Annotated in this window: 67 protein-coding genes, 1 tRNA gene and 3 pseudogenes; 25 read left to right on the top strand and 46 right to left on the bottom strand. The window is 63.0% G+C overall.

Translation table 11 applies throughout. The annotated features are described in order from the left end of the window. Nucleotides 1–97 precede the first annotated feature (97 nt). The 5 genes from WF331_RS23665 to WF331_RS23645 all read right to left on the bottom strand — a co-directional run bounded on the left by WF331_RS23665 (nt 98) and on the right by WF331_RS23645 (nt 8767). Complete coding sequence (locus WF331_RS23665) at nt 98–1357, bottom strand: response regulator (protein WP_016497526.1); 1260 nt, start codon at nt 1355–1357, stop codon at nt 98–100. Nucleotides 1358–1495: 138 nt separating this feature from the next. Then, nucleotides 1496–2773, bottom strand: a complete 1278-nt coding sequence (gene gabT, locus WF331_RS23660) for a 4-aminobutyrate--2-oxoglutarate transaminase (RefSeq protein WP_016497525.1) — start codon at nt 2771–2773, stop codon at nt 1496–1498. 182 nt (nt 2774–2955) lie between these two features. Beyond that, the gene (gene gabD / locus WF331_RS23655; protein WP_016484375.1) at nt 2956–4398 is read right to left on the bottom strand and encodes an NADP-dependent succinate-semialdehyde dehydrogenase; all 1443 of its coding nucleotides are present in this window, start codon (nt 4396–4398) and stop codon (nt 2956–2958) included. A 338-nt stretch (nt 4399–4736) separates the two neighbouring features. Then, on the bottom strand, nt 4737–6413 hold the full coding sequence (locus tag WF331_RS23650) for an aryl-sulfate sulfotransferase (protein WP_340623351.1): 1677 nt from the start codon (nt 6411–6413) through the stop codon (nt 4737–4739). A gap of 17 nt (nt 6414–6430) precedes the next feature. Then, the gene (locus WF331_RS23645) at nt 6431–8767 is read right to left on the bottom strand and encodes a TonB-dependent receptor (protein WP_340623350.1); all 2337 of its coding nucleotides are present in this window, start codon (nt 8765–8767) and stop codon (nt 6431–6433) included. Nucleotides 8768–8959: 192 nt separating this feature from the next. On the opposite strand from WF331_RS23645, the gene WF331_RS23640 reads away from it, so the two are divergent. Next, entirely contained in the window at nt 8960–9874 is a 915-nt protein-coding gene (locus tag WF331_RS23640) for a LysR family transcriptional regulator (protein ID WP_016497522.1), read from the top strand. 140 nt (nt 9875–10014) lie between these two features. Here the strand turns inward: WF331_RS23640 and WF331_RS23635 are convergent, their stop codons facing one another. Together WF331_RS23635 and WF331_RS23630 are read right to left on the bottom strand one after the other, a co-directional pair. After that, nucleotides 10015–10920: a TauD/TfdA dioxygenase family protein gene (locus WF331_RS23635; RefSeq protein ID WP_016497521.1), complete on the bottom strand. Its 906-nt coding sequence runs from the start codon at nt 10918–10920 to the stop codon at nt 10015–10017. Nucleotides 10921–10959: 39 nt separating this feature from the next. After that, nucleotides 10960–11997 carry an ABC transporter substrate-binding protein gene (locus WF331_RS23630; RefSeq protein WP_340623349.1) on the bottom strand — a complete coding sequence of 346 codons (1038 nt, stop codon included), beginning with the start codon at nt 11995–11997 and terminating at the stop codon, nt 10960–10962. A gap of 297 nt (nt 11998–12294) precedes the next feature. Here WF331_RS23630 and WF331_RS23625 point away from each other — a divergent pair, with 297 nt between their 5' ends. After that, nucleotides 12295–13899, top strand: coding sequence for an ABC transporter permease (locus tag WF331_RS23625; RefSeq protein WP_340623348.1), 1605 nt, complete (start codon nt 12295–12297; stop codon nt 13897–13899). Next, complete coding sequence (locus WF331_RS23620; protein ID WP_132842747.1) at nt 13896–14759, top strand: ABC transporter ATP-binding protein; 864 nt, start codon at nt 13896–13898, stop codon at nt 14757–14759. Before WF331_RS23625 ends, WF331_RS23620 begins: the two co-directional genes overlap by 4 nt. Here the strand turns inward: WF331_RS23620 and WF331_RS23615 are convergent. The 8 genes and pseudogenes from WF331_RS23615 to WF331_RS23580 form a co-directional block, all read right to left on the bottom strand. Beyond that, nucleotides 14733–15056, bottom strand: a complete 324-nt coding sequence (locus WF331_RS23615) for a DUF971 domain-containing protein (RefSeq protein ID WP_016497517.1) — start codon at nt 15054–15056, stop codon at nt 14733–14735. The genes WF331_RS23620 and WF331_RS23615 overlap by 27 nt on opposite strands. After that, nucleotides 15053–16021 (bottom strand): annotated as a pseudogene (locus WF331_RS23610) (HEAT repeat domain-containing protein). The gene WF331_RS23615 and the pseudogene WF331_RS23610 overlap by 4 nt, the downstream one beginning before the upstream one ends. Continuing rightward, complete coding sequence (locus WF331_RS23605) at nt 16018–16869, bottom strand: ABC transporter ATP-binding protein (protein WP_084966500.1); 852 nt, start codon at nt 16867–16869, stop codon at nt 16018–16020. The pseudogene WF331_RS23610 and the gene WF331_RS23605 overlap by 4 nt, the downstream one beginning before the upstream one ends. Next, nucleotides 16869–17651 carry an ABC transporter permease gene (locus WF331_RS23600; RefSeq protein ID WP_016497514.1) on the bottom strand — a complete coding sequence of 261 codons (783 nt, stop codon included), beginning with the start codon at nt 17649–17651 and terminating at the stop codon, nt 16869–16871. The genes WF331_RS23605 and WF331_RS23600 overlap by 1 nt, the downstream gene beginning before the upstream one ends. Before the next feature lie 15 nt (nt 17652–17666). After that, nucleotides 17667–19073 carry an ABC transporter substrate-binding protein gene (locus tag WF331_RS23595; RefSeq protein WP_340623347.1) on the bottom strand — a complete coding sequence of 469 codons (1407 nt, stop codon included), beginning with the start codon at nt 19071–19073 and terminating at the stop codon, nt 17667–17669. Between the two features lie 119 nt (nt 19074–19192). Beyond that, a complete protein-coding gene (locus WF331_RS23590; protein ID WP_008096634.1) occupies nt 19193–19438 on the bottom strand; it encodes a 4Fe-4S dicluster domain-containing protein in 246 nt (81 codons plus the stop codon). A 162-nt stretch (nt 19439–19600) separates the two neighbouring features. Next, nucleotides 19601–21325, bottom strand: a complete 1725-nt coding sequence (locus WF331_RS23585) for a fumarate reductase/succinate dehydrogenase flavoprotein subunit (RefSeq protein ID WP_340623346.1) — start codon at nt 21323–21325, stop codon at nt 19601–19603. Continuing rightward, entirely contained in the window at nt 21322–22071 is a 750-nt protein-coding gene (locus tag WF331_RS23580) for a GntR family transcriptional regulator (protein WP_016497511.1), read from the bottom strand. The genes WF331_RS23585 and WF331_RS23580 overlap by 4 nt, the downstream gene beginning before the upstream one ends. Nucleotides 22072–22285: 214 nt before the next feature. On the opposite strand from WF331_RS23580, the gene WF331_RS23575 reads away from it, so the two are divergent. After that, a tRNA-Arg gene (locus WF331_RS23575) sits at nt 22286–22362 on the top strand. 42 nt (nt 22363–22404) lie between these two features. On the opposite strand, the gene WF331_RS23570 is transcribed toward WF331_RS23575, so the two are convergent. Next, entirely contained in the window at nt 22405–23310 is a 906-nt protein-coding gene (locus WF331_RS23570) for a hypothetical protein (RefSeq protein ID WP_229610021.1), read from the bottom strand. A gap of 210 nt (nt 23311–23520) precedes the next feature. Between WF331_RS23570 and WF331_RS23565 the strand changes: the two genes are divergently transcribed. The 13 genes from WF331_RS23565 (at nt 23521) to WF331_RS23505 (ending at nt 41715) form a co-directional block, all read left to right on the top strand. Continuing rightward, nucleotides 23521–25041: an SrfA family protein gene (locus WF331_RS23565; RefSeq protein ID WP_340623345.1), complete on the top strand. Its 1521-nt coding sequence runs from the start codon at nt 23521–23523 to the stop codon at nt 25039–25041. 20 nt (nt 25042–25061) lie between these two features. Continuing rightward, nucleotides 25062–28139, top strand: coding sequence for a virulence factor SrfB (locus WF331_RS23560; protein ID WP_016497508.1), 3078 nt, complete (start codon nt 25062–25064; stop codon nt 28137–28139). Beyond that, nucleotides 28136–30847, top strand: coding sequence for a virulence factor SrfC family protein (locus tag WF331_RS23555; protein ID WP_016497507.1), 2712 nt, complete (start codon nt 28136–28138; stop codon nt 30845–30847). The genes WF331_RS23560 and WF331_RS23555 overlap by 4 nt, the downstream gene beginning before the upstream one ends. 5 nt (nt 30848–30852) lie before the next feature. Next, the gene (locus WF331_RS23550; RefSeq protein ID WP_340623344.1) at nt 30853–31893 is read left to right on the top strand and encodes a hypothetical protein; all 1041 of its coding nucleotides are present in this window, start codon (nt 30853–30855) and stop codon (nt 31891–31893) included. Further along, complete coding sequence (locus WF331_RS23545; RefSeq protein WP_016497505.1) at nt 31890–33842, top strand: vWA domain-containing protein; 1953 nt, start codon at nt 31890–31892, stop codon at nt 33840–33842. The genes WF331_RS23550 and WF331_RS23545 overlap by 4 nt, the downstream gene beginning before the upstream one ends. Nucleotides 33843–33848: 6 nt before the next feature. Further along, nucleotides 33849–34547, top strand: a complete 699-nt coding sequence (locus tag WF331_RS23540; RefSeq protein WP_174371014.1) for an ABC transporter ATP-binding protein — start codon at nt 33849–33851, stop codon at nt 34545–34547. Next, complete coding sequence (locus WF331_RS23535) at nt 34531–35754, top strand: ABC transporter permease (RefSeq protein WP_016497503.1); 1224 nt, start codon at nt 34531–34533, stop codon at nt 35752–35754. Before WF331_RS23540 ends, WF331_RS23535 begins: the two co-directional genes overlap by 17 nt. Beyond that, on the top strand, nt 35744–37294 hold the full coding sequence (locus WF331_RS23530) for a formylglycine-generating enzyme family protein (protein WP_059395019.1): 1551 nt from the start codon (nt 35744–35746) through the stop codon (nt 37292–37294). The genes WF331_RS23535 and WF331_RS23530 overlap by 11 nt, the downstream gene beginning before the upstream one ends. A gap of 23 nt (nt 37295–37317) precedes the next feature. Then, complete coding sequence (locus WF331_RS23525) at nt 37318–38052, top strand: hypothetical protein (RefSeq protein ID WP_049274575.1); 735 nt, start codon at nt 37318–37320, stop codon at nt 38050–38052. 13 nt (nt 38053–38065) lie between these two features. Continuing rightward, entirely contained in the window at nt 38066–38569 is a 504-nt protein-coding gene (locus WF331_RS23520) for a hypothetical protein (RefSeq protein ID WP_016497500.1), read from the top strand. Between the two features lie 46 nt (nt 38570–38615). Then, complete coding sequence (locus tag WF331_RS23515; protein WP_340623343.1) at nt 38616–39851, top strand: hypothetical protein; 1236 nt, start codon at nt 38616–38618, stop codon at nt 39849–39851. 8 nt (nt 39852–39859) lie between these two features. After that, nucleotides 39860–41152: a hypothetical protein gene (locus tag WF331_RS23510; RefSeq protein ID WP_340623342.1), complete on the top strand. Its 1293-nt coding sequence runs from the start codon at nt 39860–39862 to the stop codon at nt 41150–41152. 125 nt (nt 41153–41277) lie between these two features. Beyond that, nucleotides 41278–41715, top strand: coding sequence for a CBS domain-containing protein (locus WF331_RS23505; RefSeq protein ID WP_016497497.1), 438 nt, complete (start codon nt 41278–41280; stop codon nt 41713–41715). A gap of 6 nt (nt 41716–41721) precedes the next feature. On the opposite strand, the gene WF331_RS23500 is transcribed toward WF331_RS23505, so the two are convergent. The 3 genes from WF331_RS23500 to WF331_RS23490 all read right to left on the bottom strand — a co-directional run bounded on the left by WF331_RS23500 (nt 41722) and on the right by WF331_RS23490 (nt 43191). Then, complete coding sequence (locus tag WF331_RS23500) at nt 41722–42360, bottom strand: hypothetical protein (RefSeq protein ID WP_016497496.1); 639 nt, start codon at nt 42358–42360, stop codon at nt 41722–41724. Between the two features lie 69 nt (nt 42361–42429). Then, the gene (locus tag WF331_RS23495; RefSeq protein WP_016484357.1) at nt 42430–42672 is read right to left on the bottom strand and encodes a DUF2789 domain-containing protein; all 243 of its coding nucleotides are present in this window, start codon (nt 42670–42672) and stop codon (nt 42430–42432) included. Nucleotides 42673–42732: 60 nt separating this feature from the next. After that, nucleotides 42733–43191: an aminoacyl-tRNA deacylase gene (locus tag WF331_RS23490; RefSeq protein ID WP_016484356.1), complete on the bottom strand. Its 459-nt coding sequence runs from the start codon at nt 43189–43191 to the stop codon at nt 42733–42735. Between the two features lie 98 nt (nt 43192–43289). Here WF331_RS23490 and WF331_RS23485 point away from each other — a divergent pair, with 98 nt between their 5' ends. Then, a complete protein-coding gene (locus WF331_RS23485) occupies nt 43290–44636 on the top strand; it encodes an NfeD family protein (protein WP_340623341.1) in 1347 nt (448 codons plus the stop codon). Nucleotides 44637–44638: 2 nt separating this feature from the next. Next, the gene (locus WF331_RS23480; RefSeq protein WP_016497493.1) at nt 44639–45391 is read left to right on the top strand and encodes a slipin family protein; all 753 of its coding nucleotides are present in this window, start codon (nt 44639–44641) and stop codon (nt 45389–45391) included. A gap of 31 nt (nt 45392–45422) precedes the next feature. Here the strand turns inward: WF331_RS23480 and WF331_RS23475 are convergent, their stop codons facing one another. The 3 genes from WF331_RS23475 to WF331_RS23465 form a co-directional block, all read right to left on the bottom strand. Then, complete coding sequence (locus WF331_RS23475; RefSeq protein ID WP_016497492.1) at nt 45423–46055, bottom strand: LysE family transporter; 633 nt, start codon at nt 46053–46055, stop codon at nt 45423–45425. Between the two features lie 200 nt (nt 46056–46255). Beyond that, a complete protein-coding gene (locus WF331_RS23470; protein ID WP_016497491.1) occupies nt 46256–46843 on the bottom strand; it encodes a mechanosensitive ion channel family protein in 588 nt (195 codons plus the stop codon). Further along, nucleotides 46843–48753 (bottom strand): ATP-binding cassette domain-containing protein, encoded by a 1911-nt coding sequence (locus tag WF331_RS23465; protein WP_197898287.1) that lies wholly within the window; start codon nt 48751–48753, stop codon nt 46843–46845. The genes WF331_RS23470 and WF331_RS23465 overlap by 1 nt, the downstream gene beginning before the upstream one ends. 50 nt (nt 48754–48803) lie before the next feature. Here WF331_RS23465 and WF331_RS23460 point away from each other — a divergent pair, with 50 nt between their 5' ends. Further along, nucleotides 48804–49286 (top strand): TIGR02444 family protein, encoded by a 483-nt coding sequence (locus WF331_RS23460; RefSeq protein ID WP_016497489.1) that lies wholly within the window; start codon nt 48804–48806, stop codon nt 49284–49286. On the opposite strand, the gene WF331_RS23455 is transcribed toward WF331_RS23460, so the two are convergent. Continuing rightward, on the bottom strand, nt 49262–50398 hold the full coding sequence (locus WF331_RS23455) for an AlgP family protein (RefSeq protein WP_340623340.1): 1137 nt from the start codon (nt 50396–50398) through the stop codon (nt 49262–49264). The two genes, WF331_RS23460 and WF331_RS23455, sit on opposite strands and share 25 nt — an antisense overlap. Before the next feature lie 179 nt (nt 50399–50577). Here WF331_RS23455 and WF331_RS23450 point away from each other — a divergent pair, with 179 nt between their 5' ends. Continuing rightward, a complete protein-coding gene (locus tag WF331_RS23450) occupies nt 50578–51216 on the top strand; it encodes an FKBP-type peptidyl-prolyl cis-trans isomerase (RefSeq protein ID WP_041167480.1) in 639 nt (212 codons plus the stop codon). A 9-nt stretch (nt 51217–51225) separates the two neighbouring features. Here WF331_RS23450 and WF331_RS23445 read toward each other — a convergent pair whose 3' ends face one another. The 7 genes from WF331_RS23445 to WF331_RS23415 form a co-directional block, all read right to left on the bottom strand. After that, on the bottom strand, nt 51226–51696 hold the full coding sequence (locus tag WF331_RS23445) for an Rsd/AlgQ family anti-sigma factor (RefSeq protein WP_016497486.1): 471 nt from the start codon (nt 51694–51696) through the stop codon (nt 51226–51228). 231 nt (nt 51697–51927) lie between these two features. Further along, nucleotides 51928–52434, bottom strand: coding sequence for a disulfide bond formation protein B (locus WF331_RS23440; RefSeq protein ID WP_197898285.1), 507 nt, complete (start codon nt 52432–52434; stop codon nt 51928–51930). Nucleotides 52435–52656: 222 nt separating this feature from the next. Beyond that, nucleotides 52657–53895: a heme biosynthesis HemY N-terminal domain-containing protein gene (locus WF331_RS23435; RefSeq protein WP_016497483.1), complete on the bottom strand. Its 1239-nt coding sequence runs from the start codon at nt 53893–53895 to the stop codon at nt 52657–52659. Then, nucleotides 53892–54992: a uroporphyrinogen-III C-methyltransferase gene (locus WF331_RS23430; RefSeq protein ID WP_340623339.1), complete on the bottom strand. Its 1101-nt coding sequence runs from the start codon at nt 54990–54992 to the stop codon at nt 53892–53894. The genes WF331_RS23435 and WF331_RS23430 overlap by 4 nt, the downstream gene beginning before the upstream one ends. Nucleotides 54993–55037: 45 nt before the next feature. Beyond that, nucleotides 55038–55805, bottom strand: a complete 768-nt coding sequence (locus WF331_RS23425; RefSeq protein WP_016497481.1) for a uroporphyrinogen-III synthase — start codon at nt 55803–55805, stop codon at nt 55038–55040. Then, nucleotides 55802–56743 (bottom strand): hydroxymethylbilane synthase, encoded by a 942-nt coding sequence (gene hemC, locus WF331_RS23420; protein ID WP_340623338.1) that lies wholly within the window; start codon nt 56741–56743, stop codon nt 55802–55804. The genes WF331_RS23425 and hemC overlap by 4 nt, the downstream gene beginning before the upstream one ends. 199 nt (nt 56744–56942) lie before the next feature. Then, nucleotides 56943–57686 carry a LytR/AlgR family response regulator transcription factor gene (locus WF331_RS23415; protein ID WP_015268539.1) on the bottom strand — a complete coding sequence of 248 codons (744 nt, stop codon included), beginning with the start codon at nt 57684–57686 and terminating at the stop codon, nt 56943–56945. Nucleotides 57687–57982: 296 nt separating this feature from the next. Between WF331_RS23415 and argH the strand changes: the two genes are divergently transcribed. Beyond that, on the top strand, nt 57983–59377 hold the full coding sequence (argH, locus tag WF331_RS23410) for an argininosuccinate lyase (RefSeq protein ID WP_014861057.1): 1395 nt from the start codon (nt 57983–57985) through the stop codon (nt 59375–59377). Nucleotides 59378–59501: 124 nt separating this feature from the next. Here argH and WF331_RS23405 read toward each other — a convergent pair whose 3' ends face one another. Then, nucleotides 59502–60164: a glutathione S-transferase gene (locus tag WF331_RS23405; protein WP_016484339.1), complete on the bottom strand. Its 663-nt coding sequence runs from the start codon at nt 60162–60164 to the stop codon at nt 59502–59504. Nucleotides 60165–60311: 147 nt separating this feature from the next. On the opposite strand from WF331_RS23405, the gene WF331_RS23400 reads away from it, so the two are divergent. Together WF331_RS23400 and WF331_RS23395 are read left to right on the top strand one after the other, a co-directional pair. Next, nucleotides 60312–60611 (top strand): hypothetical protein, encoded by a 300-nt coding sequence (locus WF331_RS23400; RefSeq protein ID WP_016497478.1) that lies wholly within the window; start codon nt 60312–60314, stop codon nt 60609–60611. Between the two features lie 69 nt (nt 60612–60680). After that, a complete protein-coding gene (locus WF331_RS23395) occupies nt 60681–60926 on the top strand; it encodes a TIGR02647 family protein (RefSeq protein WP_016484337.1) in 246 nt (81 codons plus the stop codon). A gap of 35 nt (nt 60927–60961) precedes the next feature. Here WF331_RS23395 and WF331_RS23390 read toward each other — a convergent pair whose 3' ends face one another. The 9 genes and pseudogenes from WF331_RS23390 to WF331_RS23355 all read right to left on the bottom strand — a co-directional run bounded on the left by WF331_RS23390 (nt 60962) and on the right by WF331_RS23355 (nt 70246). Beyond that, a complete protein-coding gene (locus tag WF331_RS23390; protein WP_340623337.1) occupies nt 60962–62905 on the bottom strand; it encodes an FTR1 family protein in 1944 nt (647 codons plus the stop codon). Between the two features lie 427 nt (nt 62906–63332). Then, nucleotides 63333–63452: pseudogene (locus WF331_RS29395) on the bottom strand (DUF3077 domain-containing protein); the annotation flags it as partial. Nucleotides 63453–63815: 363 nt separating this feature from the next. After that, nucleotides 63816–64106: pseudogene (locus WF331_RS23385) on the bottom strand (RHS repeat-associated core domain-containing protein); the annotation flags it as partial. 88 nt (nt 64107–64194) lie between these two features. Next, nucleotides 64195–65625, bottom strand: coding sequence for an efflux transporter outer membrane subunit (locus WF331_RS23380; protein WP_016497475.1), 1431 nt, complete (start codon nt 65623–65625; stop codon nt 64195–64197). Beyond that, a complete protein-coding gene (locus tag WF331_RS23375) occupies nt 65622–66497 on the bottom strand; it encodes an efflux RND transporter periplasmic adaptor subunit (protein WP_016497474.1) in 876 nt (291 codons plus the stop codon). The genes WF331_RS23380 and WF331_RS23375 overlap by 4 nt, the downstream gene beginning before the upstream one ends. Beyond that, nucleotides 66494–66706, bottom strand: coding sequence for a DUF1656 domain-containing protein (locus tag WF331_RS23370; RefSeq protein WP_016497473.1), 213 nt, complete (start codon nt 66704–66706; stop codon nt 66494–66496). Before WF331_RS23370 ends, WF331_RS23375 begins: the two co-directional genes overlap by 4 nt. Next, nucleotides 66703–68790 carry an FUSC family protein gene (locus WF331_RS23365; protein WP_174371001.1) on the bottom strand — a complete coding sequence of 696 codons (2088 nt, stop codon included), beginning with the start codon at nt 68788–68790 and terminating at the stop codon, nt 66703–66705. Before WF331_RS23365 ends, WF331_RS23370 begins: the two co-directional genes overlap by 4 nt. Continuing rightward, nucleotides 68787–69239 carry a MarR family winged helix-turn-helix transcriptional regulator gene (locus WF331_RS23360; RefSeq protein WP_174371000.1) on the bottom strand — a complete coding sequence of 151 codons (453 nt, stop codon included), beginning with the start codon at nt 69237–69239 and terminating at the stop codon, nt 68787–68789. The genes WF331_RS23365 and WF331_RS23360 overlap by 4 nt, the downstream gene beginning before the upstream one ends. Before the next feature lie 212 nt (nt 69240–69451). Further along, on the bottom strand, nt 69452–70246 hold the full coding sequence (locus WF331_RS23355) for a tetratricopeptide repeat protein (RefSeq protein WP_016497470.1): 795 nt from the start codon (nt 70244–70246) through the stop codon (nt 69452–69454). Between the two features lie 207 nt (nt 70247–70453). Between WF331_RS23355 and WF331_RS23350 the strand changes: the two genes are divergently transcribed. Then, nucleotides 70454–71014, top strand: a complete 561-nt coding sequence (locus WF331_RS23350) for a WYL domain-containing protein (protein WP_016497469.1) — start codon at nt 70454–70456, stop codon at nt 71012–71014. A 115-nt stretch (nt 71015–71129) separates the two neighbouring features. On the opposite strand, the gene WF331_RS23345 is transcribed toward WF331_RS23350, so the two are convergent. From WF331_RS23345 to WF331_RS23320, 6 genes are all read right to left on the bottom strand, one after another. After that, nucleotides 71130–71993, bottom strand: a complete 864-nt coding sequence (locus tag WF331_RS23345) for an ABC transporter permease (RefSeq protein ID WP_016497468.1) — start codon at nt 71991–71993, stop codon at nt 71130–71132. Nucleotides 71994–72007: 14 nt separating this feature from the next. Next, nucleotides 72008–72871 carry an ABC transporter ATP-binding protein gene (locus WF331_RS23340; RefSeq protein ID WP_016497467.1) on the bottom strand — a complete coding sequence of 288 codons (864 nt, stop codon included), beginning with the start codon at nt 72869–72871 and terminating at the stop codon, nt 72008–72010. Between the two features lie 6 nt (nt 72872–72877). After that, nucleotides 72878–73897: an ABC transporter substrate-binding protein gene (locus tag WF331_RS23335; RefSeq protein WP_340623336.1), complete on the bottom strand. Its 1020-nt coding sequence runs from the start codon at nt 73895–73897 to the stop codon at nt 72878–72880. A 17-nt stretch (nt 73898–73914) separates the two neighbouring features. Next, nucleotides 73915–74814: a TauD/TfdA dioxygenase family protein gene (locus WF331_RS23330; RefSeq protein ID WP_016497465.1), complete on the bottom strand. Its 900-nt coding sequence runs from the start codon at nt 74812–74814 to the stop codon at nt 73915–73917. Between the two features lie 199 nt (nt 74815–75013). Next, a complete protein-coding gene (locus WF331_RS23325; RefSeq protein WP_016484321.1) occupies nt 75014–75355 on the bottom strand; it encodes a hypothetical protein in 342 nt (113 codons plus the stop codon). A 285-nt stretch (nt 75356–75640) separates the two neighbouring features. Beyond that, a partial coding sequence (locus WF331_RS23320; RefSeq protein ID WP_340623335.1) for an immunoglobulin-like domain-containing protein occupies nt 75641–82531 on the bottom strand: 6891 nt, incomplete at its 5' end.

Here is an 82531-nt window from a genome sequence, read left to right as displayed (position 1 = left end):
TGAACAGTCAGAATCGGGCATTTAGTCCCACCACCCCTTCAAGTCTAACCATACAAGCGGGCAAGCCCGCGAAGGGCCGCAGAGCGGCCCCAACATCTCAGCTGGGCACTTCAGCCTCCGCCGCAGGCGGCTCTTCCCGGGGCTTCACCTCAGGGTTATCCACCTTGCGCAGCCGTTTCAGCTCCGGCAGGCCCAGCTTCAGCAAGCGCGCGGTCTTGCCACTGGCCACTTTCTCCAGCCCCTGCTCGGCCGGAAGCCGCGATAGCTGCCCGGCCAGGTTCATCGCCAGGATCTCCCGCGAATACACGCCACCGCCAAGCTGGTAGATCGCCGCGATCAACTCGCGCAATGCCAGCGGCAAGCGCCAGCGCGTGCGTAGCGCCGAACCGAACGCCGCACCAAACTCATCCAGCGATTGCTGCACGTTGCGTTCGTCCAGCTCGCCCCCGGCCAACCGCCACTCTTGCAGGCAGCGCAACACCGCCAGGTCGCCCAGGCAATGCAGCAACCCCGCGCAATAGCAGCGCCCTTCGTCCAGCTCGAGCATGCGCGCCAAGGTACGGCCATATTCGGCCGTATGCAGGGAAAGGTCCCAGTAGCCGGCTGCGTGCTGCGCCAGCAACGGGTCGCTGAGCCGTGCACTGCGCTTGAGGGTCATGCCCAGAATCAGGTTCATGCTCTGGGTACTGCCAAGCTTGTTCAGGGCCTGCAGCAACGTTTGCACCGGTGCTTCACGGTGCAGCGCGGCGCTGTTGGCAGCCGCGATCAACACGGCGGTAACCTGAGGGTCGCTACGCACTTCCTCTTCGAGCACCTTCAGGTTCAGGCCCTGAGGGTTGAGCGCCCGCTTTATCGCCACCTGCACATCGGCCAACAGCGGCCCGCCATCGGCGGTAGCACGGCGCTGCTCCAGGTATGCGGGTAGGCTGGCACCTGCCTGCAAGGCCGGCACCGGGCAGGCGATTTCTTCGCCAACGGCCACCAACAACTCTTCCAGGCGCTTGCGCAGGTTGTCCAGGTTCAGTGGTTTGCTCAGGTAGGCGGTGGGGTGCAGGGGCAACACCTCGTGCACACTGGCGCTGTCGCTGCGGTTGCTCATGAGGATGAACGGCAACCCCGGCCCTTTGGCGCGCACCTTGCGCAACAGGTCCAGGCCATCGACACCGGCCAGCTCGCGGGCGGCGATAATCAGGTCTGGCTTGCTGGACAGTGCGCTGAGTGCCTGCGCACCATCGGCGCATACCTGCAGGCGGGCATCGCAGCGCACGCTGAGCAGCATCTCGCTGAGCATGTCACGCACCCAAGGGTCGCCTTCGACAATCAGTACGCTGGGTGGGGTGGGGTCTACAGCGCTCATCGCCAACTACTCCTGAATAGCCTGACACACATTCCGTCGCAGCTTCCAAAGCAAATCCTCCGCTAACCATAGCGCCCCATGGCTTTTCTGGGCACAAAAAAAACCCGCCGAAGCGGGTTTTTTCAGAAGCACATCACATCAAGCGAGTTCAGCGAAGCACTCTTCGATGATGGCCAGGCCTTTGTCCAGCAGTGCGTCTTCGGCAGTCAGCGGTACCAGGATACGCAGAACGTTGCCGTAGGTGCCGCAGGACAGCAGGATCAGACCCTTGTCGCGTGCCTTGGCAACAACCTGGCCAACAGCAGCAGCGTTCGGGGTGTGAGTGCCTTTCTCGAAGACTTCAACAGCAATCATCGAGCCCAGACCACGGACGTCGCCGATGATCGGGTACTTCTTCTGGATTTCGCGCAGGCCAGTGGTCAGGCGCTCACCTACAGCCTTGCTGCGGTCCAGCAGTTTTTCTTCTTCGAACACTTCGATCACAGCCAGGGCCGCAGCGCACGCGATCGGCGAACCGGCGTAGGTGCCGCCCAGGCCGCCCGGCGCGATGGCGTCCATGTACTCGGCCTTGCCGCACACACCGGCCAGCGGGAAGCCGCCAGCGATGGATTTGGCGAAGGTGGTCAGGTCAGGCGCAACGCCCATCTGTTCCATGGCGAAGAAGGTACCGGTACGGCCAGCGCCAGTCTGTACTTCGTCGGCGATCAGCAGGATGCCGTGCTGGTCGCACAGGGCGCGCAGGCGCTTCATCAGCTCTTTCGGCGCTGGCAGGAAGCCGCCTTCGCCTTGTACTGGCTCGAGGATGATCGCAGCGATGTCTTTAGGCTCGGCGTCGTTCTTGAAGATACGCTCGACCGAAGCGATTGCTTCGTCAACGCTCACACCGTGCAGCTCGTTCGGGAACAGCGCACGGAACACGCCGCCTGGCATCAGGCCCATGCCAGCGGAGTACGGAACGACCTTGCCGGTCAGGCCCAGGGTCATCATGGTACGGCCGTGGTAAGCGCCGGTGAAGGCGATGACGCCAGCACGGCCAGTGGCGGCACGGGCGATCTTGACGGCGTTTTCAACGGCTTCGGAGCCGGTGGTGACCAGCAGGGTCTTCTTGTCGAAGTCACCTGGTACCAGCTTGTTGATCTTTTCGCACAGCTCTACGTAGGGTTCGTAGGCCAGCACCTGGAAGCAGGTGTGGCTGACTTTGGTCAGCTGCTCTTGCACGGCTGCAACCACTTTCGGGTGCAGGTGGCCGGTGTTCAGTACTGCGATGCCGCCGGCGAAGTCGATCAGTTCGCGGCCTTCAACGTCGATCACGGTCGAGTTCTTCGCGGTGTCGACGAAGATCGGGTGGATCTGGCCAACGCCACGTGGGACGGCAGCTACACGACGTTGCATCAAGGATTCGTTGGTCTTGCTCATAATGCCCTCATTGCGCCGACAGGAATGGCGCTTTTATTCGGGGGTGGCTGGGAGTGCTCGCGCACAGTATTCGTTGATCGACTGCCGTAAACGCCCTGGCCACCAGGTACTGCGATGTAAAAAAGGCCAGCGAGACGTCGCTCTCGCGCCCCGCTGGCAGAGGTAAAGCCTTTACCGTGCTATCAGACGCTGATGCACAGGTATTTGATTTCGAGGTAGTCCTCGATACCGTATTTGGAACCTTCGCGGCCTAGGCCCGAAGCCTTGATGCCACCGAACGGTGCCACTTCGTTGGAAATCAGGCCGGTGTTGATACCCACCATGCCGTATTCCAGGGCTTCGGCAACACGGAACACACGGCTCATGTCGCGGGCGTAGAAGTACGAAGCCAGGCCGAACTCGGTGTCGTTGGACATGGCGATGACTTCGGCTTCGTCTTTGAAGCGGAACAGCGGCGCCAGTGGGCCGAAGGTTTCTTCCTTGGCGACAGCAGCAGTCTTCGGTACGTCAACCAGGATGGTCGGCTCGAAGAAGTTGCCTTCGATCAGCTTGCCACCGGACAGCACCTTGGCGCCTTTGGAGACGGCGTCTTCGATGTGTTCCTGAACCTTGGCGACAGCTTTACCGTCGATCAGCGGGCCAGTGGTGGTGCCGTCTTCCAGGCCGTTACCGATCTTCAGCTTGGCAACTGCAGCGGCCAGCTTCTGGGCGAACGCGTCGTAGACACCGTCCTGCACGTAGATACGGTTGGCACAGACGCAGGTCTGGCCATTGTTACGGTACTTGGAGATGATCGCGCCCTCGACCGCCTTGTCCAGGTCGGCGTCGTCGAACACGATGAACGGGGCGTTGCCACCCAGCTCCAGGGAAACCTTCTTGATGTCCTTGGCGCATTCCTGCATCAGCTGGCGACCGATTTCAGTCGAACCGGTGAAGGACAGCTTGCGTACCAGGGAGTTGCCGGTCAGTTCGCCGCCAACTTCGCCAGCGCTGCCGGTAACGACGCTCAGCACGCCAGCCGGGATACCGGCACGGTGTGCCAGCTCGACCAGGGCCAGGGCGGAGTAAGGGGTTTGCGATGCAGGCTTGAGCACCATGGTGCAGCCAGCGGCCAGGGCCGGGCCGGCTTTACGGGTGATCATGGCAGCCGGGAAGTTCCACGGGGTAATGGCCGCGGTAACGCCGATTGGCTGCTTGATGACGATCAGGCGCTTGTCTGGCTGGTGGCCCGGGATGGTGTCACCGTAGACACGCTTGGCTTCTTCGGCGAACCACTCGATGAACGAGGCGGCGTAGGCGATTTCGCCCTTGGCTTCGGCCAGTGGCTTGCCTTGTTCGGTGGTCATCAGGCGAGCCAGGTCGTCCTGGTTCTCGATCATCAGTTCGAACCAGCGACGCAGCTTGGCCGAACGCTCTTTGGCGGTCAGTGCACGCCAGGCCGGCAGGGCCTTGTCGGCGGCTTCGATGGCGCGGCGAGTTTCCGCGGTGCCCATCTTCGGCACGGTACCGATGACTTCACCGGTGGCCGGGTTGGTCACCTTGATGGTCTGGCCGTTGTCCGCATCCAGCCACTCACCATTGATATAGGCTTGCTGGCGGAACAACTGAGCGTCTTTGAGCTGCATGTCGGCTTCCCGAATTGTTGATTGTTGAAAAGCGCCCAAGGCAGGGCATCGAGCGTTTGAAATCTCAAACGAATGCTAAGCGGCTGCTGGGGTGTTGGACAATAGGCTGTTCGAAAAAAAGAACGAATGGTTGAACAGCCGGGCGGAAATTTCATCTTTTGGGTAGTGGCAACCGTCCTCTTCGCGGGCACGCCCGCTCCCACAGGTACTGCACCGAATTCGAGACCGATGGGGTACCTGTGGGAGCGGGCGCGCCCGCGAAAGGGCCAGTACAGGTTAGACGAATGAACTGAAAGAAATGTGAAGGGAGGACCGACGGCCCTCCCAAAGGGGATGGATCAGAATGCCTTGGCCAGGTCGATCACCAGTGCCCGGTAGCCGACACTGCCCGGCTGCCGGCTGTGCACCTTCAGCTCCACCAGCACCTCCTGGGTCCCGCGGCGCACCTCGTTGAGCACGGTGGTGGTCAGTTTCTCGGGGGTGAGGAAGTTCACCGAAGCCGAGTAAATGAACTGGGTGTCGGTCTCTGGCCGGTAGGCCACCACCGAGGTCACCGGGCTGTACCACTCGTCGCCGCGCTCCTTGCCATACTCCCATACCTGCTCGACCGTGCCCTTGGCTTCGTCGATGCGGTACTCCACCGCCCGGCTGTAGTTGCCGGCAAGCTTGGTCGGCGCAAAGTCGCGCCCCCAGCCGTTGTCGAACACGGTCAGCGTGCCTTTGCCAGTCAGCCAGGCGGTGTGCTGGGTCCACGACCAGTCGAAGTTTTCGCTCGCAACCGGCGTCAGCACTTTGTCGCGCAGGCGCTCTGGCCAGCCTTGGGGCGAGGCAAGAATCCACTTCACCTGCTTGTCACGACCAATCTTCACCACGCCCTGATGTCGTGCTGAAACGATGATGCTGTCGCCATCTGCGTCGTAATCGATGGCATTGACGTTTGCCCAGTTGCGCCCGGTACCCACCCCGGGGGTGTCACCAAACGGCAGGTTACCCTCGGCCAGCTCGTTGGCCAGGCGGTCGTCCTGCTTCTGCACCCCTTCGGGCAACTGGATCGCCGCCTTGCCGAGGGTTTCCAGCAAATCGCCGCGGTACGGGTCGAGGATCTGGTTGAGGTCCCAGAAGTCCAGAACATCCCCAGCTTCGCTGACCTCGATGATGTGGTCGCGAATCGAACGCACACGCTTGCCGTCGGGGCGGCGGTAGTCGCTGGTGCCCACCCGCAGCAGGTAGGTGCCGTTCGCGGTTTCGCGGATTTCGTGGGAAAAGTCGGCGAATTTGTCGGGCAGGCTGCGCTGCCAGATGCGCCGGCCCAACAGGTCGTACTTGGAGTAGGTCTGGCCCTGGCCCCAGATCAGCTTGCCGTCGCGGGTCTGCTGGAAGCCCATGGTGCCGCCCAGGCCGTCGCGGCGGTTGGAGTCGTGGATCTGCTCAATGTCCAGGTACCAGCGCACATCGCCATTGCTGTCGGCAATCCAGTTGTTGCCCACCTGGTCCCATTCCGCTGCGCCACCCAGGGCATTCCACTTGAAGGCGCGCCCCCCCGGGATGTCACCTTGCAGGTGGTTGAACAGGTACAGGCGCTTTTCAAAGCCTGGCGCCACCTTGACCGGCTGCACTTCCGGCAACGCGGCGGTCTGCCTGGCCACCACCGGCAGGCGCACGGCCGGGGCGTAGATCTGGTACTGCTCGCGAATGCGCTCGCCGTCGAGCTTGTAGGTCACCTCGACCTGGTTGACGTAGTCCGGGTACAGCCCGAATACCGGGATGCCGCCGTAGGTCCACAACGAACGGTCAGACACGTCATAGACAATGTCCACACCGCGCTCGCCACGCCCCTGCACACGCACATGCGCATCACTCAGGCTGCGCCCACCGTCGCGGATGATCGCGGTCAGCGGCGCAAGGCGGTACGGGTTGACCACTACGTCCCCGAGCAGCGCTTGGTCGCGCTCCGGGACTTTCGCAGTAAGGCAGGCGCCTTCAGGCAGTGCAGGGGTTTCGGTCTTGGCATTCATGGCAAAGCTCCTTGTGCTCAGAAGTCGTAACGGGCGGTGGCGCCGAAGGTGCGCGGGGTGCCGAGCACGCCGGCATAGCCACCGTTGGCGGAGTTCCACAGGCTGGTGAAGTAGGTTTTGTCGCCGGCGTTTTTCACCCACAGCGACAGGTCGACCACGCCATCGCCCTGGTCCAGGCGCACACCGGCGGAAAGGTTGACCAGCGCATAGCTGGGGATCTGGCCGAAATCGGAATCGTCGATGGTGCCCACGGCCTTCGAGCGGAAGGCGTAGCTGGCAGTGACGTAGGGCTCGACGTGCTGGATGGCCTGCCACTTGTACTGGGTGTTGAGGTTGGCAATGTACTTGGAGGCGCCGACCACCTGGTGGCCGGACAGGTCGCAGGTGGCGGTGGCATTGGCCAGGCTCACCTCAGGCGGGCATGGGGCATCCTTGTACTCGGTGTAACGCACGTCGTTCCAAGAGCCGTTGAAGTTGACCGTGAGGCCACGGATCGGCAGCGCCGTGGCTTCAAACTCCAGGCCACGCGAGCGCACGCTGCCGGCGTTGGCCAGGTACTGCACGCGGTTGATCTGGTCGTAGACGTTGGCCTGGTAGCCGTGTACTTCGGCCCAGAACAGGTTGCTGTTGAGTTGCAGGCGGCCGTCGAACAGGGTGCTTTTCAGGCCCAGTTCGGCGTTGTTGACCCGCTCGGTTCCCACCAGCAGCGAATCGGTGCCCAGCCGTGGTGCAGCGCCGACGGTAAGGTTGACGCCACCCGACTTCTCGCCGTGGGTCAGGGTGGCGTAGCCCAGCAGTTGTTCGTTGAAGCGGTAGCTCAGCCCCAACAGGCCGGAAGGGCTGAAGCTGTACTGGTTGAGGTCGCCCGAATCGTAGGCACCTATCCGGGCCTGGCGCGCAGTGGCAGCGGCCCCGGTTACTGCAGCACCACCTTCAGGCGCATCGCGGGTCACCCACGCGCTCTTCTCTTCATAGGTACCGCGGATGCCAGCGGTGAAGTCCAGGCGGTCGGTGACATGCCAGGTGCCCTGGGCGAACAGCGCATAGCTGTCGGTATCGATGTGCCCGTCGCCGATGGTGTTGACGTTGTTCAGCGCACCGGCCGGGGTGAGGTTCCAGACATCCGCCTGCGGCCCGTAGTAAGTGAAGGATTTGTTGTCCAGGTCCTGCTTGAAGTAATAGGCACCCAGCACGTAGTCGAAGGCGCCACCGGTAGGCGAAGCCAGGCGGATTTCCTGCGAGTACTGCTTGTCGCGTACCGATACCCCGGCGCTGTAGAACACCGGCACGTCCAGGCCATCGTCGTTGCGCGGGGTAAAGTCCCACCAGCGGTAGGCGGTGATCGAGGTCAGGGTGAAGTCGTTGGGCAAGGTCCAGTTGGCTTCCACCGAGGAGCCGCCCTGGAACACCGTCACCTGCTGGTCGGCGTCGAAATTGACCTTGCGGTCCTTGCCCGACACCAACGTCGCGCCCGCCTGGGCGGCCAGGCTTTCGTAGCGGTTGACGCCATTGATGGTGGGGCCGGTGCTGTAGAGGCTGAGGATGCCGTTATTGGAGTCTTCTTCGTTGTATTCGCCAATCCAGCGCAGGTTGAAGGTGTCGCTGGGCTTGAACAGCAGCTGGGTGCGAAAGCCCTGGCGCTTGCCGCCGTTGAGGTCGTCACCGTTGTGGATGTTCTTCACATAGCCGTCGTCTTCGGTGCGGTAAGCACTAATGCGTCCGGCCAAGGTCTCGCTGATCGGCCCCGAAAAGCTGCCCTGGGTTTGCAGATAACCGTCTTCGCCAATCGACTGCTGGATGCTGCCTTCGCGGTGGAAGGTGGGCTTGCGCGTGTTGATGTTGAGCACGCCGGCCGTGGTGTTCTTGCCGAACAGCGTGCCCTGCGGGCCGCGCAACACTTCCAGCTGCTCCACATCCAGCAGGTCGAAAACCGCCATGCCCGGGCGGCCGAGGTAGACGTTGTCCAGGTAGATGCCGACGCTGCCTTCCAGGCCATCGCTGGCCGGGTTGTTGCCCAGGCCACGGATCGAGATGCTCGACTGGCGTGCATGCACGTAGGCGACGTTGGTGCTGGGCACCAGCTGTTGCAAATCCTGCACGCGGTAGATGCGCTGGGTTTCCAGGGTTTCGCTGTCGAGCACGCTGATGGGCGTGGGCACGCTTTGCGCGGTTTCTTCGCGGCGGCGGGCATTGACGGTGACGGTGCCGAGCTTGGCTTCCTGCTCTACCGCCGGGGTGGCGCTGACCGGCTCTTCGGCGAAGCTGCCAGATGACACCGCCAGCAACACGCCGGCGGCCAAGGGTTGCAAGGTGAAACGCGACGCGCGCGCAGGCCAACTGGAAAGTCCGGACATGCAAATGCTCCTTGAGGCGTGGGCCCTGGCGAGCATTTCCGTTGGCGGAACCGAATCGCGATCAGTCGGGCTTATATTCTTTTAAGTAATATAAATATTTGCAATTCATATTTAGTGGAATAAGTGACAACCTTTATAAGGGGACTCACCCTTGTCAGCAATTGCATTTGACCGAAGGTTTTAATGTAAAAAATGCATATCGATCTGCGTCAGTTGCGTCACTACATCGCCCTTGTCGAGCACCGCAGTTTCGTGGCCGCTGCGGCGGCCGTGAACCTGTCGCAATCGGCCTTCAGCCGCAGCATCCAGACCCTGGAGCACAACATCGGCTGCCGGCTGGTGGACCGCGCGAGCAAAGAGCTGGCGCCGACTCGCCAGGGCTTGCTGGTGCTGGAGCATTCGCGGCGGCTGGTGCACGGGGCGCACAATCTGGTCAACGAAATCCACCAGTTCAATGGCGCCACCACCGGGGTGGTACGCTTCGGCTCCGGCCCTGCGCCAGCCGGCGGCCTTGTGCCGCGCGCGGTGGCCCGCTTCGTGGCCGAGTACCCGGCGGCGCGCACCTGCTTTCAGGTGGACAACTGGCAGGCGCTGAACCGCAAGCTGGTGGCCGAGGAGATCGAGTTCTTTGTTGCCGACACCCGCCAGTTCGAGTCCGACCCGGACTACCAGGTGCACAAGCTGACGCCACAGCGCTGGCACTTCTGCTGCCGCGCCGGGCACCCGCTGACCGAGCAGGAGGCCGTGCAGGCGCGCGACCTGTTCGACTACCCGATGGCCACCACCTTCCGCCCGCCGAACATCCGCAAGATCCTCAGCGACCTCAGCGGGCGGCAAGACTTCCTGCCGGCGGTAGAGTGCGAGCACGGGTATGCGCTACTGAATGTGGTGATGCACTCGGACACCATCGGCATTGCCTGCAATGCCAACTTGCGGCCGTATCAACGCGAGGGCGGGTTGGTGCAGTTGAAGCTGGCAGACCTGACGCCCGAGCAGGAAGAGGCGTGCCATACCCGCTATGGAGTGGTGAGCCGGGTGGGGTATGGTTTGTCGCCGTTGGCGCAGGGGCTGGTCAGGCAGTTGATTGCCTGTGATACCGGGTTGTGACGGGCGGGGGCTTCGCCCCCGAATCGCCGGCAAGCCAGCTCCCACAAGATCACCGCTGCCTTCTGCCCTGTGAGTTACCTGTGAGGTACCTGTGGGAGCTGGCTTGCCGGCGAAAGGGCCGCAAAGCGGCCCCGGCAATATCAGCCTTTACGCGTAGTCCGGCTCAGTTGCCCATTCACACCCACCGGCACCTCCCCCGCCAATGTCACACGCCGCACCACACGCGGCTGGGTGCCGTAATCATCCACCGCATAATGCTGCGTCGCGCGGTTATCCCAGATCGCCACGTCTCCCGCCTGCCAGCGCCAGCGCACGGTGTTTTCCAGGCGCGTCACATGCCCTTGCAGCACAGCGAACAGGTGCTGCGAATCCGCCAGCGAATACCCCTTGATGCGCTTCACGAAATGCCCCAGTTGCAGCGCCCGCTCACCACTGATCGGGTGCACACGCACTACCGGGTGCTCGGTCTCGTAAACGGTCGATGTGAACACCTTGCGATAACGCTCCAGCTTGGCCGGGTCGACATCCGGCTTGATGCTGGCGTAGTCGTATTCGTTGCTGTGCACCGCCCACAGCTTGTCGGCCAGCTCGCGCAGCGGCTCGGGCAGTTCCTGATAAGCCGCGGCGGTGTTGGCCCAGACGGTGTCGCCACCCGAAGCCGGCGCTACCACGCTGCGCAGTATCGAAGCCTTGGGGTAGGCGTCGACGAAGGTCACGTCGGTGTGCCAGGAGTTGGCCCGCTGGCCTTCGGCGCCATCAAGTTGCAGCAGGTAGCTGGTGCCATCCACCACCGGTACGGTGGGGTGGGCGACCGGCTCGCCGAGCAGTTTGGCAAAGCCTTCCTGGCTCTGGTCATCCAGGTGGGTCTGGTCGCGGAAGAAGATCACCTTGTGCTGTACCAGTGCAGCCTGGATAGCCTCGATGGTGGCTGCATCGAGGTCGGCGGACAGTTGCACACCGCGGATTTCGGCGCCGATACGGCCGGCAACCGGGTGAATGTCGAGTTCGAGAGGCTGTGGCGCGGTGGCCAGGGCGGCATTGCTCATGGTCGTGGTCCTTGCGGTCATTGTCGGGTTTTTGAAGGTTTATCGGGCGGCCTGCACGGCCTGTTCCTGTTTCAGCGCAGCATCGAGGAAGCGCGGTTCGATCCAGTCGGCTACCTGGAAGCCGCGGCGGATCAGGCGTTCCTTGGCCGCCAGGTCTACGCCCTGCTGCAGCTGGCCGACGAAGCCAGCGTCCAGGCGTGGGTCGAAGTAGTGGGCGAGGTCTTCCTTGGCCAGGTCATCGCTGAGGATGCTGCGCGGCCAGTTGGCGTTGCTGGCCACCAGGTCGATGTAGGCCGCGCGGTTGTGTTCATCCCGCACCCAGGTACTGGCCTGCTCCTGGGCATTGACCAGGCGCTGGACCAGCTCGGGGTACTTGCGAATGAAATCGCCGGTGCCCAGTAGCACCGCCTGGGTGCTGCCGGCGCCTTCGAGATCCCGCGAGTTGACCGGCAGTTCGACCAGCCCGCGCTCACGTAGCGACAGCAGGTTGGACAGCCCCCAGGTGGCGTCAATCTGCTTGGCGGCCAGTGCGGCATTGGCGGCGTTGAAGTCCAGGTTGATGACTTTCAGCTCGCGCTCGGTCAGCCCTTGGCTTGCCAGAGCGCTGGCGAACGACATCTGGTTGGCCGTGCCGCGGAACACCGCCACGCGCTTGCCCTTGAGGTCATGCAGGGTCTTGATGCCAGAGCCGGGCACCACGCCCAGGTAGCTTTTGACCCCACGCACGCCTGCCGACAGCACGCGGGTGTCCAGGCCATTGGCCTTGCCGACGATCGCGGCCAGGTCGCCCAGGTAGGCGAAGTCGGCTTGGCCGTTGGCCAGTGCCTCATTCACCACGGGCCCGGCGCCTTTGAAAAAATGCCAGTCGATGCGGATGCCGTCCTTGGCAAATTCCTTCTCCAGCAGCTGCTGGTCACGCAGCACATCGACCACGCCACCGGCGCTGGGCTTGCTGCCGGCGCTAAGGTCCGGCACGGCGATGCGAATGCTGTCTGGCTTGGCGGGTTCAGCCGCGTGGGCACCGAGGCTGAAGGCCAGCCCAAGGGCGGTGATCAGGTGGCGCAATGGGGTTTTCATGGCAAGGCTCCTTGGCAGGCTGCCACCGGCGAAGGCCGGCGCTTTGGCCAGAAGCTAGGCAGGTCTGGTTAGAACCTACAAAGATCAAAACTTCATTTTTTAGTAACTGAAAGACATAAACCAAGCGGCATGCGGGCCTGCGGGGAGCTTGCGGAAAACGCATGGAAAATATGAGGAAAACGCAACGGCGAGGGGCTTCCGTATGCAGGGAACGCATGCTCTTATCTCTTGAAATTCACTTAATTGTTTTTTTAATTCCATAAGTGAATAACCTAACAACGCTTCGAGAGATGGCCGATGAATGGAGTTCTGAGCAGGAATCGGGGGGGGCCGCTACGCGACCCATTCGCGGCGCAAGGCCGCTCCTACAGGGGTCGCATCTTCTCTGGGGAGCGGGTGCTACCCTGGTTGCTGCCTGTGCTGATTGCGCTGCTGTGGATTGTTGCGAGTCGGCAGCACTGGATGAGCGAGCAGATCCTGCCGGCACCGGCGCTGGTGTGGCAGAGCGCGCTGGAGTTTGGTTCCGGGGAGCTGTGGGGGCACCTGTGGATAAGCCTGCAACGGTTGCTCTGGGGGCTGGCGGCGGGCATTGCCAGCGGCTTGCTGCTGGGGGTTTGGCTCGGTGCTTCGCGCCGGGCGCAGACGCTGGTACTGCCGACCTTCGTAGCGCTGGCCCAGATCCCTACCCTGGCCTGGATTCCGTTGTTCATGTTGTTCTTCGGCATCGGCGAGTTGCTCAAGCTGGTGGTGCTGGTAAAAGCCGTGGTGGTGCCGGTTACCTTGCACACGTTGGTGGGTGTGCGCGATGCCCAGCCAAAACTGCGTGAGGCCGCTGCGGCGCTGCGCCTGCCCCGGCACCTGCTCTTCCTGCGCCTGTTACTGCCGGCCGCCCTGCCGGCCTTCCTCACCGGCGTGCGCCTGGCGCTGGCCACCGGTTGGACCTCGCTGCTGGCGGTCGAGTTGCTGGCCTCCAGCGAGGGGATCGGTTACCTGATGGTGTGGGGCCGCCAACTGTTCATGCTCGACCTGGTGATGCTGTGCATTCTGGTGATCGGCCTGGTCGGCGCCGTGCTGGAGCGCAGCTTCTCAGCCCTGGAAAAACGCCTGCTGTACTGGCCGCAACCAGCCACTGGCGAGCAGCAGCGCGGGCCTGTGCCCCGCGGCTGGCAAAGCCTGTTGCTGCCCCTGGGGCTATTGGCGCTGTGGCAGGCCAGTAACAGCTTTGGCTGGGTTGACCCGAACATCCTCACCTCGCCACTTGAGGTACTGCGCACGCTGTTGGTCGGCCTGGCCGATGGGTCGTTGCCGCAGGCCTTGTTGCTGAGCCTGGAACGTACCCTGAGCGGCCTGCTGCTGGGCGGCGCCGCAGGCTTGCTGGCCGGATTGCTGCTGGGGCTTTCCAGTGCGGCCGAACGCGTCTTCGGGCCAAGCCTGTCGGCCTTGCGCCAAGTGGCGCTGTTCGCCTGGGTGCCTTTGCTCACTGCGTGGTTCGGCCTGGGTGAAGGGGCCAAGCTTGTGTTCGTTGGCCTGGCCGCATTCTTCCCGCTGCTGATCGCTACCCAGCGCGGTATCGCCAGCCTCTCGCCGCAACTGGGCGAAGCGGCCCGCACCCTGCGCCTGAACCTGTGGCAACGCCTGCGCCTGCTGGTACTGCCCGGCGCGGCCCCGGCGATTTTCGCCGGCCTGCGCCTGTCGCTGATCTACGCCTGGCTGGGCACCATCGGCGCCGAATACTTCATGCCGTCGGACGGCGGCATCGCCAGCCTGATGATCGGCGCCCAGCAACTGTTCCGCATGGACCAGGTGATGGCCGCCATGGTCCTGATCGGCCTGGTCGGCGCCCTGCTCGGCACCCTTGGACAACGCCTCGAATCGCGCGCCACGCGCTGGAGAACCGCATGAACGCATTCAACACCTCGCACCTGCAGGCGGCCAACCAGCCCGACACCACCCCGCCGCTGGTTAGCTTCGAGGGGGTCGGCAAGGTGTTCAGCGTGGACGGCCAGCCGCTGGAGGCTATCCGCAACTTCAACCTGTCGATCAACGAGGGCGAGTTCATTGCCATCGTCGGGGCTTCCGGTTGCGGCAAGTCCACCCTGCTACGCCTGTTGGTGGGGCTGGATACCGAATACAGCGGCAGCATCCGCGTCGATGGCCGCGCCGTCAGCGGCATTGGTGGCGAACGCGGCATCGTGTTCCAGGAGCACCGGCTGTTTCCGTGGTTGAACGTGGAACAGAACATTGCCCTGGGGCTGGTCAACGAGTCGCTGACCCAGGGTGAACGTGCCCGGCGTGTGCATGAATTCGTGCAACTGGTGGGGCTGGTCGGCTTCGAGTCGGCTTATCCGCACCAGCTGTCGGGCGGCATGGCGCAGCGCGTGGCCATTGCCCGTGGCCTTGTAGCCAGCCCGCGTATCCTGCTGCTAGACGAGCCGTTCGGCGCCCTGGATGCCCTGACCCGCCAGCAACTGCAGGACGAGCTGCTGGCCATTCGCGAACGGGCAGGTATCACAACCTTGCTGGTGACCCACGATGCCGAGGAGGCGACGTACCTGGCAGATCGGGTTGTGGTGCTGGAGCCACGTCCGGGCAGGATCAAATCGGTGGTCGAGATAGACCTGCCGCATCCCCGATTGCGCACCGGTGTTGCACTGCATGGGCTGCGCGAGAAGGTGCTGCACCAGATCACGGGGGATGGCGGCTACCTGCCACCGCCGGTGCGACGGGTCGAAGGGCTAAGGCCGGAGCTGATTGCATTGTGAATGACCGGCGACAATTTCAGTGCTGACCAGGTCACGCAAGTAAGCCCAGGGGTAGATCCCGCGCTCATGCCCATCGCTGAACACCAGCTGCACCCCATACCCTTGTGACTCGATTTGCACCACGCGCACATCGTCGCGCACCAGGCTGATCGCACCCGACAGCCGCGCCGCACGGCATTGTGAGCAAGGGCAGGCACCACGCAACCGGGTATGGCTGAGGCTGTGCTCGCAGTCTTCCCATTGCAGTACCAACTGCCCTGGCCCGCGCAGGTTGCGAATGGCTTGCGGGGCGTTCATCGGGCAGCCCCGCGCAGTTGCGCCAGGGCAATCCGCACCGCCTTGCGCACCTCGGGGTCGCTGTCGGCCTCGGCGGCCTGCAGCACCGGCAAGGCACGCGCCTGGCCCAGCTCGCCCAGCGCCAGCGCCGCCTCCTTGCGCAGGTTGGCGATGCCATGGCCAAGCAAGCCGCCAAGCGCGTCCAGTGCAGCGGCATAGCGCAGCCGACCCAGTGAGCGCGCTGCCCGCAGGCGGACCTGCCAGAAGTCATCAGCAAGGGCATCCACCAACGCCGGGCCTGCTTGGTCCTGACCGACTTTGCCTAACGTGGTGGCGGCTTCCTCGCGCACTTGCCAGGCCTGGTCAGTCAATGCCGCCACCAACGCAGGCAACACCGAGTTGTCGCGGGCAAGGCCCAGCGCGCCGATGGCCGCGCGGCGCACCTCGGTGTCCGGCTCGGCCTCGGCGAGCGCTGCCAGCGCCAGCAACGCCGGCTGGTGCTTGAGCCAGCCAAGAATGCCCACTGCCTCACGCCGCACGGCGGCGTCGTCATCGGCCAGCGCCAGCAGCGCAGGGTCGGCGGCATCCTCCAGGCGCAGCTCGCGCAAGGCTCGCAGGGCACTGGCGCGGACGAAGGCATCGGCGTGTTTGACCCATGGCAGGATCAGCTGGCCGGCCTCAAGGCTCTTGAGTTCGCTGAGGCTCTGTGCAGCTGCCAGGCGTACAGGCTCGGCGGCATCGGCCAGCGCAGCGCACAGGGCTTGCACAACTTCGGGTTCTTCCCAGGCCTCAAGCAGGCGCGCGGCCTCGGCACGCACCTCGTCGGCGGCGTCCACCAGCAGGGCATCGGTGAGCTAAGGCAAGCCATCCGGGTCTTCCAGGTCGGCCAGCTCGATCAGGGCGATGCGGCGCACGCCAGCGTCTGTGGCATCAAGACGGGGCAACAGGGCAACAATGTCGGGGTTGTCGGTCGTTCGGTCAGTCATAGCGCGATCCGTAGCGGTGGGTGGTCAGTGTCCGGCAGGCCCAGCGGGGTCAGGCGCGGCAGTTCGCGGCCTTCCTCGTGGCGCAGCAACGCCAGGCAGTGACGCTTGAGGTGAGTGAATTCAGGGCTGGTCAGCAGGCTGGCGCGGCGCGGGCGCGCAAAGTCCAGGCGCAGGTCTTCGATGAAGCGACCGGGGCGCGGGCTCATCACCAGGATGCGATCGGCGAGGAACAGCGCTTCGTCGATATCGTGGGTGACGAAGACTACGGTGGTTCGGATGCTGGCCCAGATATCCAGCAACAGCTCCTGCATCCGAGCACGGGTTTGCGCGTCCAGTGCGCCGAAAGGTTCGTCCATCAGCAAGAGCCGTGGGCGGTTGATCAGCACCCTGGCAATTTCGGCCCGCTGCTGCATACCGCCGGACAGCTGGTTGGGCCAGCGCCCGGCAAAGTCGGCCAGCCCCACCAGTTGCAGCATTTCGCGAGCCTGCCGGTGACGTTCGGCGCGGCCCAGGCCCTGCATCTTCAGGCCGAAGGCCACGTTGTCGAGCACGCTACGCCAGGGCAGCAAGGTGTGGTGCTGGAACACCATGCCACGCTGCGGTGACGGCCCGGCAACGGGCTGGCTGTCCACGTTCAGCTGGCCGCTGCTGGGCACCAGGTGGCCGGCCAGGGCGCCGAGCAACGTCGACTTGCCACAACCGGAGGGGCCGAGGATGCAAACGAACTCGCCCGGCTCCACGGCAAAGTCCAGCCGCTGCACCGCCTCGAACGCTTCGCTGCCGTGCCCCAGGCGAATCGACAGGCCACGACCATCGATACGCCCCTGCGCCTGTTGATAACTGTTCATCAACTGGCCCTCCGCGTGCGGTACCACGGCGTGGCCAACGCCCCCAGGCGCTTGACCAGGGCGCTGCTGCCCATGCCCAGCACGCCGATCAGCAGCATGCCGACAATGATGTCCGGGTAGTTTTGCAAGGTGTAGGACTCCCAGGTGTAGTAGCCGATGCCGAACTGCCCGGAAATCATCTCGGCAGTGACCAGGCAGAACCATGACGTACCCATGCCGATGGCAAGGCCCGTGACGATGCTCGGCAACGCCCCAGGCAACACCACTTCGCGCAGGATCGCCCAGCGCCCGGCACCGAGGCTGCGCGCCGATGCCACCAGGCGCGGGTCGACGGCCTCGACGCCATGCACGGTGTTGAGCAGGATGGGGAACAACGCACCGGTGAAGGTGATGAACACCATCGACAGTTCCGACGACGGGAACATCAGGATTGCCAGCGGGATCCACGCCACCGCCGGAATCGGCCGCAGCACCTCCAGCGGCGGCAGCAGGGTATCTTCAGCCCATTTCAAGCGGCCGATCAGCAACCCCAGGGCCACGCCAACCAGTGCCGCAGTGGCATAACCGGCAAATACCCGCGACAGGCTGCTGCCCAGGTGCGCCAGCAGGGTGCTGGAGGTCAGCAACTGCCAGGCAGCGTCCAGCACCGCCCTGGGTGTGGGGACATAGGTGAACGTCAGCAAACCAAGGTCCAGTTTCACGTTTGCCGCCACCTGCCAGAACAGCAGGCAGGCCAGCAGCGACGCCAGGCGCAGCGGCCAGCGCTTGAGGTTGCGGGTCATGTCGGTGCCTCCCGGTCAGCGCTGGGCGACCAGCTTCTGGTTGGCGCTGACGAAGTCCAGCGCCTCGCCACCATGGGCCTTGGCATACTGCTCGGCCTGGTCCTTGAGCAGGAACGCCGCCAGTTCGCCTTTTCCGTTGCGCACGAACCAGGCCTGGTTGGCCAGCAACTTGATGCCGCTGTCGGCGGCCTGGGCGTAGATGGCGCGGATGTCCTTGCCCTCCTGCTCCAGCTGGGCCAAGGCACCAAGGGCGGCCTCCGGCGAAGCGTAGTGGCGGACCTTGTCTTCACCGCGCACCCAGATCTGCGCCAGGCGGCTGAAGTCGGTGATCGGTTTGCCGGTCAGCGCGTCATTGGCCTTGAGTGGCAGCGCGTCGTAGTCTTTCAGCGCCTTGTCGTAGTCCAGGCCAGCCTCTTTGAAGGCGGCACGGATGTACTGGTCGTCGATGAACTTGTCGGTGTCCAGGCCACGGTCGGTCTTTTTCAGCAGCTTGAGCGTATCGATGGATGTAGCCACTGCCTGGCGGTATTCAGGCTTCCACGTCAGGTCGCGGGTCTGCAGGCCGAGCGGGCCGTGGAACAGGTAGTTGACCTCGGCTTCGATACCCGTGACCTTCTCGATCAACTCGCTGTACTTCTCAGGCTGCGCAGCGATCAGGCGGTCGGCTTCAAGGCTGGCGCGCAAGTAGGCGGTGACCACTTCCGGGTACTTCTTCGCGTAGTCGGCATCGACCAGGGCACCATGGAAGGTCGGTGCGTTGGCCTGGGCGCCATCGTAGATCTTGCGGGCGAAGCCGCGGTTAGGGAACAACTCGGCGAACGGCACGAAGTCGGCGTGGGCTTCGATGCGGTTGCTGCGCAGGGCGGAGCCGGCGATTTCCGGCGCCTGGGCGATGATTCGCACATCTTTCTGCGGGTCCCAGCCCTGAGCGGCGACGGCGCGCAACAGCATGCCGTGGGCAGTGGAGGCGAACGGCACGGAAATGGTCTTGCCCTTGAGCTCCGCCAGCGACTGCACGCTGGAGGCGGCGGGCACGACGATGCCGTTGCCACTGCCATGCACGCTGCCCGACAGCACACTGATGAACAGGCTGCGCTTGCCGGCATCCAGATGGGCAACGCCGTTGAACGACCCCGGGAAGTCGGCCATGGCGCCGAAGTCGAGCTTGCCGGCGACCATTTCGTTGGTCAGCGGCGCACCGCTGGTGAAGTTCTTCCACTCGACCTGGTAGGTAGCGTCCTTGTACTTGCCGTCGTGCGGCAGGTACTTGTCCAGCAGGCCCAGCTCACGGATCAGCAGGCCACCGGTGGCGCAGTTGATGGTGGTGTCCTGGGTGCCGATGGCGATGCGGATGTTTTCGGCACTGGCGCTCAGGCCAGTGAGCGCCAGCGCGAGGCCGGCCACGGTTGCAACAAGGCGCATGGGTGTTTCCCCTCGAATCGTTATAAGAGTTGGGGTCGTCTCCGCCGCCCGGCTTGGGTGGTGGGAAACGAGGGGCACAGCAGGAGGGCGTCCGGTGGTTCGCCGGATGGCAGGATGAATCAGCGCAGCAGGTACGGGATGTCGACCTTCACCGCACCGGTGGGGCAGTCCTTCTCGCAGGGCATGCAGTACCAGCATTCGTCGAAAGCCATGTAGGCCTTCTGCGTGGCCGGGTTGATCGCCAGCAGGTCCATGGGGCAGACCTCGACACACACGGTGCAGCCTTTTTCGGCGATGCATTTGTCTTCGTCGATGGTGACCGGGGCGCTGCTGCGGAAGAAGATTTCTTGCGGCTGGTAGGCCATTTCACGGAGTCCTTGGGGCCTGTGGCCCTCGTTCTGTTTTTTGCAGAGGCTGATGGCCTCATCGCCGGCAAGCCAGCTCCCACAGGAGGGTGCAGACTTCACCGCCGATGCAGTACCTGTGGGAGCTGGCTTGCCGGCGATTGGGCTGCAAAGCAGCCCCATTCAGGCTGCATCAGCCTTCACTCGCAACCGGTCATAGGCGGTCTGTTCATCGGCATCCAGGGCGATCAGGTAGGGTTCGACGGCCTTCCTGAAACTGGTCATTTCACCGTGCTCGCCCTTTTTCAGGTGGCAATGGCAGAACCACTCGCTATCGTTGCGCTCAGGGAAGTCCACCCGGTGGTGGTACAGGCCCCAGCGGCTTTCCTCGCGGAACAACGAGGCCCGCGCCGCCATCTCGGCGCAATCGCGAATCACCGACACTTCCATCGCACGCATCAGTTCATGAGGGTTGCTGGCCTTCATCTGCTCCAGATCACGCTCGATCTCGGCAAAGCGCGCCAGGCCGATTTGCATCTTCTTGGTCACCTTCGGCGGCTGCAGGTAGTCGTTGACCATGCGCCTGAGCTTGTACTCGACCTGGGCTGGCGGCAGGCCATGCTCACGCTGCAGCGGGGCAAACACCCGCGCGCGCTCGCGCTCGACTTGCTCGGCATCGACCTCGGCGAGTTCGCGCCCGGCCACGTAATGCGCGGCGTTCACACCGGCAAACCAGCCATAGGTAAAGGCGCCGAGCATGTAGTTGTGCGGGACCGCAGCCATGTCGCCAGCGGCATAAAGCCCTTTGACGCTGGTCTCGGCCTTTTCATTGACCCACACCCCCGACGCCGAATGCCCGGAGCAGAAACCGATCTCGGAGATATGCATCTCGACCATGTGCTGGCGGTAGTCGGTGCCACGCCCGGCGTGAAACTGGCCACGGCTGGGGCGCTCGTTGCTGTGCAGGATCTCTTCGATGTTCTGGATGGTCTCTTCGGCCAAGTGGTCCAGTTTGAGGAACACCGGGCCATTGCCGCCTTCGAGCTCCTGGTGGAACTCCCACATCATCTGGCCGCTCCAGTAGTCGCACTCGATGAAGCGCTCGCCCTTGCTGTTGGCGGTGTATCCACCCAGCGGGCCGGTGACGTAGGCACAGGCCGGGCCGTTGTAGTCCTTGATCAGCGGGTTGATCTGGAAGCACTCGAGGTTGGCCAGCTCGGCGCCCGCATGATAGGCCATGGCGTAGCCGTCACCGGCGTTGGTCGGGTTCTCGTAAGTGCCCATCAAATAGCCTGACGAGGGCAGGCCCAGGCGCCCGGCGGCGCCGCAGGCAAGGATTACCGCCTTGGCCCGTACCACCCGAAACTCGCCGCTGCGGCAATCGAAGCCCAGCACACCCGCCGCGGCGCCTTCGCCATCAAGCAGCACACGAGTGCAGACCATGCGGTTGCTGATCTCTACCCGGGCACGCTTGAGCTGGCGGTACAACACCTTCTTGATGTCGTGGCCTTCGGGCATGGGCAGCACGTAGGCGCCCATGTGGTGAACTTTCTTCACCGCGTAGTCGCCGGTTTCGTCCTTCTCGAACTTCACGCCCCAGCGGTCGAGTTGCTCGATGGTTTCAAAGCTGTGGGTTGCGTAGGCATGCACGGTGGCCTGGTTGACGATGCCGTCATTGGCCACGGTGATTTCCTTGGTGTACTGCTCGGGGGTGGCGTGGCCGGGGATGATGGCGTTGTTCAAGCCGTCCATGCCCATACTGATGGCACCGCTGCGCTTGACGTTGGCCTTGTCCAGCAGCAGCACGCGCAGGCTTTTGTCCTGCTCCTTGGCCTTGATCGCCGCCATCGGCCCGGCCGTGCCGCCACCGATGATGATGATGTCGTAGTCCTGGCTCTGGATGCTCATGCCTTGCCCCCTTTCTGGCGATCAATGCGCAGGCGGTACTGGAAGGCATCGCCGCGGTAGTAAAGGTGTTCGAAGTCCAGCGGCGTGCCGTCGGCAGCATGGGTCAGGCGCTCGATGCGCATGATCGGCGAGCCTTCTTCAACATCCAGCGCCTGGGTCAGGTCGCTGTCGGCCAGTACCGCATCGATGGCCAGGTCGGCGTGGCCAAGGGCGATGGCGCAGTCGTTTTCCAGCAGCAGGAAGATGTCGCGGGTGACCAGGTCGGCCTTCTCCAGTTTTTCGCCGACAGCCTTGGGCAGCCAGGTCAGCTCAAGCGACACCGGCTCGCGGTTGATCAGGCGCACCCGGCGGATCTCGGTGACCAGGCTACCCTCCTCGACCTGCAGCCGGGCGGCAACCAATGCGTTGGCCGGCACATGGCGGAAGCTGCGCAGGCGGTTGATCACTTCGTAGCCCATCTGCGTCATCGACTCGCCCAGGCCCTGCAAGGTACTGACGTTCTGGAACGCCTTGGGCTTGGCGACGAACGTGCCTTTGCCGTGGATCTTGAAGATCAGCCCTTCCTTCTGCAGGTCGCCCAGCGCCTGGCGCACGGTGATGCGGCTGACGTCGAAGGCCTTGCCCAGTTCGCTTTCCGAGGGCATGCGGCTGTGCGGTGGATAAGTGCCGTCGAGGATGCGCTCGCGCAGCAGTTCCTTGAGCTGGGTATAGAGCGGTACCGGGGACAGGGGGAGCAGTTCGGCCATGGGATCTCTTCGCTGATCGATGACTTGTTATAACAAGTTGTGACCAGAGGATAGAGGGCATAAGAAGGGTGTGGGAAATATTGATATCGCATATGGATAGATAAATTTGCGCAGGCCGGTGGCCCGCAAAAGCCGCCTGCGCAAAAAGAGGAAAAAGGCCACAGATCAAGGCGATGGACGTCAACGACACAGATGGGTATCATGCGTGCGCGTTGCACTCGTAGCTCAGCTGGATAGAGTACTGCCCTCCGAAGGCAGGGGTCGTGGGTTCGAATCCCGCCGAGTGCGCCATATCAAAAAAAAGCCCTGGGAGATCTCCCGGGGCTTTTTCGTTTATTCCGCGTGCCCTTCTATCAACTGGCCGGCACGCCTGTCACCGTGCAACGCCATGTACCTGGCCAGTTCGCCCAGACGCTTGTCCAGCGCCTGCAGCAGCCTGTCGCGCGTACCGTTCACTTCGTTGGCGTTGAAAATGCCGGGCTCTTTCAAGTAAAGCTGGAACTGCTGGTTGATCTGCCTCGGCGAGAGGGTCACGAAGTTCTGCCCGGCGTTATGGTTGTACAGCGCCACCATCTGCCCCATGTCCTGATTGGCGTTGCGCACAAACGCCATGCTCACATACTGCCCAGGGCGCAGGCGCACACCATTGTTGTTCAGCTGGAAACACGCCTCGGTGCCATTCTCCAGGCGCACCCAGAACTCGTGCTCCTGAACATTGTGCGCAGTGACCTGCATGGTCGATGAGCTGCTACCGGTATGACCCGTGCCCTGCCACATGTGGCCACCGGTGGTGCGGTGCGAGTGGTAGGCGTCCAAGTGCGTCTGGTTGCGCTTTTCGCTTTCCAGCACCTCGCCGTTACGCACGAAAAACATCAACTGCCGCTCAAAATGGTTGAACGGCTCCTCGACGAAATTGACGTCTTCCGGGGTTAGGGTGATGTCATACATGGTGCGGATCATTTCCGCGCGCGCCGCCTTGTCGCGTTTGGCCTGCTCTTGCAGCTGGGCACGACGCTGCTTGGCATCGTCAATCGCCTTCAGGGCCTGGGCCTTGAGCAACGGCGTTTTCTCTTGCGCGTAGCCTGCGGCCTTGTCACTGGCCTCCTTGATCAAGGGCGCGGCTTTCTGCCCGGCCTCCACCGCCAGGTCCTTGGCCTTTTCCAACGCCTGGGCGGCCTTGGCGGCCAGCTCCGGGTTGGCATCGTAGGCCTTTTTCTTCAGGTCATCCCAAAGGCTCATGCTCTTCGTGCTCCATTCGTCGATGATGAGTTGCCGATGCCGTTGATCGGACCAGGCGGAGTGTAACCGGATAAAACGTCCTTTGACGTCAAAAAGCCATCCATATGAATTGACGAAAAAAGCACTTTGCCATTAGTGTGGCTCGGTTTTTCGGTATTGTTTAATGGATACCGAATGGATTCGGCTAATAGACTAGGTAGGTCTACAAGGATGCGCGGAGTATTACTACGCAGCGGTAGAAGTGAGCACTTCACCGCATTGGGCGAGACTGGCCAACCCGTCTATCGCGCTGCTTTGCAGATTCGCGAAGCGATTCGGCGCAAGTACCCGGAGCACCCGGAGCTGATCGAACACCTGGCCATCCCGCAGAGCGATGAGCAGGGCCGCACCATCGATTGGTACAGCGACCGCCCAGGCGATGTAATCCCCTGGAGCAGCGCCACCGAGGAAGAACGCGCGCCAGCACGTGCGCAGCTCGAGGTGTTGCAAACCAAGATCAACGCCCTGAGCAACACCTTGCTTGGCCTGGACGCCAACGGCCAACCCTCGGCAACGGCCAGAAAGGCCGCCGAAGGTGATAACGCGGTGTTCGGCAAGCTGCTGACCTGTGTCGTGCCCTTCCCTGACGAAAACTTCGTCTACCTGGTCGATGGCCGCCCTGTACTGACCTTCTGGGGCTTCATCCATGCCGGTGCCGAGCGCAGCCGACAGCCCCTGCACTGCCTGTATCCGCGCACCGCACCCATCGCCGAACCCGTGGCCACGCCGCCGGTTCCCCCAGCCGCGCCCATTGCGCCGGCAGCAGCAGCGGTAGCGCCAGCCGCTGCCGTCGCGCGCCTGCCATGGTGGCGCAACTGGCGCTGGCTGCTGCCCTTGCTGTTGCTGCTGGCGCTGCTGCTCCTGCTGTTGTTCGGGCTGCGCGGCTGCATCCCTGGGGTAAACCTTTCCGGTCCAGGCATCCCGGACTTTGGCCGCGATACCTCTGCGTCAAACAACTACCAAGCCCAAGTGCCTACACAATCGTCGGGCATTGCTGGCGCTGCGAACGGTGCAACGGGTGTAGCTGGCCCGGACGTGGCGGTGAGCACCGGCAACCCGGCGAGCCTGCCGGGCGGCGCAGCCGATGCAGGCGGTGCCGCGCCACAAGGCGATAGCCAAGCGCCGTCGGACAATGCCGACACCCCTGCGCAGGGCAAGCCAGAAACACCGCCAGCGCCGGAGCAACCGCCAGCGCCAGAGCCAGAGCAAGCATCCGACACACCACCGCCAGGCGGGCCCGAGGCATCAACGCCAGGGAACACGCCCCCTGCGCCACCACAGCTGGCCGATGAGCAAGCGCAAACCAGCGCTCAGCCGCCGCAACCTGATGACTTGAGCATTCCGCCAGATGCGGCCGACGGCAACGCGGACTTCCTCAACGGCAACTGGGCGGGTGCAGGCATTCAAGAAGCCGGCACTGGCAAACCCCTGCGCCTGAAGTACGACTTCCAGAACGGCAAGGGCCAGGCCACGGTCACCCGCCCGGACAACGTGCAGTGCCATGCGCCGGTTGCCGCAGCCATGCAAGGCGGCCTGTTGTCGATCAACAGTTCCGGCCAGGCCGCCTGCGCCGATGGCAGCAGCTATGACCTGCCGCAAGTGGGTTGCAAAGCCAACGCCAACGGCGCTGCCGATTGCAACGCCAACTACGGTGCCAAAGGCTTCGACATTCAAATGAAAAAAGCCGGCTAATCACACGAGAAACGCAGAAGATGTTGCCCGAAATCACCCAGTTCGAAGAAACGGTCACGCTGGTCAGCGATACCGGAATTCAATTCATGGATTTCGCCCTGCGTCTCGGCCCGGATGGCGAGCAGACCGGCAAATTCGTCCAGCTCAACAACGGTATGGTGCCGACACGCCTGCTGTGGTCCAAGGAGTACAAGGACTTCTACGAGCCCGAGCCAGACAAAGTGGTGCAGGTGGAGTTCGACACCAGCGAAGAGAGCCACTTCCGCCTGCCCATGGAAGACAGCCTGAAGCTGCTGGACGGGGTCTGGTTGCCGATCCCGGTCCTGCGTTTCACGCCGCCTTATCGCTTTGACGAAGGCCCGAACAACTGGGCGCGCATGCGCCTGGTCAAGCTCGCGGAGCCCGATGTCGACGGCAACACCCACCGCCTCACCCTCGGCTTCGACAGCCGCACCATGCCAGTGGTTACCGGCGCACCGTACCTGGCGCCCAACGAAGACGACGTACGCTCCGGCGTGGCGTTCAAGCTGGCGTGCAGTGCCCGCGAATATGGCTGGTTCCTGACGCACACATGGATCCGCGACTGGCTGGTGGAGGTGTACACCGAGGCGCGTGCCGAGTGGACGCGCGAACGCCTGGATCGTGACCTGCAGGGCAACCGCCACCTTGGCCACTATCTGAACCTGCTGAGCCTGTTGCGCCGCCCGGTCCCGGCCGAACAGAGCAACGAAAAGCCAAAGGTCGAGATCCCGGAAATCAAGGTGATCGCCAACGAGGCCAATGGCATCGTCAAGCCGATCCCGGTGGACCTGGTGCTGGACGTCGGCAACTCGCGCACCTGCGGCATCCTCATTGAGGACCATGGCCAGGCGGGTTCGGGCATGCGCCACAACTACGTACTGGCACTGCGCGACCTGAGCGAGCCGGAAAAAGTCTACAACCAGGCTTTCGAGAGCCGGGTCGAGTTCACCCACGCCGCCTTCGGCAAAGACCACCTGTCGATCAAGAGCGGCCGCCACAATGCCTTCCAGTGGCCGACCATCGCCCGTGTCGGCGGTGAAGCCAGCCGCCTGGCCAGCCGCAACCGCGGGACCGAAGGCTCGACCGGCCTTTCCAGCCCCAAACGCTACCTGTGGGATGAAAAGGCCTACGGCCATGGCTGGCGCTTCAACACCGCCTACGTCAAGACCGACAAGGAGCCAATGGCCGTCGCCGCGCCGTTCGCCAACCTGATCAACGACCGTGGCCAGCCGCTGTACCTCAAGCCCTTCGACATGCCGGTCTTCAACCCGCGCTATTCGCGCAGCAACCTGATGACCTTCATGCTGGCCGAAGTGGTGACCCAGGCGCTGACCCAGATCAACAGCCCGGCCCAGCGCTCGCGCCAGGGCCATGCGCGGGTGCCGCGCCTGCTCAACAGCATTACCCTGACCGTTCCACCAGGCATGCCCCAGGCCGAGCGCAGCCTGCTCAGCAACCGCCTGTACGAGGCGATTGGCCTGGTCTGGAAGAGCCTGGGCTGGCACCAGGACGAGAGCAACCCGTTCAAAGGCAAGGACGTCGCGACCCGCACCCCGTTCCCCAGCGTGCGTGTGGAGTGGGACGAAGCCAGCTGCGGCCAGCTGGTCTACCTGTACAACGAGGTCAACGAGAACTTTGCCGGTCACCCGGAGGAGTTCTTTGCCACGCTGGCCCGCCCGGACAAGCTAGAACATGAACAGATCACCCTGGCGACCATCGACATCGGCGGCGGCACCACGGACCTGGTGATTACCGATTACCGCCTGGATCGGGGCACCGGCGGTGGCGCCGGCGCCAACGCGCACATCGTGCCGAACCAGCGCTTCCGTGACGGCTTCAAGATTGCGGGCGATGACATCCTGCTGGATGTGATCCAGGAGTTCATCCTGCCCTCCTTCGCCAGCGCGCTGCGCAATGCCGGCGTGCCGGCACCGGATGCGCTGATGTCGAGCCTGTGCGGGAACGGCGGAGCCACCGTCCAGGAACGCCTGCTGCGCCAGCAGTTGAACCTGCAAGTGTTCGTGCCGCTGGGCCTCGCACTGCTGAAGGCCTACGAGCAGTTCGACCCGGCCCTGCCACCCGCCGCGGTCGAGCAAACCTGGCAGCAGGCGCTGGGTGAAGCCGTTGTCAGCGACAAGGTGCTGGCGTACGTCAACGCCGCCGTGCGCCGCGAAGTGGGCCGCGATGGCACGCTTGACCTGCTGCAGACGCCGATCACCTTCGACCTCGAACAGGTGCACGCCGCGTTCATCGGCGGCCAGATCAACGTCACCAGAGCACTTGCCGAACTGTGCGAAGTGGTCGCCAAGTACCCTTGCGACATGCTGCTGCTGACGGGGCGGCCATCGCGCCTGCCAGGCATTCAGGCGTTCATCCGCCAGCGCCTGCCGCTGCCGCCCGGGCGCATTCTGCCGATGCAGAACTACCGCACCGGCGGCTGGTACCCGTTCCATCGCAACGGCCTGATCGACGACCCGAAGAGCACCGCATCGGTGGGCGCGATGATCTGCCTGCTGTGCTCCAACCACAGTGTGCCGAACTTCTATTTCCGCACCGCCGCGCTGAAGCCTTACTCGATCATCAAGCACTTTGGCCAGATCGACGCTGCCGGCACCATCAAGTATCACGACGTGCTCTACCACGACCTGAAGTCTGATAAAGGCCTGATCGAACTGCCCATCGTCGGCGAAGGCGATGAGCGTGGTACGCCTTGGCTGGAGATGCGCGGCGACCTGCACCTGGGTTACCGCCAACTGGCCACCGAGCGCTGGTCGGCCTCACCGCTTTACACCCTGCGTTTCACCCCCTCGGGCAAGGCAGCGTTCTCCAGGGCGATTGGCAAGAATGGCGAAGCGCCGGTATTGCGCATACGCCTTGAAGTCGAGCAGTTCGAACAGGAAGAACGCGACCAGGGACTGATCAGCGACAAGCTGGTCATCCAGAAGCTGGAATCGAACATCCAGGATGCCGACTTCGACTTCGACCGGGATCTTGAACTCTCACTCAACACCATGCCAACCATGAGCTTGAGTGACAGCGACTATTGGCTCGACAGCGGGAACGTCAAAGGAAAATGAGCGACCTTACGCCAAAGCAACAGCAGTTGATGGGTGCCTGGGGCGCCATTCACAAAGGCGCCGGCGAGGCGCTGGAATGGATCGAGCAGGTGCGTGGCAATGCCGCCAGTGTCGAGGCCGAGGCCGATGGCCTGGGCCTGCGCCTACGGCGCGCGCGCAACAAGGCGAAAAACCTCCAACGCAGTGCCGGCAACCCGATGACCGTGGGCTTTTTCGGCCTTTCGCAAGCGGGCAAGTCCTACCTTATTTCAGCGCTTGCTTCCGATGACCACGGCAAGCTGGAGAGTGACTTTGGTGGCCAAGTGTTGGATTTCATCCGGCATGTCAACCCACCGGGCGGCGGCGGTGAGGCCACCGGCGTGGTCACGCGTTTCAGCCACATCGCCAAGCCATGCCTGGACGTCAACTACCCAGTCGAAATCACGCTGTTCAGAGAGATCGAACTCGTAAAGATTCTGTGCAACTCGTGGTTCGAAGACTTCGACCTTGAGCGAGTGGACCACAGCTACAGAGAGCAAGATATTCAGACTGCGCTCAGTGAATTTGAAGGCCAGGACGCAGGCCAGGTACAACCTGGGGTTAGCAGCGATGATGTGGTTGCGCTGTGGGACTACCTGAAAAGCAACTATGAAAAGTCCACACGCGTCCTTGACGACCAGTACTGGCCACGTGCAGTAAAAATCGCGCCGCGCCTTGCGCTACGCGAGCGCGCGAAATTGTTCTCTGTACTGTGGGGTGGGCAGGCGCCCATCACCGACTTGTATTTACTGCTGGCCGGTGTTCTGCAGAAGCTGGACCATGTCGAAACGCTACATGCGCCCATCAGCGTGTTCAAGCAGGAAAATATCAGCGTTACGGCAACGCCTTACAACATCATGGGTGTAGACCTGCTCAGCCGCCTGGGCACTAGACACGACGTGCAAGTCAATGTTCTGCCGGGCAGAGACGGCAAGGTACATACCAGCGTCAGTATCTCCGTAGCGCAGCTGGCGGCACTGGCGGTAGAAGTGAACTTCTGCTTGCGGACCAAGCCAACTGCCTCGGTCGCCCATGGCGTCGACATTCTCGACTTCCCCGGCTACCGGACTCGCAATAAATACTTGTCGGTTGATGAGGCGGCCTTGAAAGAGTCCGCTGACGAAGTCCATCCGTACTGGAACCTGATCCTGCGCGGCAAGGTTGCCTATCTTTTCGAGCGTTACAGCGAAGCGCAAGAGATGAATGCTCTGGTCATCTGCACAAGCAGCGTGAAGCAGAGCGATGTCATCAGTGTTGGCCCGGTGTTGACCCGCTGGATCCACAATACCCAGGGCGCAACCCCGAAAGAGCGGGGCCAGCGCGCGCCAGGCCTGATCTGGGCCCTGACCATGTGTGACGGTTGGGCCAACCTCGAACTTGGCAAAGATGACGCGCACAAGTTCAAGGCCGCCGAGCGGCTGATGAAAATCACCATTATCGAGCGCTTTGGCAGCCAGGAGTGGATGAAGGAATGGTCCATCGGCAAGCCGTTCGACAATACCTACATGGTCCGCAAGCCACGCCTGAAAGAAACCGCGTTCATCGAGCGTGACGAGCAAGACCAGGAGCTGCGCGTGATCGAGCGCTACGTCGACGATATCAAACAGCTCCGACAATACGTTGTCGACCTGCCGGCGGCCAACCGCCATATAGCCAATACCGGTGCCGCCTTCGATGCCATGATGACGTTGAACGATGGCGGGATCAGCCGTTTCAGCACCAGCTTCTCGTCGATCAATGACCTGGACTTCAAGCTGGCGCGTATCGAAGAGCAGCTGGAACAGTGCCGCACCGACCTGCTGGAGCACGGCCTGAACACCTGGCGCGAGGAAGACTTCGAGCAACTGCTGAACAAGAAGCGTGAAAAAACCCAGTACCTGCTCGACAACCTGGGCGCCGACCCGGACGCGATCAGCGAACTGATCCATGCCTTGCAGGTGCCTGTCGAACAGCTGCGTGAACTGTACCTGGGCGGTGTGTACGACATCGACGGCATTGACGGCGAGGCCGGCGAAGAGCCAGAACCCGCCGTCAGGGCCCCGGCCAACAAGGCCCCGGCACTCAACTTCGGCAACGTGTTCGGCAACACTGCCTCGGCAACGCCAGCAGTTGCCCCCAAGCCTGTGGCCAAGCGCCTCAACTCCGAGCAACGCTTTGTACGCGCGGCGCTGAAGGCGTGGATCAAGCATATGCGCGAGCTGGGTACGCAACCGCTGCGCCTGAGCAGCCTGCGCATGAGCCGCGAAGTGGTCGAGGCCTTGGTCGAGGAACTGGTCAGTGCAGTGCGCCGACCGGCCTTCATCGAACAACTGGATGCCGCCGTCATGCGCCGGATTTTCAACGGCGTGCGCCGTGACCAGATAGTCCAGCGCCAGGTCCTGACCGTGCAACTGGCCATGCGGGACTTCCTGTCCTGGTTCGACCTGCTGGGCAAACCTGTCAGCGAGCGCCCGACCGCCCTGCTGGGTGAGAGCCAACCCGTATTTGGCGCCTACCAGACCTTTGCCCAGGGCGAATTGCCAGTGCTCCCGAAAGAGCCGTCCAACCAGGAGCAGAGCTTCCAGATCGACTGGCTGTCGAGCCTGGCCTGGCTGACCCAGGAAAACGCCAAAAGTGGCGCGGACCCGGAAATCACCACCGAGCAGCGACGCCAGTTGGCGGTGCTGCTGAACACCTTTCAAGCGAGTTGATTGCAATGGGTATCAGAGTTGATGTGCTGCCACTGGACGTGAACACACCAGGCCAAGGCCTGTTGCGGATCACCGGCTGGGAAGGCACCAGCGAAGGGCTGCAATGCTCTCTGCAAAGTAGCCAGTCCCACGAGTTTCTTCATGATGGCGGGCACTGGGCCAAAGTGGCTCACTGGTTCCGCCTGGATGGCATGAATGCTGTCGCAGGCGCCCCGGCCATCGAAACGCGGATCGGCCCCAACCTGATCAACCCATTGCTGCAAGCCAGCGGTACCGCCACCTTCCGCATCGAGGTCAGCAACCCGCAGACCGGGCGCAGCGACCTTGGCATGGTGCGTATCAACAGCGCCATCATCGCGTCTGTCGAGTCTGGGCCAGCGCTGGAGAAATCGCCGCCCCCGGCACCCTTGCCCAGCGCGACGGTGATTGTCGAGCCACCTGCGGTGACCACCTTTGAGCCTGTTCCGGTAGTGACGGCAGAGCCCGTGCCCGAGGCCGCGCCAGCCCCCCAGCCAGCACCTGTGGCACCGCCGCCGAAGGCGCCTGCCAAGCAAGGCCAGAAGTGGCTGCTGCCCCTGTTGGCCCTGATCCTGCTGGCGCTTGCCGCCGGGGGCGGTTGGTGGTGGTTCAACCGCAGCGCAGGCGAAGCAACTGCAGCCGTGCCGCCTGAAGACAAGCCCGTCGCACAGGCCGACGCGGCCAAACCTTGTTCGCTGGAAAGCATGCAAGGCCAGACGTCACTGGCGTTCCTGCAGTCGTGCATCCAGAGCAAACCGGACAGCGCCGCACTGCTTGAAGTGATCAGTTTGGCCAAGGCCAACGACCAGTGCGATGTGGCCCAGCGCCTGTATGCCAATCGCGCCAATGCCGGTGACATCCAGATCGCCACGGCCTACGCTCACGAATACGACCCCAAGTACCACCAGCCAAGCAACTGCTTCAAGGCCCCGGAAGCCGCCACCGCAGCCTCCTGGTACGAGACCATCCTCAGCTTCGATGAAAACAACGCCGAAGCCAAGCAGCGCTACGAGGAGCTCAAGCCATGAAGATGCGTAGCATTGGCGCCGCGCTGCTGGCCTTGTCGCTCAGCCCTGCCCTGCAGGCGGCCGACAAGCCCCTGCTGCAGGACGGCAAGAAAACCCTGTTCCAGCGCGTGTTGACCACGCCAGGCTGCAAGCTGAGCGATAATGCCGGGGCTGCCCCTGGCGCCGCACAACCCACCTTCAGCCGCTTCTACGTGTACGAACGCGCCCAGGCTGACGCCCGCGAGTGGCTGCGGGTCGGCCCTGACACCCAGGGCAAGAGCATCGGCTGGCTGCCTGCCGATTGCACCGTCGAATGGAAAATGCAGCTGACCCTGGCGTTTACCAACCCCGCCAACCGTGATCGGCTGATGTTCTTCAAGGAACGCAACCAGCTCGAAGGCATTCTCAACGCCCCCGACCCGGTCAGCCATGTGGCCCCGCTACGCGCCAAGCTCAAGCACGGCACCGAGGCGCCCGGCGTGCTGGCCGAAGAGCCCGAATACTTCGTCGACCTGCAGAAAAACTTCTACCTGCTGCCCGTGCTCAGCGGCGAAGAAGTGATGACCGAGGAAGGCTTCCGCACGCGCATCCTCAATGTGGCTTCGGTCAGCAAGGCCGACAGTGCCGCAGCCGCCACACCAGCACCTGCCCAGGGCGCTGCCAACCAGCAGTTGAAGGCGTTCAGCGCGGCCGTGGTGTTCGTCATCGACTCGACCATTTCGATGGACCCGTACATCGATCGCACCCGCGAGGCGATAAAGCGCGTGTACGGGCAGATCGAGAAGGAAAACCTCGGCAAGCAGGTCAAGTTCGGCCTGGTCGCCTACCGCTCCAGCACCAAGGCCGTGCCGGGCCTGGAATACGTCAGCAAGATGTACGCCGACCCCAACACGGTGAAGGACGGTGCCGACTTCATGGCCAAGGTGGCGGACCTGAAGCAGGCCAAGGTGTCCAGCAGCGAGTTCAACGAAGATGCCTACGCCGGTGTCATGTCTGCCGTCGACCAGATCGACTGGAGCCAGTTTGGCGCACGCTATGTGGTGCTGATCACCGATGCCGGCGCCATTGACGGGGGTGACAAGCTGTCGAGCACCGGCCTTGGCGCCGAACAGGTCAAGATCGAAGCCAGCAACCCTGGCGTGGCCCTGTACACCCTGCACCTGAAAACCCCCAGTGGCGCCAAGAACCACAGCTCCGCTGAAGCGCAGTACCGCACCCTGTCGAACTACCCGGGCACCAACACCTCGCTGTACTACCCGGTCAATGCCGGCGATGTGGAGGCCTTTGGCCGCAAGGTCGACGGCCTGGCTGCAGCCATCACCCAGCAAGTGCGGGCGGCCTACATGGGCGAGGCGGCCATCGGCAGCGCAAACAATGCCAAGGCCGACCCTGCCGAGAAGAAAATGCTCGAGGATGCCGCACTGATCGGCCACGCCATGCAGCTGGCCTACCTGGGCAAGGCCAACGGTACCCAGGCGCCGCCGGTGTTCCAGGCCTGGATCAGCGACCGCGACCTGATCAAACAGAACGTGCCGACCACCGATGTGCGCGTCCTGCTGACCAAGGCCCAACTCAGCGACCTGAGCGATGTACTCAAGCAGATCCTGGATGCCGCCAACGAAGGCATGATTTCGCCAGACGAAATGTTCACCCGCCTGCGCTCGGTTGCCGCGACCATGGGTGCCGACCCGAACCAGCTGAAGCAAGGCTCGACCACTCGCGTGGCAGACCTGGGCGTGCTTGGCGAGTACCTGCAAGACCTGCCCTACCAGAGCGAAGTGCTGAACCTGGACGAAGAAACCTGGAAGGGCTGGGATGGCCTGGCTCAGGAGAAATTCATCCGCAGCCTGAGCACCAAGCTGCGCCATTACCAACGCTACAACGCCGATGTCGACCGCTGGGTTGCCCTGGCGCCGGGCAGTGACAGCCGCGACAACGTCTACCCGGTACCGCTGGAAATGATGCCCTGACCCCATATGCTCGATATCAAGGGACTACTAGTCGTTCGAGGCGAAGGATCGCAGGCTCACCGGGTACGGCTGGACGCCTTGTGCCTGCAACCCGGCGAAGTGCGTGCCATCACGGGCGAGAGCGGCTGCGGCAAGAGCACACTGCTGGAAGCCATTGGCCTGCTGCTCAAGCCTGAGCAACTGACGCACTACAGGCTTGGCCCGCAACGCCAGGACGTGGCCAGCCTGCTGGCCGGCGACCAGCAGCCAGCGTTGGCGGCATTGCGTTCGCGCGAGCTTGGCTTTGTGCTGCAGAACGGCGGGCTACTGCCTTTTCTCAGTGTGCGCGACAACATCCTGCTGCCACGCCGCCTGCTCGGCCTGCCACCTGCCAGCACGGCGGTGGACAAGGCTGTCGAGGCACTGCGCCTGGCACCGCTGCTGGGCAAATTGCCCCAGGCGCTGTCCATCGGCGAGCGTCAGCGGGTGGCCTGCGTGCGTGCCATCGCCCATGAACCCCGGGTGCTGTTGGCCGACGAGCCCACCGCCGCGCTCGACCCGCACAATGCAGAGCGGCTGTTCGAACTGCTGCTGCAGCTGGTGGCTGAGCTAGGGCTGAGCGCTTTGATCGTGTCCCACGACTGGGCTCTGGTCGAACGCTTCGGCCTGCCGCGCCTGGGTGCCATCAACGGTCAAGGGGAAACACGCTTTGAACCCATGGCATAAGCGCCTGCTGCTGCTGGCCCGGTTATCCCTGGCCGATCTCTGGCACGACCGTAACGTTTCCTTGTGCATGGCGGCCTCGCTGGTCGCTGTCATTGCCCCGCTGTTGTTGCTGTTCGGCCTCAAGCACGGGGTGGTCAGCCAACTGCAACAGGAACTGCTCAGCGACCCCCGAAACCTTGAGGTCAAGATGCTCAGCAGCGGCCATTTCGACCAAGCCTGGCTGCAACGGTTGCAGGCACGCCCGGAGGTGGGCTTCGCCATCGGCCAGACCCGCTCGCTGAACACCCAGGCCGACCTGCTGGGTGCACACGGCCGCTTCGCCGACAACGTCGAGGTCATCCCTACCCGGGCCGGCGATCCCTTATTGGCAACAGACCTGAGTGAGCTGGCGCCCGACCAGGTGATTCTCAGCGAACGAGCCGCCGAACGGCTCGACGCCAAGGCAGGTGACACCCTGCGCTTGCGCGTTGCCCGGCGCCTGAACGAAGTCAACGAGCGTGGCGAGCGCACGTTGCAGGTGCGTGCCATCGTCAGCTCGGTGCGCTTCGCCCGCCCTGCAGCCTTTGTCAGCCCCGAGCTGCTGATGGAGCTGGAACACTATCGCGACGGTTATCTGGTCGCCAGCCTCGGGGCAAGCAGTGGCCAGGCCCTTGATGCCCTGAACGTCGGCTACGCCCGGGCCCGGGTCTATGCGCGGGACATCGACAGCGTGGCACCGCTGGAGCGCTGGCTTAACGAACAGCGCATCGAAACCGCCAGCCGCCTGGCAGAAATCAACAGCGTCAAGGCAATCAACCACGTGCTCGGGCTGATTTTCAGCGTTATTGCCGGGGCCGCCCTGATCGGCTGCATCGCCTCGCTGGTCGGCGCCTTCCTGGCCAACATCGATCGCAAGCGCCGCCACCTGGCCGTGCTGCGCCTGCTGGGCTTCAGCAGCCCCGCGGTATCGGCCTACGTGGTGCTTCAAGCACTCGTGCTGAGCCTGGTGGGCTACCTGGGCGGCCTTGGCAGCTACTACCTCGGCAGCCTGCTGTTCGACCGGTTGCTGGTCAGCAGCCAGGCAACCGGCGCCTTCATTTGTCACATCACCGTATGGCATGGCCTGGTCGCCCTGCTGCTGGCCTTCCTGGTCGCCGGCCTGGTCGCCCTGATCGGCGCCTTGCGTGCCATACGCATACAACCTGCGGAGAGCCTGCGTGAACTCTAAAGCCTACAGCCGCCTGCTTCTGGCGCCACTTGCTCTCGGCTTTGCGCTGCAAGCCACAGCGGCGACCTGGGAAGAGAAATACTACAACCCCATGGCCGACGCCGATGACGTGGTGCTGCCCATGCCGTGTGACGGCGCCATGGTGTTTCGCAAGGTGATGATCCCGGTGGCTGGCCCGCTGGACGACTACCCCATCAACATCGGCCAGGACAGCGCCGAGTGGGGCTATGTCGAGCAGACCCGCCCGGCGTTCATTGCCGGCAGTTTCACCAGTGCCAAAGGTGAGAAGTCGCGCTACTACCTGCTGGCCAAATACGAGATGAGCCAGCTGCAGTACAAGGCGTTGATGGACGAAACCTGCCCGACCGCCTCCAACAAGCAGCGCCTGCCGATTGTATCGGTGTCGTGGCTGGACGCCCTGCAGGCTGCCGACAAGTACAACCGCTGGTTGCGTGCCAATGCACCCGACAAGCTGCCCCGCGAAGATGGCGCCCAAGGCTTCTTGCGCCTGCCAACCGAGGTGGAGTGGGAGTTCGCCGCGCGTGGCGGTTTGCAAGTCAGCACGGCCGAGTTCCGCGATGGCCGCTACCCCATGCCCGAAGGCCTGAATGCCTACGAGTGGTTCGCCGGCGCGCAGTCCGCCAACGGCCAGTTGCAACTGAGCGGGCTGCTCAAGCCCAACCCGCTGGGCCTGCATGACATGCTCGGCAATGCCAGCGAGATGATGTTCGAGCCGTTCCGCCTGAACAAGCTCGACCGCCAGCACGGCCAGGCCGGTGGCTATGTGGTGCGCGGTGGCAACTACCTGACCAGCGAAGGCGACCTGCGCACCTCGCTGCGCCAGGAAGAGCCGTACTACAACGCCGAGGGTGCAGTGGCCAAGAAAACCAACGGCCTGCGCCTGGCCATGGTTTCCCCGACCCTCACCTCGCGCGACCGGGTAAAAAACATCGAGAAGAGCTGGAGCAACCTGGGCAGCGATCAACCAGCTGCCGAAAGCAAGCAGAAAGGCACCGTCAAGGCGCTGGAAGAGCTTGCTTCCAACGTGGAAGACGAAGCCCTGAAGAACCAGCTCAAGACCGTCGAGAACCAACTGCGCGCCAGCAACCAGCAGCAGCAGGAAGCCCGAGACCAGGCGATTCGCGCCAGCCTCAACCTTGGCGCCTTCCTGTGCACCAAGATGCTCGACGACGGCCAGTACCTGGACTTTTTGCAGAAAAACTACGCCAGCAACTGCAAGGCCGGTGAAGAAGACCCGACCTGTGGCGTGCGCAAGGTCAAGCTCGAAGAGCAGCAGGAGCGCCTGCACAAGCTCAGCCGCTACTACGCCAGCTCCCTGGTGGAGTCGGGTTCGCTGTACGGCAAGGACCTGCTCGAAGCCCAGGTTCCAGTGCTGGACGGCTCGTTCAAAGCAAACAAGAACCTCAAGGACCTGTCGCCCTACCTGCGTACCCACTGGGCCAACCAGATGTCGTTCCTCAAGACACAGAAGATTGATGCCAACGCATGGCTGAACAGCTGCAAGACCGTCGCACACTGACCCAAGGACATCCAGGAGCCACCATGAACTTCCCTACATCCACCCGTATCAACCCTTGGTTGGGTCTGCTGATGGCTGCTTGCCTGGCCGTTACCGGTTGTGCCAATACCGGTAGCTCGATGACCGGTAGCCAGGGCACTGTCGATCCGCGCCTGACCAGCGGCAACGATGCCAAGTTCTTTACCACATCGGGCTTCCAGGCCTGTGCCATCGCGGCCAGCGCTGGCATTCTTGCCTGCATGCTGTCCAACTCCGGCAATAAGGCAGCCTGCTCGATCATCGCCGGTGTCGGCGCGTGCGGTGTGGCCATGGGCGCCAACTACTACCTTGATCAGCGCCGGGCGAAATATGCCGATACCACCGAGCGCCTGAACGCGATGACTACCGAAGTGCAGGGTGAAACCGCCAAGGTCGCACAGCGCAGCGATACGCTGCAACGCGTCATCAACGACGACAAGCAACAAATTGCCAGCATCCAGCAGAGCATGAAAGCCAAGACCCTGGACAAGGCCAAGGCCCAGCGGGATATCGCCAACATCGACCAGAACATCGGGTTGATGCGCAAGGACCTGACCAACATGAAAAAACGCGTTACCGAATACCAGCAGGTGGCCAAGCTTGAACGTGATGGCGGCGCCAGCCAGGCCGAAGTGCAAAAGGTCGAAGCCGAGATCACCAAGATGAACACCAAGGTCGCCTCGCTGCAGCAGGAGGTCGATGGCCTCTACAGCCAGCGTTCGGCAATCACCCTGGGCTGAAGGAGTGCACGCCATGTTTCTACGTAACTGCCTGTGCCTGGCACTGCTGGCCAGCCTTGCCGGTTGTGCGACCACTGCCTCCCAGTGCAATGCCTCCGACAGCAGCGCCAGCCTGATCGGCAAGCTCAACTGCGATTACGGCGGAGGTTATGCCGAGGGTGTACGCAACAGCGAACAGGAGCTGCTCAGCGCCAAGGAGCAGAACCGCCAGTTCAACGAAGTGTACGCACAACTGAGTGCACTGCAGGCCTCGACCCGCCAGGACCTGCAAAGCCAGCAACGGCAGCAGGCCAGCCTGGAAAAATCGTTGAACGACCTGCTGGGCACGCTCAAGGCGCGCCATGGCAACAAGAGCGATGTGCAAAAGCAGATCGCCGGCCTGGAGCAGCAGCTCAAGGCTAACCAGGCCGCGCCCTCGCAAAATGCCAGCAACGCCCAGATCGAAGCCCGCAAGCAGAAGCTCGCGGCCCTTCAACAACAGGTCAGCCGCCTTCAGCTGAGCCTGGGTTACGAGTAAAACCTCATCGGCAGCTTCGGCTGCCGAATCTTCTCAGGATATCCACATGCAGCGGGTCACCCGCGACACCAGCCCCGCCAAGGACGACCTGCGGGTGCTCGAACAGGCCATGGCGATCATCGTCAGGCATTTTCCGCCGAGCATCGCTCATCTGTTTGCCACCCCACGCAACGGCAAGGATGGCCTGCGCGAATGGTGGTCGGAACTGCAAGGCCAACCGCACCGATACCATGACCTCGGCGCCGAGCAACAGGCCGCGGTGCTGCGCCTCTACGACGAGCGCCAGGAAGCCGTACACCAGCTGGTAAGCAAACTGGAAAGCCTGGGCCAGGCCAATGATGCTGCGCTGCTGCGCAAGCTCATCGGGCCTGCCGACCTGAACAACCTATACAGCATCAACGGCCAACCGCTGGTCGTGCGCTGGGCCGAACCTGCCCCGGTCAAGCCGTCGCCCGCACCGCTGCCGCCACGACCCGCGCCCGTGGTACCTCGGCGCTGGGTATGGCTGCCATGGTTCTTGTTGCCACTGCTCGGCCTGCTGTTGCTGGCCCTGGCCTTGTGGTTCGGCTGGCCCTACCTGCAGCATTGGCTTGGCAACCGCCCCGCCACGCCCTTCGCCTGCGTGAAAGACACCCGCATACAGCCGCCCGAATTTTCCGTGGTGCTCGACACCTCGGGCTCGATGCTACTCAACGTCGCCACCACCCTTGAAGACGAACAATGGTTCTTCCAACACATCAATGACGACCCGAACATCGATCAGCAGCGTGTCGCGCAACTTACCCGCGCCCCGGTGCGTATGGACGTGGCCAAGAGCAGCCTGACCCACCTGATCAACGACCTGCACCCGGCGGTGGATATGCGCGTGGTGACCTTCGATGGCTGCCGCGCGCCGCTGGACCACGGCGTGTTCACCCTGGCCCAGCGCCCGGCATTGATCAAAGGTATTCAGGCACTGGTACCCAATGATGGCACCGCCCTGGCGGCCAGCCTTGATGTGGCGGCCAAAACAATGAACGGTCGCGACCGCGATGGGGTGATCCTGATGTTCATCGACGGTGCCGACGGCTGTGAACAGGACGTGTGTGCAGTGGCGCAGCGGATTGCCCGCGAGCAGCCGAGGTTGCGCGTCAATCTGGTCGACATCAGCAACAGCAATTTGGCCAGCTGTGTCGCCGAGAGTACGGGTGGGAGCATCTATTCCGCCAGCGATGCCGGGCAGGTTGCCGCTGCCATCAAGCTTGCCAGCCAGGAAGTCTCCAGCACAGCCGATTGCGACTAGGACAAGACATGCAAAGGGTAAACCGCGACACCCACGCCAGCCAGGATGCTGCCAGCGCGCTTGAACTGAGGGTGGCGTTGATCCGCCAGCACTTTCCGCCGGGCATCGCTCACCTGTACGCGATACCCCGGCAGGGCCGCGACGGTGTGCTGGAATGGTGGTCTGAACTGGAGGGGCAACCGCATCTGTATGCCACCCTCGGCCGAGAGCAGCAGGCTGCCTTGCTCAAGCGCTATGAAGAGCGCCAGGCAGCCGTCAGCCAATTGGCCGATGAGCTGCAACGGCGCGGCCAGGCGCCCGCAGCCGAAGCGTTGCGCACACTGATCGGCCGACCCGACCTTGCCAACCTGTACAGCATCAACGACGAACCCCTGGTGATTCGCTGGGGGCAGCCGGCACCTGTCGCTGCGCCGCCCGTGGTGTCGCCACCTCCGGCACCGCGACAGCCCGCGCCGGCCAAGCCAAAACCAGCACCAACCCCCAAGCCCACCCGGACACGAACCGTGGTGATGACCGAACGCCGCCGCCTGCGCCTGTGGCCCTGGCTGCTGTTTGGCCTGTTACTGCTCCTGCTCTACTGGCTGTACAGCAGCTGGCCGGTGCTGTACCAGCGCTGGCAGGGCTATACGCAGACTGCAATCTGTACCCCGGGGGGTGCCTTCCAGGCGTCGGAGTTTGCGGTGGTGCTGGACACCTCGGGCTCCATGGACCAGCGCATCAGGGTGAAAAAGGAAGATGACCCTTGGTACATCGGCCTGCTGGCCCGCATTCCTTACGTTGACGAACTGCTGGCCAACAACCAGCCGCAACGGCTCACCCGCATGGACGTGGCGAAAAGCTCGCTGACCGCAGTGATCGGCGACCTGGACAGGGCCGTGGACATGCGCCTGGTCACCTTCGACGGCTGCCGCAGCCCGGTGGACCACGGGGTCTTTGGCCCTGGCCAGCGCGAAGACCTGGTCAAGCGGGTGGCCGACCTGAACGCACGTGGCGGGACGGGGCTGGGTATCAGCCTGCAAGCAGCCGCCAGCAAGATGAACGGCCGTGACCGGGATGGCGTGATCGTGATGTTCGTGGATGGCCGGGACAGTTGCGGTACCAGTGTGTGCAGCGTGTCGGAACAGATCGCCAAGAACCAGCCGCGCCTGCGCATCAACGTGGTCAACATCAGCGCCAGCACCGGCTCCAACTGCGCAGCCAGCAATACCGGCGGGCGGGTGTATACCGCCAACGATGCCGCTGCTGTGGCCGCGGCACTCAAGGAAGCGAGCCAGGAGGTGGCCGCGACCGGTTGCCCGTAGGCGCAATGACCGCTGATGACGTTTTTCAATCGGCTCCATGCCGTTTCCTGCATTGCCGTGCAGAGCGCCGTGCCGGATGCTTTAGTTACTCCGAGACAGCGCTTTTTTCACCCGCAGAGGCCCGTATGAAGACCGTCGAACAACTCCTCAAGACCAAGTCCCAGCACCAGACCGTTTACACCATCGGCCCGGATGACTCGGTGCTCGACGCCCTGAAAGTGCTGGCGGAGAAAAACGTCGGTGCGTTGCCCGTGGTCGAGGGCGACCAGGTGGTGGGTATCGTCAGTGAACGGGACTATGCGCGCAAACTGGTCCTCAAGGGCCGCTCTTCCGCCGCCACCCCGGTGCGCGAAATCATGAGCGCACCCGTGGTCACTGTGGAGCCCAAGCGGAAGCTCGATTTCTGCATGAACCTGATGACCGACCGTCACCTGCGTCACCTGCCGGTGGTCGACAACGGCAAGCTGCTCGGCCTGCTGTCGATCGGCGACCTGGTCAAGGAAACCATCACCGAACAGGCCAGCCTGATTCAGCAGCTGGAGCAGTACATCCGCGGCGAATGACGCCCCTCAATGGTAGGCGCGCTCCAGCTCGTCCAGTTGATGGTCGAAGCTGCGCAGGCGCGCCGACCAGGTGTACACCAGCACCTCCAGGTCACGGTTGAGCACGGCAGTATTGCCATTGCCACTGCAGGTGGGCTCGCCCAGGTCCAGCTGGTAGCGTTCACGGGCCATGGCCTGGGCTACGCTGGACAGGTCGCGGGCATTGGCCAGCCAATGGTGATGGTGATCATGGATTTCACGGTCCAGTGCCCGGCACTGGCGCTTCAGCGCATCCAGGCTCTGCTCCAGCGGCGTGCCCTTGAGCTCGCCCATGACTTCTTCGAACGTGCGCCCCGAATGCCAGTAGCTGCCCCAGAAATAGCGGTCGAATACCGTCTCGACGCGGCGTAGCGCCACCTTGGTGTTCCAGATGGTGAGCAACGTTCGTCCCTGAATCACTTCGCGCTTGTTCAGGTGCAACTGTTGCCAGGCGATCCAGGTCAGCGCCACCAATACCACCGCCACCGTGACAGCGGCAGCCGCATACAGGAAGTGCACAGCCTGGTTCATCTGTTGCGTTTGCCTGATGCCATAGAAGTAACTGGCCGTCAGGGTGCCCAGGATCGTCACGGAGCACCAGAAACCTGGTGCATAGGGATCTTTCATCGCGCTATCCCCTTATTGTTTTCCTGAGCATAGCAACGGCCAATCACTCGTCAGGTGCCGCTCGGCGCTTTATTTTTTGCGGGGATGCAGCGCCTCGTTCAGCTGGTCGATCATGGGTATCCAGTCAGCGTCGGCGGTGTAGCTTTCCTTGAGAAAGGCTCGTTGAGAGTCGTTCCAGAATGGCGCATCCACCAGCTTCACATCTTCATCGAGTGGTGAATGGGTTGTGATGAAACGATCGATTTCTACCGGGTCGTCAGGAAGACCCAGTTGCTTGAAAATTTCCGAAAATGGATGAATCGGCTTGTCCATGGTTCCTCCTGGGCACCAGCCTGGTCATCGACGACGCCAGACTGGTATGGGTTGAAAGCATCAGCACAGCTCGCGCACTTCGGCGTGCGGCACCAACTTCATGTACTGCTCCATGCTCATGTGGATCAGGTGATCGTGGTCACCCGCCTCCAGATAGACATCGCCTTGGCGAGTAAGACTCGGATCAAGCAGCATTTTTATCTGGTAGGCGTCGCCAAGGGCCGGTACGGCGCCGCGCTCGCAGTCGCCGAACAGGCTCGGCAGGCCGCTTTCGCGGGTCAGTTGCCAGGCCCCGGACATGCGCACCTTGGTCATGTCCAGATGCCGGTTGGCCGGTAGCACGGCCATGATGTAGTTGCCATGCCGGTCATCGAGCATCACCGACTTGGCGACCCGCTCGGCGGGCACGCCGGCCGTACGGGCCGACTCCAGGCTGGTGGCCGAGTGTGGATGGGGAATGATGTCGTAGTCGCAGTTGGCCTTGTCCAGGCGGGCCTGCAGGGTCTTTGCCATACGCATGATGCACCTCCGGTTTCGCCCCCCAATCTCCAATTTTAGGCCGGCTGGCGCCAGCCAGGGCTAAACTTGTGTAATAGGGCCAAACGAGGTGACGACAGGTGATCGCCCGCTGCTGGCGCTGGCTGTTGCTGCTGTTGCTGCTTGGCATCACGCCAGGTGGTCAGGCAGCGCCCGGTGCAGTGTGGGTGCTGGGCATCGATGATGCCATCGGCCCGGCCAGCGCCGACTACCTGGTACGCAGCCTCGACCAGGCCCAGGCCCAGGGCGCGCAACTGGTGGTGATCCGCATGGACACCCCAGGTGGCCTGGACAGCGCCATGCGCCAGATGATCAAGGCGATTCTCGCCAGCCCCGTGCCGGTTGCCACCTACGTGGCCCCAAGCGGTGCCCGCGCTGCCAGCGCCGGCACCTATATTCTCTACGCCAGCCATGTTGCCGCGATGGCCCCCGGGACCAACCTGGGGGCCGCCACGCCCGTACAGATTGGCGGCCCCCCAGGTGCGCCCAAGGACGACAAGGCCAAAGGCAGCGATGATGAAACCTTGTCCCGAAAGCAGGTCAACGACGCCGCTGCGTACATCCGCGGCCTGGCACAGTTGCGCGGGCGCAATGCCGATTGGGCGGAGAAGGCCGTGCGCGAGGCTGTCAGCCTCCCTGCCAGCGAAGCCTTGCGGCTGAATGTGATCGACCAGGTAGCTGACGACCTGCCTGCCCTGCTGCGCAAACTCGACGGCAAAACGCTGGAGGCCGCCGGCCAGCCACACCAGTTGCAGACAGCCGGCGCCAGCCTGGTGGAGCACCTGCCGGATTGGCGCACCCGGGTACTGGCGGTCATCACCAACCCCAGCGTGGCGCTGATCCTGATCATGGTCGGCGTGTACGGCCTGTTGTTTGAATTCATGAGCCCCGGCTCTACCGTGGGAGGCGTGGTCGGCGGCATCTGCCTGCTATTGGCACTGTACGCCCTGCAGCTGTTACCGGTGAGCTTCGCCGGGGTGGCGCTGATCTTGCTGGGCATCGCTTTCATGATCGCCGAAGCCTTCCTGCCCAGTTTCGGCGTGGTCGGGTTTGGCGGCATCGTTGCCTTTGTGGTCGGCGCGCTGATCCTGATCGACACTGACGCACCCGGCTTCGGCATCCCGCTGGCCTTGATCGGTACCCTGGCAGTGCTCTCGGCGCTGTTGATCGGCGGGGTGCTGGGCATGGCCCTCAAGGCACGCCAACGGGCGCTGGTCAGCGGTGACGCCGGCCTGGTCGGCAGCCTGGTCACCGTCACCCAAGTGATGGCAGGCAACCCGTTCCGTGGCGTGGTACTGGCCCAGGGCGAGCAATGGCAAGTGCAGTGCGCAACGCCGCTGCAAGCTGGCCAGAACGTGCGGGTGACCGCGCGCCATGGCGTGATGCTGGACGTGAGCGCCGCCGCGCCTGCGGCGCAAGGAGACTAACCATGTTCATGCAACTGGGTTTTGGTGCCGTGCTGATCGTGCTGGCAATGCTGTTGCTGTCGGCGTTTCGCATCCTGCGCGAATACGAACGCGGCGTGGTGTTCCAGCTGGGGCGCTTCTGGCAGGTGAAGGGGCCGGGGCTGATCCTGTTGATCCCGGTGATCCAGCAAATGGTGCGGGTAGACCTGCGCACCGTGGTGCTGGATGTGCCACCACAGGATGTAATCACCCGCGACAACGTTTCGGTCAAGGTCAACGCGGTGCTCTACTTCCGCGTGCTCGACCCGCAAAAGGCGATCATCCAGGTCGAGGACTTTCTGGTAGCCACCAGCCAGTTGGCCCAGACCACGCTGCGTGCGGTGCTGGGCAAGCACGAACTGGATGAGCTGCTGGCAGAACGTGAGCAACTGAACGCGGACATTCGCCAGGTGCTGGACGCGCAAACCGATGCCTGGGGCATCAAGGTGGCCAACGTCGAGATCAAGCATGTCGACCTCAACGAATCGATGATCCGCGCCATCGCCCGGCAGGCCGAGGCCGAACGCGAACGGCGGGCCAAGGTGATCCATGCCGAGGGGGAATTGCAGGCGTCGGAGAAGCTGATGCAGGCTGCGCAGATGCTGGGCAAGGAGCCTGGGGCGATGCAGTTGCGCTATATGCAGACGCTGGGGGCGATTGCGGGGGACAGGACCTCGACCATTGTCTTCCCGATGCCGGTGGACTTGCTGACGGGGCTGGTAGACAAGCAGAAATAGAGTTGGGGCCAGACCAGGCCCCGGCGGTCTGTCAGAGAGGCGCGCGACGCAGGGTAGCGAGGAAGGTCGCCGCCCCAATGAACAACCCGGCAAACGTCCGGTTCAAGCGTTTCTGCTGCTTGGGTGTACGCAGCAGGCGCAACACCCGCGAGGCCAAACCGGTGTAGCCCGCCATCACCAGCATGTCCACGGTGATCATGGTCACGGTGATTGCCACATACTGCGGCAACAGCGGTGCATGCGGGTTGATGAACTGCGGCAGTACCGCCAGCATGAACACCAGTGCCTTGGGGTTGCTGACGTTGACCAGAAAGCCGCGGAACACCAGGCTCAGCGGTTTGCCGATAGGGCGCACGCTGGACTCATCGGACATGTCCATCGGCAAGGCGCGCCATTGCTTGTAGGCCAGGTATACGAGGTAGGCAACGCCGAACCATTTGATGACCTGGAAGGCGGTGGCCGAGGCGGCCAGGATGGCGCCGACGCCGGCGGCAATAATGGCGATTTGCACAATCAGGCCCAGTTGCAGGCCCAGGGCGTTCCAGTAACCACGCCAGAAGCCGTATTGCAGGCCGCTGGACATCGAGGCGATCGCCCCGGCACCGGGTGACAGGCTGATCACCCAACAGGCGGCAAAGAAGCCCAACCATACTTCCATCGACATCACACACCTCGCTCGAACACTTGTTGCAAAAGGTTAAGCTAAGGTTTTGGTGAAAAAATAACCAGCGATTTCTGATGGATTTTCTATCGCCTGTACCGGCCTCTTAGCGGGCGCGCCCGCTCCCACAAGTACTGTGCAGTTTTCAGACCCTGTGGGATACCTGTGGGAGCGGGCATGCCCGCGAAGGGGCCAATACAGCTTCAGTCAGCTTCGGCAGCTGTTTCTTTGTGCAGGGCCTGTACCTCGGCCCCGCGCCAGCGCCGGACCGACTTCTGGAAGAACTGGCTATTGGGCACCTGCACCAGCGCCCCGCCCGCTTCGGGCATTTCCAGCAGGGTGGTAAACAGCAGGTTGATCGCGATCACCCGGCCTTTCACGCCCGGCTTGTCCAGGGTATCGACCAGTTCGACCACATCACCAATGCGAAACGGCCCGACCGTGAAGATGAGCACCGCGCACAGCAGGTTGGACAGCACGCTCCACATGGCGAAGAAGGCCACCGCCGCCACCGCGACAAAGCCGGACAGCGCCGTCCACAGCACGGTCGCCGAAACGCCCAGGCGCTCCAGCACGAACAGCAGTGCGCTGCCCATGATCAGCCAGCGCAGGCCGCCACGCACCGGTACCAGCAGCTCTGGTGGCAGCGGGTAACGCTGGCCCAGGCGGCTCAACCCGCGAGCAACGATGCGCTGCAGTACGAAGGCCGCCACCAGGATCAACAGAATCTGCAAGCCCAGCCAGAAGGTGTCCATCCATTGCCCTGGCAGCAGCGAACGCAGTTCCTCCATCAGGACAGCGCCTCGAGCTCGGCCTGCATGCTTTCGAGGGTTTCCAGCGCTTCCATCCAGGCTTCTTCCAGCTCGCCTTCGCGTTGCTTGAGCTTGGTCTGGCGCGCCAGCAGGTCACGCAACTCGTCCTTGCGCGCCGCTTCGTAGAGGCCACCGTCACCCAGCGCGGTCTCGATCTCGGCCAGTTGCACGTGCACCTGGTTGAGCTCGGTTTCCAGCTTGTCGGCCGCCTTCTTGTGCGGGGCCAGTTGCTGGCGCAAGGCTGCGGCAGCCTGGCGCTGGGCTTTCTTGTCGGTCTTGTCCGGGTTGACCGGGGCCGTACTGGCCGGCGCGCTGCGCTGGCGGTACTCGACCAGCCAACGGCTGTAGTCGTCCAGGTCTCCGTCGAAGGTTTCGACCTTGCCATCGGCCACCAGCAGGAAGTCGTCGGTCGTGCTCTTGAGCAGGTGACGGTCGTGCGACACCACCACCACGGCACCGGCAAACTCCTGCAACGCCATGGTCAGCGCCAGGCGCATTTCCAGGTCCAGGTGGTTGGTTGGTTCGTCGAGCAGCAGCAGGTTCGGCCGTTCCCAGGCAATCAGCGCCAGCGCCAGGCGGGCCTTTTCGCCACCGGAGAAATTCACCACCGGCTCGTCAGTGCGGGCGCCATGGAAGTCGAAGCCACCGAGGAAGTCGCGCAGGGTCTGCTCGCGCTCGGTGGGGGCAATACGCTGCAGGTGCAGCAGCGGGCTGGCCTTGTCGTCCAACGAGTCCAGCTGGTGCTGGGCAAAGTAGCCAACCGCCAGGTTCTCGCCACGGACCAGGCGGCCCGACAAAGGCTCCAGCTCACCCGCAAGGTTCTTGATGAGGGTCGACTTGCCGGCGCCGTTGGGCCCGAGCAGGCCAATGCGCGCACCCGGGGTGAGCTGCAGCTTGACCTTGTCGAGGATGGCCTTGTCGCCATAGCCCAGGCGGCCTTCGGACAGGCTCAGCAACGGGCTGGAGATTTTCTGCGACTCGCGGAAGACGAAGTCGAACGGCGAGTCGACATGCGCAGCCGACAGCTCCTCCATGCGCTCCAGGGCCTTGATCCGGCTTTGTGCCTGGCGGGCCTTGGTGGCCTGGGCCTTGAAGCGGGCGATGTACTTTTCCATGTGCGCGCGCTGTGCCTGCTGCTTCTCGTAGGCTTGCTGCTGCTGCGCCAGGCGTTCGGCACGGGTGCGCTCGAAGGCGGAGTAGCCGCCCTTGTACAGGTTCAGCTTGCGCTGCTCGACGTGCAGCACATGGTCGACCACGGCGTCGAGGAAGTCACGGTCGTGGGAAATCAGCAACAATGTGCCGGGGTAGCCCTTGAGCCAGTCTTCCAGCCACAGGATGGCGTCGAGGTCCAGGTGGTTGGTGGGCTCGTCGAGCAGCAGCAGGTCGGACGGGCACATCAGCGCCTGAGCCAGGTTCAGGCGCATCCGCCAGCCACCGGAGAAGTCGCCGACGCGGCGGTCCATCTGCTCGTTGGTGAAGCCCAGGCCCGCCAGCAATTTGCGCGCACGGGCGTCGGCGGTATAGCCGTCGGCGCCTTCCAGCTCACTGTGCAGGCGCGCCAGGGCGGTGCCATCGTGGGTCTGCTCGGCCGCAGCCAGTTCGGCCTGGACCTTGCGCAGGCGAAGATCGCCGTCGAGCACATAGTCCACGGCCAGGCGGTCGAGGGTGTCGACCTCTTGGCGCATGTGGGCGATGCGCCAGTCGCCGGGCAGCTGGCAATCGCCACCATCGGGCGACAGCTCACCGCGCAGCAAGGCGAACAGGCTGGATTTCCCGGCGCCGTTGGCGCCGATCAGGCCGGCTTTGTGACCGGCGTGCAGGGTCATGTCGGCGCCGTCTAGCAAGCGCTGCGGACCACGCTGTAAAGTGAGGTTGGTTAGTCTGATCATGATGGTCGCGGAGTCTACCAGCTTCCTCGGCCCATAGCGCGAGTGGAACCATGCACACCGACCTGTGGAATTACGCCTTGGCCCTGTATGCCAGGCCCGGCGTGGAAGCGGCCTGCCTTGAACTCCAGGCGCAGGGTGGCGATGTCTGCCTGCTGCTGTGCGCCACCTGGCTGCAGGCACGTGGCGTGGCCCTGCTGGACGCGCGCGCGCAAGCCCTGCACGACATTGCCGAGCCCTGGCAGCGGGAAGTGGTCGGCCCGTTACGCAGCCTGCGCCAGCAATGGCGAGAGTCAGCGTCGGGTGATACGCAACTGGCGGCGTTGCGTGAGCAGCTGAAGGGGCTGGAATTACAGGCAGAAAAAGCGCTGCTCGCGCGTATGCAGGAATGCTCGCGACAGTGGCCCGCGGACTCCCTTGAGCCCACGGACGACTGGCTGGCCCGGCTGGCGCCGGAGCCTGCCCGACACCACGACGCGCTGGATCTGTTGCGCGTCGCGGCGGCTGCGCTTCAGGACGCCGAAGACGGTGCCTGAGCCGGGGTGCTGGCAGGTGCCGACGGTGCTGCCGAAGCGGCCGGGGTGGCCGAGTTGGTTGCTGCGGCCGGGGTGCTGACGGCTGGCGTAGCAGGTTTGGCGTCGGCTGGCTTGCTGGCAACAGGCTTGGCGGCAGATGGCTTGGCGGCCGGACGTGCAGGAGCCTTGGCGGCAGCAGGCTTGGCCGCTGGTTTCGCAGCTGGTTTCGCGGCAGCGGCTTTGGCTGGCGCAGGCTTGGCTGCAGGTTTGGCAGCGGCAGCAGGCTTGGCCGCAGGTTTGGCGGCAGCACTCGCTTTGGCAGCTGGCTTCGCTGCGGGTTTGGCAGCAGCAGCCGCTTTGGCAGCTGGCTTCGCGGCAGGTTTGGCTGCAGCAGTAGTCTTGGCAGCTGGCTTCGCAGCAGGTTTGGCTGCAGCAGTGGCCTTGGCAGCTGGCTTCGCGGCAGGTTTGGCTGCAGCGGTGGCCTTGGCAGCTGGCTTCGCGGCAGGTTTGACTGCAGCAGTAGTCTTGGCAGCTGGCTTGGCGGCAGGTTTGGCAGCAGCAGTAGCCTTGGCAGCCGGTTTAGCGGCTGGCTTGGCAGCAGCAGCGGTTTTGGCAGCTGGCTTGGCGGCAGGTTTGGCTGCAGCAGTAGCCTTGGCAGCTGGCTTCGCGGCAGGTTTGGCTGCGGTGGTTCTGGCAGCTGGCTTGGCAGCGGCAGGCTTGGTGGTTTTGACGGCGCGCTGGTCAAGGGCTTTGGCGGCGGCTTCGCGAACCTTGCCTACACCTTGGGCCAGCTTGAGGCTGTCCTGAGCATCGCGCTTGAGTTGCTGGATATAGGAGCGGGTCTGGGTTTGACGTTCCTTGAGGGCATCGAGCAGCCCTTCAAGTTCACCAACGGCTTTTTGCGCTTTGGACTGCGCCTTGGCTTTTCCTGCCTTGGCGGCGTCCTGCAATTTCAGGCGACCGTTGTGCAGTTTTTCCTGGGCCTTGCCACGCTGCTTTTCCAGTTTGGCCAGCAGTTTTTCCGCATCAGCCAGCGCTTGCGAGCAGGCATCTTCCAAGTGTTCGAGCAGGCTGCCCGAAAGTTGCTGGAGCAGGTGTAACGGCGTACTTACTGGCTTCTTTTTGGCCGACATGGTTTACCTCCTGGCTGACGAGATTGCGGCTCATACTATGCTTCTGCTGCTACCGCCGCTAGGGCATGTTGACAGTAATATTTACGCCGCGTTGCATGCCTGGGCAAAGTTGTTATCTTGCAGCTGCGTGAAAGTGTAGTTGCTGAATTAATCATTGCTGATATTTGGGAGTCAGGGCATTGCCTCGATATCTTGTATTAGGTTTATGCCTGCTGGTGCCAGTTGCAATGGCCGACAGCAACGACCATGACCTCGCCTACAGCCTGGGCGCCAGCCTGGGCGAGCGTCTGCGCCAGGATATGCCTGGCCTGCAACTGGACGCACTGGTCGAAGGCCTGAAACAGTCCTATCAGGGGCAACCCTTGAAGCTCGACAAAGCACGTATGCAGGCCGTGCTCCAGCAACACGAAGCCCAGGAAGGTGACGCCGCCACGCAGAAGTTGCAGGCAGCCGAAACACGCTTCATGGCCAACGAGCGTGGCCGTTATGGGGTACGCGAACTACCGGAAGGTGTGCTCTACAGTGAACTGCAGCCAGGCACAGGCGCGCAGCCCAAAGTTGGCGGTAAAGTGCAGGTGCGCTATGTGGGCAGGCTGCCGGATGGCTCGGTGTTCGACCAGAACCAGGCGCCCCAGTGGTTCAGCCTGGATTCGGTGATCGAAGGGTGGCAGGTGGCCTTGCCAAGGATGCACGCCGGGGCCAAATGGCGCCTGGTAATCCCGTCAGCGCAGGCCTACGGCGCCGAAGGCGCAGGTGACCTGATCGCACCCTATACGCCCCTGGTGTTCGAGATCGAATTGCTGGCGGTTGGCGACTGACGCCAACCTTCAGGCCTCGACTGTGCCTTCTTCCTTGTGCGCGTTGTGCAGCACTTCGATCAGGCAATCTTCGAGTTCGAAGCGCTCGTGCAGCAGGGCACCCAACTTGGTCAGCTTCTCGGCAAAACGAGCCGGGTCCGAGCACTCACCTTTTGTACAATGGTCGTTGAAGGCCAGAGCAATCTGGGTACTGTCATCGATGCGAGGATTGATCTGCGTGGCCAGCTCCAGACCGCGCGTGTCACCAAATTCCTTGGCTTCACTGACCAATTGTTCGCTGACCTCGAAGTGCCACGCCGAAACGTAGTCCACAAGGAGAGCACAGAAGTCCCCGTGCGTATCCTTGTCGGCGAAGGCCGGCTTCACATCGCGCAAAGCACGGAAAGCCTGCACCAGTTCCTGGCGCTCATCCAGCCAACGGTCGATCAGCTTGTGAACCCCACCCCAGCGTTCCTGGGCATTCTGACAACTATCGAGCATGGCAATCTCTTCCCTTCTGGGTAGATGCCGCTGCACCTCGCACCACGACCGCGCAGCACAAAGGTGACATCAGCAGGACGGCATCGAGCAGTTGTATTTTCGGTATGCGTGCTGGGAGATTATTCCCGCGCGTGCTGCCCATCAAGGTACGCAGCGGACAAAGTTCATACAAGTGTTTAATACCCTGTTAATACGCCATTGGTCGCGCTAGTGGCCCAGCCTTGTTCCAGGTCAACTTCTTGCCAGGGTGCGGAAACGATACGCCAGCAGGCAACTCAAGGGCGGCACGGCCAGCAACAAGAAGGCCAGCAGGCTCCACTCAGGCAGCGTCAGGTCGAGAAAGCTCCAGGTCAGCGAGCTGCATTCGGGGCCGCCGAGCAGCAATTGCCGCGCCGCCTCGCTCCAGGATTGCTCGAACACACGCCCGATCGGTACCGGGCATACAGGGATAGCACCGCCGGCCCCCTGCAACCAGACATGCCTTGCCGCCAGCAACGCGCCAGCCAGCGTGCAGCCCAGCGTCGCCCGTGCGTAATGGAGGGTGCCCTGCGTGCCTGGTGCCTGCAGCACCGCCGCCAGGCTCAGCAGTGCGTACACCGCTAGCAGCAGCCGCTGGCTGAAGCACAACGGGCACGGCACCAACCCCCGTATGTTTTCCAGGTGGTATGACGCGACCAGCACCGCCAATGCGGCCAGGCAGGCAGGAAGGAAAAAAGTGCGCAAACGGGCCGGAAGCATGGGCGGTGAAAGTCCCGGGGAAGATGTTGTGGTGTGAGACGGTAGAGGAAAGATGCGCTTTGTATCAAGGCGCGACAGTAGCGACAAGTCGCTGAATGGCGTAGGAAATTTCAAGCGATACGGTAGGAGGCGGCTGAGGAACTGCACTGCAGATCTGACTGGCAGCGGTAGAAAAGTTACCCAACGCCAAAGCCCGCACCTTGGCGCGGGCTTTGGGGTGGGTCAGGCGCGTACGCCTTCTGGCAGGGGCAGCGCCAGCAGGCGCTCGTCCAGCAGGCCAAGGCCCTCCTGGAACAGCTGGTTGCTTCGCTCGGTCTCGCCCAGGCCAGCGAGCAGGCGAGCCAGTTCGGCACAGGCCTCGGGGTTGCGTTCCATGCGCAGGCTGCTTTCCAGGTAGTCCCGCGCCTTGCCCCACAGCCGGTTCTGCAGGCTCAGGCGGCCCAGGGTCAGTAACAGGCTGGCGTCTTGCGGGTGATCCTTGAGCCAGCCTTCGGCGGTTTGCAGCTGGCGCGCCGGGTCATCACCGCGCACCAGGCCGTACAGGCGGGCCAGGTGGCTTTCGTATCCACGCTTGAGGGCGGTGCGCAACACCTGCTCGGCTTCGTTCTGGGCACCTACCTGGCGCAATTGCTCAGCGTAGGCCAGCACCAGTTGCGGCTCCTGGCGCTGGGCCGCGGTCAGCTGCTGCCAGGCGCGTTCCAGGGCCTGACGTGCGCTTTGCGCATCTTCGCCACGGGTGGTGGCCAGGCTCAGGTTCTGGCCCCAGGCGCGTTGCTCCAAAGCGGCCAGCTCCGCGGCAGGCAGCACCTTGCCCTTGCGCAGGTCGGGCAGCAGGCGAATCAGTGCCGACCAGTCACCGCGCTGCAGGTACAGGCGCTGCAGCAGGCGCAGCACCTGGCCGTTGTGAGGGTGGCGTTCCTGCATGGCCAACAGGGTTTCCAGGGCGCCGTCACTTTCACCACGGTCCATCTGCAACTGTGCATGGGTCAGGGCGATGGCCAGTTCTGCTTGCGGCTGACGCTCCAGCGCGCGCTCCAGCAGGTTGTCGCTGTCTTCGGTGCGGCCCTGCTCGTTGGCAGCACGGGCGGCACCGAGGTAGTACAGCAGCGGCTGGCGTTCAGCCTCGGCGGCACGGTGCAGGTGGCGTTGAGCACTGGCCCAGCGGCCCTCGGCAAGGTCCAGCTGGCCCTGTTCGATGGCCAGACGGATGCGCCGGCTGCGATTACGCCGCGACCACGGGTTGACCACACCGCTGGAGGTCAGCACCAGGCCGACCAGGTAACGCAACAGCCACAACAGAGCGACCACGGCCAGCAGCCCGGCCAAGGCCGCCCACAGCCCCGATTGATAGCGGAAGCTTCCATAGGAAAGCAGTACGTAACCGCTGTGCTTGGCGACCGCAATACCCAGTGCCGCGGCAATCACGATTGCCAGCACGGCCAGCAGGTAGACACGCTTCATGGTTTGCCCCCTTCAGCCTCAGCCGGCAGGTGACGGCGCTGAATGTAGGCCTGCACGGCCGCCAGGCTTTCGCTGAGGTCGGGGGTAACCACCGACACCGGCTGATCGGCCAGGGCATTGAGGCTCTCAAGCATGGCCTTGCTTTGCGGGTTGTCGGCGTTGAAGTTGGCCAACAACACACTGCGGGCGTCGTCCAGCGCCTGGGTGTAGACCTTGGCGTCACCATTGAGCGCCGCCCACTGGGCCTGCTCGATGGTCAGGCTCAGGGCCAGGCGCAGCTGGTTCAGTTGCTGGCCGGCCAGCAGTGGCCGCACGTTTTCATCGGCGTTGAAGTCGATCTGGAAGTACTTGGAGATTTCTGCCCACCACTGCGACAGCCGGCTGGCACCATCGCCGTCGGCGGTCAGGGCACCCAGCGCATCGGCATTGCTGTCGAACTCGGGCGACTGCGCACTCAGCTGCTGTACCAGCTCACGCTGTGCAGCCAGTTTCAGGAACAGGCCGGTACGGTCCGGTTGCTGGGTGCTGTTGAGCGTGGCCAGGCTGCGTGCCAGTTGCTCACGGGCAGCGAAGGCACCCGGGTCGCTCTGCTCGCGCAGGATCTCGTCGGCGCCTTCGACCAGGGCCTTGGCGCTGGTGATGTCCTGCAAGGCCGACAGGCGCAGGGTAGCCAGGCGCAACAGGTGCTCGGCTTCAGCCAGGCGCCACTCTTTGCGGCTTTCGCCTAGCACGGTTTCCAGGCGCTGGCTGAGACGCTGCTGGTCGCCCTGCAATTGCGCCACCAGGCGCCGGCGGTCTTCCAGCTCGCTGGCCGCCGGCAGGCTGGCCAGTTGCGCGCTGATCTGCTGTTCGCGCTGCTGCAGGGCTTCTGCGCGCTGGGTGAGCGCCTCGATGTGCTGGCCCTGGTTGAACTCGCTGCCTTGCAGTTGACGTACCTGCCAGACACCCCAGCCACCTACTGCCACCCCGGCCGCACCCAGCAGCAAGGCCAGCGCTGCCAGGCCACTGCCGGAGCGCTTGGCAGGTGGGCCGGTGACAGGTTCCGCCGGCGCCTGTGCCGACGGCTGATCATTATTGGACAAGACAGTCTCGCTCACGTATCCATCCTTTGCATGGGGGCGCATCGCGTTCAGCTTAGCGCCTTAAGAGGCAGGTGCAGCGCTGCGCTGCACGGCTACCAGCAAGGCCGTGGCACTGGCGCCACGGCAATCCACAACCTGTTGGGCCCCAGCGGCCCGGGCCTGTTCGGCAACCCGTGGGCTGGGCACGAACAGCGGCAGGCGTGCCAGCTGCGGCCAATCCGCGCCGGCCAGCTGCTGCAGATGTTCAAAACCCTGCCCACTGCTGACCACCAGGCCATTGAGGCGTTCCGCTTCGATGCGGCGCTTCAGGGTGCCCGCCGGGTAATCCGGCAGGCAGCGACGATACAGTTCCAGATATTCGACACTAGCACCTTGCTCTGCAAGACGCTCTGCCAGCAGTTCGCGACCTCCGACGCCGCGCACGACCAGGACACGCGCTGCAGGCACGGCAACGGCCTGAAGCAGGGCCGGTAACGCCAGCAAGGCTTCGCTGTCATCGCCACGCGGCGGAGTGTTTACCTCCAGCCCGGCGCCCTGCAGCACTGCAGCGGTTGCCTCACCCACGGTGAACCAGCCTTGCCGTGGCGGCTGCAGGCTGGCTTCGGCCAGTTGCTCAAGCAACAACCGGGCAGCTGGCTTGCTGACCACGATGATCGCCTGGAAGCCATGCAGGCCTTCCAGCAGCAGACGCTGCCGGGGCTCCACGGTGACGGGCTCTATCGCCAGCAGCGGCAGGCAGCTGCTGCCCACCCCCGCTGCCGCCAGGCTTTGCGCCAGCGCCGCACAGTCCTCGGCAGGCCGGGTCAGCAGCAGGCGCCATTGGCTCACGGGTGGCCGGCCTCGCCGTAGACTTCCTTGAGGATGGCCTCGGCACCTTGGCCCAGCAGGTCTTCGGCCACCTGTACGCCCAAGGTCTCGGCACCAGCGCGATTGGCACGGGCTTCGGCCACCAGCAGGGTATCCCCGTTCGGCTGGCCGACCAGGCCACGCAGCCAAAGCTGGTCACCTTCGAGCACCGCGTAGCAGGCAATCGGCACCTGGCAGCCACCATTCAGGTGTTTGTTCAGGGCGCGTTCGGCCACTACCCGGTCGGCGGTGTCGGCATGGTGCAGCGGCGCCAGGAGTGCGTGGATCTCGAGGTCGGCACTGCGGCACTCGATGCCCACCGCACCCTGGCCGCCAGCCGGCAGGCTGTCATCGACGCTGATGGTGGCGGTGATGCGGTCTTCAAAGCCGAGGCGGATCAGGCCGGCGGCGGCGAGGATGATGGCGTCGTACTCGCCGGCGTCCAGCTTGGCCAGGCGCGTATTGACGTTGCCCCGCAGGAAGCGGATTTGCAGGTCCGGGCGGCGCGCCAGCAACTGGGCCTGACGGCGCAGGCTGGAAGTGCCGACGATGCTGCCGGCAGGCAGCGCTTCAAGGCTGTCAAAGGTGTTGGAAACGAAGGCATCACGCGGGTCTTCACGCTCGCAGATGCAGTACAGGCCCAGGCCTTCGGGGAAGTCCATGGGCACGTCTTTCATCGAATGCACGGCGATGTCGGCTTCGTTGTCCAGCAGGGCGGTTTCCAGCTCCTTGACGAACAGGCCCTTGCCGCCGATTTTTGCCAGCGGCGCGTCGAGCAGCTTGTCACCCCGGCTGACCATGGGCACCAGGGTCACCAGCAGACCGGGGTGGGCCTGCTCCAGGCGGGCTTTGACGTATTCGGCCTGCCACAGGGCCAAGGCACTTTTACGGGTGGCAATGCGGATTTCGCGAGTGGACATGGAACGCCCCGATCCAGAGAAATGCCGCCGATGATAACAGCATCTCCTTTATCGCTTGCAGATGTGGATCAGCTGAGGGCCTCTTCGCGGCTAAAGCCGCTCCCACAGGGTGAGGTGCCGCTCTACAGGCCAATGATCAACCTGTGGGAGCGGGTTTACCCGCAAACAAGGGCACAGCCCTTGCCATGCGGGCGCCGTGTCAGAGGGTCTGCATCATCTTGCGCACGCCGGCAACATGCCGGCGGCTGACTGTCAGGGCATCACCGTCCAGGCCTTTCAGGTACAGCTGAAAGTGCCCCAGCGGGGTACGCTGCAAGCGTTCTATGCGCTCGCGGGCAACCAGCGCATTGCGGTGAATACGCACGAAGCGTTCGCCAAATTCATCCTCCAGGGCTTTGAGCGGCTCGTCGAGCAGCACTTCCCCGGCCTCGTGGCGCAAGGTGACGTATTTGTGGTCGGCAATGAAATAGATCACCTGGGGCAAAGGAATCAGCTCGATGCCTTTACGCGTGCGGGCACTGATGTGGCTACGTGGGCCGCCACCTTCATTGGCCGGCCGGGTAAGCGCCGCCAACTGGGCGCGGTTGGGTTTTTCGGCCTTGCGCAAGGCATCGCGCAACGCCTGGGCCTGGAACGGCTTGGTCACATGGCTGAGGGTACTGTCCTTGAATGCCTCGGCACCGTATTCGTCATCCCCGGTGCAAAACACCACCGCCGGCGGCGCCTCGCGTTCGCACAGGCGAGCGGCTACCTGCAGGCCATCCAGGCCTGGCATGCCGATGTCCAGCAGGACCACATCGGGCTTGAGGCTTTCGATCAGCGCAAGGGCCTCCTCGCCGTTGGTGGCGCTGGGCTCCAGCACGGTGTAACCCTCCAGTTCGCCGAGTAGCCGGCTGAGGCGTTCACGGCCTTGGGGTTCGTCATCAACGATCAGGACATTCATAATTGCGCTGGATTCCTGAATGAGTCTCGCACAGGTATAGCGTAGACAGGTGTGGTTCGAGCGACACTGCGGTCACGCTCTAGACCGGTGCGATGGCCAAAGATTCACTCGGACGGCAGATTCACCGCCAGTCCTTTGTCCAACTGTAGACGGTCCGTGGAACACTGCCGTTCATTCCTTAAAATCCTTCTCTGCCATTTTCCGGGCATTTCTCTCGACCGGCGCCCTGCGGCAGCCAGCCCAACCCTGCTATTATCGGCGCCACTTTTTCGTTCACGCCTGCAATGAGTGAATCCATGAGCACCGACAAGACCAATCAGTCCTGGGGCGGCCGCTTCAGTGAGCCCGTCGACGCCTTCGTCGCCCGTTTCACCGCCTCGGTCGATTTCGACAAGCGCCTGTACCGCCACGACATCATGGGTTCGATCGCCCATGCCACCATGCTGGCGCAGGTCGGCGTGCTCAGCGATGCCGAGCGCGACACCATCATCGATGGCCTGAAGACCATCCAGGGCGAAATCGAAGCCGGCAACTTCGACTGGCGCGTCGACCTCGAAGACGTGCACATGAACATCGAAGCACGCCTGACCGACCGCATCGGCATCACCGGCAAGAAGCTGCACACCGGCCGCAGCCGCAACGACCAGGTAGCCACCGATATCCGCCTGTGGCTGCGCGACGAAATCGACCTGATCCTGGCCGAAATCACCCGCCTGCAGCAGGGCCTGCTGGAGCAGGCCGAGCGTGAAGCCGAAACTATCATGCCCGGTTTCACCCACCTGCAGACGGCTCAGCCGGTCACCTTCGGCCACCACCTGCTGGCCTGGTTCGAAATGCTCAGCCGCGACTACGAGCGCCTGGTCGACTGCCGCAAGCGTACCAACCGCATGCCCCTGGGCAGCGCCGCGCTGGCGGGCACCACCTACCCCATCGACCGCGAACTGACCTGCAAGCTGCTGGGCTTCGAAGCCGTGGCCGGCAACTCGCTGGACGGCGTGTCGGACCGTGACTTCGCCATCGAATTCTGCGCCGCTGCCAGCGTGGCGATGATGCACCTGTCGCGCTTCTCGGAAGAGCTGGTGCTGTGGACCAGCGCGCAGTTCCAGTTCATCGACCTGCCGGACCGCTTTTGCACCGGCAGTTCGATCATGCCGCAGAAAAAGAACCCGGACGTGCCAGAGCTGGTACGTGGCAAGAGCGGCCGCGTGTTCGGCGCCCTCACCGGCCTGCTGACCCTGATGAAAGGCCAACCGCTGGCTTACAACAAGGACAACCAGGAAGACAAGGAGCCGCTGTTCGACGCTGCCGACACCCTGCGCGACTCGCTGCGTGCCTTTGCCGACATGATCCCGGCGATCAAGCCAAAGCACGCCATCATGCGTGAAGCGGCCCTGCGCGGTTTCTCCACCGCCACCGACCTGGCCGACTACCTGGTACGCCGTGGCCTGCCGTTCCGTGACTGCCACGAAATCGTTGGCCACGCTGTGAAGTACGGCGTGGACACCGGCAAGGACCTGGCCGAGATGAGCCTGGACGAACTGCGCCAGTTCAGCGACCAGATCGAGCAGGACGTGTTTGCCGTGCTGACCCTGGAAGGCTCGGTGAATGCCCGTGACCACATTGGTGGTACGGCGCCGGCGCAGGTGCGTGCTGCCGTGGTTCGTGGCAAGGCCCTGTTGGCGTCTCGCTAACCCCCCAAGGCGAGGGCTTCGCCCTCGTTCGCGGGCACGCCCGCTCCCACAGGTATTGCACAAGTTTCAAAAACGGTGCAGACCTGTGGGAGCGGGCATGCCCGCGAAGGGCTCAACACCAGACTCAGCGCTTGCCGCTGCGGATCATCTCCATGAAGGCCGGCATCGACGCTTCCTTGTCCGCCACGATCCGCGCCATGTGCGGGTTCTCGCCCATCAGCTGCAGCAACGCCTTGGCCTGCGGGAAGTCGGCCAAAAAGTCGATGTTCAGCACTTTCTTGCCCACGGCATAAGCCAGGTCGACCGAGAAGCAGAACATCAGGTCTGCCAGCGTCAGCTGCTCACCCGCAACATAGGGCGCAAAGCGACCGTTGCGCTTGAGGGTGGCAAAGCCGGCCAGCAAATCGGCACGCGCTTTCTCTTTGACCAAGGGCTCAACCGACATGCCGAAGAACGACTCGGCATAGCAAGTACGCGCCGGCAGCTCGATGTACAGCTCGATTTCCTTGAGCAGCTCACGCACCTTGGCCTGCCCGAACGGGTCGGCCGGCAGCAGTGCCTTGCCGCCTTGGGTCTGCTCGATGTAGTCGAGGATTACACTGGTTTCACTGAGGAAGCCGTGCTCTGTCTGCAGCACCGGCACCTTGCCCCGCGGGCTCACTTCCAGCGCCTGTGGCGCCTGGCCGCCATAGAAGGTGACTTCTTCGAATGGCAGGCCTTTTTCCAGCAGGGCCAGCTTGACCATGTTGTAGTAGTTGCTGACCGAGAATCCATGAAGCTTGAGCATGAGGTAACAGCCTCCAGGCCGTAAGGGGTTGGCCCGGCTTTTATAGACCCTAAGCCCGCCCCTGACCAGCGTCATGCACCCCGTCAATGCCCGGGCATTGCCGCCACGGGCGTGGCACACTGTGCATCCCATCACAGGAGTACCGCCATGAGCGAGCCCACCGACATCGACAATGACGACGAAGCCTTCGCCGAGGCGACACTGACCCAGGCCATCGAAAACCAGATTGAAAGCGGCGAACCGCCTGCGGCCAAGGCCACCTTCAACAAGCTGACCCTGGTCGGTTACGAGCGCGAGGACATCCTCAACCTGATGGCCCATGTGCTGGCCTTTGAGATCGACAACATGCTGGTGGAAGACCGCGCGTTCAACGGCGAGTGGTACGAGAACGCCTTGCGGGCGCTGCCGGAGCTGCCGCCTGAGATGGATCAAGGCGAGGACGAATAACCCGACTACACTCGAAGGTCAGGCACCGTAAGCGGTGCCGCCATCCTTGTCTGGAAGTCAGGAGTCGCCATGTCTTTTACCCCCGATCTGATCGCTGAACTGGAAGTACTCGCGCTGTTCAAACACGACAGCAGCCAGGAAGGCATCAAGATAAACAGCAACGCCGCCCCTGCCCTGGTCGCCGCTGCGCAACGCCTGCATGAAAAGGGGCTGACCGATCAACCCGATGGCGGCTACCTGACCAGCCTGGGTCACGACGCCGTTGACAGTGTCCAGCTGCTGCAGAACATCCTCAAGGCGCCACAGCCGGCCTGAACAGAGATCACAAGGGGCCGCGCTGCGGCCCCCGGTCAGTTGGCCGTTGCCCTGCGCTTTTCCACCAGCCACGAGCGCCCATACAGGAACACGATGGCCAGCAAGGCCACCGCCTGTGCCGACAGCGAGTAGGCATCAGCGTGAATGCCCAGCCAATCGAACTCGAAGAACGCCACCGGCCGTGTGCCCAGCACCCCGGCTTCTTGCAGCGCCTTCACGCCATGCCCGGCAAACACCACCGACAGCGCGCAAAGCAGCGCGGCGTTGATGCTGAAGAACAGCGTCAGCGGCAGCTTGGCAGAACCGCGCAAGATCACCCAGGCCAGGCCCACCAGCAGCACCAGCGCCGTGGCGCCACCCGCCAGCACCGCCTGGTGCCCGGCAGGGCCTGCCTGCAACCACAGGGTTTCGTAGAACAGGATCACTTCGAACAGTTCGCGGTACACCGAGAAAAACGCCAGCATCGCAAAGCCAAAGCGCCCGCCGCCGCTGACCAGGCTGCTTTTGATGTAGTCCTTCCAGGCAGCAGCGTGGCGGCGGTCATGCATCCATACACCGAGCCATAGCACCATCACCGCGGCAAACAGCGCCGTGCAGCCTTCCAGCAGTTCGCGCTGGGCGCCGCCCACATCGATCACATAGGCCGCCACCGCCCAGGTGGCGAACCCGGCGACCAGCGCCAGCCCCCACCCGATGTTGACGCTGCGTACCGCCGACTGCTGCCCGGTGTTACGCAGGAAGGCCAGGATCGCCGCCAGCACCAGAATTGCCTCCAGGCCTTCGCGCAGCAGGATCAGCAAACCGGAGATATAACTCAGCGACCAGCTCAGGCCGTCGCTGCCCAACAGCTTGGCGGCCTGGTCGAGCCTGCTCTTTGCCTCAGCCAGACGCTGTTCGGCCTGAGCCACGGGCAGGCCATCCTGCAGGGACTGACGGTAGGCCATCAGGGATTTTTCGGTGTCCTTGCGCGCCTGGGTGTCGATGTTGTCCAGCGAGCTTTCCACCAGCTCGAAGCCTTCCAGATAGGCCGCTACCGACAGGTCATAGGCCTGGTCGTGGTCACCTGCGCGGTAGGCGGCCAAGCTTTTGTCCAGCGTGTTGGCAGTGTATTCGAGCAGTTGCGCCGGGCCGCGCTTGACTTGCGGCGGCTGGGCACGCTGGGCACGGAAAGCTTCCACGACCGCGCTGCCTTCGTTGGCGGCGACTTCGGCCGGGGTCTGGCGAGCCAGGTCGGCGATGTTCCAGGTCTTGTCGCCTTTGCCGGCTTCCGGCTTGGCGGTGAAGCTGGCGATATAGGCGGCCACATCCCAGCGCTGGCGATCATCCAGCTGGTCGGCAAAGGACGGCATCTCAGTGCCGTCGATGCCCAGGGCCAGGGTGTTGTAGAGGTCGAACAGGCTCAACTGGTCCAGACGCACGACATCACGCAGGTTGGCGGGCGCAGGCTCCAGGCCCACGCCAGCGGGGCCGTCGCCTGCGCCGGTGTCGCCGTGGCAGATCGAGCAGTTTTGCGTATAAAGCGAAGCGCCACGGGCCGGGTCAGGTGTGATCACCGGGGCCTGGCTGACCTCGTAGGCCACTGCCAGTCGCGCGCCCAGCTGGCGGGCCTGCCGGGCGACAGCGGTGCCCTCCTGTCGCTGATCAATGGCCTGGCGTAACGCCTGGACGCCCTGTTCCAGGGCTTTTTGCTCGGTATTTGTGGGCAGGGCTTTGACCAGGTCGGCCAATACCGCGCTGAATTCCTGTTGCTCGCGGTATTCGCCCTCGTCGATCACTTTGCCGCCTTGCACGGTCGGCGGGTAGTCGGCGCCGATGTAGTCCAGCAGGTGCAGGGCCTTGCCGGCCTCGGCGGGGGACTCGGCCTGCGCCAGGGTGCTGCACAGCGCCAGCACCGGGCCAAGCAATATAGCCGGCAGCCAGGCAAGCAGACAGGAACGGGTTTTCATGGCCAGTCTCGAAGGGAATGCGAAAGAGAACATTGTTCACTCCGACTTGCCTTCGCTCAAGGGTGCTGGGCGGATTTCATGAAAAATCTTGCTACAAATCAGATGACAAGCATTCCGCCGCCCTCAGAACCTGCGCTGATCAGTGGGGGATGGCTTTGCCGGCGATGGCGGCCACGCCGATCCCACAGGAAACACTGGGTACCAATTGAGTAATCGCCAATTGAGCCATCGTCACTAGCCTGATGTGCAAACCAACAGGAGGCAGGGAACATGGATCGTCCCCATTCAGAGCAGTTACGGCTTGGACATTGTCCTGAACCCGAAGCGAGCGGGTTTGGGGATTATCCTCCCATCGCCGGCAAGCCAGCCCCTACAGGTGACACACGAGGCTTGAACGCAGTGACGTACCTGTGGGAGCTGGCTTGCCGGCGATGGGCCGCACAGCGGCCCCAGGTTTTTGGCAGCCAAGTAACACTGACAGTTGGGAGAATGCGTAACTGAACGGCACATTGGGCTGCAGGCGAAACCGGTCAAAGCTTTCCACGCCAACGGTGGAAGGGTCTCTTGGGTCGTTGCTCATCGCTTGTAGTCACATGTGCCCCCCTACCTGACGAATTTCCACCTCATCTTCTCCTACCCTGAACGTCATGCGCTGACTACCATCGAGACGGACTTGCCAAAGGCCCAGCTTTTTGTTCGTGATCTTTAAATTCGGATCTCCCATTTTTTTGGCAGCCTCGGTAAATGAAAGTCCTTCTTTTTCAATAGCGTCGACAAAGATACTGTAGTTATGCTCCGCCGCAGGCGACAAATCTTTCATATCCCTGTCGCGTAGCCGCTTTACTTTAGGAGGGCTCACGGGGCTTGTAATAGAACTCGAAGCGTTAAATTGACCTTGCCTATTTGCACGCTTGACATCAAGTTTCAGGGGTTTGACACGCCTCATATGCCCTGTAGGATCGAAAAAATTCACTGGATCACAAGAGACATAGGCATAGGCATGCCACCCCCCCCTGCCGAACGGACTCCAGCTATCAGCGCTGTTGAAGCGCATCAGCGCCGGGTTGTATGCCCGGTAGCCGGCGCCTAGCAAATAACACCCAGTTACCCCATCACGCGGCTGTCCGTCAAAACCCAACGCGCCCGCTAACGGGGCAACATCAAAACCGTAGGGCGCATAACTGAACTTTTCACAAGAGCGCTCAGCCCGCCCTTTCACAGTGCCATCAGGCATACCACACGTAACTTTTTCCATGCCCCACCTACCTGGTTAAGTCAGGCGGAGCATGGCGAACTCTCAAACGGTCAAGTAACTAGCAGATCTATGGGCGTGGCGGCTCAGCCGTACCTGCCTTCCAGCCCCCACCCAATGCCAGAAACACACCGATCTGCCCCATGGCTACCTGACTATTGGCCGCCGCCAACTGCGCACGCATGTCGGTATAGGTGCGCGTGGCCTGCAAATCCGCCAGGAACGATTCACGCCCTGCCTGGTAATACCGGTGGGTCTGGTCCGCCGCTTCCTTGGCCGATTTTTCTGCCTCGGCCAAGGCATCACGCCGGTCCAGCAGGGCGCTGTACTGCGCCAGGCGGGTCTGGGTTTCGCGAATGGCGTTCAGCACCACGCCATCGAAGTTCGCCAACGCCGCCTGGGTAGAGGCTTCGGCCATGCGAATACGCGCACGGGTGCCATTGGTGGGGATGGTCCAGCTGACCTGCGGGCCGAAGCCCCAGCGGTTGGTCGACGGCTCGCCGAGGTTTTCCAGAATGCCGATGGTGCCGACCTGGGCGCCAATGCTGATGTCCGGGTACAGCGCGCCGGTGGCCACGCCGATGTAGGCAGTGGCAGCAGCCAGCTGGCGCTCGGCCTGGCGCACGTCGGGGCGACGTTTGAGCAGCGCGGCGCCATCACCCACCGGGACCAGCTGGTTCAGGTGCGGTAGCTCGGCACAATCTGCGGTGCCGGCAGGCAACTGGTCGACCGGCTTGGCCAGCAGCGCGGCCAGTGTGTACATGCCGGTTTCGCGCTCGGCCTTGAAGCGTGGCAGTTCGGCGCGCAAGGATTTGAACTGGGTCTGCGAGCGGGTGACCTGAGTTTCATCACCACGGCCGGCATCGCGCAGGCGCTGGTTGAGTGTGACGCTCTGCTCCTGCAGGTCCAGCGACTCACGGGCGATGTGGAGTTCCTCGTTGGCCGAGCACACCTGGGTATAAGCCTTGACGACGTCTGCCACCAAGGTAATACGGGCGGTATCGGCAGCGGCCTGTACAGCGTCGGCATTGGCCTTGGCGGCCTCGGTGCCGCGCTTGAAGGTGCCCCACAGGTCGAACTGGTACGAGGCACTGATGATGGCCTCGCCAATGTTGGCCACCGGTACCTTCTCGGGCTGCAGGAAGGCTTCGCCCGACTCCTGCAACCGCTGGGCGCCGAGTTTGACGCCACCATTGAAGCCACCTTGCGATTCGGCCACTTCGACCTGGGCGCGGGCCTTGGCGATGTTGGCCGCCGCCACGCGCAACTCGGTGTTGGCACTCAGGGCCTGACGCACCAGCGCGTTCAGCCGCTGGTCCTGATACAGCTGCCACCAGTCCTCGGGCACCGGCGCCGAGACCACGCTGTCGGCATCCTGGCGCAGGGGGCCGCTCAGGTCGCTGCGTTGCACCGCCGCGTCCTTGGGCACCTCATAGTCGGGCCCTACCATCATGCAGGCCCCTAGTGACAGGCACAGGCCGGCCAGGATCAGCTGTTTCATGGGCGCTCGCCCTCGATGATCGACACCGTGGCGGTGCGCCCGGCAATCATGCGGAAGTCCTGCGGCACTTCATCGAAGGCGATGCGCACCGGAATACGCTGGGCCAGACGCACCCAGCTGAACGCCGGGTTGACGTTGGGCAGCAGGTTGGCACCGCTGCTGCGGTCGCGGTCTTCGATGCCCGCAGCAAAGCTCTGCACATGGCCGCGCAGGCGGGTGTTGTCGCCCATTACGCGAATGTCCACGGCATCGCCAATGTGGATGCCACCCAGCTTGGTCTCTTCAAAGTAGCCATCGACGTGGTACGAGGTGCTGTCGACCACCGACAGCACCGGGCGGCCGGCGGTGACGAATTCGTGGTTACGCGGGGCGCGGTCGTTCAGGTAGCCGTCCACCGGGCTGCGCACCACCGAACGGTCGAGGTTGAGCTGGGCGGTATCGACTGCCACCTGGGCCTCGCTGACAGCCGAGCGGGCTCGGGCCTCGCGGGACTGGCTTTCTTCCAGCTGCTCGGCGGCCACCAGGTTGCCCAGCTTGCGGTTGCGCTGCGCCTCGCGTGAGGCCTGGGCCAGGGTTTCCTGGCGTTCGCCCAGGGTGGCCTTGGCCTGGCGCAGGGCCAGGGTGAAGCGGTCCTGGTCGATGGTGAACAGCACGTCACCGCGTTTGACGGTCTGGTTGTCGCGCACCTCGACCTTCTGGATCAACCCCGACACATCGGGGGCGATCTGGATCACGTCGGCGCGGATGTGGCCGTCGCGGGTCCAGGGGGCAAACATGTAGTACACCACCATCTGCCACACGAGCACGGCGGCGAAGGTCACTACCAGCAAGGTCAGGACCACACGGCCCAAGGTCAGCAAAGGTTTTTTCATGGCAGCATCAGGTTTCGGCAAAAGTGGTCCACCGCGCCAAGCAGCACGGCATACAGAGCAACGTTGAACAACGCCCGGTGCCAGACCAGGCGGTAGAAATGCAGGCGCACCAGCACCGCGTGCACCCCCAGGAACACCAGGTAGGTGCCAAACATCATCACCAGCAGCGTGGGCAGAAACACCCCGCTGATATCCAGTTCACCAATCACAGGGGCGCTCCGTCGAGGCCAGGGGGCAGTTGCGGTTGTTCGGCGGGTTCGAGCATCACTTCCACGCCCGGCAACAGCGCCAGCCGCAGGCCACTCAGGGCATGCAACAGGTGGGTGCGGGCATCGCCACGCTCGTACAATTCATCCAGGTTCAGCGCCAGGCGTGCGCGTTCCATGTTGCGCAGCAGCGCGGCCGGGGCATGCAGGCGCTCACCGGCACGCAGGCAGGCGGCGTAGTGCGCGCCGACTTCTTCGACCACCGTGCGCAAGCGCTCGCGGGCCTGCTGGCCGGCGCGCGGCATATAGGCCAGCAGGTCGAGCAAGTTCAGCCCCACGCGCAGGTCACGCAGTGCCACGCCGCTGTCCTGGCCGGTTTGCGACAGGCGCGGCAGGTGCTGCATCAGGCGGTCGAGCATCTGCACGCCCACCTGGCGTTGCTCGGCCAGGGTCGCCGGCTCGGTCATTTCGACAATGTCGCGCCAGGCGAAGCGGGTCATGCGCTTGGCCGCCAGCTCCACGCCGAACGGGCGCATCACCAAGGTCCAGATGAACGCGAACAACAGGCCAACGGGGCCGGCCAGGTTGGCGTTGAGGAAGGTGAAGAAGTCGGCGTCGTAGGCACCCTGGATGCTGATGAAGGTCGAGGTGTTGACGATGGTCAGCAAGGTGCCCAGGTAGAAGCGCGGCTGCACGGTCAGGGTGCCGATACAGATGAACGGCACGGCAAACGCCAGCACCAGCATAGGGAAATCGTGCAGGTTGGGCAGCACCAGGAACAGGTACAGGCTGGAGAAGATGACCGACATCAGCGTCCAGAAGAAGAACCGGTAGATCTGCGGCGCCGGGTCGTCCATGGCAGCAAAGAAGCTACACGACACGGCAGCGAGGATCACGGCGCTGGCGCCGTCGTTCCAGCCCAGGCCAATCCACAAGCCGCACGCCACCACAATCGCCAGTACGGTAGAGGCCACCGAGTACAGCATCAGGCCACGGTCGAAGAATGCCGTCAGGCGGCCCAGGCGCCAGTGGCGGTACACCGCGCGCCAAGGCTTGGCATCGTCAGTACGCAAGGCGTGCTGCAGGGTGCAGCAGTCCTGCCACAAGTCAGCCCATTCGGTCAGGCGGTAAAGGGCGTTGGACAGCAGCAGTTCGGCGCGCTGGTCGAGGGCGGCGGCACCGGGCTGCAGGCGGTCGATCTGCTCGTGCAGCGCGGTCCAGCGCGTTACCGAAGCGCTGTGAGCAGTGCCTTTCAGCCATTCGCGCGCGGCTTCAAGCACGGGTTGAAGCTGGGCGAACTGGGCCGGGGCACGGCCCTCCAGGGCCACAAGTGCGTCGTCGAGCGCATCAATGACCGGCAGCAGGTGAATCATCCGCCCACGCAGCTCACGAGCGTTCTTCAGGGTATGTGGGCCGGCACCTTCGTGGCCTAGCTGGCCGATCATCAGCTCCAGCGAGTTGAAGGTGGCGACCATCGCCCCGCGCATGCCGCCGACCTTGTCGGCGCTGGCTTCGCGGGCCAGGTAGGTGTCGCTGTAGCGGATCGCCTCGCTGAACCAGTTACCGGTGGCGCCGACCACCACGGGGGCCAGCCGGCGCGGCCAGAAAATGGCGCCGACCACTGCCGCACAGACGATCCCCAGGCAAATTTCCTGGGCACGGGAGGACGCCACGTCGAACACCGCCAGCGGGTTGTCGACCACCGCCAGGGCGATCATCGGCAGGGTATAGCCAGCCAGCATCAACACGTAGTTGTTGGCCGTGCGCAGGTTCAGCGACAGGAACAGCAAGGTGCCGGTCCACAGGGCGATGGCGATGCTCAGCAGCAACGGCGACTGCACCAGCGGCGGCACCAGGAAAATCGCGCCACCGGCACCCAGCAACGTGCCCACGGCGCGGTACAACGCCTTGGAACTGGTTGGGCCGACAAACGGACTGGAGACGATGTACACCGTGGCCATGGCCCAGTAGGGGCGCGGCAGCTGCATGAGCAACGCGATGTACAAGGCGATCATGGAGGCGGCGAAGGTACGCGCACCGTAGAACCAGTCGCGGGCCGGTGGTACTGAGCTGAAGAAGCCGTTCATGCCACCCCGCCCGCACCGCCCAGGCCGGCTGCTTCGAAGGCGCGCAGCACGCGCAAGGTGGCTTCCAGGTCGGCCTGATCGATACCGTTGAGCACATCGCGGCGCAGGCGCACCAGCTCGGCTTCGATGGCCTCGGCCAGGGCACGGCCTTCGGTGGTCAGGCTCAGGGCCTTGGCGCGACGGTCCAGTGGGTCCTCGCTGCGGCACACCAGGCCAGCCTTGCACAGTTGGTCGAGCAGGCGCACCAGTGACGGGCTTTCCAGGCCGGCAGCCTGGGCTACGGCCACCTGGTGCACACCGTCGCCCAGGCGCACGATCATAAGCAGCGGCGCAGCGCAGGCTTCGGAAATGCCGTAACCGGTCAGGGCGGTATGGCAGATGCGCCGCCAATGACGGGCGGCGACCACCATGCCACTGCTGACTTGCAGGCGCAGGAGATCAAGGGACATGAAAGGAACCAAGGATATTCATAGTTTGCTAACTATCAATATACGCCTTGCCCTCCCCCTGTCGTCAACAGTGGGCGACGGACAACCAGGTTAAATGTTGTTCATTTTTTAGCCTGTGCCGGCCTCTTCGCGGGTAAACCCGCACCTACAGGTATCCCACAATTTGTGAGGCTTGTGGTTTCCCGCGAAGAGGCCCGCACAGGCTAAAAAAATCAGGGCTGGATCTGGTCTTCCAGCTTCATGGTCAGTGCCAGCGTGCTGCCCATCTGCACCGCCCGGTCCCGCCATTCCTGATAGCGCGCTGCATCACGGCTGCTGAAATGCACCGCCAGCTCCTCTGCCGCCTGCACCACCCCCGCCGCTGCCGCCAGCTCCAGCCAGTACAGCGCGGCCTTCAGGTCGGCCTCTACATACAGCCCGTGCATCAGCCGGTAACCTACCTCAAAGCGACAGCGTGCTTCACCCCGCTCGGCCCCGCGCATGAACCATTGGTAGGCCTGAACCAGGTCGACCTGCCAGTCCAGGTCGCCGTCGCATACCTCCTCCTCATACAGGTCGCCCAATGCCGCGGCCGCGTGGAGCATGCCCCGCTCAAAGGCCTGCCGATAGCACTCCGCTGCCTGCATGTAGGAAGGGTCGATGCCTTTGCCAAAGTAATGCTGCTGCCCCAGGTTGAACCAAGCGGCGGCATTGCCTTGCAGGGCCGCCATGCGCAGCAGGTGGCCGGCCAGCACGGTATCGGCACGCCAGTACTTGCCGTTGAGCCAGATCCACCCGAGGTCGTTGAGTGCCGCCACGTTGCCCAGCAACGCCTGGCGGCGCAGGTCGGCATACACCGCCTGCAGGTCGCTGGCCTCATCCAGGCGGTTGACCAGCATCGAGCGCTGGCTGGGCAGACCCACACCGGCAAACAGCCACTGTCGCCTCCCGACCGGGGCCGGTGGCGCAATGACCCGCTCGGGAAGAAGGCGGGCAAGCAGCGAATGGATATTGCTGGCAGCAGACATGTTCATCCTCATTGAACGACGCACAACCCCAACCTTCGGCTGTGATGAGGCGTGATTCTGCGTGACGTCACGTCAAAACCTGTCGCGAACGAATCGGCACACGGCAACCAAATGCGAGTTCCTTGATCTGAGCAGGCTGTGGCCAATTGCCATACAGCACGCGTGCCGCCATCCTGTTGCGGCAAGCCTAGACAAGGACGTTACATTTTGCCGTTCGCCACCACTCGCGCCACCCTCAGCCGTCAGTGGGCGCTGCTGCGCCAGCTGCCCAACCGCTCCCCCGGCATTACCAGCGCCGAGCTTGTCTGGGGCCTGCGCGATGTCGGCTTCACGGTCAGCAAACGCACTGTCGAGCGCGACCTCAATGAGCTGTCGCTGATCTTTCCGCTAGAGCGCAATGACAAGAGCATCCCGTTCGGCTGGCACTGGTCGGCGAGTGCGGTGGGCGAGTTGCGCGGTAACTTCGACTTGCTGACGCACCTACGGGGGGATGCATTGCAACCGGCGAAGGGTGAGGGGGTGGAGCTGGTGGCACGGATCAGCGATGCACTGGCGCGGCAACTGCGTGTTGCACCGTTGAGCAGCGACATGCAGCTGACGGCGCTGGAGCATGGGCATCGGTTGCGGGCCACGGTGAGTGACGGCTGGCCATTGCGCTGGTGGCTGTTGAGCCATGGGGATGGGTTGGTGGTGGAGCAGCCTGTGGTATTGAGGGAAGAGATTGGCAAGATCCTGAGCAATGCGGCAGCTCAGTACCAGAATCTGTAGCCTGTACCGGCCTCTTCGCGGGTAAACCCGCTCCCACAGGAGACCGGTGGACCTTGAGTAGTGCACACCTGTGGGAGCGGGTTTACCCGCGAAGGGGCCGGTACAGGCTTACGCACTAGCGCTGCATCCCCCAGCGCCGCACGGTCAGCCGCTCCAGGGTGTTGAACACCAACCCTTCCACCAGCAAACCAATCAGGATCACCACCGCCAACCCGGCAAATACCTTGTCGGTATACAGCTCGTTGCGGTTCTGGAAGATGTACCAGCCCAGCCCCCCTTTACCGCTGCTGGCGCCAAACACCAGTTCGGCGGCAATCAGGGTGCGCCAGGCAAAGGCCCAGCCGATCTTCAGCCCCGACAGGATCGACGGCAAAGCCGCCGGCACCAGGATGTGCAGCACCAGCCGCAGCCCTTTCAGGCCATAGTTGCGGCCCGCCATGCGCAGTGTTTCCGAGACGCCAAGAAAGCCCGCGTAGGTATTCAGGGCCAAAGCCCACAGCACCGAATGCACCAGCACGAAGATCAGGCTATTGTCGCCCAGCCCGAACCACAGCAAGGCCAGCGGCAGCAGGGCAATGGCCGGAAGCGGGTTGAACATCGAGGTCAATGTGCCCAGCAGGTCGCGGCCCAGCTGGGTCGAAACCGCCAGGCTGGTCAGGCCGAATGCCAGGACGATGCCCAGTACATAACCCTTGAGCAGAATCACCAGCGACACGCCAACCTTGGCCGGCAGTTCGCCACTGATCATCCCGTCCCACAGGGCCGCGGCGGTTTGCAAAAAGCCTGGCAACAGCAGGTCGTTGTCCTGATAGCGGGCAACGGCCTCCCACAGCACAGCGATCACCAGCAGGATAACCGCCTTGCGCAGCCAGCCTTGCTGCCACAGGCGCTGGGCCAACGGCAGTTGTCGTTCCAGAGGCACACTGAGCAGGGGCTCCAGCTGCACCTCGTATTCCTGGCGTACAGGTGTAGTGGTCATGGCTGAAGCTCCTGTCAGTAGGCGATGCGAATATCGTTAAAACCAAGCTCGTCAGGCTGTTGCGGGGTATCCGCCTCATCAAACAGCAGACGGTGGATACGCCGGGCACTGGCCTGGAAGTCGCTGCCACCCAGGCTGCCCAGGTCGTACTGATGGCTGTGCACTTCGGCCCGTACCCGCCCCGGGTGCGGCGACAGCAGCAGGATGCGGTTGCCAACCACCAGCGCCTCCTCGATGGAGTGGGTCACGAACAGCAGGGTGAACCGTACTTCCTCCCACAGCAGCAACAGCTCTTCCTGCATCTTGCGCCGGGTCAGCGCATCAAGGGCGGCGAACGGCTCATCCATCAACAGGATCTTTGGCTGCGTGGCCAAGGCCCGGGCAATCGCCACGCGGGCCTTCATGCCGCCCGACAAAGTGTGTGGGTAGGCATCGGCGAAGGCGGCCAGGCCGACTTTTTCCAGGTAATGCAGTGCCCGCTCTTCGGCTTCGGCGCGCTTGAGCTGGCCAGACACCAGCAGCGGGAACATGACGTTCTGCTTTACCGTTTTCCACGGCGGCAGCTGGTCAAATTCCTGGAACACCACGATGCGGTCGGGGCCCGGACCACGGACAGCCTGGCCCTGCAAAAGAATCTGCCCTTCCTGCGGCTGGATGAAACCGGCGACAGCCTTGAGCAAGGTGGACTTGCCGCAGCCTGAGGGGCCCAGCAGCACAAAGCGGTCGGCACGGTCGACTTCGAAGCTGACCTGGTGGGTGGCCCGCACCACGCGTTGCGCGGTGCGGTATTCGAGGCTGAGGTTATCCACCTGGAGCAAAGGCGGCGTTGCGACACGGCTCAGGTTGCTGGCCGTGTGGCCTGGCAATGGGGCGGTCATGATCGATCAGCTCCCTTGCAGCGGGCGTTCATCCTGGAAGAAGTAGTCCTTCCAAGATTCCGGCTTGTGCTTGATGGCGCCTACCCGATAGAGAAAATCGGCCAGCTTGTAGGTGTTCTTTGGTGTGACGGTGAATTCGTACTGCGGGTTGTCGATCAGCTTGATCAACGCATCGCGGTCGATCTTGGCCTTGGTCACACGGATATAGGTGTCGGCGGCAGCGGCCTTGTCTTTCTGGGCGAAGTCTGCGGCTTCGGCCAGGGCGTCAACGAAGGCCTTGTAGGTTTTAGGGTTGTCCGTGCGGAATTTCTCGGTGGCAAACAGCAAGGTCGGCGAGTTGGGGCCGAGCAGGTCATAGCTATTGAGCACCACATGCACGTCCTTGTTGGCGAGCACCTGGTCCTGGAACGGTGGGTTGGAGAAGTGCCCGTTCAGCTCGGTACCGCCGGCCAGCAGCGCGGCAGTGGCATCGGGGTGAGGTACGGCGAGGGTGTATTTGTCGAGGCGGTTGTATTCCTTGTCGCCCCATTGCTGGGCGGCGGCGTACTGCAGGAAGCGCGACTGCACCGAAACACCGATCGCTGGCACGGCGATGCGGTCTTTGTTGGTGATGTCGGCGATGGTCTTCACGTTGGGGTTGCTGCTGACCAGGTAGTACGGGAAGTTGCCCAGCGAGGCCACGGCCTTCACATTCTGCCGACCCTTGGTGCGGTCCCACACCGTAAGCAGCGGGCCGACACCCGCGCCGGCGATGTCTACCGAACCGGACAGCAGTGCGTCGTTGATGGCCGAGCCACCCGACAGCTGGGCCCAGTCGACGTCAATGTCGATGCCCTGCTCCTTGCCGTGCTTTTCGATCAGGTGCTGGTCACGCACCACGTTCAGCAGCAGGTAGACGATGCCGAACTGTTCGGCAATGCGGATCTTGCCTTCGGCCTGGGCCACTGCAGGGGCAGCCAGGCTGCCAACGACCAGGCTTGCGCCCAGTCCGATGCTTGCCGCCAGGCGGCTGATGGATTTGCGCATGATGATGTCCTCAGTCGTCAGAACGGGGCGTCGCCCTGGATGGTGGTGCGGTACAGCTTGCGGCGCAGGTGTGCGGGGCAGCCGGCGGCCAGGTGGATCAACGAGCGGTTGTCCCAGAACACCAGGTCATGGGGCTGCCATTGGTGGCGGTAGATGTTCTGCTCCAGCACGCTCAGTGCGTACAGCTGTTGCAGCACGTCGCGGCTTTCATCGTCGGGCAGGCCGACGATGCGGGTGGTGAAGCCTTCACTGACAAACAGCGCCTTGCGGCCGTTTTCCGGGTGGGTGCGGACCACCGGGTGGATAACTTCCTGTACCTGCGCCAATTGCTCGGCGGTCAGGTTCGGGCGCCAGTTGCCTTCAAATTTGGTTTCGGCGTAACGGGCGGTATAGGAGTGGGCAGCACTGCGGCCCTCGACCACTTTGCGCAAGGCGTCGGGTACGGCGTCCCAGGCTTTGTGCATGTCGGCGAACAGCGTATCGCCGCCTTCGCGTGGCAGTTCCTGGGCATGCAGCATGGAACCGAGGCTGGGCAGCGCTTTGTATGAAAGGTCGGAGTGCCAGAACTTGCCAGCATCACCCAGGCCGATGTTCTGACCGTTTTCGATGATGTTGGAAACGATCAGGATCTCGGGATGGCCTGTAAGCAGGAACTGCTTGAGCACATGGATCTGCAACTCGCCAAAGCGGCGGCTGAAGGCAATCTGCTGTTCCGGGCTGATGCGCTGGTCGCGGAACACCAGCACATGGTGGTCGAGGTGGGCGCGATGGATACGGGCGAAATCCTCGGCGTTGACCGGTTTGGCCAGGTCCAGGCCGATGATCTCGGCGCCTACGGCACCGGAGAACGGGCGGATTTCGAAAACTTGCGGCTGGGCGCTGTCGATGGTCGACAAGGCGTTCGAGGCGGCTGACATTTATCACTCCCACGCAGTGCGCGACTTCAATGGCGCGCAACGATCAGAAACGCACGGGGATTTCCCGTGTGGGTTCAAGTCGTGCGGCGCATCGATTGGTCGACGGGTACGCAGTGGATGTGACTATAAATTCATAAGCGCGATATTTTAAATACCTTTAAAGCATAACCATATCACTGTCTCCGGGGCTGCCTTGCTGTCAGATCAGCCCACCCTGCTCTTCTTCGTCGATCAGGTTGTTGAGGCTGCTGAGCGCCTTGCGCGCGGTGGAGCGGTTGAGCAGCTTGGCCTGTGCGCCGGCAGGCAGGTCGGTGATCTTGAATACCCCCTTGGCGGTCAGCACGTCGATGAGATCCTCGAGCACGCGGATCATGTCCAGGTCACTTTGCTTGAGCTGGTTGAGGCTGTTTTCCACGACGTCATCGGCAAACCATTCCTGGATATCGGCATGGTCGGCGGGGAGCATTTCGGTGAACTGGTCAAAAGCAGCTGCTTCTACCCGCAGCAACTGGCCGGTGGCGTCGCGTTGCACGTAGAACATGGCGGTGTCCCTCGTCACGTTGGTTCCTTGTTGGTAGACAGCAGCATAGGCAAAGATCGCCGGGCGCGCAGGCCCGGCGCCAGAGTATGCGCTGTCAGCAGATTGCAGGAAAGACCCGTGTGGGAGCGGCCTTGTGTCGCGAAAGGGCCGCGTAGCGGCCCCAGCGGTCTGCGCATTGTTGCTGAAACCGCGGGGCCGCTACGCAGCCCTTTCGCGACACGAGGCCGCTCCCACAAAAGGCAGTGCAGACTTGGCGAATGGGCTGCATGGCAGCCCTAAAGCGCATCAGCTGTCTTTGTTGTGGATGATGATGGTCGGGTCAGCACCGCTGATCAACGAGTTGACCGTGGTGTTGGACCAGTTCACCCCTTCAAGCTTGATGGTCACATCGGCATTTGCCAGACCGCCAGCATCGTTGAGCTTGCCTTCGCTGCTGACCTGCAACGTGGTCGTGCCTTCCACGGTGGTGAGTTTCAGGTAGTTGTCGATCGTGCTGCCCTTCTCACCCTGCAGCAGATCGCTCAAGTCGATCTTGTCTTTCTCGCCTACCTTGAAGTCCTTGATCACGTCGTTGCCGTAATCGCCCGCCTTCCACACGAAGGTGTCGGCACCGCTGCCACCGATCAGGATATCGTCGCCGTGGCCACCGATCAGGGTGTCATTGCCAGTACCGCCCAGCAGGATGTCGTTACCCCTGCCACCATCGAGCGTGTCATTACCACCTTGGCCGAAGAGGATGTCGTTGCCGTTGCCGCCGGACAAGAAGTCCTTGCCGTCGTTGGCACCGGAGATATCGAACTCGGTGTAGTGCTCGGTGATGTACTGGTGCACGTTGCTGGTGGTAACAGCACTGGCTTCGACACCGCTCTTCTGCGCAACGTAAGTCTGCAGGGCCTGATACCCCTCGCTGACGACACCATTGAGGGTGATCAGGTCACCGAAGATGATGTCGTTGCCGTTGCCGCCATCGATGGTGTCGGCGCCGGGCAAGATCGCCTCGGAGTGGCCCAGAATCGCCTTGGCCAGGTCGGACGGGTCGATGTTGGCCTGTGGCTTGCCAGCAGTGTCATAGGCTGTCAGGTCGCTGAGCGAGACATCGCTGTTCAGGCCAATCGCCTGCACCTTGCTCAGACCGGTATCTTTGCCACCAAGTACGGCAAAGCTCGCAGTGGAGCCTGCCGCCGAGTAGTAATAGTTCCAGTAGTCAGCGTAGCCAGTACCCGCCAGGTCGGAGATCTCGTAGGTACCATCACCCTGCGCATGGATCGTCCCGATTTCCTTGGTCGAGTAGCTACCACTCTTGTAGGTGGTGACGGTAATAAGTCCGTTACTGCTGATATCAACCTTGTGCGTACTGTCGGCCCAGGCACTGAAGCTGTCGCCAATCTTGTAATTGTTGACGTTGACCACGTCATCCAGATACTTGCCATTGGTCCATAGGCGAGGGTTGGTGCTTTCCCCGTTCTGGTAGTAAGTCGGCTTGCCATCAGTGATGAAGTAGGTGAGGTTCTCCGCACCAGAGTTGCTCAAGGCCACAGTGCTCTTGAAGAAGTTGGACGTGGTCTTGAACGCGTCTTCGTAGTTGGTACCACCGCCGTAGCGAGAACCGCCCACCATCGAGTCCAGTACCGTCTGCAACTTGCTCAGGGCATCGGTATCGTTCAGGTTCACCGTCACGTTCTTGTTGACCTGGGTGTCGAAGTCGACCAAGAAGATGTTCACGGTCCCGGAGGAGTCGGAGCCCAGGCTCGCTTTCAGCGTCTGGAACACGGACGCCAGCTGGGCCTTGGCCGTGGCAACAGACTGGTCACTCATACTGCCCGAGCTGTCGACCATGAAGGCAATGTTGTAGTTCTTGCCCTGGACCACGTTCAGGCCCGACACGTCGGCGACGATGATGTCGTTGCCTTCGCTGCCGGTCATGGTGTCGTTGCCCGAAGTACCCACGCTGGCCTTGTAGGTTGCGCCGTACACCGTCACCGGGATGTTGCCGGTGGTGATGGCCGAACCGCCCAGGCTTTCGGTGGCAGTCGAGGTGACCGTGATGTCGAACGAGCCTTTGTAGTAGGTCGGCGGCGTCAGGGTCAGGCCGCTGAGTTTCCAGCCGGTTACATCCACCGGTGCGCTGCCTACCGTGACCGTGTGGCCTGCACCATCGCTGAGTACAGTACCTTTCGGGATGCCGCTGAGGCTAACATTCAGGGTTTCGGAGCCATCGGTGTCGGTCAGGGCAGTATTGATACCAACCAGTTTCACCGAGCCACCTTCCGGCCCTTCGTTTAGTTTGTAGCCGTCGTAGTAGCTCTGACCATTCACGGTGTGCAGGTCGGACACGCCCAGGCCAGCGTTGGCCATCTCGGTCACGTTCTGATACATCTTGATGTTCGAGCTGCTCAGGTCAGTGGGCGTACCCGAGCCTACCTGGATGTTCAGGTCATAGCTGCCTGGCCCAGACTGGTTGGCATGGTAGACCTCGATCGGGTAGTAGCCACTGGTGTTCGGGGTGAAGGTACCCGAAACCTGGCCACCGGCACCCCAGGTAGCCGTGACCACAGTCTTGCCACCAATGGTGACCACGAAGCTGTCGTCGGCGGTACCGCTGAAGGTGTAGGTCTTGCCGGCTTCCAGGTAGATCAGGCCCGACGTTTTCGAGCCGGTGCCAGCAGTGACGCTGCCATCAGACTGCACGTTGGTAGTAGTGCTGCTGGAGTTGGCGTTGCCAGAGTTGGCAAATACCGTCTTCAGGTCCTCGCCGGTAATGCCATTGCCACCAGTACCCAGGCCTTTGAGGCTGGTCCAGACTTCCTTGGTCAGGCCCTTGGATTCGATATCGGCGCTGCCGAAGCTGAGCGTAGGTTTGTCGGCTACCGGACTGATGTCGACCTTCATGGTCACTTCTGTGCCCAGGTTGGTGCCATCGTTCGGCTTGTACTTGAACTGTGCGTAGTCGGCCTTCTGGTTACCCACGCCATTGCCACCGTAGTTATCCGAGCCCGACTGGTTGAGAAGCGGAACGAACTTCAGGTTCTTGGCAATGATGTCAGCCTGGCTCACCACCTGGCCAACGGTCACGTTCACCCAGGCAGTACCGTTGAAGAACTGCAGGCTGCCTGCGCCCGGGATAGAGGTAATGGTCACCGACAGACCGGTGTTGCCATCGGCATCGGTGACTTTGAAATCACTCCAGGCGAACACGTAGTCGGTGTCTTCCACGCCAAACACCGCGCCTCCAGGCGAAACTGGCAGGTGGTCGTTGTCGAGGATGGTGGTAGTCACGCTCGATTTGCTGCTATCCACCTGCAGGTTCTCGAAGTTGCCACCGGTGGCAGTTTCGATTTTCACCACGAAGTTCTCGGTACCTTCGACCAGCTTGTCGTCGATGGTAGCGATGTTGAACGTGGTGCCTGTGCTGTTGGCCGGGATCTTCACGGTGGTGACACCGGTGAAGTCCTCACCGTTTTTGGCGGTGCCGCTGTAGCTGAGGGTGATCGTGACTTCGGCCTTGGAGGCGTTGCTCAGGGTCAGCGTGTACTGGCCGGTTTCGCCCTCGGTCAGCGAACCGGTGCCGGTGATGCCGACCGTGGTGACGTCACCTTGGTTGCCGGTGCCCGGGGTACCCGAGCCTGGCTCGTCGGTCACGGTGGTGCTGACCGAGGTCTTGTCCAGGGTCAGTTGCTCGAACTTGCCGACATCAGTGCCGCTGACCGAAGCGATCGACTTGATCACAGGGTCGTTTGCACCAACGTAGACGTTGTCCGGGGCAGTCACAGTGGCAGTACCCACGGTGCCGTTGGCCGGCACGGTGATGGTGGTCTTGCCATCGTTCAGGGTGAAGGTCAGCGCCGAGTGGTTGTTGATCGGCAGGCCATCTTTGTTGGTCAGCGTCACGGTGTAGGTGATCACGCCACCTTCGGTGACCGACGAGGTCGCAGTCAGTTTCGCGATGACTTCGTCGTTGGTGTCGGTGACATTGACCTTCGCCGCGTCGCCCAGCTGCAGGTTCTCGAAGGTACGGCCGCCGATGTCGGCTGCCGACTTGATACCCAGGCTGATTTCGCCGGCGTCTTTGTAGACGTCGTCGCCTTGTGCCGCGTGCTCGTATGGCGCGCTGGTCTGGCCGGCCTTGATGGTGACTTGAGCGTTGTTGCTCAAGGTCACGACCAGGTCGTTGGCCAGGGCGGTGTTGATGTGCACGGTGAACGTCGGTTTGACGTTCTCGGCTACCGAGGTCTGGTCGGCGGTGATGGTCACCAGCACCAGGTCGCCCTGGTTGCCAGTACCCGGAGTGCCCGAACCTGGCTCGTCGGTGACGGCGGTGCTGACCGGGGTCTTGTCCAAGGTCAGTTGCTCGAACTTGCCGACATCCGCGCCGGTGACCGACTGGATAGCCTTCACGACCGGAGCGTTGGTGCCGGTGTAGACGTTGTCCGGAGCCGTGACAGTGGCAGTGCCGGTTGTACCGTTAGCCGGGATGGTGATGGTGGTTTTGCCATCGTCCAGGGTAAAGGTCAGCGCACCGTGCTTGTCGATTGGCAGGCCGTCTTTGTTGGTCAGCGTCACGGTGTAGGTGATCACGCCACCTTCAGTGACCGACGAGGTCGCAGTCAGTTTCGCGATGACTTCGTCGTTGGTGTCGGTGACATTGACCTTCGCCGCGTCGCCCAGCTGCAGGTTCTCGAAGGTACGGCCGCCGATGTCGGCTGCCGACTTGATACCCAGGCTGATTTCGCCGGCGTCTTTGTAGACGTCGTCGCCTTGTGCCGCGTGCTCGTATGGCGCGCTGGTCTGGCCGGCCTTGATGGTGACTTGAGCGTTGTTGCTCAAGGTCACGACCAGGTCGTTGGCCAGGGCGGTGTTGATGTGCACGGTGAACGTCGGTTTGACGTTTTCCGCCACCGAAGTCTGGTCGGCCGTGATGGTGACCTTGACCAGATCGCCCTCGTTGTTGCCGCCTGGGGTACCTGGGTTGCCCGGAGTACCTGGCTCGTCAGTGACCTGAGTGCTGACCGGGGTCTTGTCCAGAGTCAGTTGTTCGAACTTGCCAACATCAGCCCCTGCAACGGTCGCAATCGAGTTGACCACCGCTGGGTTGCTGCCAACGTAAACGTTGTCCGGGGCAGTCACGGTGACCGAACCGCTGGTGCCGTTGGCCGGCACGGTGATGACGGTTTTACCGTCGCTCAGCGTGAAGGTCAGGGCGCCGTGGTTATTGATCGGCAGGCCGTCTTTGTTGGTCAGGGTGATGGTGTAGGTGATCTCGCCGCCTTCGGTCACCGAAGGGGTCGCGGTCAGCTTCGCCACGACTTCGTCGGTGGTGTCGGTGACATCCACTTTCGCAGCGCCGCCGAGCTCCAGGTTTTCGAAGGTACGACCATCAACGTCCACAGCGGACTTGATGCCAACGCTGATCTCACCGGCGTCGTTGTAGACGTCGTCGCCCTGCGCATCGTGGGTGTACGGCGCGCTGGTGTCACCGGCCTTGATGGTGACCTGGGCATTGTTGCTCAGAGTCACGACCAGGTCGTGGTCCAGCGGCTGGTTGATGTGCACGGTGAAGGTCGGTTTGACGTTCTCGGCGACCGAAGTCTGGTCGGCGGTGATGGTGACCTGCACCAGGTCGCCCTGGTTGCCGGTGCCCGGAGTGCCCGAACCTGGTTCGTCGGTGACAGTGGTGCTCACCGGAGTCTTGTCCAGGGTCAGCTGCTCGAACTTGCCGACATCCGCGCCAGCAACAGTCGCGATCGACTGCACTACCGGGGTGTTGCTGCCAACGTAGACGTTGTCCGGGGCAGTGACAGTAATCGAACCGCTGGTGCCATTGGCCGGTACGGTGATGACGGTTTTGCCGTCGCTCAGCGTGAAGGTCAGGGCGCCGTGGTTATTGATCGGCAGGCCGTCTTTGTTGGTCAGGGTGATGGTGTAGGTGATCTCGCCGCCTTCGGTCACCGAAGGGGTCGCGGTCAGCTTCGCCACGACTTCGTCGGTGGTGTCGGTGACATCCACTTTCGCAGCGCCGCCGAGCTCCAGGTTTTCGAAGGTACGACCATCAACGTCCACAGCGGACTTGATGCCAACGCTGATTTCACCGGCGTCGTTGTAAACGTCATCACCTTGTGCAGCGTGCTCGTACGGCGCGCTGGTGTCGCCGGCCTTGATGGTGACCTGGGCATTGTTGCTCAGGGTCACGACCAGGTCGTGGTCCAGTGGCTGGTTGATGTGCACGGTGAAGGTCGGTTTGACGTTCTCGGCCACCGAAGTCTGGTCGGCGGTGATGGTGACCTTGACCAGGTCGCCTTCGTTGTTGCCGCCTGGGGTACCTGGGTTGCCCGGAGTACCTGGCTCGTCAGTGACCTGAGTGCTGACCGGGGTCTTGTCGAGGGTCAGTTGCTCGAACTTGCCGAGGTCAGCGCCCGCAACGGTCGCGATGGAGTTGACCACCGCTGGGTTGCTGCCAACGTAAACGTTGTCCGGAGCAGTCACGGTGATCGAACCGCTGGTGCCGTTGGCCGGCACGGTGATGACGGTTTTACCGTCGCTCAGCGTGAAGGTCAGGGCGCCGTGGTTATTGATCGGCAGGCCGTCTTTGTTGGTCAGGGTGATGGTGTAGGTGATCTCGCCGCCTTCGGTCACCGAAGGGGTCGCGGTCAGCTTCGCCACGACTTCGTCGGTGGTGTCGGTGACATCCACTTTCGCAGCGCCGCCGAGCTCCAGGTTTTCGAAGGTACGACCATCAACGTCCACAGCGGACTTGATGCCAACGCTGATTTCACCGGCGTCGTTGTAAACGTCATCACCTTGTGCAGCGTGCTCGTACGGCGCGCTGGTGTCGCCGGCCTTGATGGTGACCTGGGCATTGTTGCTCAGGGTCACGACCAGGTCATGCTCCAGTGGCTGGTTGATGTGCACGGTGAAGGTCGGTTTGACGTTCTCGGCCACCGAGGTCTGGTCGGCGGTGATGGTGACCTTGACCAGGTCGCCTTCGTTGTTGCCGCCTGGGTTGCCCGGGGTGCCTGGCTCGTCAGTGACCTGAGTGCTGACCGGGGTCTTGTCGAGGGTCAGTTGCTCGAACTTGCCGAGGTCAGCGCCCGCAACGGTCGCGATGGAGTTGACCACCGCTGGGTTGCTGCCAACGTAAACGTTGTCCGGAGCAGTCACGGTGATCGAACCGCTGGTGCC

It is taken from the genome of Pseudomonas sp. YNh (genome assembly GCF_037993085.1).
Classification (GTDB): Bacteria; Pseudomonadota; Gammaproteobacteria; order Pseudomonadales; family Pseudomonadaceae; genus Aquipseudomonas; species Aquipseudomonas putida.
This window is presented reverse-complemented; position numbering and strand designations above follow the sequence as displayed.

What these genes read in the sequence shown, in the direction of transcription:
- WF331_RS23505 (WP_016497497.1), top strand. Translation starts at nt 41,278, where the DNA reads ATGAAGACCGTCGAACAACTCCTCAAGACCAAGTCCCAGCACCAGACC.
- WF331_RS23555 (WP_016497507.1), top strand. Translation starts at nt 28,136, where the DNA reads ATGAGCGACCTTACGCCAAAGCAACAGCAGTTGATGGGTGCCTGGGGC.
- WF331_RS23605 (WP_084966500.1), bottom strand. Translation starts at nt 16,869, where the DNA reads ATGAACAGTTATCAACAGGCGCAGGGGCGTATCGATGGTCGTGGCCTG.
- WF331_RS23540 (WP_174371014.1), top strand. Translation starts at nt 33,849, where the DNA reads ATGCTCGATATCAAGGGACTACTAGTCGTTCGAGGCGAAGGATCGCAG.
- WF331_RS23480 (WP_016497493.1), top strand. Translation starts at nt 44,639, where the DNA reads ATGTTCATGCAACTGGGTTTTGGTGCCGTGCTGATCGTGCTGGCAATG.
- WF331_RS23585 (WP_340623346.1), bottom strand. Translation starts at nt 21,325, where the DNA reads ATGAGCATCCAGAGCCAGGACTACGACATCATCATCATCGGTGGCGGC.
- WF331_RS23380 (WP_016497475.1), bottom strand. Translation starts at nt 65,625, where the DNA reads ATGAAACAGCTGATCCTGGCCGGCCTGTGCCTGTCACTAGGGGCCTGC.
- WF331_RS23360 (WP_174371000.1), bottom strand. Translation starts at nt 69,239, where the DNA reads ATGTCCCTTGATCTCCTGCGCCTGCAAGTCAGCAGTGGCATGGTGGTC.
- WF331_RS23640 (WP_016497522.1), top strand. Translation starts at nt 8,960, where the DNA reads ATGCATATCGATCTGCGTCAGTTGCGTCACTACATCGCCCTTGTCGAG.
- WF331_RS23330 (WP_016497465.1), bottom strand. Translation starts at nt 74,814, where the DNA reads ATGTCAGCCGCCTCGAACGCCTTGTCGACCATCGACAGCGCCCAGCCG.
- WF331_RS23645 (WP_340623350.1), bottom strand. Translation starts at nt 8,767, where the DNA reads ATGTCCGGACTTTCCAGTTGGCCTGCGCGCGCGTCGCGTTTCACCTTG.
- WF331_RS23600 (WP_016497514.1), bottom strand. Translation starts at nt 17,651, where the DNA reads ATGACCCGCAACCTCAAGCGCTGGCCGCTGCGCCTGGCGTCGCTGCTG.
- WF331_RS23345 (WP_016497468.1), bottom strand. Translation starts at nt 71,993, where the DNA reads ATGACCACTACACCTGTACGCCAGGAATACGAGGTGCAGCTGGAGCCC.
- WF331_RS23395 (WP_016484337.1), top strand. Translation starts at nt 60,681, where the DNA reads ATGTCTTTTACCCCCGATCTGATCGCTGAACTGGAAGTACTCGCGCTG.
- WF331_RS23565 (WP_340623345.1), top strand. Translation starts at nt 23,521, where the DNA reads ATGCGCGGAGTATTACTACGCAGCGGTAGAAGTGAGCACTTCACCGCA.
- WF331_RS23375 (WP_016497474.1), bottom strand. Translation starts at nt 66,497, where the DNA reads ATGAAAAAACCTTTGCTGACCTTGGGCCGTGTGGTCCTGACCTTGCTG.
- WF331_RS23405 (WP_016484339.1), bottom strand. Translation starts at nt 60,164, where the DNA reads ATGCTCAAGCTTCATGGATTCTCGGTCAGCAACTACTACAACATGGTC.
- WF331_RS23580 (WP_016497511.1), bottom strand. Translation starts at nt 22,071, where the DNA reads ATGGCCGAACTGCTCCCCCTGTCCCCGGTACCGCTCTATACCCAGCTC.
- WF331_RS23620 (WP_132842747.1), top strand. Translation starts at nt 13,896, where the DNA reads ATGAACGCATTCAACACCTCGCACCTGCAGGCGGCCAACCAGCCCGAC.
- WF331_RS23365 (WP_174371001.1), bottom strand. Translation starts at nt 68,790, where the DNA reads ATGAACGGCTTCTTCAGCTCAGTACCACCGGCCCGCGACTGGTTCTAC.
- WF331_RS23400 (WP_016497478.1), top strand. Translation starts at nt 60,312, where the DNA reads ATGAGCGAGCCCACCGACATCGACAATGACGACGAAGCCTTCGCCGAG.
- WF331_RS23650 (WP_340623351.1), bottom strand. Translation starts at nt 6,413, where the DNA reads ATGAATGCCAAGACCGAAACCCCTGCACTGCCTGAAGGCGCCTGCCTT.
- hemC (WP_340623338.1), bottom strand. Translation starts at nt 56,743, where the DNA reads ATGTCCACTCGCGAAATCCGCATTGCCACCCGTAAAAGTGCCTTGGCC.
- WF331_RS23435 (WP_016497483.1), bottom strand. Translation starts at nt 53,895, where the DNA reads ATGAAGCGTGTCTACCTGCTGGCCGTGCTGGCAATCGTGATTGCCGCG.
- WF331_RS23415 (WP_015268539.1), bottom strand. Translation starts at nt 57,686, where the DNA reads ATGAATGTCCTGATCGTTGATGACGAACCCCAAGGCCGTGAACGCCTC.
- WF331_RS23525 (WP_049274575.1), top strand. Translation starts at nt 37,318, where the DNA reads ATGAACTTCCCTACATCCACCCGTATCAACCCTTGGTTGGGTCTGCTG.
- WF331_RS23355 (WP_016497470.1), bottom strand. Translation starts at nt 70,246, where the DNA reads ATGTCTGCTGCCAGCAATATCCATTCGCTGCTTGCCCGCCTTCTTCCC.
- WF331_RS23325 (WP_016484321.1), bottom strand. Translation starts at nt 75,355, where the DNA reads ATGTTCTACGTGCAACGCGACGCCACCGGCCAGTTGCTGCGGGTAGAA.
- gabD (WP_016484375.1), bottom strand. Translation starts at nt 4,398, where the DNA reads ATGCAGCTCAAAGACGCTCAGTTGTTCCGCCAGCAAGCCTATATCAAT.
- WF331_RS23510 (WP_340623342.1), top strand. Translation starts at nt 39,860, where the DNA reads ATGCAAAGGGTAAACCGCGACACCCACGCCAGCCAGGATGCTGCCAGC.
- WF331_RS23630 (WP_340623349.1), bottom strand. Translation starts at nt 11,997, where the DNA reads ATGAAAACCCCATTGCGCCACCTGATCACCGCCCTTGGGCTGGCCTTC.
- WF331_RS23625 (WP_340623348.1), top strand. Translation starts at nt 12,295, where the DNA reads ATGAATGGAGTTCTGAGCAGGAATCGGGGGGGGCCGCTACGCGACCCA.
- WF331_RS23635 (WP_016497521.1), bottom strand. Translation starts at nt 10,920, where the DNA reads ATGAGCAATGCCGCCCTGGCCACCGCGCCACAGCCTCTCGAACTCGAC.
- WF331_RS23615 (WP_016497517.1), bottom strand. Translation starts at nt 15,056, where the DNA reads ATGAACGCCCCGCAAGCCATTCGCAACCTGCGCGGGCCAGGGCAGTTG.
- WF331_RS23470 (WP_016497491.1), bottom strand. Translation starts at nt 46,843, where the DNA reads ATGGAGGAACTGCGTTCGCTGCTGCCAGGGCAATGGATGGACACCTTC.
- WF331_RS23595 (WP_340623347.1), bottom strand. Translation starts at nt 19,073, where the DNA reads ATGCGCCTTGTTGCAACCGTGGCCGGCCTCGCGCTGGCGCTCACTGGC.
- WF331_RS23340 (WP_016497467.1), bottom strand. Translation starts at nt 72,871, where the DNA reads ATGACCGCCCCATTGCCAGGCCACACGGCCAGCAACCTGAGCCGTGTC.
- WF331_RS23390 (WP_340623337.1), bottom strand. Translation starts at nt 62,905, where the DNA reads ATGTTCTCTTTCGCATTCCCTTCGAGACTGGCCATGAAAACCCGTTCC.
- WF331_RS23590 (WP_008096634.1), bottom strand. Translation starts at nt 19,438, where the DNA reads ATGGCCTACCAGCCGCAAGAAATCTTCTTCCGCAGCAGCGCCCCGGTC.
- WF331_RS23560 (WP_016497508.1), top strand. Translation starts at nt 25,062, where the DNA reads ATGTTGCCCGAAATCACCCAGTTCGAAGAAACGGTCACGCTGGTCAGC.
- WF331_RS23570 (WP_229610021.1), bottom strand. Translation starts at nt 23,310, where the DNA reads ATGAGCCTTTGGGATGACCTGAAGAAAAAGGCCTACGATGCCAACCCG.
- WF331_RS23445 (WP_016497486.1), bottom strand. Translation starts at nt 51,696, where the DNA reads ATGCTCGATAGTTGTCAGAATGCCCAGGAACGCTGGGGTGGGGTTCAC.
- WF331_RS23545 (WP_016497505.1), top strand. Translation starts at nt 31,890, where the DNA reads ATGAAGATGCGTAGCATTGGCGCCGCGCTGCTGGCCTTGTCGCTCAGC.
- WF331_RS23440 (WP_197898285.1), bottom strand. Translation starts at nt 52,434, where the DNA reads ATGCTTCCGGCCCGTTTGCGCACTTTTTTCCTTCCTGCCTGCCTGGCC.
- WF331_RS23455 (WP_340623340.1), bottom strand. Translation starts at nt 50,398, where the DNA reads ATGTCGGCCAAAAAGAAGCCAGTAAGTACGCCGTTACACCTGCTCCAG.
- WF331_RS23500 (WP_016497496.1), bottom strand. Translation starts at nt 42,360, where the DNA reads ATGAAAGATCCCTATGCACCAGGTTTCTGGTGCTCCGTGACGATCCTG.
- argH (WP_014861057.1), top strand. Translation starts at nt 57,983, where the DNA reads ATGAGCACCGACAAGACCAATCAGTCCTGGGGCGGCCGCTTCAGTGAG.
- gabT (WP_016497525.1), bottom strand. Translation starts at nt 2,773, where the DNA reads ATGAGCAAGACCAACGAATCCTTGATGCAACGTCGTGTAGCTGCCGTC.
- WF331_RS23465 (WP_197898287.1), bottom strand. Translation starts at nt 48,753, where the DNA reads ATGATCAGACTAACCAACCTCACTTTACAGCGTGGTCCGCAGCGCTTG.
- WF331_RS23665 (WP_016497526.1), bottom strand. Translation starts at nt 1,357, where the DNA reads ATGAGCGCTGTAGACCCCACCCCACCCAGCGTACTGATTGTCGAAGGC.
- WF331_RS23475 (WP_016497492.1), bottom strand. Translation starts at nt 46,055, where the DNA reads ATGTCGATGGAAGTATGGTTGGGCTTCTTTGCCGCCTGTTGGGTGATC.
- WF331_RS23335 (WP_340623336.1), bottom strand. Translation starts at nt 73,897, where the DNA reads ATGCGCAAATCCATCAGCCGCCTGGCGGCAAGCATCGGACTGGGCGCA.
- WF331_RS23520 (WP_016497500.1), top strand. Translation starts at nt 38,066, where the DNA reads ATGTTTCTACGTAACTGCCTGTGCCTGGCACTGCTGGCCAGCCTTGCC.
- WF331_RS23515 (WP_340623343.1), top strand. Translation starts at nt 38,616, where the DNA reads ATGCAGCGGGTCACCCGCGACACCAGCCCCGCCAAGGACGACCTGCGG.
- WF331_RS23550 (WP_340623344.1), top strand. Translation starts at nt 30,853, where the DNA reads ATGGGTATCAGAGTTGATGTGCTGCCACTGGACGTGAACACACCAGGC.
- WF331_RS23460 (WP_016497489.1), top strand. Translation starts at nt 48,804, where the DNA reads ATGCACACCGACCTGTGGAATTACGCCTTGGCCCTGTATGCCAGGCCC.
- WF331_RS23495 (WP_016484357.1), bottom strand. Translation starts at nt 42,672, where the DNA reads ATGGACAAGCCGATTCATCCATTTTCGGAAATTTTCAAGCAACTGGGT.
- WF331_RS23490 (WP_016484356.1), bottom strand. Translation starts at nt 43,191, where the DNA reads ATGCGTATGGCAAAGACCCTGCAGGCCCGCCTGGACAAGGCCAACTGC.